94 protein-coding genes, 2 tRNA genes, 2 rRNA genes and 1 other RNA gene are annotated in these 93,092 nt (G+C 67.9%); 50 read left to right on the forward strand and 49 right to left on the reverse strand.

The window, feature by feature from the left end:
• The 3 genes from BM310_RS21670 to BM310_RS20335 all read left to right on the forward strand — a co-directional run.
• A 23S ribosomal RNA gene (locus BM310_RS21670) occupies positions 1-101 on the forward strand; the annotation flags it as partial.
• A 127-nt stretch (positions 102-228) separates the two neighbouring features.
• A 5S ribosomal RNA gene (rrf, locus tag BM310_RS20330) occupies positions 229-350 on the forward strand.
• 132 nt (positions 351-482) lie between these two features.
• Positions 483-558, forward strand: a tRNA-Cys gene (locus tag BM310_RS20335).
• Positions 559-841: 283 nt separating this feature from the next.
• Here BM310_RS20335 and BM310_RS20340 read toward each other — a convergent pair.
• Both BM310_RS20340 and BM310_RS20345 read right to left on the reverse strand, forming a co-directional pair.
• On the reverse strand, positions 842-1,489 hold the full coding sequence (locus tag BM310_RS20340; protein ID WP_089811320.1) for a helix-turn-helix domain-containing protein: 648 nt from the start codon (positions 1,487-1,489) through the stop codon (positions 842-844).
• Positions 1,490-1,588: 99 nt separating this feature from the next.
• Entirely contained in the window at positions 1,589-2,089 is a 501-nt protein-coding gene (locus tag BM310_RS20345; RefSeq protein ID WP_177232723.1) for a hypothetical protein, read from the reverse strand.
• A 122-nt stretch (positions 2,090-2,211) separates the two neighbouring features.
• On the opposite strand from BM310_RS20345, the gene BM310_RS20350 reads away from it, so the two are divergent.
• The 3 genes from BM310_RS20350 (at position 2,212) to BM310_RS20360 (ending at position 3,906) form a co-directional block, all read left to right on the forward strand.
• Positions 2,212-2,619: a DUF2178 domain-containing protein gene (locus BM310_RS20350; RefSeq protein ID WP_089811322.1), complete on the forward strand. Its 408-nt coding sequence runs from the start codon at positions 2,212-2,214 to the stop codon at positions 2,617-2,619.
• Entirely contained in the window at positions 2,616-2,807 is a 192-nt protein-coding gene (locus BM310_RS20355; RefSeq protein ID WP_089811324.1) for a helix-turn-helix transcriptional regulator, read from the forward strand. Before BM310_RS20350 ends, BM310_RS20355 begins: the two co-directional genes overlap by 4 nt.
• 241 nt (positions 2,808-3,048) lie before the next feature.
• Positions 3,049-3,906 carry a hypothetical protein gene (locus BM310_RS20360; protein WP_089811326.1) on the forward strand — a complete coding sequence of 286 codons (858 nt, stop codon included), beginning with the start codon at positions 3,049-3,051 and terminating at the stop codon, positions 3,904-3,906.
• 266 nt (positions 3,907-4,172) lie between these two features.
• On the opposite strand, the gene BM310_RS20365 is transcribed toward BM310_RS20360, so the two are convergent.
• A complete protein-coding gene (locus BM310_RS20365) occupies positions 4,173-4,445 on the reverse strand; it encodes a winged helix-turn-helix domain-containing protein (RefSeq protein ID WP_089811328.1) in 273 nt (90 codons plus the stop codon).
• 156 nt (positions 4,446-4,601) lie between these two features.
• Between BM310_RS20365 and BM310_RS20370 the strand changes: the two genes are divergently transcribed.
• On the forward strand, positions 4,602-4,955 hold the full coding sequence (locus tag BM310_RS20370) for a hypothetical protein (protein WP_089811330.1): 354 nt from the start codon (positions 4,602-4,604) through the stop codon (positions 4,953-4,955).
• A gap of 74 nt (positions 4,956-5,029) precedes the next feature.
• Here the strand turns inward: BM310_RS20370 and eif1A are convergent, their stop codons facing one another.
• The 3 genes from eif1A to BM310_RS20385 all read right to left on the reverse strand — a co-directional run bounded on the left by eif1A (position 5,030) and on the right by BM310_RS20385 (position 7,653).
• Positions 5,030-5,317: a translation initiation factor eIF-1A gene (gene eif1A, locus BM310_RS20375; RefSeq protein ID WP_089811332.1), complete on the reverse strand. Its 288-nt coding sequence runs from the start codon at positions 5,315-5,317 to the stop codon at positions 5,030-5,032.
• Positions 5,318-5,407: 90 nt separating this feature from the next.
• Entirely contained in the window at positions 5,408-6,127 is a 720-nt protein-coding gene (locus BM310_RS20380) for a class I SAM-dependent methyltransferase (protein ID WP_089811334.1), read from the reverse strand.
• Positions 6,128-6,276: 149 nt separating this feature from the next.
• Positions 6,277-7,653: a M28 family peptidase gene (locus BM310_RS20385; RefSeq protein WP_089811336.1), complete on the reverse strand. Its 1,377-nt coding sequence runs from the start codon at positions 7,651-7,653 to the stop codon at positions 6,277-6,279.
• Positions 7,654-7,853: 200 nt separating this feature from the next.
• Between BM310_RS20385 and BM310_RS20390 the strand changes: the two genes are divergently transcribed.
• From BM310_RS20390 to BM310_RS20410, 5 genes are all read left to right on the forward strand, one after another.
• On the forward strand, positions 7,854-9,578 hold the full coding sequence (locus BM310_RS20390; RefSeq protein WP_245778563.1) for an ABC transporter substrate-binding protein: 1,725 nt from the start codon (positions 7,854-7,856) through the stop codon (positions 9,576-9,578).
• A 73-nt stretch (positions 9,579-9,651) separates the two neighbouring features.
• Positions 9,652-10,629 carry an ABC transporter permease gene (locus BM310_RS20395; RefSeq protein WP_089811339.1) on the forward strand — a complete coding sequence of 326 codons (978 nt, stop codon included), beginning with the start codon at positions 9,652-9,654 and terminating at the stop codon, positions 10,627-10,629.
• Between the two features lie 4 nt (positions 10,630-10,633).
• Positions 10,634-11,614 carry an ABC transporter permease gene (locus tag BM310_RS20400; protein ID WP_089811341.1) on the forward strand — a complete coding sequence of 327 codons (981 nt, stop codon included), beginning with the start codon at positions 10,634-10,636 and terminating at the stop codon, positions 11,612-11,614.
• Entirely contained in the window at positions 11,611-12,648 is a 1,038-nt protein-coding gene (locus tag BM310_RS20405) for an ABC transporter ATP-binding protein (protein WP_089811343.1), read from the forward strand. Before BM310_RS20400 ends, BM310_RS20405 begins: the two co-directional genes overlap by 4 nt.
• 1 nt (position 12,649) lies before the next feature.
• On the forward strand, positions 12,650-13,747 hold the full coding sequence (locus BM310_RS20410) for an ABC transporter ATP-binding protein (protein ID WP_089811345.1): 1,098 nt from the start codon (positions 12,650-12,652) through the stop codon (positions 13,745-13,747).
• Positions 13,748-13,751: 4 nt separating this feature from the next.
• On the opposite strand, the gene BM310_RS20415 is transcribed toward BM310_RS20410, so the two are convergent.
• From BM310_RS20415 to BM310_RS20425, 3 genes are all read right to left on the reverse strand, one after another.
• Positions 13,752-15,212 carry a TldD/PmbA family protein gene (locus tag BM310_RS20415; RefSeq protein ID WP_089811347.1) on the reverse strand — a complete coding sequence of 487 codons (1,461 nt, stop codon included), beginning with the start codon at positions 15,210-15,212 and terminating at the stop codon, positions 13,752-13,754.
• 123 nt (positions 15,213-15,335) lie between these two features.
• Entirely contained in the window at positions 15,336-16,388 is a 1,053-nt protein-coding gene (locus tag BM310_RS20420) for a succinylglutamate desuccinylase/aspartoacylase family protein (protein ID WP_089811349.1), read from the reverse strand.
• Positions 16,389-16,556: 168 nt separating this feature from the next.
• The gene (locus BM310_RS20425) at positions 16,557-16,805 is read right to left on the reverse strand and encodes a hypothetical protein (RefSeq protein WP_089811351.1); all 249 of its coding nucleotides are present in this window, start codon (positions 16,803-16,805) and stop codon (positions 16,557-16,559) included.
• A gap of 372 nt (positions 16,806-17,177) precedes the next feature.
• Here BM310_RS20425 and BM310_RS20430 point away from each other — a divergent pair, with 372 nt between their 5' ends.
• The gene (locus tag BM310_RS20430) at positions 17,178-17,795 is read left to right on the forward strand and encodes a class I SAM-dependent methyltransferase (protein ID WP_089811353.1); all 618 of its coding nucleotides are present in this window, start codon (positions 17,178-17,180) and stop codon (positions 17,793-17,795) included.
• 11 nt (positions 17,796-17,806) lie between these two features.
• Here BM310_RS20430 and BM310_RS20435 read toward each other — a convergent pair whose 3' ends face one another.
• From BM310_RS20435 to BM310_RS20450, 5 genes are all read right to left on the reverse strand, one after another.
• The gene (locus BM310_RS20435) at positions 17,807-18,433 is read right to left on the reverse strand and encodes a V-type ATP synthase subunit D (RefSeq protein ID WP_245778564.1); all 627 of its coding nucleotides are present in this window, start codon (positions 18,431-18,433) and stop codon (positions 17,807-17,809) included.
• A 156-nt stretch (positions 18,434-18,589) separates the two neighbouring features.
• A complete protein-coding gene (locus BM310_RS20440; protein ID WP_089811355.1) occupies positions 18,590-20,416 on the reverse strand; it encodes a methyl-accepting chemotaxis protein in 1,827 nt (608 codons plus the stop codon).
• Between the two features lie 239 nt (positions 20,417-20,655).
• On the reverse strand, positions 20,656-20,820 hold the full coding sequence (locus BM310_RS21605) for a hypothetical protein (protein WP_177232724.1): 165 nt from the start codon (positions 20,818-20,820) through the stop codon (positions 20,656-20,658).
• Between the two features lie 110 nt (positions 20,821-20,930).
• Positions 20,931-21,545, reverse strand: a complete 615-nt coding sequence (locus BM310_RS20445) for a class I SAM-dependent methyltransferase (protein WP_089811357.1) — start codon at positions 21,543-21,545, stop codon at positions 20,931-20,933.
• 131 nt (positions 21,546-21,676) lie between these two features.
• Positions 21,677-23,005: a cytochrome P450 gene (locus BM310_RS20450; RefSeq protein ID WP_089811359.1), complete on the reverse strand. Its 1,329-nt coding sequence runs from the start codon at positions 23,003-23,005 to the stop codon at positions 21,677-21,679.
• 85 nt (positions 23,006-23,090) lie between these two features.
• Between BM310_RS20450 and BM310_RS20455 the strand changes: the two genes are divergently transcribed.
• Positions 23,091-23,786: a helix-turn-helix domain-containing protein gene (locus BM310_RS20455; RefSeq protein ID WP_089811361.1), complete on the forward strand. Its 696-nt coding sequence runs from the start codon at positions 23,091-23,093 to the stop codon at positions 23,784-23,786.
• Between the two features lie 37 nt (positions 23,787-23,823).
• On the opposite strand, the gene BM310_RS20460 is transcribed toward BM310_RS20455, so the two are convergent.
• Entirely contained in the window at positions 23,824-24,510 is a 687-nt protein-coding gene (locus BM310_RS20460; RefSeq protein ID WP_089811363.1) for a helix-turn-helix domain-containing protein, read from the reverse strand.
• 137 nt (positions 24,511-24,647) lie between these two features.
• On the opposite strand from BM310_RS20460, the gene BM310_RS20465 reads away from it, so the two are divergent.
• Positions 24,648-25,442: an alpha/beta fold hydrolase gene (locus BM310_RS20465; protein WP_089811365.1), complete on the forward strand. Its 795-nt coding sequence runs from the start codon at positions 24,648-24,650 to the stop codon at positions 25,440-25,442.
• Positions 25,443-25,514: 72 nt separating this feature from the next.
• Here the strand turns inward: BM310_RS20465 and BM310_RS20470 are convergent, their stop codons facing one another.
• The 7 genes from BM310_RS20470 to BM310_RS20500 all read right to left on the reverse strand — a co-directional run bounded on the left by BM310_RS20470 (position 25,515) and on the right by BM310_RS20500 (position 32,631).
• On the reverse strand, positions 25,515-26,588 hold the full coding sequence (locus BM310_RS20470; protein ID WP_089811367.1) for a DUF2891 domain-containing protein: 1,074 nt from the start codon (positions 26,586-26,588) through the stop codon (positions 25,515-25,517).
• Positions 26,589-26,656: 68 nt separating this feature from the next.
• Entirely contained in the window at positions 26,657-27,745 is a 1,089-nt protein-coding gene (locus BM310_RS20475) for a phosphotransferase family protein (RefSeq protein ID WP_089811369.1), read from the reverse strand.
• A 52-nt stretch (positions 27,746-27,797) separates the two neighbouring features.
• Positions 27,798-28,199 (reverse strand): hypothetical protein, encoded by a 402-nt coding sequence (locus BM310_RS20480; protein ID WP_089811371.1) that lies wholly within the window; start codon positions 28,197-28,199, stop codon positions 27,798-27,800.
• Positions 28,196-29,947 (reverse strand): serine hydrolase domain-containing protein, encoded by a 1,752-nt coding sequence (locus tag BM310_RS20485; protein ID WP_089811373.1) that lies wholly within the window; start codon positions 29,945-29,947, stop codon positions 28,196-28,198. Before BM310_RS20485 ends, BM310_RS20480 begins: the two co-directional genes overlap by 4 nt.
• A complete protein-coding gene (locus tag BM310_RS20490; RefSeq protein ID WP_089811375.1) occupies positions 29,940-30,665 on the reverse strand; it encodes a class I SAM-dependent methyltransferase in 726 nt (241 codons plus the stop codon). The genes BM310_RS20485 and BM310_RS20490 overlap by 8 nt, the downstream gene beginning before the upstream one ends.
• 198 nt (positions 30,666-30,863) lie before the next feature.
• Positions 30,864-31,787 (reverse strand): DUF7351 domain-containing protein, encoded by a 924-nt coding sequence (locus tag BM310_RS20495; protein WP_089811376.1) that lies wholly within the window; start codon positions 31,785-31,787, stop codon positions 30,864-30,866.
• A 166-nt stretch (positions 31,788-31,953) separates the two neighbouring features.
• Positions 31,954-32,631: a hypothetical protein gene (locus BM310_RS20500; RefSeq protein ID WP_143105206.1), complete on the reverse strand. Its 678-nt coding sequence runs from the start codon at positions 32,629-32,631 to the stop codon at positions 31,954-31,956.
• A gap of 256 nt (positions 32,632-32,887) precedes the next feature.
• Here BM310_RS20500 and BM310_RS20505 point away from each other — a divergent pair, with 256 nt between their 5' ends.
• The 6 genes from BM310_RS20505 (at position 32,888) to BM310_RS20530 (ending at position 40,689) form a co-directional block, all read left to right on the forward strand.
• A complete protein-coding gene (locus BM310_RS20505; protein ID WP_089811380.1) occupies positions 32,888-34,288 on the forward strand; it encodes an FAD-dependent oxidoreductase in 1,401 nt (466 codons plus the stop codon).
• Between the two features lie 238 nt (positions 34,289-34,526).
• Positions 34,527-35,384 carry a universal stress protein gene (locus BM310_RS20510; RefSeq protein WP_089811381.1) on the forward strand — a complete coding sequence of 286 codons (858 nt, stop codon included), beginning with the start codon at positions 34,527-34,529 and terminating at the stop codon, positions 35,382-35,384.
• 205 nt (positions 35,385-35,589) lie between these two features.
• A complete protein-coding gene (gene katG, locus BM310_RS20515) occupies positions 35,590-37,728 on the forward strand; it encodes a catalase/peroxidase HPI (RefSeq protein WP_089811383.1) in 2,139 nt (712 codons plus the stop codon).
• A gap of 373 nt (positions 37,729-38,101) precedes the next feature.
• Positions 38,102-39,328 (forward strand): CaiB/BaiF CoA transferase family protein, encoded by a 1,227-nt coding sequence (locus BM310_RS20520; RefSeq protein WP_089811385.1) that lies wholly within the window; start codon positions 38,102-38,104, stop codon positions 39,326-39,328.
• A gap of 400 nt (positions 39,329-39,728) precedes the next feature.
• Entirely contained in the window at positions 39,729-40,244 is a 516-nt protein-coding gene (locus tag BM310_RS20525) for a DUF7342 family protein (protein WP_177232728.1), read from the forward strand.
• Positions 40,245-40,248: 4 nt separating this feature from the next.
• Positions 40,249-40,689 (forward strand): hypothetical protein, encoded by a 441-nt coding sequence (locus BM310_RS20530; protein ID WP_089811387.1) that lies wholly within the window; start codon positions 40,249-40,251, stop codon positions 40,687-40,689.
• A gap of 234 nt (positions 40,690-40,923) precedes the next feature.
• Here the strand turns inward: BM310_RS20530 and BM310_RS20535 are convergent, their stop codons facing one another.
• Together BM310_RS20535 and BM310_RS20540 are read right to left on the reverse strand one after the other, a co-directional pair.
• Positions 40,924-41,409 carry a hypothetical protein gene (locus BM310_RS20535; RefSeq protein ID WP_089811389.1) on the reverse strand — a complete coding sequence of 162 codons (486 nt, stop codon included), beginning with the start codon at positions 41,407-41,409 and terminating at the stop codon, positions 40,924-40,926.
• Positions 41,402-42,091 (reverse strand): nucleotidyltransferase domain-containing protein, encoded by a 690-nt coding sequence (locus BM310_RS20540; RefSeq protein ID WP_089811391.1) that lies wholly within the window; start codon positions 42,089-42,091, stop codon positions 41,402-41,404. The genes BM310_RS20535 and BM310_RS20540 overlap by 8 nt, the downstream gene beginning before the upstream one ends.
• 381 nt (positions 42,092-42,472) lie before the next feature.
• Here BM310_RS20540 and BM310_RS20545 point away from each other — a divergent pair, with 381 nt between their 5' ends.
• Entirely contained in the window at positions 42,473-43,504 is a 1,032-nt protein-coding gene (locus tag BM310_RS20545; RefSeq protein WP_089811393.1) for a tyrosine-type recombinase/integrase, read from the forward strand.
• 92 nt (positions 43,505-43,596) lie between these two features.
• Positions 43,597-43,899, forward strand: a complete 303-nt coding sequence (locus tag BM310_RS21110; protein ID WP_143105207.1) for a hypothetical protein — start codon at positions 43,597-43,599, stop codon at positions 43,897-43,899.
• Positions 43,900-44,725: 826 nt separating this feature from the next.
• On the opposite strand, the gene BM310_RS20550 is transcribed toward BM310_RS21110, so the two are convergent.
• Positions 44,726-44,947: a hypothetical protein gene (locus BM310_RS20550; RefSeq protein WP_089811395.1), complete on the reverse strand. Its 222-nt coding sequence runs from the start codon at positions 44,945-44,947 to the stop codon at positions 44,726-44,728.
• Positions 44,948-46,020: 1,073 nt separating this feature from the next.
• Here BM310_RS20550 and BM310_RS20560 point away from each other — a divergent pair.
• Positions 46,021-46,266, forward strand: a complete 246-nt coding sequence (locus BM310_RS20560; protein WP_089811399.1) for a hypothetical protein — start codon at positions 46,021-46,023, stop codon at positions 46,264-46,266.
• 299 nt (positions 46,267-46,565) lie between these two features.
• On the opposite strand, the gene BM310_RS20565 is transcribed toward BM310_RS20560, so the two are convergent.
• From BM310_RS20565 to BM310_RS21895, 3 genes are all read right to left on the reverse strand, one after another.
• A tRNA-Arg gene (locus tag BM310_RS20565) sits at positions 46,566-46,638 on the reverse strand.
• A gap of 53 nt (positions 46,639-46,691) precedes the next feature.
• Positions 46,692-48,110 (reverse strand): MATE family efflux transporter, encoded by a 1,419-nt coding sequence (locus BM310_RS20570; RefSeq protein ID WP_089811401.1) that lies wholly within the window; start codon positions 48,108-48,110, stop codon positions 46,692-46,694.
• A 228-nt stretch (positions 48,111-48,338) separates the two neighbouring features.
• Complete coding sequence (locus BM310_RS21895; RefSeq protein WP_089811403.1) at positions 48,339-48,926, reverse strand: 2Fe-2S iron-sulfur cluster-binding protein; 588 nt, start codon at positions 48,924-48,926, stop codon at positions 48,339-48,341.
• A 163-nt stretch (positions 48,927-49,089) separates the two neighbouring features.
• Here BM310_RS21895 and BM310_RS21610 point away from each other — a divergent pair, with 163 nt between their 5' ends.
• Entirely contained in the window at positions 49,090-49,263 is a 174-nt protein-coding gene (locus BM310_RS21610) for a hypothetical protein (RefSeq protein WP_177232725.1), read from the forward strand.
• A gap of 51 nt (positions 49,264-49,314) precedes the next feature.
• On the opposite strand, the gene BM310_RS20580 is transcribed toward BM310_RS21610, so the two are convergent.
• Complete coding sequence (locus BM310_RS20580; protein ID WP_177232726.1) at positions 49,315-50,199, reverse strand: alpha/beta fold hydrolase; 885 nt, start codon at positions 50,197-50,199, stop codon at positions 49,315-49,317.
• 112 nt (positions 50,200-50,311) lie between these two features.
• Here BM310_RS20580 and BM310_RS20585 point away from each other — a divergent pair, with 112 nt between their 5' ends.
• The gene (locus tag BM310_RS20585; RefSeq protein ID WP_089811407.1) at positions 50,312-51,055 is read left to right on the forward strand and encodes a helix-turn-helix transcriptional regulator; all 744 of its coding nucleotides are present in this window, start codon (positions 50,312-50,314) and stop codon (positions 51,053-51,055) included.
• A 46-nt stretch (positions 51,056-51,101) separates the two neighbouring features.
• Here BM310_RS20585 and gnd read toward each other — a convergent pair whose 3' ends face one another.
• A complete protein-coding gene (gnd, locus tag BM310_RS20590) occupies positions 51,102-51,998 on the reverse strand; it encodes a phosphogluconate dehydrogenase (NAD(+)-dependent, decarboxylating) (protein ID WP_089811408.1) in 897 nt (298 codons plus the stop codon).
• Positions 51,999-52,108: 110 nt separating this feature from the next.
• Here gnd and BM310_RS20595 point away from each other — a divergent pair, with 110 nt between their 5' ends.
• Entirely contained in the window at positions 52,109-52,507 is a 399-nt protein-coding gene (locus BM310_RS20595) for a CBS domain-containing protein (RefSeq protein WP_089811410.1), read from the forward strand.
• Positions 52,508-52,578: 71 nt separating this feature from the next.
• The gene (locus BM310_RS20600; protein ID WP_089811412.1) at positions 52,579-53,676 is read left to right on the forward strand and encodes an aminopeptidase; all 1,098 of its coding nucleotides are present in this window, start codon (positions 52,579-52,581) and stop codon (positions 53,674-53,676) included.
• Positions 53,677-53,737: 61 nt separating this feature from the next.
• Here BM310_RS20600 and BM310_RS21115 read toward each other — a convergent pair whose 3' ends face one another.
• Positions 53,738-53,872 (reverse strand): rubrerythrin-like domain-containing protein, encoded by a 135-nt coding sequence (locus BM310_RS21115; protein WP_143105208.1) that lies wholly within the window; start codon positions 53,870-53,872, stop codon positions 53,738-53,740.
• A gap of 206 nt (positions 53,873-54,078) precedes the next feature.
• Here BM310_RS21115 and BM310_RS20605 point away from each other — a divergent pair, with 206 nt between their 5' ends.
• From BM310_RS20605 to BM310_RS20615, 3 genes are read left to right on the forward strand one after another with little or no spacing between them, the layout of a single operon-like run.
• Positions 54,079-54,486, forward strand: a complete 408-nt coding sequence (locus BM310_RS20605) for a 30S ribosomal protein S6e (RefSeq protein WP_089811414.1) — start codon at positions 54,079-54,081, stop codon at positions 54,484-54,486.
• A 13-nt stretch (positions 54,487-54,499) separates the two neighbouring features.
• Positions 54,500-54,937 carry a DUF7112 family protein gene (locus BM310_RS20610; RefSeq protein ID WP_089811416.1) on the forward strand — a complete coding sequence of 146 codons (438 nt, stop codon included), beginning with the start codon at positions 54,500-54,502 and terminating at the stop codon, positions 54,935-54,937.
• A 46-nt stretch (positions 54,938-54,983) separates the two neighbouring features.
• Positions 54,984-55,463, forward strand: coding sequence for a DUF5807 family protein (locus tag BM310_RS20615; protein ID WP_089811418.1), 480 nt, complete (start codon positions 54,984-54,986; stop codon positions 55,461-55,463).
• Between the two features lie 31 nt (positions 55,464-55,494).
• On the opposite strand, the gene BM310_RS21615 is transcribed toward BM310_RS20615, so the two are convergent.
• From BM310_RS21615 to BM310_RS20625, 3 genes are all read right to left on the reverse strand, one after another.
• Positions 55,495-55,635 carry a hypothetical protein gene (locus BM310_RS21615; protein WP_177232727.1) on the reverse strand — a complete coding sequence of 47 codons (141 nt, stop codon included), beginning with the start codon at positions 55,633-55,635 and terminating at the stop codon, positions 55,495-55,497.
• A gap of 79 nt (positions 55,636-55,714) precedes the next feature.
• A complete protein-coding gene (locus tag BM310_RS20620; RefSeq protein ID WP_089811420.1) occupies positions 55,715-56,977 on the reverse strand; it encodes a DHH family phosphoesterase in 1,263 nt (420 codons plus the stop codon).
• A 131-nt stretch (positions 56,978-57,108) separates the two neighbouring features.
• Positions 57,109-57,573, reverse strand: coding sequence for a universal stress protein (locus tag BM310_RS20625; RefSeq protein ID WP_089811422.1), 465 nt, complete (start codon positions 57,571-57,573; stop codon positions 57,109-57,111).
• 96 nt (positions 57,574-57,669) lie between these two features.
• Between BM310_RS20625 and BM310_RS20630 the strand changes: the two genes are divergently transcribed.
• Positions 57,670-58,128, forward strand: a complete 459-nt coding sequence (locus tag BM310_RS20630; RefSeq protein WP_089811424.1) for a universal stress protein — start codon at positions 57,670-57,672, stop codon at positions 58,126-58,128.
• Between the two features lie 48 nt (positions 58,129-58,176).
• On the opposite strand, the gene BM310_RS20635 is transcribed toward BM310_RS20630, so the two are convergent.
• Together BM310_RS20635 and BM310_RS20640 are read right to left on the reverse strand one after the other, a co-directional pair.
• A complete protein-coding gene (locus BM310_RS20635) occupies positions 58,177-58,725 on the reverse strand; it encodes a GNAT family N-acetyltransferase (RefSeq protein WP_089811425.1) in 549 nt (182 codons plus the stop codon).
• Positions 58,722-59,090 (reverse strand): universal stress protein, encoded by a 369-nt coding sequence (locus tag BM310_RS20640; protein ID WP_089811428.1) that lies wholly within the window; start codon positions 59,088-59,090, stop codon positions 58,722-58,724. The genes BM310_RS20635 and BM310_RS20640 overlap by 4 nt, the downstream gene beginning before the upstream one ends.
• A gap of 121 nt (positions 59,091-59,211) precedes the next feature.
• On the opposite strand from BM310_RS20640, the gene BM310_RS20645 reads away from it, so the two are divergent.
• On the forward strand, positions 59,212-60,060 hold the full coding sequence (locus BM310_RS20645; protein ID WP_089811430.1) for a DUF5806 family protein: 849 nt from the start codon (positions 59,212-59,214) through the stop codon (positions 60,058-60,060).
• Between the two features lie 165 nt (positions 60,061-60,225).
• On the opposite strand, the gene BM310_RS20650 is transcribed toward BM310_RS20645, so the two are convergent.
• Both BM310_RS20650 and BM310_RS20655 read right to left on the reverse strand, forming a co-directional pair.
• Entirely contained in the window at positions 60,226-61,524 is a 1,299-nt protein-coding gene (locus BM310_RS20650; protein WP_089811432.1) for a dihydroorotase, read from the reverse strand.
• A 48-nt stretch (positions 61,525-61,572) separates the two neighbouring features.
• Complete coding sequence (locus BM310_RS20655) at positions 61,573-62,292, reverse strand: lipoyl protein ligase domain-containing protein (RefSeq protein ID WP_089811433.1); 720 nt, start codon at positions 62,290-62,292, stop codon at positions 61,573-61,575.
• A gap of 52 nt (positions 62,293-62,344) precedes the next feature.
• Between BM310_RS20655 and BM310_RS20660 the strand changes: the two genes are divergently transcribed.
• Positions 62,345-63,286 carry a hypothetical protein gene (locus tag BM310_RS20660; RefSeq protein ID WP_245778566.1) on the forward strand — a complete coding sequence of 314 codons (942 nt, stop codon included), beginning with the start codon at positions 62,345-62,347 and terminating at the stop codon, positions 63,284-63,286.
• Between the two features lie 42 nt (positions 63,287-63,328).
• Here BM310_RS20660 and BM310_RS20665 read toward each other — a convergent pair whose 3' ends face one another.
• Entirely contained in the window at positions 63,329-64,114 is a 786-nt protein-coding gene (locus tag BM310_RS20665; protein WP_089811435.1) for a formate/nitrite transporter family protein, read from the reverse strand.
• Positions 64,115-64,262: 148 nt separating this feature from the next.
• Here BM310_RS20665 and BM310_RS20670 point away from each other — a divergent pair, with 148 nt between their 5' ends.
• On the forward strand, positions 64,263-64,766 hold the full coding sequence (locus tag BM310_RS20670) for a PaaI family thioesterase (RefSeq protein ID WP_089811437.1): 504 nt from the start codon (positions 64,263-64,265) through the stop codon (positions 64,764-64,766).
• 27 nt (positions 64,767-64,793) lie between these two features.
• Here the strand turns inward: BM310_RS20670 and BM310_RS20675 are convergent, their stop codons facing one another.
• Positions 64,794-65,375 carry a cysteine hydrolase family protein gene (locus BM310_RS20675; protein WP_089811439.1) on the reverse strand — a complete coding sequence of 194 codons (582 nt, stop codon included), beginning with the start codon at positions 65,373-65,375 and terminating at the stop codon, positions 64,794-64,796.
• Positions 65,376-65,484: 109 nt separating this feature from the next.
• On the opposite strand from BM310_RS20675, the gene BM310_RS20680 reads away from it, so the two are divergent.
• The 4 genes from BM310_RS20680 (at position 65,485) to BM310_RS20695 (ending at position 70,082) form a co-directional block, all read left to right on the forward strand.
• Positions 65,485-66,966: an Hvo_1808 family surface protein gene (locus BM310_RS20680; protein ID WP_089811441.1), complete on the forward strand. Its 1,482-nt coding sequence runs from the start codon at positions 65,485-65,487 to the stop codon at positions 66,964-66,966.
• A 55-nt stretch (positions 66,967-67,021) separates the two neighbouring features.
• On the forward strand, positions 67,022-68,386 hold the full coding sequence (locus BM310_RS20685) for an Hvo_1808 family surface protein (protein ID WP_089811444.1): 1,365 nt from the start codon (positions 67,022-67,024) through the stop codon (positions 68,384-68,386).
• A gap of 52 nt (positions 68,387-68,438) precedes the next feature.
• Complete coding sequence (locus BM310_RS20690) at positions 68,439-68,852, forward strand: hypothetical protein (protein ID WP_089811446.1); 414 nt, start codon at positions 68,439-68,441, stop codon at positions 68,850-68,852.
• Between the two features lie 81 nt (positions 68,853-68,933).
• Positions 68,934-70,082, forward strand: coding sequence for a nicotinate phosphoribosyltransferase (locus BM310_RS20695; RefSeq protein WP_089811449.1), 1,149 nt, complete (start codon positions 68,934-68,936; stop codon positions 70,080-70,082).
• Between the two features lie 159 nt (positions 70,083-70,241).
• On the opposite strand, the gene BM310_RS20700 is transcribed toward BM310_RS20695, so the two are convergent.
• Positions 70,242-70,844 (reverse strand): TIGR00296 family protein, encoded by a 603-nt coding sequence (locus BM310_RS20700; RefSeq protein ID WP_089811451.1) that lies wholly within the window; start codon positions 70,842-70,844, stop codon positions 70,242-70,244.
• Positions 70,845-70,997: 153 nt separating this feature from the next.
• Between BM310_RS20700 and rnpB the strand changes: the two genes are divergently transcribed.
• The 6 genes from rnpB (at position 70,998) to BM310_RS20730 (ending at position 77,706) form a co-directional block, all read left to right on the forward strand.
• Positions 70,998-71,496: RNase P RNA component (rnpB, locus tag BM310_RS20705), an RNA gene on the forward strand.
• A 122-nt stretch (positions 71,497-71,618) separates the two neighbouring features.
• Positions 71,619-74,225 carry a heavy metal translocating P-type ATPase gene (locus tag BM310_RS20710; protein WP_089811454.1) on the forward strand — a complete coding sequence of 869 codons (2,607 nt, stop codon included), beginning with the start codon at positions 71,619-71,621 and terminating at the stop codon, positions 74,223-74,225.
• A gap of 59 nt (positions 74,226-74,284) precedes the next feature.
• Positions 74,285-75,364, forward strand: a complete 1,080-nt coding sequence (locus BM310_RS20715; RefSeq protein ID WP_089811456.1) for a matrixin family metalloprotease — start codon at positions 74,285-74,287, stop codon at positions 75,362-75,364.
• A gap of 72 nt (positions 75,365-75,436) precedes the next feature.
• A complete protein-coding gene (locus BM310_RS20720; RefSeq protein ID WP_089811458.1) occupies positions 75,437-76,315 on the forward strand; it encodes a hypothetical protein in 879 nt (292 codons plus the stop codon).
• Between the two features lie 45 nt (positions 76,316-76,360).
• Positions 76,361-76,663: a hypothetical protein gene (locus tag BM310_RS20725; RefSeq protein WP_089811460.1), complete on the forward strand. Its 303-nt coding sequence runs from the start codon at positions 76,361-76,363 to the stop codon at positions 76,661-76,663.
• Between the two features lie 110 nt (positions 76,664-76,773).
• Positions 76,774-77,706, forward strand: coding sequence for a hypothetical protein (locus BM310_RS20730; protein WP_089811462.1), 933 nt, complete (start codon positions 76,774-76,776; stop codon positions 77,704-77,706).
• A 3-nt stretch (positions 77,707-77,709) separates the two neighbouring features.
• Here BM310_RS20730 and BM310_RS20735 read toward each other — a convergent pair whose 3' ends face one another.
• The gene (locus BM310_RS20735; protein WP_089811464.1) at positions 77,710-78,006 is read right to left on the reverse strand and encodes a hypothetical protein; all 297 of its coding nucleotides are present in this window, start codon (positions 78,004-78,006) and stop codon (positions 77,710-77,712) included.
• Positions 77,999-79,891 carry an ABC transporter ATP-binding protein gene (locus BM310_RS20740; RefSeq protein WP_089811466.1) on the reverse strand — a complete coding sequence of 631 codons (1,893 nt, stop codon included), beginning with the start codon at positions 79,889-79,891 and terminating at the stop codon, positions 77,999-78,001. The genes BM310_RS20735 and BM310_RS20740 overlap by 8 nt, the downstream gene beginning before the upstream one ends.
• Positions 79,892-80,075: 184 nt before the next feature.
• Between BM310_RS20740 and BM310_RS20745 the strand changes: the two genes are divergently transcribed.
• Positions 80,076-81,368 carry an MBL fold metallo-hydrolase gene (locus BM310_RS20745; RefSeq protein WP_089811468.1) on the forward strand — a complete coding sequence of 431 codons (1,293 nt, stop codon included), beginning with the start codon at positions 80,076-80,078 and terminating at the stop codon, positions 81,366-81,368.
• 29 nt (positions 81,369-81,397) lie between these two features.
• On the opposite strand, the gene BM310_RS20750 is transcribed toward BM310_RS20745, so the two are convergent.
• The 3 genes from BM310_RS20750 to BM310_RS20760 all read right to left on the reverse strand — a co-directional run bounded on the left by BM310_RS20750 (position 81,398) and on the right by BM310_RS20760 (position 84,836).
• Positions 81,398-82,684: a YihY/virulence factor BrkB family protein gene (locus BM310_RS20750; RefSeq protein WP_089811470.1), complete on the reverse strand. Its 1,287-nt coding sequence runs from the start codon at positions 82,682-82,684 to the stop codon at positions 81,398-81,400.
• A gap of 74 nt (positions 82,685-82,758) precedes the next feature.
• Entirely contained in the window at positions 82,759-83,949 is a 1,191-nt protein-coding gene (locus BM310_RS20755) for an AI-2E family transporter (protein ID WP_089811472.1), read from the reverse strand.
• 92 nt (positions 83,950-84,041) lie between these two features.
• Positions 84,042-84,836, reverse strand: coding sequence for a carbon-nitrogen family hydrolase (locus tag BM310_RS20760; protein ID WP_089811474.1), 795 nt, complete (start codon positions 84,834-84,836; stop codon positions 84,042-84,044).
• Between the two features lie 94 nt (positions 84,837-84,930).
• On the opposite strand from BM310_RS20760, the gene BM310_RS20765 reads away from it, so the two are divergent.
• The 4 genes from BM310_RS20765 (at position 84,931) to BM310_RS20780 (ending at position 89,680) form a co-directional block, all read left to right on the forward strand.
• Positions 84,931-86,073, forward strand: a complete 1,143-nt coding sequence (locus tag BM310_RS20765) for a FecCD family ABC transporter permease (RefSeq protein WP_089811475.1) — start codon at positions 84,931-84,933, stop codon at positions 86,071-86,073.
• A gap of 36 nt (positions 86,074-86,109) precedes the next feature.
• Positions 86,110-86,961 carry an ABC transporter ATP-binding protein gene (locus BM310_RS20770; RefSeq protein ID WP_394328079.1) on the forward strand — a complete coding sequence of 284 codons (852 nt, stop codon included), beginning with the start codon at positions 86,110-86,112 and terminating at the stop codon, positions 86,959-86,961.
• A gap of 49 nt (positions 86,962-87,010) precedes the next feature.
• Positions 87,011-88,213, forward strand: a complete 1,203-nt coding sequence (locus BM310_RS20775; protein WP_089811480.1) for an ABC transporter substrate-binding protein — start codon at positions 87,011-87,013, stop codon at positions 88,211-88,213.
• A gap of 255 nt (positions 88,214-88,468) precedes the next feature.
• Positions 88,469-89,680: an ABC transporter substrate-binding protein gene (locus BM310_RS20780; RefSeq protein WP_089811482.1), complete on the forward strand. Its 1,212-nt coding sequence runs from the start codon at positions 88,469-88,471 to the stop codon at positions 89,678-89,680.
• Between the two features lie 48 nt (positions 89,681-89,728).
• Here BM310_RS20780 and BM310_RS20785 read toward each other — a convergent pair whose 3' ends face one another.
• From BM310_RS20785 to BM310_RS20795, 3 genes are all read right to left on the reverse strand, one after another.
• A complete protein-coding gene (locus BM310_RS20785; protein WP_089811484.1) occupies positions 89,729-90,895 on the reverse strand; it encodes a Cdc6/Cdc18 family protein in 1,167 nt (388 codons plus the stop codon).
• A 74-nt stretch (positions 90,896-90,969) separates the two neighbouring features.
• Positions 90,970-92,019, reverse strand: coding sequence for a hypothetical protein (locus tag BM310_RS20790; RefSeq protein WP_089811486.1), 1,050 nt, complete (start codon positions 92,017-92,019; stop codon positions 90,970-90,972).
• Positions 92,019-93,092: FGGY family carbohydrate kinase (locus BM310_RS20795; protein ID WP_089811488.1), on the reverse strand; the 1,074-nt coding region annotated here is incomplete at its 5' end. The genes BM310_RS20790 and BM310_RS20795, both read right to left, overlap by 1 nt.

Raw genomic sequence — 93,092 nt, forward strand, 5'->3', positions numbered from 1 at the left:
ACGGACACTCGTAGAAGACGAGTTCGATAGACTCGGGATGTACGCGCCGAGGCAACGAGGCGTTCAGTCCACGAGCACTAACAGTCCATGCCACATTCATACTGTTCATCGGACCAGTCTACTGGTCTCGGTGAACGGGTTCAGGCGTTAACTGGATTGCACGCGACACATACGGTTGTAGAACCACCAACAGTGGTCTTACGACGGTTCGATTCCGTCGGTTGGCGTTAAGGCGGCCACAGCGGCGAGGCGACACCCGTACCCATCCCGAACACGGAAGTTAAGCTCGCCAGCGTGGCAGTAAGTACTGGAGTGTGCGAACCTCTGGAAACGCTGCTTCGCCGCCTCCCACTCATACGCAGATTCGAACGCCCACACGGGCCGACCCGTGTGGGCGTTCTTCATTTCGAACCACGCAGCGCGTCGCCTTCGAACTCCCAGACCGCTAGGCTTAAGCGCGAGACCAGACTACACGGAACTGCGCCAAGGTGGCAGAGTTCGGCCTAACGCGTTCGCCTGCAGAGCGAATCTCCGCCGGTTCAAATCCGGCCCTTGGCTTACTGGTCTTTCCTCAGAACCCAACGGCGAGCAGCGTCGTTCGCTGATTTAGGACGGGAACCCGGTCTCGGCCGATTGTCTCCGAACGGTTCGCGAGTTTCTCCGTCCAGCGACTCTACGAAGGGGGCCTGCCGCAACCAAGGAAGCGGGGACGCACGCAGGGTCGTCGTCGACGACCCGCCCGCGGCGGCAACGTCCGCTCTGCGAACTGTACGGAGGTATCGGCCCCACCTCGTCTCCGTGAGAACCCCGGCAGAGAGGGCAGCGACCGGAGTCCATCCGGTCAGCGGTTCGAGAACCGGCGGCGCTCCGAGAAGAACTGCTCGAGCACCCGTTCGGTGCCACGCCGGACGGTCTCACTGACGGTAGACGTGTCCACGTCCAGCGCGTCGGCCACCTCGGCCAGCGAGCAGTCGCGCGGGACCGCGAAGTAGCCCATCCGCCACGCGACGGTGAGACACTCTCGTTGCCGGTCGGTGAGCGGGCCACCACTCGGGTCGTCGCGGTGGACGACCGACTGGAGTTCGTAGCGCAGGCCGCTGGCGTCCAGTCGGTCGCCGAACGCTTCGAAGTCCGCCCGACTCGCGGTGATAGCGAACGACATCGTGCCGTCCTCGACGACGAGGGGGAACTCGGGGATGAGCGAACTGCCACCGAGGAACTCGAACAGCGCCTGGTCGCTGGTCTCGTACTTCGAGAGCGAGCGCTCCTCGTCGCAGTGGAGTAGTTCGAGCGAGTGCACGTCGGGGTGGGCTCGGATGGCCTCGGCGACCGCACGCGGGTCGTCGGCTCGCGTCTCGCCGAGTTCGAGCGTCCGGTCGTCCACCGGGACACCGGTCAGCAGTCTGAGACTCGCGTCCGGGAACGACCGCGACACCTCGGCGACCCAGAGGCCGTCTGGGAGCCACAGACGGAACCGAGCGCGGATCACGGTGCCACTCCTGCCCCTGTCGGATCGTCGTCGCACGTCACACCTCGTGGCGGGGGGCGGTCCCTCATAGCGTTTGTCCACCCGGCGACCGCCGGCCGCTCACACCCGCTCTCGCTTCCAGAGGCGGAACGAGTAGAGCGCTCCCCCTGCCACCACGAGTATCAGTGCGAGCAGTATCGCGAACGCGGCGTAGCCGAACACCGGGTTCGCGTACGGGAGGATGACGTCGCCCGGAGGTTCGACCGCCCACGGCGAGAGGTGGAAGAACGCGAGCATTCCCGCCCCGAGCGTCGTCACGACCGTCCAGTAGCGGGCACCGGCTCGGCCGGTGAGCGAGAGCGTGAACCCGAGGACGACGAGGGGATAGATGACGAGGCTGTAGGTGAAGGGGTTCACCTCCGGCGTGAGTGGCCAGCCGACGTGGTTGCCCCGAATCACGTGGTCGAGGTGGTGGGCCAGTCCGAGTAGCGTCGCGACGGCGAACAGGAGATACGCGCGCGGTCCGAGCGTGCCGCCCGGTGAGCGGTCGCGGGGCGAGTCGACCTGCTCGCCGGGAGCGGTCCGGTCGTCGAACTCGTCCGAGCGGATCGGATCGTCCATGCCAGCGAGAGGACGACACTCCGGGTGAGAGTGTGCCCAACGTGTTGGTCTCGAACCGCGCGGGGTCCGGCAAATTTATACACCCGTGTAAAGGCTGCTTTACACTGTGGCCGACAGACACCATGTCAACCTCCACCACCACCATCGGCAGCGAGACCACGTACCGCAGACTCTACACCGGACTCTGGGCGCTCTCCGGGGTCGCTCTCGCGGGCGGTATCGTCGTCGGATATCCGCTCGTCGGCGTCGGCGGGTTCGCCGCGCTCGCCCTCGCGGCGCTCCTGACGTTCCGACGCTACGACGGCCCCCTGTTCGACGAACGCGACGAACGTCGGCAGGCCGCCGCGAGCAAGCGAACCCTCGCGGTCATGGGGGTCACCTCGTCGCTCGTCTTCCCCGCCGTGACCGCCCTCTGGGCGCTCGGCGTCGTCGAGTGGCCGCTCTGGCTCACTCCCATCGCGTTCTTCGTCGCGGCGCTCACGTTCGTCCACGTCGGGAGCACGATGTACGAGTCCGCGCGGGCAGCATGAACAACGCCGTCCGCGAGCACCGCGAGGCTCGCGACCTCACGCAGGGCGACCTCGCCTCGCGCGTCGGCGTGACCCGGCAGAGCATCAACGCCATCGAACGCGGCCGGTACGACCCCAGCCTCGAACTGGCGCTGAAACTCGCCGCGGAGTTCGACAGCTCGGTCGAGGAACTGTTCTGGCTCGAGTGACGGGCCACGGGGAGATGCCCTAACTCGGCCTCCGTTCGGGTTCTCCCGTCTGCGAGACCAGCGCCGGGAGTCCTCGATACTTCGGAGAGTCGGTCGCGGCGGACCGCGACTCGATACGCCACTGCTCCGACGAACAGAGTCGCCGAGGCGGACCCGTTCGCGGGGAGCGGGCGTTACCGAGTCGAACCAGGCCGCTGACGAAACGATAACCGTTATACGCCATCTATCCCATGCTCGAACTATGCAACGACGCGCCGCGGCTATCTACGTCGCGCTCTTCATAGTCATCGGTGCGGCTTCGTACTCGCTCGTCGCGACGGCGGAGGCGCCGCACATCGAGTTCCAGAACCCGGAATACGAACTCACGAGCGGCGACACGTTCGAAGCCGGCTCGCAGACGTACAACGTGCAGGAGATAACGGCCCAGATGCAGGGCGGCGGTCACGGCGGTTCGGCCAGTCTCGCCCGCTCGGGGACGCTGAACTACACGAACCAGACGGCCCGGTACACCGTGACGTGGGAGAACAACTCCACGGTGACGCTCGACGACACCGAGTGGCGGGTCCTGACCACGGGCGAGGAGAACGACACCCGGTTCACCCTCCGTGAGGACATCAACGAGTCGGTGCTCCTGCAGGAGGACCCCAACGCGGCCGACGAACTGGCTCGCTACAACGGTTCCAGTTGGGTCGTCGTTCGGGAGAACGGGAGCGAACGACTCGTCGCCCCCGACAACTACTTCCCCGAACCCGAGTCCCGCACGTACGAGCAGGGCGACACCCTCCCGTACGAGGGTAACGAGACGACCATCACCAGCGTGAGCCCCGACGCCGTCGAACTCGCCTGGAACGCGCCGCGGATGGTCACCGTCGACGTGGCGAACGAAGGGAACGTGACGCTCGGCGACCGGACGTACCTCGCGCACTTCCCGGACAACAGCACGCTCCAACTCACCACCGACTTCGAGAGCTACCGCGCCCAGACCGAGGAGATAGACACGTTCCACACCCACGAGAGCGGGCTGTGGGGCGTCAGCATCCTCTCGTTCCTGACGGCCGTCTTCCTCATCGGCCTCGCGTACATGCCCTCGCGCTACTGAAGCGGTAGCGCCTCGGCGTGGCGCGGGCCTTCCGCCGCTGTCGTCGTCTTCGCCCCGAGTCACGAGACGCCGAGTGTGGCGTCTCTCGCCGCGTGGCTGTGGGTCACTGTCCGCTTCGGAGTCGTCACTGTGCGGTCGGTCGAGCGGATTCGAGAAGCGAGTTCGTCGCCGGCGGTGGCGTCCGTCGGCGACCGAGCGTCTCTGACCCGTCCGAGGCGTCGAAACGGAGAGCGGCGCGCGCCTCGCCGGCGGGACTCCGACCCGCGTCAGTTCGACGCGGGGACGGGGTCGATGCCGGGGACTCGTTCGTCCGCGGTCAGGTGGTACAGTCGTTTTCGCGCGTCCTGGATGTAGAGTCGTTCCTGCACGATGTCCTCGTCCCGCAGTCTGTCGAGCGCGTAGCGGACCGTTCGTGTGGGCAAGAGTGAGTGGTCGGCCAACTGACGCTGCGTCAGCGGACCGTCGTGCTCCAACACCTTGTAGACGAGCTTCGAACTCGGCGGCATCTCCCGGAGGCTGTCCGGTACCTCGTAGGTCATCGTCTGATTCGACGAGGCGGACCCGACCAAGTGCTTCGGAGTTGTGCGACCTGCCCGCACGACCAACCCCGCGTCCGCGGTCGTTCACGCTCGCCGTCGCGTGCACCTCGTCCGCGAGGTGGCAGATAGAAGGGGGCGGCGTCCGTACGACCCGCCGTGTCCGACCGCACCGACGACGCCGACGAGACGCACCCGCACGACGTCGACGACACGCCGACGGTCACCTGCTCGCGGTGTGACCACGAGTGGGACCTCGCGTACGAACTCGACGACCTGGAGGTGGGCAACCAGTCGTTCGAACAGTTCGCCATCGACCACATGCGCCACACGGGACACTTCCCGGACGGCGTCTCGCCGTGGGTCGTCTCCTGCCGTCGCTGCCCGGAAGGAGACGAGTTCCTGTCGTCGCATCCGGCGCGCCGGTGGGCCGAGACGCACGCCCGCCACACGCGGCACACGGTCGAAATCGAACACGTCGACGAGGAGACGAAGGTGGTCGCGCCCGACTGAGCGGACGTGCGCGGACTATCCGCTCGGGGTGATACGAACAGTCGAAGTCGTCTCCCGAGGGCGGGAGAGAGGCATCAGTCGATGTGGCCTTCCGCGCGGAGCTGCTCTGCGTCCTGTTCGCTGTACCGCCACTCGATGTTCGCCTTCTCGTCCTGCCAGTCCCACGGTTCGACGAGGACGACGTCGCCCTCGTTGATCCACGTGCGGTACTTCATGCGGCCGGGGATGCGACCCATGCGCTCTTTGCCGTCCTGACACCGGACGCTGACGTGGTTTCCGCCGTTGTGCTGTGTCACGACTGCGAACAGTTCGTCGTCGTCGGGCATTCGGAGGTTCCGACGCCCGCTGGATTCTTCGCTCATGGGTTACCTACAGGCGTCGCACGTTTAAGCCATTGGTGATGCGTGGTCTCGCGTGACACGGGTGGCCACGCGGGCCGACGCGCGGGTCAGCTACGCCGGTGTGAACGCTCTGAACGTGTCGCGGTCGAGCGATTCCGACGCCACCTCGGTGAGGCCGACGTCGGTGAAGATGTCGTTCCAGTCGCGGTAGTAGAGCGGAAAGTCGTCTTCGATGTAGTTGACGGCGGGCGTCTCGCCGTCCTCGCCTCTGTCGGCGCCGTTCGCTCCGCGTTCGTCGTCGGAGTCGCTCCCCCCACCGACGCTGTCGTCTCCGTCGGCGCCGTTCTCACCGCTGTCGTCGCCACCGTCGCCGTCGTGCCCCTCGTTCTCGACGGTGACGAGCAACGTTCCCGTGACGCGCGCCAGTTCGGCGAACACCCATTCGGCGTCGGGGTGGAGATGCTGGAGCGTCTCCACCGAGTAGACCACGTCGAAGGCGTCCTCGTCGAACTCGGGGACGACGTCCTCGATGGCGCCGTGGTGGAACGTCCCGCCGGCGGCGAGTTCGGGGTACTGTTCGTCCATCACGTCGAACGCGTCGGCGTTTATCTCGACGCCCGAGACGTTCTCGTAGCCGTGGTCGTACAGGTGCGCGAGATGCCGCCCCGAACTGCAGCCGAGTTCCAGAATCTCGGCGTCCGCGTCGGCGTGCCGGGCAATCGTCTCTCTGAGCAACTCGCTCGTCTCGTTCGGCCCGTAGTAGGCGTAGTACTCCGGCGAGTACGCACCCGAACGCGCCGTCCACCGTCGGTGAACGTCGTCAGAATCCACTAGGCGGTCGTTCGCGGCCGCCCCGTAAAGCCTCGTCGTCCGACGTGCGCTCGTCGGTGCGTCGGCGACGGTGTCCCGTCGTGTGTTCGCGACGACTCCGTTCGCGCCGACGACGGCGTCGTTGCTGCGTCCGCGCAGTCAGGCGGCCGTCACAGTTCGTCCTTCCACGGCCAGTCTTTCTCCGTCCACGGCCACGCCCCCGTCGCCTTCAGTCCCACGTCGAAGTTGTCGTCCAGACAGGCCTGCCGAATCTCGTCTTCGTCCACGTGGGGTGTCGCCACGTCCTCCCGGGCGAGTCGAGCGACGCCCGCCGCACAGAGGATGGACATGTCCCGCAGGTCGCGCACGTCGAGTTTGTCCATCGTGTCGCCGTGAGTGTGGCCCCACCCGCGTCCGCTCTCGCCCGAGGATGACCGCCCCTGCGCCCCGGCGACGCCGCGTTGCACGAACGGCCAGTGGTCGCTGTTCGGCCGGACCTGACTCTCGGTGTGGACGGGTACCTCGTACTCCTCGGAGACGGCCTCGAAGGCGTCCGCGATGCCGGAGAAGCCGTGGTCGTGAATCTCCAGGTTCCGCGAGTAGCCCGCGCCGTCGACGTTGAGGATGCACTTCACGTCGTCTAAGTCGTGCGTGTGGCTCCAGTAGTACGACCCGTACAACCCCGTCTCCTCGGCCCCGAAGACGACGAGTCTCACCTTCGTCTCCAACTCGTCGGCCACCTGCGCGAGTATCTTCCCGACTTCGACGACCATCGCGGTGCCGAAGCCGTTGTCGTTGGCCGCCGTCCCCACGTCGTGGCCGTCGACGTGCGCGGTGAACAGGACCTCCTCGTCGGTGTCCGGGCCGACCGTCGCCTCGACGTTGTGCGAGGTGCCGCGCCCCACCTCGGCGTCGACCGAGAGGTCGGCCTCTACGGTTCCGTCCGCACAGTACCGCTGGAGGCGCGCGCCGACTTCCTTGCTCGCGCCGATGGCCGGAATCGGCCCGGGTCCGTTCACGCCGCCGATGTTCCCGGTCGGCGGGAGGGCGCCCTCGATGTGGTTGTAGAAGACGAACCCCGCCGCGCCGGCGTCGATGGCGTAGTGGTACTTCTCCGACCGGTGGACCCACCGACCGTAGTCGTCCGGTGTCAGACTGGACGCCATCACGACGTCGCCGGAGAGGTCCTCCCCCTCGAAGTCCTCGGGGAGGCCGTGGCCCATGTCGACGAGTTCGCCCGACACCTCGCCCGCGGGCGTCCCCGGCAACTCCACGAGTTCGTGGGACCGTCCGAACGTCGTCTCTCGGTCGTCGTGCGTCACCGAGAGGCTGGCGTCGCCGCGCCACCACGCCGGGATGGGAAACGGGTCCAGCGTCACGTCGTCGACGCCGACTGCCTCGAACGCCTCGGCGACGAGTTCGGCACCTTCGAGTTCGCCCTCGTGCCCCGGCATCCGGTCGTCTAAGTCCTCGAGGTCCGCGATGAGGTCCCATCCAGTCGTGCTCCGGTACGCGTCGCCGACGACGTCGTTCGGTAGTTCAGTCATCTACGTGGGATGTGGCATCATTTGCCAATAGTGTTGCGATTTCCATGACGAATCGACTTCGAAATGCGGGTTAATATTAACGCACGTTCGGATTAATCTGTCAGTAGAATAAATGTGGGAGGCGTATTCCACTACGACCTTGTCATTGCGACACAGCAGTTGGAAAGAACTTTATACGTAGGTTGTTGATACCCTATGACATGGCTGAAGATAGCGAGCGGATGAGGCGTCGAAGTTTCCTCAAAGCAACGACGGCTGGCGGTCTGGCCGGCATGACCGCCCTAGCTGGGTGTGCTGGTGGCGACGGAGAGGGAACCGACACTGGCGGCGAGACTGGCGAGGGCGGTGGCGGCGCCACGACCGAGGAGACCGACGGTGAGACCGACTCCGGTGGTTCCGGTGCGAGTCTCCCGACGTACACCTACCTGAACAACGCGCAGTCGTACAACCCGCCGAGACACGACGCGATCAACCTCATCGCGAGCCAGTTCGGCGAACTCGGACTGGACATGGAGGTCGAGGTGCTGGAGTGGGGGACGCTGTTCAGCCGCGTGTCGCAGGAGTACGACTACAGCTTCGCGACGTGGCACACGTTCTTCGTCTCCGAACCGGTGACGGAGCTGAACAACCTGTTCAACTCCGAGAACACCGACCCGGGGCAGGGTAACTACTCCGGCTATCAGAACGAGGACCTCGACGAACTGATGACGAACTACCTGGCCGAACCGGACCCGGACACCCGGATCGACCAGTGCCACGAGATCCAGAAGACGCTGATGGACGACGTGCCGACGATGCCCATCACGCAGATGCCGCAGGCGGCCATCTACAACAGCAACCAGGTGACCAACTGGCAGGCCGACCTCGCGAACGGGTTCAACTCCTACTGGACGATGATCAACCTGGAGATGGTCGGCGACAACACCGAGCTGAAGGGCTACTGGCCCGAGACGCTGTCGACGATGAACGTGCTGGGCCACAACGACGAGTCCAAGCACGTCTACCAGTTCAACATGCTGTACGACTTCCTGGTTCAGCTCAACGACAACGCCGAACCCGACCCGGAAGTCAGCCTCGCCACCGACTGGGACCGCGTGGACGAGACGACGATGGAGTACACCATCCGCACCGACCACTCGTGGCACGACGGCGAGGACCTCACCGCCGAGGACGTCGCGTTCACGTACAACTACATCGTCGAGAACGAGGTGCCGCTGTACTCCACGCAGGCGCAGTACATCGACAACGCCGAAGTCGTCGACGAGGAGACGGTTCGCATCAACATGTCCCAGCCGCTGGGGCCGTTCCACCTCTCGGTGGCGAACCTCATCCCCATCATCCCGCAGCACAAGTGGGAGGGCCGGAGCAACCCGAGTCAGGCGAACATCCAGGAACCGGTCGGCAGCGGTCCGATGGAGTTCGACTACTGGGAGCAGGGCAGCGAGTTCGCGATGGTGCGCAACGAGGACCACTTCGCGCCGGTCAGCTTCGAGCGGCGCTTCTGGCGCATCATCCCCGAGGCGTCGACCGTCTGGGAGAACCTCATCAACGGCGACCTGAACTACGAGCCGTTCGGCCGCATCGACCGGTCGCTCAACGAGAACCAGGACAACGAGAACATCGGCACGCGGTTCCAGACGGCGCCGACGTTCTGGATGTTCACGCCGAACGAGCGACAGGAGGGGCTCGACGACCCGCAGATGCGGAAGGCGCTGGTCGAGACCATCCCGCGGACGCCCGTCGTCGAACAGATCCTGTTCGGCTTCCCCGAAGTCGGCTTCAACATCGTCTCCTCGGCGTTCGGTCCGCTCCACACCTCGGACGTGACCACCTACGACGAGAGCATCGAATCCGCACGGAGCCGCCTCGAAGAGGCCGGTTACTCGTGGGGTGACGACGGGACGATTCGAGCGCCCAGCGAATAACGCCACCTAGAACGTCGGCTCGTTGCCAATAGATTTTTAGAACGAAACCCCGAGAAATACATAATCAACAAACATGGGAAAAGCTAGCTTCGTCGTGAGACGCTCGCTCCAGCTCGTCGTAACGCTGTGGGCGGTTGGAACGGTGCTGTTCGGACTGTTCCGCCTCATGCCCGGCGACCCGACTTCCTACGTCGTCTCCTCGCAGATGACGCAGGAGGCGCGCCAGCAGATAATCGCGAGTTACGGACTCAACGAGCCGTTACACGTCCAGTACATCAAGTTCCTCGAGAACTTGGTCGTCCTGAACTTCGGCCAGTCGTTCCACTCGAACCAACCGGTCACGGACGTCATCGCTACCTACCTGCCGAACACGCTCGTGTTGATGCTGACGGCGTTCGTCGCCGCCTACATCACGGGCATCACGCTCGGCGTACTGTCGGGGTGGTACCGTGGCTCCCGGTTCGAGCGGAGTACGGTCATCACGGCACTGACCGCCCGGAGCGTCCCGACGTTCTACGTCGGCCTCATCGTGCTGTGGATATTCGGCGCCGGCCTCGGCGTCATCCCGATGAGCGGGATGACCAGCCTCGGCACGCAGAACGCGGGCTTCTGGGAGATGGTGTTCTCCGTGGACTTCCTCCACCACCTCGCCGCGCCGGCGGCCGTGCTGGCGTTCTACTACATGGGCTATCCGCTCCTCATCATGCGGTCGAGCATGCTTGAGGTGCTCTCCGAGGACTTCATCGACGTCTGCCGCGCGAAGGGACTCAAAGAGCGGACGATAATGTTCAAACACGCCGCGCGCAACGCGCTGCTCCCCATCGTCACGGCGGCGGCCATCGCACTCGGCTACGCCGTCGGCGGGAGCGTCCTCATCGAGACGGTGTTCGCGTGGCCCGGAATCGGTCGCGAGATGGTTCGCGCGGTCCTGCGACGGGACTTCCCCGTCGCGCAGGGGACGTTCATCGTCCTCGCGGGGACCATCATCGTCCTGAACTTCCTCGCGGACCTCGCGTACGGGTACCTCGACCCACGGGTGACCTACGACTAGAACGATGGCACAAGAAGAACCAACCGGTCGGTCGATATTCACCGACCTCGACGACAGTTCGTCCGACGAGCAGATAGACAAGTGGCAGCGCACGGTTCGCCTCTGGCGGGAGACGCTACGCGACCACTGGGGAAAACTGACCGACGAGTTATCGGTCAGGCTGTCCCTGATAACGGTGGCGGCGTTCGTGCTCATCGGCATCTTCGCGCCCGTCATCGCCACCCACGACCCCCTCCAGCGACAGTTCCAGGGCGATGCGGGGATACTCATCGAGAAGTGGGCGGAACCGGGGCTGCTCGGCGGTAACCCCGAGTACCTCCTCGGGACGACGGCCGCGGGGTACGACATCTTCAGTCAACTCGTGTACGGGACGCGAGCGGCGCTGATGGTCGGTCTCATCGCGGCGGTGTTCACCGCCGGCATCGGCACGCTCGTCGGTCTCGTCGCCGGATACTACGGCGGCTGGATCGACGACGCGCTGATGCGGGTCGTCGACTTCCTGTACGGGATGCCGCTCCTGCCGACGGTCATCGTCCTGGTCGCGGTGCTCGGGCCGAACCTCTGGAACATCATCCTCGCGCTGATCATCCTCCAGTGGCGCTCTACGGCCCGCGTCATCCGGTCGCAGTCGCTCTCGCTCCGCGAACGACCGTTCGTGAAGGCCGCCGAGGTGGCGGGCGCGGGCGACTGGCACATCATCAGCAGACACCTCGCGCCGAACGTCCTCCCGCTGACGTTCCTGTACGGTTCGTTCGGTATCGCGTGGGCGATTCTCGCGGAGGCCGGCGTCTCGTTCATCGGCCTCGGCGACCCGAACACCGTCTCGTGGGGGACGATGCTGCAGGCCTCGCGAGCGTACTCCGCGCTCCAGTTCGGGGCGTGGTGGTGGTTCGTCCCGCCGGGCATCTGCATCGGGCTGCTGGTCATCAGCGGCTTCCTCATCGGCCGCGGCTACGAAGAGATAACCAACCCCAAGCTACAATGAGTCTACTCGAAGTCGAAGACCTCGAAGTCTACTACGAAACCGAAGACGGACCGGCACAGGCTGTCGACGGCGTCTCGTTCGAACTCGAAGAGGGCGAGAACCTCGGCATCGTCGGCGAGTCCGGGTGTGGAAAGACCACGCTCGCGAAGGCGATCATCGGCATCCTCCCCGACGCCGGGTACGTCAACGCGGGTAGCATCAACTTCAAGGGTGACGACCTCACCCAGTTGCCCGAGCCCAAACGGCGTCGGCTCAAGTGGGAGGAGATATCCCTCATCGCCCAGTCGGCGATGAACTCGATGGACCCGGTGTACACCATCCGAGAACAGATCGTCGAGGCCATCGAGACGCACCGGCCGGGGACCGGTCGAACCGAGTCGAACGAGATAGTCACCGAGATGTTCGAACTCGTCGGGCTGGACCCCGACCGCGCCGACGACTACCCGCACCAGTTCTCCGGCGGGATGCGCCAGCGCGCCATGATCGCGATGGCGTTGGCGCTGGAGCCGTCGCTGATGCTGGCCGACGAGCCGACGACGGCGCTGGACGTCATCATGCAGGACCAGATTCTCAAACGCATCAGCCAGATTCAAGACGAGATACGGTCCTCGATGCTCGTCATCACGCACGACGTGAGCGTCGTCGCGGAGACGTGCGACCGCGTCCTCGTGATGTACGCCGGGAAGGTCGCCGAGGAGGGGCCGGTCGAGGAGATATTCGACCAGCCGTACCACCCCTACACCATCGGTCTGAAGCGCGCGTTCCCGAACATCCGCAAGACGGACCAGAACCTCCTCTCCATCAAGGGCTACCCGCCGGAACTGGTCGACCCGCCGCAGGGCTGTCGATTCGCCGAGCGATGCCCGATGGCGACCGACCGGTGCCGCGAGGAAGAACCCGAGGCGCACTACATGAACGGCCTACGTTCGTACTGCCACTACGCGGAGGACATCGACTCGGAACTGCGGCCGTACGCCGACAGCCCCGAGACGTGGAAGCAGACGGCGGCCGCGCGGAACGTCGGAGGTGACTGAGATGGCCAACGACGTTCTCCTCGAAGTGGACGACCTGAAGAAACACTTCAAGGTCAACCAGGGCTGGATAGCGAGCCTGATGCAGTCGGTGTCCGGCGGCGACGCGGACTACGTCCACGCCGTCGACGGGGTCAGCTTCGAACTCCGAGAGGGCGAGACGCTCGGACTGGCCGGCGAGTCCGGGTGCGGCAAGACGACGACGGGGATGTCGCTCGTGAAACTCCACGAACCGACGGGCGGCGACATCGTCTACGACGGCCAACAGCTCTCGGAGGCGAGCGACGCCGAACTGAAGCAGTTCCGGCAGAACGCGCAGATGATCTTTCAGGACCCCTTCGAGAGCCTGAACCCCCGGATGACGGTGTACGACACGGTCGCCGAACCGCTCCGCATCCACAACATCACCAACGAGACGGCGCGGGTCCAGCGCGCGCTGGAGTTCGCCGAACTGCTGCCCGCAGAGCAGTACTTCGACCAGTACCCGCACGAACTGTCGGGCGGCCAGCGACAGCGGGTCGCAATCGCCCGCGCGTTGGTCCTCGACCCGGACTTCATCGTCGCCGACGAACCCGTGTCGATGCTGGACGTGAGCCTCCGGGCCGGCGTGCTGTCGCTTCTGGACCGGATGACCGACGAGTTCGGGCTGTCCGTCGTCTACATCAGCCACGACCTCTCGCTCCTCCGGCACATGTGCGACCGACTCGCCATCATGTACATGGGGAAGATAGTCGAGAAGGGGCCGACCGACCAGATAATCGAGAACCCCCAGCACCCCTACACGCGCTCTCTCATCAACGCGGTTCCCGTCCCCGACCCGGACGTGGGGCGCGAACGCGTCGAGCTACAGGGTGAGGTCGGCGACATCATCGACGTACCCTCCGGCTGTCGGTTCAAAGACCGGTGCCCGGACTACATCGGCGACGTCTGCGACTCGGTCGTCCCGCCGTTAGAGCAGAAGGCGGACGTCGACGCGGACCAGGACATCGCCTGCCACCTCTACGAGAGCGCCGAGGGGTACGACCCCTACGCGGAGATGGGGCAGTCCGGGCCCTCGACCGACGCGGGCGACGACACCGCCTCGACGCCGGCGGACGACTGACTCCCTACGCCTGTTCTTTCAGCGGGGCGCGCAGTCGGACGGCCGGCGCGGTCACCGCGAACGGGAGTTGCGACTTGTGTTTCTCGCAGACGCCTGTCACCGTTCGACGCGCGGCGCTCAGCGCCGACATCGTCTGCAGTACCTCGGGTTCGTAGTCCAACGCGAGGCCCTCGACGCGCCCGGCGCGTTCGCCGTCGTCGAGGCGGTACGCCTCTTCGACGGGGAACTCGGCGGACCCGCAGTCGGGGCGTTCTTCGGTCTTCTCGTCGATGTCCTTCGCGTAGAGCACGCTCGCCGGGAAGACGCCCGACCGCTGGACGCGTTCGAACTCGTCGCGGAACCACGGGTTGCCGAACCGTTCGACGTAGACGTCCGCCTCCTCGCGGACCGCCGCGCGAGTGGCGTCGCCGGGTTCGACGTCGAGGTGGCGGGCGTGGATGCGCGGCGGTTGCCCGTGGCCGAGGCTCGGGACGGCGTTCCCGGCGGGGAACGCGTCCGAGTCGGCCGCGCTCGCCGTGTTGTGCAACAGCGTCGTTATCCGGCCGTCCGAGACCAGTCGGGTCGGCGTCGACGGCCGGGCCTCGGCGTCGTAGGCGCGGGCGCCCCACGACCCGGCGTGGACGGTGTCCTCCATCGAGAGCGCATCGGGGCCGATTCGGTCGCCGAGCGAGTACGGACTCATCCCCATATAGATGGTGTCGGCTTCGAGGTAGTGCGAGACGAAGTGGAACAGTTGGCCGGCCGCCCGCGGACTCAACGCGACGACCGTCTCCCCCGTCGGGGCGTCGGCGTCCGGGGCGTCAGAAAGCGCCCGCGCGTCGGCGGCAGCCTCCCCGAACAGTTCGGGGAGGTCGTCGAGGAACGCCGCCCCCTCCGTCGACCCGTCGTGTCGGCGCACCGTCGGTCCGTCTTCGAGGTCGAGACTGCACGTCACGTTCGCTCTGTCGAGGGTCGTGCGGACCGTACTCCCGGTGGTGGTGCCGATCCACTCCTCGATGTGCGCGTCGGCGTAGTTGACCCAGATTCGGCGGAGGTCCAGGTCGTCCGCGGCGGCGAGTCCGTCCTCGACCGCGGCCACCTTGTCGTCGAGGCCGACCGCGTCGATCGGTTCGGTCGCCCAGCCGTCGTGCACCGCTCTGTGGGCCGTCTGGGCGTCGAACCTCGCCGGTTCGTCCTGTGCGAGCACCTGTCCGCTCCGTATCGCGCGCTCGGCCTCGTCTTCGAGGCTCTCCTCGTCGAGGTCGGTGGTGTACCGGTAGTCGGCCGCGCCGTCGGCGAACACGCGCAGCCACACTCCCGTCTCGGTGAACGCGACTGTCTCTCGCGGCCCCTCGTGGGTCACGACGGCGTCGGTCTTCTCCTTGTAGACGCCGCCGACCTCGGCGTACGCCACCGCGTCGTCGGTCTCGAATCGCTCCAGCAACCAGTCCATCGCGTCCACGACGTCCTCTCGTTCCTCGGTCATCGACGTGTCGTACGCGACCGCCCCACATGAAACCCCGACGAATCGCTTGCAGCGACGTTCGCGAGCGACGGCCTCGCGTCCGCTTCTCGGCCGGTCGGGGGCGGTCGCTCGCCGCGAGCGGAATCAGTCTGACCGGTCCCACAGGAGGGGTTCGTCGTCCGGGACGGCGACGTCGAGGATGGGGTCGTTCTCGTAGACGGCGGCGCCCTCGTGTCGGCTGAGGACGTACCCCGGGTACTCCGTCGCCACCTCGGTCTTCGTCTCCCCGTGCGGGTCCACCACCTCCGCGACCGTCTCGCCGGCCGCTATCCGGTCGCCCTCTCGGACCCGATACCGGACGATTCCCGCGGCGTCGGTGTGGGGGTGGACGCGCCGCTTGAGGGGGCCGTCGGCGGAGAAACCGAACTCGGTCGGGGGCGACGCCGGTTCGTCGAGCATGTCGGACGTGACGAGGACGTTCCGCAGTCCGGCGACGGCCGCCGCCCGGGCGTCCGCTTCGACGACGAACCGACCGCCGAGTTCCGGCGTGAACGCCGCGATTCCGTCGGAGACGGCCGCGCCGGTCAGCGTGTGACTCAGCGACCGCCGTTCGGTCTCCTCGCGCCCGAACTGGTTGACGACGGGCAGACCGAACGCCTCGGTGAGTTCGACGATGCGGTCGCGCAACGCGGCGGCCTCGGCTTCGTCCCTGTCGCGGCCGTACCCCACTCGCGGCCGAATCGTGTACGGGTGCGTCTGAATCCACGACGTGTGGAGCGACACCACCACGTCCGCGCTCTCGCGAATCTCGTCGTACACCCGTTCGCAGACCAACTGCTGGGTCCGGGGCGGCGTCTCGCCGCCGTCGCCCCGCCCGAAGTATCGGTTCGGGTCGTCGCCGTGATAGTACGACGTTCGCTCGTTCGTCCGGAGGCCGGCGGGATTCATCACCGGGACGCAGACGACGGTCCCCGCGAGTGCCTCCGGGCGGAGTCGGTTCGCGAACTCGTGGGTGGCCGCCATCCCGGTCGGTTCGTCGCCGTGGATGGTGCCGGTCACCCAGACCGTCGGCCCGGACTCCGACCCCTCGACGACGACGACCGGGAGTCGTTCGGACTGTCCGGTCGGGAGGTCCGTCACCGACAGGTAGCCGGTGGCACGCGTGCCGGAGGCGGCGTCGGCGCTACCGACCTTCATTCGCCGGTCTGCCTCCACCCCGCGCCGTCCCGTTCGTCCGCGATTCGCCGTCTCGTCGCCGTGCGCCGCGGCCGCGCCGCGCGTCTCGCTTCGTCCATGCCGGGAGATACCGACCCGCACGGCATGAATCCCCCTCCTCGGCGGTGTCGGCCCCGAACGGGCGGGCGGTTACCGTCGCCCCTCGCGCTTTCGACGCTGCTCTTCCGCTTCGGCCTCGTAGGACTCTGCGACGGCGGTGTCCTGCAGTTTCCGGCGGTACTCCCAGACGCCGGCCGCGAGGACGACGACGCCCAGTACCGCGCCGCGCAGGGGCGTCCCCGCGAGTGCGAAGTAGGCGAACGCGGCGACGGCGAACGCGATGGAGAGACCGAGTCCGACCGTCGCCCACCCGTTCCGTCGGAGTCGGGAGTTCGGCATGTCTCTCCGTATCGGGACCGCGGGTATCAAGCTTCGGGAGGCCCGACCCGCCGCGGCGCACCGTGACCCGGCGGCCGGGGGGATGCCGCCTACGGTGGCACTCCGAGTTCGGGGACGAGTACCCCCAACCGATTTCGCTGTATCACCTCCAGACAACGGCCGGTTTATGGCCTCTGAGCCCGAATAGACGGTGTCAGAGGCACCTTCTTCGCGCGCCCGTCTCCGGTCGCTCGGACGAACGACTGCTCGGTTCTGACGTTCCCGGACGGCTGATGCTCGTGCGTCGCGTCGAACGCGCCGTCCGCTCCGCGTTCGGGCGGCGAGCGCGACGACTCCGCGGAGTCTTTAGTGCTCGGTCCCGTCCGCTCGCGTGTGGAACCGGACGACAACCGCCGTGGCTGGGCCGAACGCTCCGGGCAGTTCTCGCCCGGCTACTACGCCGACATCGGACCGAACGAGGTCAGCGAGACGCTCGCGACCGTCTTCGAGCACTACGTCGACGAGGACGCCGCGATTCTCGAACTCGGCTGTAGCTCCGGTCGCCACCTCGCGCACCTTCGCGACCACGGCTACGAGGACCTCACCGGCATCGACATCAACGACGAGTCGTTCGAGGTGATGGCCGAGCGCTACCCCGAACTCGCCGAGACGGGGACGTTTCACACCGTCGCCCTCGAGGAGTACCTCCCGACCGTCCCCGACGACGCGTTCGACGTCGTCTACTCGGTGGAGACGCTCCAGCACGTCCATCCCGACGACGTCGCCGTGTTCGAGGAACTCGCCCGCGTCACGGCGGACCTGCTCGTCACCGCGGAGAACGAGGGCAACGGCCCGACGCGCGGCCGGGGGGAGCGCGACGTGAGCTACGTCAACGACGAGTTCCCGCTGTACCACCGCAACTGGAAGCGGGTGTTCTCGGACCTCGGCCTCGCGCAACTCCTCTCGGAGTCCGGCAAGCGCGACACGGTTCGCGTCTTCCGCGTCGTCTGAACCCCAGCGCGCTACGCGTCTCGTCGCTCCTCTCTGCGCCGCTTCAGCCACAGATAGCGGTAGCGCTCCTCCTGTTCTCGCTCCTCGAGGTACCGTCTGATGTACCGCCTCTCGGACTCCAGTTCCGGGATGAGCCGGTGGGTGAGGTAGTTGACGCGGATTCGGAGTCGGCGAACCTCGGCGAGAACAACCGCGAGGACGGCTCTCAGCTCCGCGAGCGTGACGACGGACTCGAGGAGGCTCTCGTACGCCGCGGCGAGTTCGTCGTCGAGCGCGCTCGTCCCGACGACGCCGTACCCCCGCTCTTCGAACCACGTCGAGACGTTCCGGCTCAGAAAGATGGGGACGCGGAGACCGAACAGCTTCGTCTCGTCGAGGAGGAGTTCGGGGCGCGTGGCCCGCGCCTCGGCGAGCGCTCTGAGCGCGATGTCGCCCTCCCGTGCGGCCCCGAGGGCGTGGAGGCGGGCGGCCCGACGGTACTCGCCGTCGGCGCGCTCTCGAACCGCACGCCACCGGTCGAGCAGGTCGAGGAGGGCGAAGACGAGGCCGTCTCGGCGCCGTTCGAGGACGTGTTCTCCCTTCTGTGCGATTCTCAACTGCCGCTGAACCTCGACGAGTTCGTGATGCGTCGGCGCCACTCGACCGTGTCGACGCGTCGTCATTCTGTCCGTGGGTTCACACCCGGACGCCATAGCTGTGGTTCCCGCGCCGCGTGAGACGCGCTGTGACTCGGAAAACGGCGCACCCGTCCGGCCCCCGCGGACCGGCGTGACATCGAACGCCCCGGTCGGCGTTCAGCGCTGTCGGGACGTCGGTTCCGGCGGTTCGACGGCGTCGGCCCGCGACGTCGGTTCGGCGGCGTCGGTCCGAGCGTCGGTCTCGCACGTGAACGCGTCGAGTTGGTCGATGAGCGTCGTCGTCTGCCCGGTGAGGCTGTCCAGTTGCGCCCGGACCTCGGAGATGGTCGCCGCGCTGGTCTCCGCGCGGTCCGCGAGCGACTCGCTCTGCGACGCCACGTCCCGCGACAGTTCGGCGACGCGCTCTATCGCGCCGACGACCTCTTCGGTCGTCCGAGCGCCGTCGCCCGTCGCCGTCGCCACCGTGTTGACCGAGGCGTCGACGCTCTCGACGGTCTCGGTCAGATTCTCGAACGCCTCGCCGGCGTCGGTCATCGTCGCCTTGCCGGTCTGCAGTTGCGCTTTGGTCTGCTTCATCTCCGCCTGCACCCGGTCGACGTCCTGTATCGTCCGCGCGACCGTCTGCTCTATCTCCGCCGACTGGGTCCGCGTCTCGTCGGCGAGCGTCTTCACCTCGTCGGCGACGACGGCGAACCCGTCGCTGCCGTTCTGCGCCCGCGCCGCCTCGATGTTGGCGTTCAGCGCCAGCATGTTCGTCTGCTCGGCGATGTCCTCGATGAGGTCGGTGCTCTCGGCGACGCCGTCCATCCGGCTGTCGAGCGACTCGACGAGGTCCGCCAGTTCCGCGACGCTCCCCTCGATGGCTTCGATGGCCTCGATGGCCTCGGCCGCGGTCTGCGTTCCCGACTCGGCGCTGTTCGCCGCGCTGCTGGCCTCCTTGGAGACCTGGTCGGCGTTCGCGGCTATCTCCTCGATGGTCGCCGACAGCGACCCGAGGTCGTCCGTCGTGGACTCGAGGTTGCCCGCCTGCGTCCGGAGGTCGGTGGCGAACTCGCGGATGTCCTCGGCCAGTCGCTGCTGCGTCCGTTCGAGCGTCTCGGCGTCGTCGTGGACCGACTCGGTGGTCCGCTCGACGTTCTCCGCGAACGCCCGCAGGTCCACGATGGTCGAGGAGAGCTCTCGCTTCATCTCGCCGAACGCGTCGCTTATCTCGGCGATGGCCGTGATGTCGGTCTCTCGGGGCGCCTCGGCGGTGAAGTCGCCCTCCGCCACCGACTCCATCGCGCCGGCGAGTTCGTCGGCGCGAACGAGCAGTTGCTCGTTCAGTTGCTCGACTTCGGCCTTGGCCTCCTCGCTGTCCCTCGCGTTCTGCATCTGCTCTCTCGTCTCCTCGCGGGAGCGTTCGATGGAGAACCAGTTCGCCACCAGCGCCGCGGAGAGGCCGAGGAGGAACGTCGCGTGGACGAGTCCCCACCCCATGGGTCGCGCGACGGCGTCCGGGTGGTTGTACACCGCCTCCGGGTACGACATGCCGAAGATGCTGTGTTCGACGGCCACGTACAGCACGCCGGTGGCGAACGGGAGCCAGTCCTCGTAGACGGCGATGACGCCGACCACGACGAAGAAGTGGAAATGCGCCTCGATGTAGCCGCCCGAGAAGTAGACCAGGACGGCCGACGCCGTCATCAGTCCGATGGAGACGACGCCGGTCCGAACGCGCCGCGGGAGTTGCGGCACGCTCGCAACCGCCGCCAACGCGACGATGACGCCGACGCCGGCGACCAGATGCTCGAACGGCACGGCGGTGAACGTCGCACCCGTGACGTACGGTTCGGTCCCGGTGAAGCTTCCGAGCGCGTACAGCAACGGCGCGTGGGCCGCGAGCAGTAGCACGATGTTCCGGTGACGCGCCCGCCACGATTCCTCGGGGATGGAGTCCCCCCGAGGGATGTATCTGAAGAAATCCCGCACCGCTCGTTGCATCCGATTCACCCGTGAACCTCCGGCCCCCCCACCCGCGCTCCGATTCGACATGGAACTCTAGTACTCGTTGCCGGTAAAATACATGATGGACTGAAAATCAGTCTTGATAGCCAATCGCCGCACACATCTCGCCCGCAATCCACGGGCGTTCCCGCCTCCGACGAGGGCCCCGAGGCTCCGAGGGCGAGCGATTCTGTGCCGTCCGACCCGCGCTGCGGCCGTCGCCCGGCCGCCTCGGGTTACGACGGGTGCTGGTGGCTGAGTTTCTCGCCGACCTGCCCCGGCACCGGGGTGCCGCACTCCCTGCACTTCCACGCCGGGTAGACGGTCCCTCGCTCCCGCCGGAGGTCCTGCTTGTACCGAAGCGTCGCCCCGCACGTACACCGGTACTCCGTGAGCCCCATACTCGTCCGTCGGTCGGTGAGCGGCATAACTTCGGTGGAGGTGACGACCCCGCGTCGGCCGTCGGCACCCACCGGTGTCGGCGCGCGGCGCGTGCGGCCGGCCGCCGCCCTCACCGACCGTCGAGGCCGCCTTCGGGGTACGACTGCGCCTGTCCGGTCGAGTTGCGGGCGACCAGTTGGGTCCGCATCGCCGTCCGGCCGTCGTCTCGGCGTTCGGTCTTCGCGTCGAACGCGAGGACGGTGAGGTCCAACGCGGCGTGGAGCAGTTCGTTCGCTCCGAACCGATACCGGTCGCCGCTCGGTCCCGCCTCGTACTCGTCGGTCGAGCGGAGGTGGTGCTCGTAGAACAGCACCCCGTCGTCGGCCAGCGCTTCGACGATGTCGGGGAGCCTGTCGACCGCACGGAAGAAACTGACCGTGATCAGGTCGTACCGGTCCCGCGTGAAATCGTGGGAGCCGACGTCGACCTGCAGGCAGTCCAGTCGGTCGGCGACGCCGCGGTCACGGGCGCGTTCGCGCGTGATTCGAAGCCCCTCGCGGGACTGGTCGACCGCCTCCACGTCGTAGCCCGCCTCCGCGAGGAAGACGGCGTTTCGTCCGGTGCCGGCCGCGACGTCCAGCGCGCGCCCCGACGGGAGCGCCTCGACGTACCGCTTCAGAAGCGGTGCCGGCTCCGGGTCCTGTGGGTAGTCGCCGCTTCGAAACCGCTCGTCCCAGTCCGTCATCGCTCGTGCTACGCGGCGGCGCAGGTAAAACGACGGGGGACGGCGTGTCGGACCGCTTCGACGGGCGGCCACGCCCTCACAGGCGGGCGGCACGGAACCCACCGTTCCGGCATCGACCGCGGCCGGTCGAGTTATCCCCGCTCGTGTATCCGTAGCTCTATCGGCTCGCCGGGTTTGAGGTTCGAACTCGCGACCAGTTCCGGCTCCGCGGCCGAGACGAGTTCGAACCGGTAGTCGCGAAGTATCGTCGCCAGCACCGTCTTCATCTCCATCCGCGCGAACCGCATCCCGATGCAGTGGCGCGGCCCGCCGCCGAACGGGAAGTGCGCGTACTCCGGGCGGTCCGCGTCGCCGGCGAACCGCTCCGGTCGGAACGTCGCCGGGTCGTCCCACCAGGCCGCGTCGCGGTGGACGACCCACTGGGGCAGCACCAGCGTCGTCCCGGCGGGAATCTCGTACCCGCCCAACTCGACGTCCCGCGCGGCCTCTCTGAAGAACATGTAGACCGGCGGGTAGAGCCGGAGCGCTTCGTCGATGGCCCGGCCCGTCCGTTCGAGTTCGGGGAGGTGGTCGGCCTCGACCGCCCCCTCGCAGACCGAATCGACCTCCTCGCGGAGGCGGGTCTGTTCGTCGGGGTTCCGGGCGAGACAGAGCAACGCGTACGTCAACCCGAGCGCCGTCGTCTCGTGACCGGCGAACAGGAACGTTATCATGTTGTCGCGGAACTCCTCGCGGCTCAGGTCGCTCGCCTCGACGAACCCGACGAGCGTCGACAGCAGGTCGTCGCCGCGTTCCGCCGGCGACTGGGCACGTCGTCGCGCCGCCAACTCGTCCACGAACTCCCGGAGTCGGTCGAGTTCCCGCCTGTACCGCCGGTTCGTCGGCGTCGGGACGGTGTCCGGCAGGAACGACCAGAACCGACTCGTGTCGAACCGCGCGAGGATGGCCGCCGACGCGTCGGCCACAACGGGTTCGTCCGTCACGTCCACGCCGAACAGCGTCCGACCGAGCACCTTCATCGTCGTCGCCGTCATCGCCTCGTTCGCCTCGACGACCGCGCCGTCGCGCCACTCCTCGACCGTCTCCCTCGCGGTGGCCCGCATCTCGGGGACGTACGTGTTCAGTCGCTCGCGGTAGAACGACGGCTGGACGCGCGTCCGTTGCTGTCTCCACTGCTCGCCCTCGGTGACGAACAGTCCCTCTCCCATGGCGTCTTCGAGGTTCCGGGTGAGGACGTCGCCCTTCACGAACGCGTCGTGGTCGTCGAGGAGGACGCGCCGAACCGCGTCCGGGTGGGCGACCATGCAGGCGTCCGTCCCGAACACCCGATAGCTCGCTATCGGGCCGTACTCCTCGCGCAACCGTTCGTAGAACTCGAAGATGTCGCGGCTCAGTGCGAACGTGTTGCCGACGACCGGTACCCCGTCCGGACCGGGCGGATAGCTCGCGTTTGCGCTCATACGAGCACGTATTCGGCGCTCGGACGACAGCGTTCTGTCGGACACGTCCGTCCTTTTTTGTGTCACGGCGGTGACCTGCCGGGCGATGCGGTATCTCCAGTTGCGGATTCGGTACCCGCCCGAGGCGCGGCATCCGATGCAGCAGTTCCTCGTCGAGCAGGAGTCGATTCGGCGCGCGTACCTGCGCCACTGGAACTTCTCGAACCCCGACTCCGTCACCACGCTGTTCCACGTCGTCGGCGACGTCGCGACGGGACGCGAGGACTACCTCGCGGCACTCGACGACGTGCCGACGGTCCGCGAGTACGACACGACGCCGGTGGACGACCGCAGTTTCTACGTCTACGTCCGCGAGGCCGCAGACGCGCACGCGCGCCGCCTCCGCGAACTGCTGGCCGACACGGACCTGCTCGTCGTCCCGCCCATCGAGTACGGCACCGACGGCGAGACGGTGTTCGAAGTCGCCGGCGAACCGGCGGAACTTCGGGCGCTGGTCGCCGGCCTGCCCGACGAACTCTCGGTCTCGGTCGACCGACTCGGCGAGTACGACGCCCACCGCGAGTCGCGGGCGACGGCGCTGACCGACCGCCAGCGAGCGGTGCTGGACGTCGCGCGGGAACTCGGGTACTACGAGGTTCCGCGGCGGACCGGGGTTCGAGAGATAGCCGACGAACTGGGCTGCTCGAAGAGCACGGCCGCCGACCACCTCCGGAAGGCGGAGGCTCGGCTGGTCGCGCTCTACGCCGACCGCACGCCCACCGGTGCCGCCCGTCGCGACTGACGGGCGGACGAGTCACCGACCCGCTCGGACCGGTCGCTCAGTCGGGCAGGGGCGGCCACGTCGTCGCCACCGTCTCCTCGACGAGTTGGGTCTGGGCGCGCCGCAGTCGCTCGGAGGCCGAGGAGGCGGCGATGCCGAGTTCCTCGGCGACGGTTTCCAGCGACGCCCGCCGCGGGATGTCGAAGTGACCGAGTTCGTAGGCCGTCCGGAGCGCTTCGCGCTGACGGTCGGTCAGCCCGTCGCCCGGCGGTGCCGGCTCGCCGTCGCGGGTCAGACGGGACAGTCGAAAGCCGGCGTTGCGCTGCCAGAACGACGAGAACTCGCCGAACGTCGCCCGGTCGGCGAACCAGCCCGTCTGCCGCCACCCGCCCGGCAACACCTCGATTCGCTCGACGATGGCGTCGGCCGTGGCGAGCGCTTCCAGTCCCGTCAGGTCGTCGAGGTGGTCCCCGAGTTGTTCCTCGAAGCTCAGCGCCGGTCGAATCTGATAGCGACGGGTGTCGCCCGCCGCCCCGATACGCGTCCACGCCCCCACGTCGTACGCGTCGTCGAACGCCTCCTCGACGGCCGCGTGCGCGTCGCCGGTCACGGTGACGAGGAACACGGGCCGCTTGCCGTGGTTGTACTGCAGTTCGAGCGTCGTCGTCACCTCCGGCACGGCCGCCGCCACGCCGGTCAGCGGGAGCGCCTCGCAGTCGATGTCGAATTCGGCGACGAGACCCATACGCTCCCGTCTCCGTCGACGCCCATGTGCGTGTCGGACCGCGCGGCGGGACGCCGCCGCAGAACTCCTCCCCCGATTTAAAAGACCGAACGACTGAGAGTGTGGCTTAGCCCCGTCGACCGCCAACGGAGAGACGCATGCAGACGACCACGTCCGCAGACGGAACGGAGGTAACGTACGAACGACACGGCGACGGCCGACCGCTGATTCTGCTCCACGGTGGGATGGCCCCCCGGGAGTACTGGAACCCGGTCGTCCCCCACTTCGAGGAGTTCGCCGCCGTCGTCCCCCAGCGACCGGGGTTCGGCACCTGCCTCGACGACCCCGCGGAGACGAGCGCAGACGAGGTGCTGGAACGGGAGGCCGAGTACGTCCGAGCGCTCGTCGACGCCGTCGAGGGCCGCCCGGTCCTGTTCGGGCACTCCTACGGCGCGCTCACCGCGATAACGGCCGCGACCGACGCCGACGTCGAGGCGGTCGTCGCCTACGAACCGGCGGTCCTCCCCGAGGGCTTCCGGGCGGAGGCCGACCTCGCCGACCGCATGGCGACGCTCGTCGAGAACGGTGACCGCCGCGAGGCGGTGAAACGCTACGTCGAGCAGGTCCTCCACCCCGACGGCGTCGACGACCTGGACGCGTGGCTCGCGGAGTGGCCGGTCTGGCCCGACTGCGTGGACCTCGCCGAGGAAGTCGTCCGGATGAACCGTTCGGTCGAGGGCTACCGACTCCCCGACCGACTCGACGTCGCCGCCCCCGTCCTCGTCCTGACCGGCACCGACGGCCCGGACTTCCTCCGCGAGAGCGCCCGCGCCGTCCACGAGTCGCTCCCGCACAGCCGTCTCGTCGAGTTCGACGGCGTCAGCCACAGCGGTCCCGCCGAAGCGCCGGCACTGGTGGCGGCCGCGGTCGACTCCTTCCTGCACAGTCGGTAGCGGCCGCGAACGCCGTCGCTCGGCGGACGTCGAGTCGAGCCAAGTCGAGTCGCGTCGCGTCGACGCCGCCCGTCAGCGCTCGGGGGCGACGCCGCCCTCGTCTCTCGTCAGGAGGTACAGCACGAACGAGGTGAGCCAGTGTGCGCCCGCGTAGTCCTCGGTGAACGCCGGTTCGAGGCTGTGGTCCACGTGTCGCCGGGCGCTCGCGACGAGTGCGTCGGCGGCCGGGTGGTCGCCGAGGGCGTCCGCGACGTCGGCCATCGCCCACGCCTTCGAGAGGTTCAGCCCCACGAGGTGGAGTTCGAGTCCGCCGCCGTCGGCGTCGACGTCGACGGGGCGGAGGATGGCGTCCGACGGCGACTCGGTGAGGGCGGGGGCGAACCCGTCGAACCACTCTCGGAACGCCTCGGGGTCGAGCACGCGTCGCATCAGGTCGGCCTCGGCGAACGCCGGCGAGAGGAAGTCCCAGCCCAGCGGTTCGTACTCGACGGGGTAGTCGCGGTCGGCCAGATAGAACTCGCGGGCCGTCTCCGCGGCCGCCGCCGCGAGGGCGTCGTCGCCGACGACCCGCGCGTAGTCGAGGACGAACTGGAGCGCGAAGGCGGTGTTGTCGTGCGTGCCGACGCGGAACGGCCGGTCCTGCGCGAGGAACTCGCGTTCGACGAGTTCGACGACCCGTCGCTCCAGCGGTTCGAACCGCTCGCGCCACGCCGCCGCCCGGTCGGCGTCCCAGAGGTGCAGTTCCGCGGCGAGGCGCAGGAACCACGCCCAGCCGTACGGCTTCTCGAAGGACTCGTGGTCGACGAGGTACGACGCCTCTCGCTCGACCTTCTCGCGAGTGATTCGCTCGTCGAGCGTCGAGACGACGTCGGACGCGTCCGGGTGGTCCTCGAACAGTCGGAGTTGGCGGACGAGCGACCAGTGGTTGTGGACGGCCGAGTGCCAGTCGAAACTGCCGTAGAAGACGGGGTGGTCCTCGCTCGGCCGAACCGCGTCGTCCGGCCCCTCGACGGTCCGCGCGAAGTGGGGGTACTCCGTGTCGATGGAGTCCAGCGGGTACGCCGCGAGTTCGCTCTGCAGTTCGGGGTCGATCCAGTCGGCGCGGCCCGACAGCACCGTGGCCGCGTCCGCGGGGAGGGCGTCCATGCGGGATACGTCCCCACGGCGTCGATTAGTTCTACTGGTCCGCACGCGCGGTTACCCGTCGTCGCCGTTCACAGGCGGTCGAGACGGGACTCGGCGGCTTCGATACGGGCGTCGAGTTCTCGCTCGGCGCGGGTTCTGAACGCCGCGTCGTCGAACTCGTCGCCGGCCGCGAGGAACGAGCGGACGGCCCCCACTCTGGCGAACTCGCCGACGCCGAACACGGCCTTCGTCGCGAGAAACGCGTCCGAGACCGGCCGCGCCGCCGCGTACCCGTCGAGGAGGGCGTCTCGAAGGTCGCTCCGCACCTCGTCGCGTCGGGCGATTTCGACGACGTTCTCCTCGACTTCGCGCAACTCCTTCGCGCCGCACCCCGCCTCGGCGTGTTCCCAGTCGAGGACGGCGCGGACGGTGCCGTCGCGGGTGATCAGGTTGTCGGGGGTGAAGTCGCCGTGGAGCAGGACCGGCCCCGACTCCGGGCGGACGAGGTCCGACATCCGTTCGAAGCACTCGACCGCCCGGTCGGCGAGGTCAGAGACGGGCGACTCCCGGGCGGCGTCGGCGTACTCCTCGTACCGCCGGCGGTAGTGGGCCCGCCAGTCGGCGACGCGGTCGTCGACGGTCAACGCCCCGGACCGTCCCGACACCGACCCGTACCGCTCGAACGCCGTCTGCGCGTGGAGCGTTCCGAGCGCGCGACCCATCTCGCGGACGACCGCTCGCTTTCGTCCCCGCGGGAACGACCGGAACTGACCGATGCTCGATAGCTCGTCCCCGCCGACGTGTTCGACCACCGAGTACGGGTACGGCAGGTCGCAGCCGTCGGGTTCGACGGTCACCGTACCCGGAACCGGCACCGACGTTCGGGCGTCGAGATGTCGGTACGCCGCCGCCCCTCGCTGCAACTGCGCCGCCTTCTCCTCCGGCGCGAACTTGAGCACGTACGTCGCGTCGTGGTCGCGGACCGCGAACGCGAACGTGACGCCGCCGTCGCCGGCCGTCGAGTCGCCGTGAACCGCTATCGACGACGCGTCCGGGAACGTCCGTCTCGCCGCTCGACGGGCCTCGGGTTCGCCGACGGTCATCTCGGACCGCCGCTCTGCGGACTCGCGTTCGGCCGCTTGTTCTAGCTCCGTGACGTAGCCTAAACTCGGTAGCATTGCGTGTCTCGCTCGAAATGTGTCTCACTCGGTGTGTTCGTCGGAAGTCGATTCAGGGCGGGAGGAACCCGAGGACCCAGAGCTGCCAGCAGAGTCCGAGTCCCAGGAGGGCCAGCACCGTCTGGTGGACGCGAGCGCGGCGCGACCAGTACCCGTTCCGCCACGCGAGGGCCGCGCCGAGGGCCGCACTCGGCGCGAGAAACGCGACGAGCGACGGGAGCGCCAGCACCGCCCGCATCGCTGGCGGCCGCGTGAGGAGCGTGAGCCTGCCGCCGCGCCCCACGACGAACAGGAAGGCCAGCACGAACCCGACGGCGACGACGCTCAGTGCGGTTCCCGCCGCCCGGGCGAGCCACGGGAGACTGGGCAGGCGGCGTCGGAGTCGTTCTCCGGTTCCTGCGTCCTCGCGTTCGCGCGGCCGTCCCGTCTCCCGCGTTCGTCCTCGGTCCGTCATCCGTCGGCCTCCGTATCGTTCCGGTCGCGTCTGTCTGTCTCCGTACCGTCCCGGCCGCGCCCGTCGCTCTCTGCGTCGTTTCGACCGCCGCTGTCGCTCTCCCCGTCGTCACGGCGCGCTCCCCGCACCCGTCGCCACCCGCGCCGGACGCGACATCCGACCCGTCCGGCCAGCGAGAGGCCGAACCCGGCCGCGGTCCCGCCGACGACGCTCCCGGTGAGGAGTCGTCGCTCGTGGAACGGCACCGGGAGGTGGACGCCCGTGGGGTCGCTGTTCGCGTTCATCGCGGTCACCGCCCCGTCGTCGACTTCGAACGCGAGCACGTCGCGTCCGTCGACCGCCCGGTACACGTAGGGCTCGGTTTCGACCCACTCGCGGGCGTCGCCGCCGGCCGTCGTCGTGCGGAGTCGCCCGTCGCCCGCGGGTTCGACGGCGACGTGTGCGAGCACGTCGGCGACGTGCAGCGGACCGGCGTTCGGGAGGTTGGTGGGGCTGTACTCGCCGGCGACGGTCTCGGCGCGCGCCCGACCGCCCGGCTTCGCCGACGGCGCGCGCGCCGGCGACGGCAGGAGGTCGAACGCCGCGAGTATCTCGTCGACGACCGCCGCGGGCGACTCGCCGGCTCTGGCGTTGTAGTTCACGAAGACGCCGACGCCGCGGTCGCGGGACAGCACGAGTCGACTGGCGAAGTCGACGGTCGCCCCCGAGTGGCCGACGAGTCCGGCGTCCGGACCGCCGTACTCGTGGAACCCGTACCGCCAGTTGGTGACCGCGGGGTGGCGCACGTGGTGTCTGTCGTGCATCGCCTCGACCGTCTCCGGGTTCAGGACTCGCCCCCCGTCGACCGCGCCGTCGCCGAGGTGGGCGCGGACGAACGCGGCCACGTCGCTCGCCGTCGCAGTCGTCGACCCCGCGGGGCGCATGTTGACGAACGTCTCGTCGGCGGTGGTGAACCCCGTCCCGTCTCGCTCGTGTCCCGCCGCGGGGTCACCGGGGTGGTCCTCCGGGACCGGCTGTGCGAACGTGCTGTGGCTCATGTTCAGCGGCTCGAAAACTTCGGACTGGACGTACTCCTCGAAGGTCGTCCCGTGGGCTTCGGCGACGACGTGGCCCGCGAGCGCCGCCCCGTAGTTCGAGTAGCCCACCAGCGCTCCCGGCGGGCGCACGCGGTCCGGTCGCTGCTCGGCGAGCAGCGTCTCTAACGGAGCGAGGGCGTCCGGGTTCGCGACGATTCCGGGGTCCAGAGCCGACGCGAAGCCGGCGGTGTGGGTGCCGAGGTGCCGGAGTGTCACCGGGTCGTCGTCCGTCTCCGGGACGGTGACCGCGGAATCGTCGAGGTACGCGTTCACGTCCTCGTCCAGCGAGAGGACGCCGCGCTCGACGCCCTGCATGACCGCGGTCCACGTGATTAGCTTGCCGACCGATCCGATGCGGAACGGCGTCTCGTCCCCCCGGGCCGGAACTCCCGCCTCGACGTTCGCGGAGCCGTACCCCGCGACGAGGGAGGGCCCGCCCTCGACGACGACGGCGACGCTCGCGCCGGGCGTCGCGTCGCCGATTCGCCCGCGCATCCGCTCGTCCACGAACGCCGCGAGTTCGTCTCGACTCTCGAACGGGGCCGAACCGAGCGACTCGGCGTTCCGGCGGGCGACCCCCGTCGCTCGCGTCCGGTCGCTCGCGAGGCCCAGACCGGCGATGCCCGAAGCGCCGAGGGCGGCGAGAAACCCGCGCCTGGAGACGCTACTCACGGCCCACCTCCGTCCGGCGCGTCGGAACGGCGTCGATTTCGACGACGAGGCCGAAGAACCGGTCTCGTACGCGCTCGATTTCGAGGCTCGTCTCCCGGACCGTCACTCGGGGCTCGTGGTTCAACCGGCAGCCGGTCTTCTCGTAGTGGGCGTCGGCGCGCCGGTCCTGAAGCCACGCGACGGGGCGGACGTCGCTGCGGCCGTGTTCGAGGAGCAGCACCCGACCGTCCGGTTTACAGACCCGCGCCATCTCTTCCAGCGCCGTTCGCGGTTCGGGGAACGTACAGGTGGAGAACGACGAGACGACGGTATCGAAGTTGTCGTCGTCGAAATCCAGCGCCTGTGCGTCCATCCGGCGGGCGGTGCCGTCCAGTCCGAGGCGGGCGAGTTCCTCGCGGGCGTGGCTGAGCACTCCGTCGCTGACGTCGACGCCGACGACGGCGTCCGCCGCGCGGAGGTACCGAAAGTTCCTGCCGGTGCCGCAGGCGACGTCCAGTACCCGGCCGTCGGCCCGCCCGAACTGCCGGCGGCGGTAGCGACCCGCGAACAAGCGGTCGAGTCGCCGCCACCGCGCCAGTCCGTCGGCCACCTCGTCGTACGCGTCGGCTATCTTCGCCGCCGACATCGAGTCTCGCTCGCTCGACTGCCGTCGCTCGGTGCTGTCTTCGTTCGTGCGATTCCGCCGGTCCGTCGGTCCGCGTGAGTTACTCGATTGCATCTCGTCGGCCTCCTAGACTCCGACCGAGACACGGCTCCGCGACGCCGATAAAGTTATCGGAAATTTGATAATTTGTCGGGTTCGTTTCAAAACCGCAGTTGAGCGACTGGGACGGGTTCGAGCGTCGTTCGCGCCGTTTCGGCGTCACTCCGCTGCGAGCGCCGCCGCTCGCTCAACGGCGCTTTCGTAAGAACGCTGTCACGAACGCGGCAGGTCGCCGCTCTCGCGTCGCACGCGCTCGGTCCGCGTCACCGTCGCCGACGAGTCGAGTCGGAGCCGAACCGCGTCGTCGCCGCGACGCAGCACGGCTTCGTACGCCGGGGGGTCGTCGGCGACGCGTTCGGACGTCCAGCGCCCCTCGCGGACGTGTTCGTGGAACTCCCAGACGGCCTTCGTCGTCACGTCGACTCCCCGGTCCCAGTGGAACGCAATCGACGCGGGGTGGTACGCCACGCTGTAGGTCAGCGGGCTGTTGTACTCCCGGAGGCACGCCGCGCAGTCGCTCTTCGCGAGGAAGGGGTCGGCGTCGGGCAACGGACTGCCGGGGAGGTGGACCACCTCCGTCGAGAGGTCGCCCCCGCACTCCGGACACAGTCCGCGGCGAATCTGCCGGTAGTCCTCGGCGCTCCGGAGCGTCACGCTCCGGACGAGGTCGTCCGCGTCCCGCCGTCTGACCTGCGCGGGCGTCACCGGGTGCCCCGCCACCTGCGTCTCACACGCGGTGCAGTCGACGCGGAAGAACTGGTGGTCGAGGCTCGCTTCGAGCGCCTCCGCCCCGCAGAAGACGCAGACGCCGGCGACCGGTTCGGGGCCGACCGACGCCGGTCGCTCGTAGTTCCCCGACAGGATGAACCGGACGATGCGCTCGCCGGCGTGCGACAGCGAGTAGCCGTCGTCGCCCTTCCGGAGGTACGTCCCGACGAGTTCGCCGAGGTGGTACGACAGCTTCGAGGTGTTCTCGACCGGCACGTGCTCGTATATCTCGGAGAACGCGAGTTCGGCCGGCCCCGACCCGACCCCCGCGAGTTCGTACTGCGCGACGGCGACGGCTCGGAGGATTTCGACGCGGGTCTCGTCGGCGAGGAGTCCGAAGACGTCCGCCGCCGAGCGCTCGTCTGTCATGGTTCTCGGTGGCCGACACCACGCCCGCGTCGATATTGAATCCCGGGCCGTCCGGGGGGTCGTCGCCGCCCGGTACGGCGCGTTCGGACTCGCCGCTCGACGACCTCGACAGGACGATACTAGACCCGCACGCTCGGTGGCGACACGCGAACGGACGGGCGACCGACTACCCCCCGTCGGCCGCGGTCCGCCCGCCGGTGCGGATTCGCTCCGTCACGTCGGTCAGCAGGTCTCGGGGCACTCGGTCGGCGGGGTACGTCCGACTACTGCCGTCGACGAGGTCGATTCGGAGTTCGCCGTCCTCGTGGGTGACCGCCGCGAGACGGTCGTAGGGGAACTCGGTCGCGCCGTCGGCCACCGTCCAACTCGTGGTGAACAGGTCCACCTCGCCCCCCTCGTGGACCCGGAGCGCACGCTCTCCCACCGCCAGGTTCGTGAGTTCGTACCGCTTCGACGGGTCGAGGCCGGGGACGGAGCCGGTACCGGCGCGCAGCGAGTGAACCGTCGCGTCGCCGGGGGTGTCCGCCGCCGCGGCGCGTCTGACGCGGGCCGCACCGGTTTCGAGCGCGTCCGCCGCGCGGCGGTTCACGGCTCGAACGCCGGCGGCCGCCAGCGCCGGTCCGCCGAGGAGGATGGCACCGCCGAGCCAGATGCGGTCGGCGGCGAGGAGGAAGTTGAGACCGAGCATGAGCGCCAGCACCACCGCCCACGGCCACTGCCAGCCGGCGGTCCACACCGGCCCGAACACGCCGACGTCCAGCGACCCCTCCTCGGCCATCGCGTCTCCCCGCGACGCTGCCGCGTCTGCCGTCTGCGACGCTCCCCCTCGCGCAGTCGTTGTCATCACGTCGTCCGACGGGCTCTGCCGGAATAAGTATTGTGTAAATCTACCAATACAGATGGTCGCCGAAGCGTTCGAATGCTCTCCCACAGCAGCGTTCGACGGCTGAGATAGCGGACAAAACACGCTTATGATGATAACCGTGTCGTCTTACCACGTCTGCTCTTCCGACTGGGGACTAGCAGACCCGATTCGGTGCCGGGCAGATGTGTGCAAAAAGCACAATTTTATTCGACGGCGGGTCGAAGCACTAGCCGTGATGGACCCGATAGTCATCGTCGGCGGGGACGCCGCCGGAATGAGTGCCGCGAGCAAGTTCAAGCGGGAGGCTCCCGACCGCGACGTCGTCGTGTTCGAACGCGGCGAGTGGGTCTCTTACGGGGCGTGCGGGCTGCCGTACTACGTGAAGGGGGACGTCGAGGAACTCGACGACCTGGTGTCGCTCTCCGCCGCGGAGTTCGAAGAACGTGGTATCGACCTCCGGACCGGTCACGAAGTCGTCGCCATCGACACGGACGAACGGACGGTTCGCGTGGTCGGCCCCGACGGGGAGTTCACCCAGTCGTACGAGGACCTCCTCGTCGCGACGGGCGCGCGAGCGCTCGAACCGCCCGTCGCGGGGACGGACCTCGACGGCGTGTTCACGCTCCACGACATGGACGCGGCGGCGAGAATCAGAGCCTACCTCGGTCTCGACGCGCCCCCGGTCGACGACGGCGCGGGCGAGTCGGCCGGGTTCGACGACGTGAGCGAGGTGGACGCCGTCGCCGTCGTCGGCGGCGGCTACGTCGGCGTCGAGATGGCCGAGGCGTTCGCCGAACACGGTATCACCGTCCACCTGTTCGAGATGCTCCCCCACACGCTCCGGCCGTTCGGTGCGGAGGCGGCGGCCGTGGTCGAGGAACACCTCGAAGACGAGGGGGTTCGCCTCCACCTGAACACCGCCGTCGAGGAACTCGCCGGCACCGAGTCGGTCACCGCCGTCGTGACCGAGGACGGCGAGGTTCCGGTCGACGCGGCCCTGCTCGGGGCCGGCGTGGCGCCGAACGCCGAACTGGCCGAGCGCGCGGGCATCGAACTCGGTCCGACCGGCGCCGTCGCCACCGACGAGTTCGGTCGGACGAGCGCGGACCACGTGTACGCCGCCGGCGACGTGGCCGAGGCGCGCAACGTCGTCACCGACGAACCGGACTACGTCCCCCTCGCGCTGACGGCGAACCGGGCCGGCCGCGCCATCGGGGCGACGCTCGCCGGAGAGCCGACGCGAACGGGCGGGATAGCCGGGACGGCGGCGCTGAAAGCGTTCGACCTCGAAGTGGCGCGGACGGGTCTCGTGGACGAGGACGCCGCACGCGAGGCCGGGTTCGACCCCGTGTCGGTGACGGTCACCACCGGGTCGCGCGCCCACTACTACCCGGGGAGCCGTGAGATTCAGATAACCGCCGTCGGCGACGCGGAGAGCGGGCGACTCCTCGGCGCGAGCATGGTGGGCCGCGAGGGCGTCGCGAAGCGCATCGACACCGTCGCGACGGCTCTTCACGCCGGCTTCACCGCCGAAGACGTGTCGATGCTCGACCTCTCGTACGCGCCGCCGTTCAGCCCCGTCTGGGACCCGGTGCTGACCGCGGCGAAGGTGCTGGACGGGAAGCTAGCCGACTGACCGCCGACCGACGGGCGAGCCGACGAGGCCGCCCGCAGCCGCCAGAATAGCGCTCTACAGACAATTCTATACTCGTGTATGAATCCCCCGCGACACTCCTTCTGACGGGTTCGTACACGGTAAATATCTCTACGATGGGAGTGAACGACGGGTATCGGACTTCTCTGATTTGCGGCCGGGTCGCTTTTGGTATTGTTCCACCAAAACAATATTACTGGTAGCGACCGTATCTCCGTTCATGCGAATCGTATTTGCCACCGACCTGTCCGACGCGAACAAGGCGGCGATGGAGTCCAGAACCTGTCTGGAGTGTCTCGACAACATCGGCGTGACCGAGGTTCACCTGATAACGGTCGTTCCGGACAACGTCTCCAGTGGGCTGCCCGGGATGGACGTGGCGACGGACGCCCACAAGGCGCTCGGCGCTCAGCGGGAGGTGTTCGAGGAGGCCGGCTTCGACGTGGAGACGCACGTCGCGCGGGGGACGCCGCACCGACGCATCAACGGGCTCGCCGAACGCGTCCACGCCGACATGATCGTCGTCGGGTCGCGCGGGGAGTCGCCGCTCCGCAACCGACTCATCGGCGGCACCGTGCGGAACGTCGCGCGGACGGCCGTCAAACCGCTGCTCGTCGAGCGCATCGAGAAGACCGAGGAGGGCCACGCCGTCAAGAAGGAACACCTGTTCCAGGACGCGCTGTACGCGACCGACTTCTCGGAGAACGCCGACCGGGCGTTCGACTTCTTCCCGGAGTTGACGGGTGCGACCGAACGGGCGTACCTGCTTCACGTCCGCGGGCGCGAACAACAGCGAGGCGACCTGACCGAGGAGGAGGCTCGGGACCGACTCGAGGCGATGGCCACCGAACTCCGCGACCGGATGGGCATCGACGTCGAGACGAACGTCCGCACCGGCGGCGTCCTCGACGAGATTCTCGCCGAGGAGCGACGCGTCGGCGCGACCACGACGCTCGTCGGCGCTCGGGGGACCAGCAGGCTCCGCCGACTCCTCCTCGGCGACACCGCCGAGTCCGTCGTGGCGCAGGGGAACAACAACGTCCTACTCGTTCCGCCGGGCTCGGCCACGCCGCGGTAGCGTCGCGGTACGCCGCGGTCTGAGACGCCCCCTGACGGGGCCGCCGCCGCCGACCGTCGACTAGCGGCGGGTCGACCTGCCCCGCAGCCGGAACGTAACCCCTCTCTGATATTATTTCATAGTACAGCTAGAATATTGGGCTACAGAGAAAGATTCGTTTCCGAATTAGACAATCTTAACAGGCGAAAGCGACAACTGTCCTCTGATGAAAGGGTCCAACAAGGACTGGTGGCCGAATCAGCTGAACGTGGAGATTCTCGACCAGAACGCCCGTCAGATCGACCCGATGGGCGAGGAGTTCGACTACGCGGAGGAGTTCGAGAAACTCGACTTCGAGGCCGTGAAGTCGGACATCGAAGAGGTGCTGACGACGTCGCAGGACTGGTGGCCGGCCGACTACGGCCACTACGGTCCGCTGATCATCCGGATGGCGTGGCACAGCGCCGGGACGTACCGCACGACCGACGGCCGCGGCGGCGCGTCCGGTGGGACACAGCGCTTCGCACCCCTCAACAGTTGGCCCGACAACGCGAACCTCGACAAGGCGCGCCGACTGCTCTGGCCCGTCAAGCAGAAGTACGGCCGCAAGCTCTCGTGGGCCGACCTGCTGGTCCTCGCCGGGAACGTCGCCTTAGAGTCGATGGGATTCGAGACGTTCGGCTTCGCCGGCGGCCGCGAGGACGCCTTCGCACCCGACGAGTCCGTCTGGTGGGGCCCCGAGAACGAGATGGAGGCGTCCGAACGCTTCAGTGACGACGGAGAACTGGAAGAACCGCTCGGCGCCACCGTGATGGGACTCATCTACGTGAACCCGGAGGGTCCGGACGGTCAGCCGGACCCCGAAGCGTCGGCGGAGAACATCCGAGAGTCGTTCGGCCGGATGGCCATGAACGACGAGGAGACGGCCGCACTCATCGCCGGCGGACACACGTTCGGGAAGGTCCACGGCGCGGACGACCCCGACTTCCTCGGTCCCGAACCCGAGGCGGCCCCCATCGAGGCGCAGGGCTTCGGCTGGGAGAGCGACCACGACTCCGGGAAAGGGGCCGACACGATTACGAGCGGCATCGAGGGACCGTGGACCAGTGCGCCGGTCAGCTGGGACATGGGCTACCTCGACAACCTGCTGGACTACGAGTGGGAACCCGAGAAGGGTCCCGGCGGCGCGTGGCAGTGGACGCCCAAGAACGAGGAGCTTCACGGCAGCGTGCCGGACGCGCACGACCCGTCGGAGAGCGTCGACCCCATGATGCTCACGACGGACATCGCCCTCAAGCGAGACCCGGAGTATCGCGAGGTAATCGAGCGCTTCCAGGACAACCCCCGCGAGTTCCAGGAGGCCTTCGCGAAGGCGTGGTACAAACTCATCCACCGCGACATGGGCCCGCCGTCCCGGTTCCTCGGTCCGGAGGTTCCGAACGAGGAGATGCTGTGGCAGGACCCCATCCCGGACGCCGACTACGACCTGATCGGAGACGAGGCGGCCGCCGAACTCAAGGAGGAGATTCTCGACTCGGACCTGTCGGTCTCTCAGCTGGTCAAGACCGCGTGGGCGTCGGCATCGACGTACCGCGACAGCGACAAACGCGGCGGCGCGAACGGGGCCCGCATCCGCCTCGAACCCCAGCGGAGCTGGGACGTGAACGAGCCCGACCAGCTCGAGACGGTCCTGAGCACGCTCGAGGAGATTCAGGAGGAGTTCAACGGCTCGCGCTCCGACGAGACGAGAGTCTCGCTCGCCGACCTCATCGTGCTGGGCGGTAACGCGGCCGTCGAGAAGGCGGCGCGGGACGCCGGCTACGACGTGACCGTGCCGTTCGAGCCCGGTCGGACGGACGCCTCTCAGGAGCAGACCGACGTCGAGTCCTTCGAGGCGCTCGAACCGGACGCGGACGGCTTCCGCAACTACGTCGGCGACGGCGTCGACCGACCGGCCGAGGAGTCGCTGGTCGACAAGGCGGAACTGCTCAACCTGACGGCACCCGAGATGACGGCGCTCGTCGGCGGCATGCGCGCGCTGAACGCCAACTACGACCAGTCCGACCTCGGCGTCTTCACCGACGAACCGGAGACGCTCACCAACGACTTCTTCGTGAACCTGCTCGACATGGACTACGAGTGGGAACCGGCCTCCGAGTCCAGAGAGGTGTTCGAGGCGCACGACCGCGAGACGGGCGACGTCGAGTGGAGAGGCTCCCGCGTGGACCTCATCTTCGGCTCGCACTCCCGGCTCCGCGCCATCGCGGAGGTCTACGGCAGCGCCGACGCCGAGGAGAAGTTCGTGCGCGACTTCGTCGACACGTGGGAGAAGGTCATGAAACTCGACCGCTTCGACCTCGAGTGAGCTGAGTCGCGAGTCGGGGGCCGAACCACCCCCGTGCCAGTTCTCGACCGAAGCGGCCACCGGTTCGATTCGGACGGTGACTCGGTTCGGTCGGTGTCCGTTTCTCTCTTCCTCTCTGCTGCTCTCGAATCGTCCGACGAGGTCCGCGGATTACTCGCGTTCACGCCCGTGACCCGTCACCGTCCCGTTCGGACCACCGATAGAACTAACGACGCGCGAGCGTTCGTCGGGTACGATACGAACGCATGGACGAGAACGATAGCCAAGTCCGCCCGGAGTCCGACGGCGCGACGAAACGACGTGTCGACGGCGCGCGACCGGTCGAGCGCTCTCGGACGCGAACCGACGGGGTTCTCCGCTCGCGAACCGACCGATGACCGGCGAAGCCCGTACGCCGGACGGCGACACCGGACCGCTCGACGGACTCACCGTCGTCGACGCCTCCCGCGTCCTCGTGGGGCCGTTCTGCACGATGCAACTCGGTGACCTCGGCGCGGACGTCGTCAAGATAGAGCGCCCCGGGAGCGGCGACCAGACCCGCGGTTGGCGGCCGCCGTCGTACGGTGACTCCGAGGAGAGCGCCTACTACCTGAGTATCAACCGCAACAAGCGGTCGGTCACGCTCGACTTCTCGACCGACGCGGGGCGCGAGGTGTTTCGTGACCTCGTGAGCGAGGCCGACGTCCTCGTCGAGAACTTCCGCGTCGGGACGATGGAAGAGTGGGGACTCGACTACGAGGACCTCCGCGCGGAGAATCCCGAACTGGTCTACTGTTCGCTGTCCGGTTACGGTGAGTGGGGACCGCACAGAGACCGCCCCGCGTACGACATCATGATGCAGGCGGAAGGCGGTCTGATGAGCATCACCGGCGAAGCGGACGGCCCCCCCGTTCGAGTCGGCGTCGCCATCGCCGACATCGGGGCGGGGATGTACGCCACGCAAGCGATTCTCGCCGCCCTACTGCACCGCGAACTCGGCGACGGGACCGGACAGAAAGTCGACGTCAGCCTCCTCGACGGCCAAGTCGCGTGGACGAGCTACATGGCCTCGAACTACTTCGCGACGGGCACCCCGCCGGGGCGGATGGGAAGCAAACATCCGACTATCACGCCCTACCAGGCCTTCGAGACCCGCGACGACTACGTCGTCGTCGCCTGCGCGTCCGAACACATCTGGCCGCGGTTCTGTGCCGCGTTCGACCTGCCGCACCTCGTGGACGACGAGCGCTTCGCGACGAACGCCGACCGCGTCGAGAACCGAGACGCCCTCGATTCGATCCTCGACGCGGAACTCGCGACGTACACGACCGACGAAGTCGTCTCGCGCTGTCGCGGCCACGACGTTCCGGTCAGCCCCGTCAACGACATGGAAGACGTGTTTTCCCACCCACAGGTCGACGCTCGCCGCATGCACCAGACTGTCGAGCATCCCACGGCCGGCACCGTCGAGATGGCCGGGTGCCCCATGCACTTCTCGGAGACGCCGTCGTCGATTCGCCGCCATCCACCGCTCCTCGGCGAACACACGGAGGAGGTCCTCCGGGAGTACGGGTACCGACCCGAGGACATCGAACACCTGCGCGACGTGGGTGCCATCTGAGGTATCCGTACTCGCTCTCCGATTGAGACGAGATACGCTGCCCGGTCCGTCGAGTGACGTCTCACTGTGCGTCGTCTCTGGCGACTGGTTACTGATGTGTGCACCTCAGACGCGCTGAGAGTGGAGTAGATCCGAACGGACCCGACGGGCGTCACGCGAGCGTCAGCGAGCGTGACTACGTCGGGGAAATGAGCGAAGCGAACAGACCCGACGGGCTTTCGTTCGTTGGATGAACGAGGTCTAAATTTCATGGGAATACGGGACTGTACGGCGCAGTTCTAGCGTGGCCAGTCAACCGTATTTTTGGATTCATTTCGTTCACCAGACGAACGTTGTTCATTCCTTCTCCTCATATTTCCAACCTAGTGGATATATGCTCCACCGCTTCGTAGATTCGAGTATGCCCGACGAAACCCGGAACGACTCTCGCGCTTCGATGACCCGGGGTGAGCGAATCCGCGCCGCCGCTCGGACGCTCCGAACGCCTCGAACCGCGTCGTGGGTCGCAAACGAGACAGAAGCCTCTGTCAAGACGGCACAGAAGTACCTTGACCAACTGGTCGAGGACAACGTCCTCCGGAAAATCGAGCAGGGTGGCCAGACGCTCTACTGCGTCGACCAACTCATGGCGACCTATCGCGAGGTCGCGACACTCCAGCGGGAGCACAGCCGCGAAGAGCTGACGAGTGCCCTCGACTCGATGCGGAGCACAATCACGGACTGGAAGCGATCGTACGACGCCGAGACGCCGGGCGAACTTCGAGCCAGTATCGCCGACCTTGACGACGCCGACGAAGTCGAGAAGCGCCGGAAGGTCGCCAGCGAGTGGGAGCACCTCGACGACCGCATACCGATCGTTCGGGCGGCGCTCAACGAGTACGACTGGGCGACCGACCGAGACTCCATCTCCGCCTGACCAGATGGGGCTATCAGGAACTGTCGACAGCTCGGTCTACGAGGGGTTGAAAGATGTCCTGCAGCGACACCCTGCGGTCACCTCGGTATCCTACGAACCGAACAGCATCGTCAAGAAATTCATCCAAGCTCAAGTCGATCCGAATCGAGTCGTGCCGACGACTGGTCCAGAGTCACCGACACTCGACGTTGAGTGGCGCTTCGTTGGAGACGAGTCACAGTTTCGGATACATTACGGAGACCCAAACACAGGGTTCAACTGTGGATGGCATCGTGACGACGATCATCCAGAACTGGGGGACGTTCACTTCCAGTATTACCACCCGGTATCGGCTGAGACCAACCACAAGGCTGTGGAGTTCGAGAAGCAGATTCCGACGGAGATTCTGTGGACGGTTCTGGACAGATTGTTTCAAGAGCAGCTTCCGGAACTCACGATGGAATAGGTAGAGTTGGAAACGAACGAAATCTTCGGCAGTTCGTTCGTTGAATCGAAGATGGGCTTTCTGGAGCCTCTTTGGGCTGAACGTGCGGCTTTAGAAGATGACGGACCCGACGGGAGTTCGGTCAACGGATGGACGAGTCGATATTTCGAATGTCTCAGGCGCTCTGAAGCTTGCGTAAGACACCAGCATGGTTCGCCACGGAGCCAAACATTTGGTTCACTCGCTGAACGATGCTTATTCGCAGATACACTCGTGCTTTTTCGCGGACTGGTTCACGACGTACTCGTGTGTCTCCGACCCGAGTCCGTACATCCTCTCCGCACGCTCTCTGGCAGCGAGTCCATCCTGATAGTACGTCTTGGCTCGATGGTTTCGCCAGAGGTCCTGAAGATTTTCGGCGACGTGTTCCGAGAGTATGCCGCGTCTCGCCGCTTCGGTGTACACGCCCGGATGCGTTCCGGGCAGGTCTCGTGGTTCGACGCCACCTTCGAGCAGTTTGAACTCGACGACTCGCTCGACGGCGACGAACGACGCCTCGATGACCAAGGTGTAGAATCCCTGCTCCAGCAGTGCCTCTGCACCTGCGAGCATTCGGCACGACTTACGGAGTTGAAGCACGTCCGCCTCGTTCGTCTCCAAGCCATCCTCGACCTCGTCGGGTCGTCGGTCGAAGGCGGCCTGCACTTCGTCTACGAGCGTCTCGATTCGGTTGCTACTCACTACTCACCACCTCTGTTCGGATCTGTTGGAACTCGTCGCCGCCGTAGACGGTGACCCCTTCTCGGAATATCTCGCGTAGCTTCTCCCCTGCACGGCGAGCGCTCTCGCCGGACTCGACGAACGGTTCGACCGTGTATCGGTCGCCGTCGAATCGTTCCTCGCCCAGTTCGTTCGCTACGTCGGAGACGAGACGACGTGCGACGGTTCGGTCGCCGTCGACGAGGACGAACGCGTCGATGTCGCTCTTCCTGTCGGCTTCGCCGCGAGCGACGCTTCCGAACACGAGGACGCCGAGCAACTGGTCGACGTCGTCGGCGTCTCCGATTGCCGTCTCGATTCGTTCGACGAACGCCCGAATCGGAGCGTGGTACTCTGTCTGTTCGATGCCGAGTATCGGGTCGTCTTTCTGTAACTGCGCGGGATCGATAGCGACGTACTTTCGCTGCGCGGTTTCGCGTACCTGTACCACGCCGAGGTTTTCGAGAAACTCGACTGCTCGCCAGACCGTCGACCGACTATGGTCCGTGACGTCGGCGAGTTCTCTCAGCGTGAACTCCGACTCGTGGGCGTCGACGATGTGCCGCAACACCGCGTCGGCCGCACGGAGTCTGAACACTCTCGTATCGTCGCCGGGGGCGATTCGGAGGCAGACACTTATACCTTGTTTCGTCTCGCCGGACACTGTCTGATTCTGTGCAACGAGATATAATAAACGTTTCCTCGATCAGCGTGAGAACAGAGACCTGCTTGCTGAACGAATGCTCCGACAGTTCGTTTATCAGGTTGAAAAACAGCACTACAGGCCCTGGAAAAGAGCATAACTGCCTCAAAGAACCAACGGACCTGACGGGATTTGAACCCAGGTCGTTCCGTTCGCTTCGCTCACGTCACTCCCTGATTCAAATCCCGCGGCTGTCGCTATTCTACGCTCACTTCGTTCGCGATAGAATAGCGGACCCGACGGGATTTGGAACCACGCTCCACCCAGAAACCGAACACAGGCCACTCTGACCCCTCTCACGGCGGCCTGCGCCGGACAGTCTGGCTTCTACGGAGAAAACCCATGTCAGACACGAACGACTTGGAACCCATCGACCCGCCGACCGCGGTGGAGATGTACCTCCAAGAACGAAGCCAAGAACTCGCAGATGCGAGTCATCAAGCGCACAGATACCGACTGAATCACTTCCTCCGGTGGTGCGAGGAAGTCGAGCACGTCGACAACCTGAACGAACTCACGGGCCGGAAACTCCACCAGTACCGGCTGTGGAGACGTGAGGACGGCGACTTATCGAACGTCAGTCTCAAGACGCAGATGGACACGCTACGGGTGTTCGTCCGCTTCTGCGAGCGCATTGACGCTGTCACGCGGAATCTGCACGAGGCTGTCGTCTCGCCCTCGTTGTCCCCCGGCGAGGACCACAAAGAGGTGATGCTGGAAAGCGACGACGCAGAGGAACTGTTAGCCCACTTAGAACGGTTCGAATACGCGTCCTTCCAGCACGCGATGTTTACGCTTCTGTGGCACACGGGGATGCGTCTCGGGGCGATTCGCAGCATCGACGTGAACGACTATGACCCAACGCAGTCGCGGGTCCGCCTCCGGCACCGTCCCGCCGAGGATACGCCGTTGAAGAACGGGAACGAGGGAGAGCGACTGATAGCCCTGCGGCAGGAGATATGCGACGTTCTCGACGACTGGATAGCCCATCGACGGCCCGACGTGACGGACGCATACGGCCGTGAGCCGCTATTCAGCACGACGCAGGGCCGAGCGTCCCGAACGACGGTACGGGAGACTGTGTACCGCCTCACGCGGCCCTGCGAGTTCACGGGCGACTGTCCGCACGGTCGAGAGATAGCCGACTGTGAGGCGACGAACGATGCACAGAAGACGGCGAGTAAGTGCCCGTCGTCGGTCTCTCCGCACGACGTGAGGCGCGGCAGCATCACGTACTTCCTCACTCGCGACGTACCCGAGAAAGTCGTCAGTGACCGCATGAACGTCGGCCAGCAAGTCCTCGGGAAGCACTACGACCAACGGACGGAGGAGCAGAAGGTAGAGCAACGAAGGGGGTATCTCACGAATATCTGAATCACATACCGTTTTCTGTGACTAGAGGATAGCACACCAGCCACTTTCATATAGGCGAATGACATTTACTACCCGACGTACCAGACGTACGTATGTCGCGCATTCCAACAATAGAAGAATGGATTGAGGAAATTGATGAGAAGGTAAGTGACTTCGAGAATTTCACATCTAATCATGCTCACAAAGAATCTCTACGAGAGACACTCGAAGAAGTCGAGAGTATTCTAGGACCGAGAGGAGTTGAGAGGGTGGCAAGTACGGCGGTCGAACATGCAGAAAATAATCGACATCCAACGGCAGATTATGTAAGAGGTGTTGCTCGTCAGGTAGTGATTGAAGAATACGACGAAGAAATACCACCCGGGTCGTCACTTCTACGGAGCAGAAACGGATAGACATAACGTATTTCTCTGCCTAAATGGGTGGATGTCTCTGAGTTCCATAGCCAGAGAGTTCCGAATCGGGTGGATTCTTCTAGCAACGCGGAATGCTAAACGCTCGTCGACACTATCTTTGCCCTTCATTCGCCGGTTGGGTCACGATTCCAGGGGTGTTTCATTCCGAGTATCGGCTATTATCGGTACTCCAGTGAAGTTGACTATATCCCCTTCACCGACCACTTAGGAGATACAGAAACGCCGGAGGTGTACCAATCACCAACAGGATGAAACCAGCTACCAACCCATCATTGAACGACTCTCCTGCACGATAGAGATGATCGCCGGCTTCTGGAGCCAATGAAGCTGTATTTGAGAGAACGAAGATGTCCAAGAAAATAACGAGTCCTGTGATAACCGCACTGAGAACAAGTATCTCCACCTCTGCTCGGTTAGTCATAGTAAATCCAGTACATAGATCGCAACCCCTGCCCCAGGAACAAGGATGCCCAGTCCGATGAGCAATGTCCCGACCGTCGGAGCTACGACTGGGTAGTGATTGGCAAGTGTGACGAGTACGGCAGCGACTACTGCGGCGACGATGAGTGACTTGGTTACCTGTTCCACAATCTCTGTCATTCTATTTGACTGTCAATGTCTCAGCATATATAATGTCGGAAGTGGCGCGCTACGAGAGTTGAGAGTGTTGGTACCGAGACACAATCTTAGGGCAACAACGAGGGAGTTCGCACGGACTGTGCGAGTCTCACGGGCTTTATTTCGGTAGGTGACTGTGCGACGAACGGGAGACGAGAGACGGCCTCTCACAGGCTGTCAGTCGCCTTCACGTCGCTCTCTCGAACACGTACCGCATCCACGGCATCTCTCCGACAGACTCCTCGCTGACTAACTTCCAGTCGTCGAGACGCTCATAGTCGATGCGATAACTGTGTTTCCTCGAATCAACGTCCACAACGATCGTCTCGCCGTCTACCTCCCGAATCTCGTAATCTGTTGCCCATCCGTCAACGAACTGCTCAACCACTTTGGTATTCTCTCGCATCATCGCAGTTAGACTGAATCGCTAAACCGCCGTAAAACCTTCTAACAGCCCTGCTAACGATGGAATGCAAACCAAACATACCAACCATAGCAAGTCGTCAGGATGGGCACCGCGGTAATCAGTCGAGCGGCGTCCACTCACCCGTTGCTACGCGTCGCTTCACCTCTCGCACTTCCACGGTGAACGCGTCGTCTCCCTCCGGCGTCCGAAACCAGAACCGGCGGGTGTCCTCACCGGGATACGTACCGCTCTCGAAAGCAACGACCACGTTTCCGTCCGCAGTTCGGTATCTGGATTCCATGGCTGATACCCGCAGTTGCGGTTTATTCACCGGGAATGCTTACCGGTTGGTCGGTCCTCTCGCCTGTCTGTCGACAGGTACGTTGCGGTTGTCCTCACGTATCCGCCCACTACCGCCGTCGGTCACCGCCTTCGTCTCCGGCGGTCCTCGTGGGCGGACGAGACCAACGCCTAGTAGGCAGGCGTAGCACGCTATCCCTTTAGACAGCAACGGTGGCTGGGGTTCACGCGGACCGGGATGAACTCCCGATGAGGGCGATAGTCACATGACCCGTGTCATGGTACATCCTATCGCCTGCTTACAGGCTGTAATCCTTCGAACATGAAAAAGGAACCGGTGCCAACCCTTCGCTAAGTGGCAATAGAACCGTTTCCATACCTTACACAACGAAAGTTGTATTAGAGACAAGCGTGTTTGTTAAGCTATGTCCCAGTGCATGGGCGACGTTCCGGTCGGGGCGCATACCGACCGTCAGATGGCCGAATTCCTCCGAGAAGAGGCTACCCATCTCGGAGTGTCCCAGTCGGAACTACTCCGTCGAGTATTCGAGTACTACCGAGATTGCTGTGAAGGCAATTTCGAGTGCCCAGAGTGCGGCGAAGAACTGCGGGTGAACCTCTAATGGCCCAATTAGTGAAGGCCTCAGACGGCGGAGATGACGCTGAGAAAGAGTCTGAGGACGATTCACGGTCCACTCAACGGAACGTCGCTGCGGTCGTTGCGTTGGGCGTCATAGCCGACACGATAGCCCGTGCCCTACGGAGGTGACAGAGGTATGAATCCACCTACGGAGAACCTGTCGGGCGAGGTAAAACACGTTCACTCCGTCGAGCACAGCATCCGCTGGGAATATGCTATCGCTGGCGTGGTTGCGTTGTACGTGGCTTCGAAGGTACTCGGTTCAGATGACGACGGTACGACGGAGACCTTCACAATGACCCAGACGGCGACCGCTGAAGACGGGCAGATAGATATCCCCATCGGAGGCGGTGGGGTAATCGGCCTACAAGACGGGGACTGACTAACCATGCCGTGAGACAGCCTGACTCGAGTCATGAGGGGAGAGGTAGCTATACATGTGATAACGGAGGGCAGTTGATGGATGCCCGCAGAAGCCAATCTGAGGCGTCTGTGTCTTCGAACGGTGAGGGTCACGGTCGACTGAGAAATCTACTTGTGGGTCATACCCAACGGCGCTAGCGGAAGCCACGACGACGGCGAGGCGCGTCACGCCACGTGTTCAAATCGAAGTGGACTGAGTGGTTGGTTCCGGACTAACGATGTCGCTATACGGTCAATGCGGAGCGTTGAGCGGAGAAACGGACCCGACGGGATTTGAACCCGCGACATCTTGGTCCGGAACCAAGCACTCTGTCCACTGAGCTACGGGCCCTCGAACACAGATACCGACCGCCGGCGCTTAACGGTTGTGAACCGTGACCCGTCTCACTCCGCGGCCGCGTCGGACTGGTCGATGACGGCTCGCTTCCACGTGCCGCGGGTGAACCACGCGGCCGCCGCGATAGCACCGAGAATCTGTCCGACGGCCATCCCGATCCAGATGCCCGTCTCGCCGAACCCCTGCACGAACGACAGGTAGTACACGATTGGGATGCGGCCGAACCAGAGCGCGAACAGCGAGAACGCCAGCGCCGTCTTCGTGTTGCCCGCGCCGCGGTAGGCGCCGAGGACGGTCTGGAGGACGCCGATGAAGCCGAACTCGAAGGCGCGGATTCGGATGTACGCCGCGCCGAGTTCGATGGTTTTCGCCGCCGAGTCCGTCCCGGTGCCGATGAACACGCCGACGATGGGTTCGGCGAAGACGTAGGCGACGACGCCGATGACGACCATGACGCCCGCTCCGACTTTCGCGGCCAACCAGACGGCGCGCTCGGCCCGGTCCGGTTTCTGCGCGCCGAGGTTCTGCCCGACGATGGTGTCCGTCGCCCGGCCCAAGCCGAGAGCGGGGAGGAACACCAGCGAGGTGAGCCGGTTTCCGAGGCCGTACGCGGCGACGACTTCGGGGGAGAACGTGACGACCATCGCGGTGAGCGTGATGAAGCCGAGCGCGCTGGCGGACTGTTCGAGGGCGCTCGGGACGCCCAGTCGGACGATCTGTTCGATGTACTCGCGTTCGGGGACGAAGTCTGCCAGTTCCACGTCCGGCCCGGCGCTCGTCCCGAAGATGACGTAGAGGCCGATGACCGTCGCGACGGCGCGCGAGAGCACCGTCGCGACGGCGGCGCCGGTCACGCCGTAGCCCTCGAATCCGGTCGCGGCGAACAGCGCGGTTTCGACGCCGCGGAGGCCGAGCATCCCGAACAGCGGGTTCGACTCGAAGCCGAAGATGAAGATGGGGTCGACGACGACGTTGATGGCGACGCTGACGAACATCACGACCATCGGGGCGCGCGTGTTGCCGTACCCGCGCATGAGCGACGAGAAGACGAAGAACCCGAACAGGAACGGCAGACCGAGGAAGAACACGCGCATGTAGTCACCCGCAAGGGGGATGACCTGCCCCGCCGTCGCCGCGGAACTCGGGAGGACGCCGAGCATCAGATCCGTCGCGGCGAACCCGACGAGACCGACGACGACGGCGATGACGCCGATGAACGAGAACGTCTGCCCGGCGACGGTGCCGGCGGACCCCTCCTCTTTCGCGCCGGTGTACTGCGCGACGAGGATGGTGCCGGCGACGGTGAAGCCGCCGCCGACGGAGATGAGGAGGAAGATGAGCGGAAACGCGAGGCTGATGGCGGCGACGGCGTCCGTCGAGAGGCGGCCGAGCCAGACGGTGTCCGCGAGGTTGTAGGCGACCTGGAGCAACTCGGTGACGATGATGGGCCACGCGAGGGCGAACATGGGGCGTCGCAGGTCGCCCTCCGTGAGCGAACCGCCGTCTGGAGGGGCTGAGGCGGGCACAGAACGGTAGGATGGACGCGTCCCGGTTTCAAGCCGTCGAAACGGGAACGAGTCGCCGGATGTTTCGAACCGAAATAGGGTGTCCGGTCGACGCGCGACTCGAACGTCGGACGCGGCCAGAGAAACGAGCCTCGGGGGGACGCGGATGCGTCGTGGTCGCGAGTCGCGTTACGGCGCTTCGCCCGTCTCGATGGTGAAGTCGGCCTTCGGGTAGGCGACGCAGGTGAGGGTGTACCCCTCGTCGAGTTCGGCGTCGTCCAGCATCTGCTGGTTGTCGTGGGTGACGTAGTCCTCGGAGTTACCGCCGGAGGTGATCTGTCCGGCACAGGAGACGCACTGGCCCTGTCGGCAGGCGTACGGCAGGTCCCAGCCCTCGTCCTCGCCGGCTTCGAGGACCGTCTCGTTGTTGGCGACTTCGATGGTGTCGCCCTGCTTCGTGTACTCCACCTCGAAGTACTCGACTTCGTCTTCGGGGATGTCGGCGGGACTCGTCGACTCGTCTTCGGCGTCGCCCTCGAGTTCGGCGCCCTCTTCGCCGCCGGCGACGGCCCCTGCGGCGACGCCGCCGCCACCGATAGACCGGTTCATCGGTTCGGGGAAGTCCGTCTCGGGGACCGTGCTCGCCCGGCGTTCGAGGACGTCCTGCGAGATGTCCCCGGTGGCCTTCCACTCGGTCCCCCGCGAGAAGTGCAGGGCGACGGCGATGACCGTCAGGGTCAGACCTAGACCCAGCCCCACGAGGTTGATTTCGACCATGTCGGCGGCTACGGAGTCATGGGTTAAGGGGATTATGATTGTGTCCACCCGGGCGGCCGGTTGGGGGCGGTCAGTCTCTCGGTTCGGACCGTCCATCCGGTCCATCGTGTCCCGCCTCCACCGCCGACCGAACGGTTTTGCCCTCGCTCGCCGTCTCTCTCCTATGGCGAAAATCGTCTACGACGACGGGACGGGAACCGTCGAGTACGAAGCGCAGACCATCGAGTACGACAAGACCCGGCGCGCGTGGGTGATTCGACAGGAGGGAGAAAAGCCCGTCTCCGTCTACATCCCCGAGGGGCGCGTGTATCGGGTGGAGAAGCGCGGCGGCGCGTAGCGGAGGCTCGTCGCTCGACCCGAAGGACGGCCGTTCCACACGAACGAGGGGTCAGGCGGTGACCGTGGCGCCGAGGAACTCGGTCATCAGTTCGACGAGTCGCTCCGGGTGGTCCTCGGACACGAACGCGTACGAGTCCTCGATACGTTCGAGTCGGGCGTTCGGGAAGCGCTCGACCAACCGCTCGGCGTCGTCGAGGGGGAAGACGGGGTCGTCGACGCCCCACGCGACGAGGACCGGACCGTCGAACGACGGGAACGCCTCGGCGGCCGCCTCGGTGTACCGCGAGGAGACGCCGAGGAGGACCTCGCGGAGGTCCCGCCGGACGGCGGCGTTCGTCCGCAACGAGTCGGTGTACGCGTCGAGGACCGCCGGTTCTATCGGGTGTTTGGCGAGCAGGCCGAACGCCAGGCGGCGGGCGGTCGCCGAACGGAGCGCACGGGCGAACAGCCCCGTCGCGCCGGGTATCCGCGCCCCCCACGTGAACGGGCGCGCCGCGGCCGGCGGGAAGTTATCGAACGCGTCGCAGTTCGTCAACACCAACCGCTCGACGCGTTCGGGGTAGGCGGCGAGGAACACCTGACAGATGGCGCCGCCCGTATCGTTGCCCACGAGCGTCACCCGTTCGACGCCCACGTCGTCGAGGAACTCGGCCAGCAGGTCGGCCAGTCCCGACGGCGTCAGGTCCGCGCCGGGGTCCATCGGAACGTCGTGGCCGCCGAGCGGGAGCGTCGGAACGAGGCAGCGGAACCGCTCCGAGAGCGGTCCGGCGACGTTCCGCCACAGGCCGCCGTCGACGAAGGCGCCGTGGACGAACAGAATCGGGTCTCCGGTACCCGCGTCCTCGTACTCGACGGTCCCCTGCGACAGCGTCGCTTCAGGTCGTCCGACCGCGCTCCGGTCCGCGTGCGTCCGCTCTGCGTTCGTTCGGTTCATATCCGACGTATCGCCGCTCGAAGGCGTCAAGACTCCGACACGGAAATTCCGAACCGGGCGGAATCCGGGCTCGGGGTGCGGGTTTGATATGCGGAGCGGCGTATGCGACGACATGGACGGAGAGGACCTCACCGAGTTACTTCGGCTTCGTCACGACGTTCTCGGGGCGCTCGCCGACGACCCGCGCCCGCGACACGAACTCGTCGACGCCCTCCCGGACTCGAAGTCGACCGTCTACAAGGGTCTTTCACAGCTCCAGGAGGCCGGCCTCGTCGTACGCGACGACGACGGGTTCAGGCCGACGCTGTTCGGAACGGTGGCGCTCGCGCGGTACGACGCGCTCGCCGACACCGCCCGGTTCGGCGACATGCTCGCGGACGTCCCCGGCGACGCCGTCGACCCCGCGGCGCTGGTCGGTGCGACCGTGGTCCGTCCCGACGAGACCGACGCCGAGCGCCACGTCGAGGCGGTGTGGACGCTGCTGGGGGACGCAGAGCGCGCCCGGGCGGTCGCTCCCGTGGTCTCGCCCGGATACGTCGCCCGGTTTCGAGAGCTATTGGACGCGGGGTTGACCGCCGAACTCGTGCTTCCCGAGTCGGTCGCGGCTTCGCTCCGAGACGAGTACCCGGACGAACTGGCCGCCATCTCCGAGCGAGCCGCTCTCTACGAGACGACTGCGCCGGTCCCGTTCGGCGTCCTCGTGACCGAGGGCGCTCGGCCCCAGATGGCCATCGAACTGCGCGACGGTCCGCTCGTCAGCGGACTGATAACGAACGACACCCCGGCCGCCATCCGGTGGGCAGAGGCGACCGTCGACCGGTTTCGGACGAACGCGGTGCGACTCGACGCGCCGTGAACCGACGGTCCCCTGTCGTGGGGTCTGCTCTCCCCCCGACCCCGCTCTACTCCTCGCGGACGACCTCGTGCCGACCGAACCCGTAGCGCAGGCGGTTGGCGAGGCGGCGCGAGAACCGACCGTCGTTTCGGCTGTCGAACCGTTCGGCCAGCGCCTGGTAGATGAGCGGTACCGGAACCTCCTGTTCGAGGGCCTCCTGGACCGTCCACGTGCCCGTCGACCCGCCGGAGACGTGGTCGGCCACGTCGCCCAGGTCGGTCCCCTCCTCGCGGAACGCCTCCTCGCACAGTTCCAGGAGCCACGAGCGGATGACCGCGCCGTTGTTCCACGTGCGGGCGACGGCCTCCAGGTCGAGGTCGTAGCGGCCGTCGGCGAGGAGTTCGAAGCCCTCGCCGTACGCCTGCATGAGGGCGTACTCGACGCCGTTGTGGACCATCTTCACGTAGTGGCCCGACCCCGCCGGTCCCATCCGGTCGTGACCGGCGGGACCGGTCGCCACCGCGTCGAACACGGGCGTCATCGCCTCGTAGGCCCACTCCGGGCCGCCGACCATGAGCGAGAAGCCGAGTTCGGCGCCCGCGGGACCGCCGGAGGTGCCGCAGTCGAGGTAGGCCGCGTCCGTCGCCTCCGCCCGGCGAACGGACGCCTCGAAGTGGGAGTTGCCGCCGTCGACGACAACGTCGTCGGCGTCGAGGTGGGGGTCGAGTTCGTCCAGCGTCGCGTCCACCGCCTCGCCGGCGGGAACCATCAGCCAGATGCGCTTCTCGTCGTCGAGTCGGGACGCGAAGTCGTCGACGCTCGACGCCGGTTCGGCGCCCGCCTCGGCCGCCGTGGCGACGGCCTCCTCCGAGAGGTCGAACGCCACCACGTCGTGCCCGGCGTCGAGCACGCGGTTGACCACTATCTGCCCCATCCGACCGAGTCCGATGACGCCCAGTTGCATGCGTGGCCGTCCATCCGCGGGGGAGGTAGTGGTTCCGGTTCCGCCGACGGCGAGGACGCCCGTCCGCGGACGCGACGCGTCTATGTACCGTGACACCGTATCTCAGGACGATGCTCGAAGAACTCCTCGACACGGACGTACCGACCGCCGCACCCGACACCCCCGTCGCGGACGTCGCGGCGGCGATGCGCGAGACGGACGCCGACGCCGTCGTCGTCCTCGACGAGGACCGCCCGCTCGGCGTGGTCACCCCCGCCACGTTGGGTCGCGCCGTCGTCGCCGGCGAGGACCTGAGCACGGACGTCGTCGCCGACTTGCTCGACGGCGACCCGGTGACGATTCGGCGGGTGGCGACGCGCGCGGACCTCGTGGCCGTCTTCGCCCGCGAGGACGCCCGCGAGGCCATCGTCCTCGACGACGCGGACCAGTACCTCGGCGTCGTCTCCTTCGAGGACGTCCTCGCCGCCTACGGCCGGGAGTTCGACGCCCTCCTCGACCTGGTGGCGTGACCGCGCGACGCCGCGGCGGCGTCGCCTCCCGCAGACGCGTCGCTTTTTATCTCGCCGCGTGACGCACCGGTATGGACCCCAGAGTCAGAGACCACGCCGAGGTGCTGGTCGACTGGAGCGCGCGAGTCGAGGCGGGCGACGACGTGGTGGTGAGCGTCGCCGAGGGCGCCCACGAACTCGCCGTCGCCGTCGCCGAACGGTTGGGCGAACGCGGCGCGAACGTCGTCACCACCTACGCCTCCGACGAGGTGGCCCGCGCGTACCTCCTCGCGCACGAGGGGGCGTTCGAGACGGGCGCACACGAACTCGCCCTCTACGAGAACGCCGACTCGGTGCTGTTCCTCGGCGGCGGCCGCAACACGTTCGCCACCGCCGACGTACCCGGCGAGACGCGACAGGCGTCGGCCCGCGCGTCCCAACCCGTCCGCGAGGCGCGGATGGACACCGACTGGGTGTCCACCGTCCACCCGACGCGTTCGCTCGCCCAACAGGCCGGGATGGCCCACGAGGAGTACCGGGAGTTCGTCTACGACGCCGTCCTGCGGGACTGGGAGGCTCTCGCCGACGAGATGGCAAACATGAAAGAGATTCTCGACGAGGGGTCGGAGGTGCGCCTCGTGAAGGGCGACGCGACGGACCTCACGATGTCCGTCGAGGGCCGCACCGCGGTCAACTCCGCCGCCTCCGTCGCCTACGACTCGCACAACCTCCCGTCCGGCGAGGTGTTCACCGCGCCGTACGACCCCGAGGGCGAGGTGTTCTTCGACGTGCCGATGACCATCTCGGGGACGCGCGTGCGGAACGTCCACCTGACGTTCGCGGACGGCGACGTCGCGTCGTTCTCGGCGGAGTCGGGCGAGGACGCCCTCGCGGACGTTCTCGACACCGACGAGGGGGCGCGCCGCCTCGGCGAACTCGGCATCGGGATGAACCGCGGCATCGACCGCTTCACGGACAACATCCTGTTCGACGAGAAGATGGGCGACACCGTCCACCTCGCCGTCGGCCGCGCCTACGACGCCTGCCTGCCCGAGGGCGAGGCGGGCAACGACTCGGCCGTCCACGTGGACATGATAACGGACGTGAGCGAGGACTCCCGACTGGAGGTGGACGGCGACGTCGTCCAGCGAAACGGCGTCTTCCGGTGGGAAGACGGCTTCGAGGGATAGCCCGCGGACGAGGGGAGAGCGGCACGCCTCGCCGACTGCCGGCGGCGGGTCTCCGCGACGGTCACTCCTGTACGCGCGCGACGTTGTGCATCTGCTGTCCGCACCGGGGACACACCGTCGTCGGGTCGCCCGGTTCCGACCGGAAACTGCACCGCGTACACTCGTACCACTGCGACCTGTCGAACGTCTCTCCCATACCACTCGAGTATGCGCTCGGCCATGTTAACTGTTATCTAGCACCATACAGAACGTCGGGTGCGACGCGCACGCCCTGTCGTGAGGGTGTCACGCACGGGCCGTCGCGGGATGCGAATCGGACGCTGCCCGCGCGTCGACGCGGGGGCCAGAGACGGTGCAAGCGCTTTCGACGTACTTTTTACCGGCTGTCGTCACGTTCCACGCATGGCAGAATTCAAGGTTGTCGTCTCCGACCCCGACGCCGGTGACACCCACCAGTTCGAGGTCGACGGACAGGACGCGAACCGATTCCTCGGCCGAGACATCGGCGACGAAGTCGACGGCGGCGCCGTCGGCCTCGACGGCTTCACGCTCGAAATCACGGGCGGGTCCGACGAGGCGGGCCGTCCGATGCGAGAGAACGTCGCCGGCTCGAACCTCAAGGAACTCCTCCTCGAGGGCGGCGTCGGCTACAAGCCGTCCCGCGACGGCGAACGCAAGCGCGTCACCGTCCGCGGCCGTCAGGTCTCCGACGAGACGGCGCAGATAAACGTCAAAGTCGTCGACGGCGGCGACGTCGCGGCCGCACTCGGCGAGGACGACGAGGAAGCCGACGCCGACGACGACGAGTAACTCCTCCGCCACCGTGTCGGAACGCGTCCCCAGCGACCACGACTCGGTGACGTCGTATCGCGCGACCATCGCGCGGAGCGGCGGCACTACCCGCCCGTGTCTCCGTCTCCCGGACGAAATGTCCGACGTGGAGGACGGCGACGTCGTCCGCCTCTCTTTGGACGGCGAACTGTTCCACGCGCGCGTGACGGCCGACAGTTCGGGCCACCTCCTCCGCGGCGCCTACGACAACAAGCGCCTCGCTCGGACGCCCGGCGAGGGGACGAACCGCCTCGTGGAGTGGTGCGAGAAGAGCGGTCGGGACCCCGGGTCGGCGGTCGAACTCGACGAACTCGACGCGGGATTCTGTTACGGCCTCCGGGTCCCCGGCAAGCGCACCGTCTACACCGTCCCCGACCGGCCGAACGAGTCGCTCTCGAACATCGCCGAGAAGTTCGCTCGCGACGAGTAGCGACGGAGTTCACGCGACTTTTACCCCTCGACGGCCATCTCGCCGTATGAGCAAACTCGACGAGTTCCTCGCGGGCGACCGGCACGACGACGTGGCACTGTTCCTCACGCACGAGTACCTCGACAGCCAGGGTAAACTCCCGAACCTCGGCGAAGAGGTCGAGAACGGGTACGTCCTCGTCGTCCCCGGCGACGACGGGCGACAGGCCTTCGCCGCCGGGACGGGGATGGACGCGATGGAGTTCTCGCGGGCGGCGATGGACCGGAACGGCCACGTCGCGCGTGACCTCGGCGGCGGCGAGTGCCCGGACCGCGACGCTGACGAGAACCACCAGGCCGAGTTCATCTTCGCCTTCTCGGAGGCGCAGAACGAAGACGTCGGCGGCCTCTACGCCCGCGGCGAGGTGATTCACGCCTACGCCCACTGCGCCTGCGGGGCGTCCTACTCCGACAAGTGGGTCGTCGGCGAGGAGACGGAGACGGGCGTCCAACCCGGCGAGTCCGAACCCGCACACGCGGAGGAGTGAGCGACGCGTCCGAGGCGGCCGCTCGCCCGTGTTAGACCCCGATTTCCGTCACCCCGAGAATCGCGCCGCACTCCGAACACTCCCAGACAGTCGCGTCGGCCTCGAACTTGACGGCCGTGTCGCTCTCGACTACCTCGACGAGTTCCGCTCCGCAGTCGGTGCAGTGACCCATACGGGCCGTCGAAGCCGAGTAGTCAAATAAGTGAGTCGTCGCGCCGTTCGGCGCCCGGGTCCCGTTCCGACCGTCGTCGCTACCGCTCAGTCTCGACGCCCTCGTCTTGGTCGTCGTCCGCCTCGGCTTCCGCGGCCGCCGCTTCCTCGGCTTCGACGTCCTCGGCGACGCGTTCGAAGGCGGCGAGGATGACGCGCTTCGCGGCCGACCCGTTCGTCGTCCAGTGGTGCGCGTAGTCGAGCATGTCGTCGTAGATGTCCGGTTTACAGCCGGCGGCCTTCGGGTGGCCGCCGCCGTTTACCTGTCCGGCGACTTCGTGTGCGCGCTGGAACTCGTCCGTACCCCGGATGCTCGCGCTTCCGGCGGGCTTGACGATGACCGCGGCGTCGGTGCCGCGTTCGCGCAGGCCCTCGGCCACCTCGTTCTGCGAACACCGGCCGTACGTGACGCCGACGGTCCACGGGCCGACCTGCGTTATCTCCGCCCGGTCGAGGGCGGCGTCGATGAGTTCCTGTTTCTCCACGCGGCGGAGTTCGATGAACTGCTCGACGACGGGCGGCAGGTCGACGCCGTACGCGCCGACGACGGTGACGTACTCCTCGGGGCTCACCCAGTAGGCGTAGTCCGACAGGTCGTCGCTGCGTTCGTCCTCCTTCAGCCACAGGTCGTGGTCGCGGGTGACCGCGGCGAGTTCCGCCCACCGGTCGTCGAACTCGTAGTCCAACGAATCGAGAGTCACGTCCGTCGAACACACCTCGTCGGACTCGCCGACGACGAGTTCGACGCCGGCGTCGCGGACGGCGGCCAGCACGTCGTCGCCCCACTGGTGGTGGTCGTACCACGAGACGGACGACGCGCGTTCGACGAGGGCGGCCAGTTCGTCGTCGACGTACTCGTACTCGTCGGGGCAGAGGTCGCAGACGTAGGCGTCGATGCCCTCGGGGGCGTGCTTCGCGACGCGTTCGAGCGCGTCGTCCAGCGAGTACGGCCCCGCGCCGACGAGTGCGACCGTCGACTTCGGCGCGTCCTCGTCTTCGTCGTCCTCGTCTTCGTCGTCTATCGGTCCCGTCGCCTCCCAGCGCTCGACGCGACGGGCCACGTCGTCCTCGAACGTCGCTACGTCGAGGGCGGCGCCGTACATCTCCCGCACGAGGGCGACGCAGCCGAGTCCGTCGGCGTCCGTGTCGGCGATTACGACGGCTTCGGCGTCCTCGACGGCCTCCTTCACTCGCTCCTCTGCGCGCTCCTCGTCCAGCGAATCGGGGTAGAAGAAGCCCGCGCCGGGCAACTGCGACTTCCGCGAGAGCGACAGCCGAGAGCTGTCGATGAGTTCCTCGTCCATACCGGTGCGAGGGGGGCGGGGGTGAAAATCTCCGTGGTCCGCGGGTGCCGCGTCGGTCCGCGCGACTCGCCGATTTCGCCGGTTCGGCGTCCCGCCCGCCTCCTCTCGGGCCGGAGTGCGACCGTCCCCGTTCAGGCCGACTCGGGCGTCCCCTGCGGTCCGTCCATCTCGTCGTCGGCCAACTGCCGAACCGTCAGCACGGGAACCGGACAGGTGCGGACGACGCGTTCGGCGACGGAGCCGATGAGAAACCGGTTCTCGCCGTGTCGGCCGCGGGTCCCCATCGCCACCACGTCGGCGTCGACGTCGCGGGCGTAGTCGCCGACGACGGTCGCCGGTCGCCCCTCTCGGACGGCCGTCGTGACGTCTCTGTCCGTCGATTCGGCCACCTCCTGGAGCGCGCGCTCCCCGCGTTCGGTCAGTGCCTCGCGCATCTCCTCGCGGAGTCGGTCGGGCGAGGAGTCCACCTCGCTGGCGTCGATGACGTACAGCGCGTGGACCGACGCGTCGAACCGGTCGGAGAGGTCGAGGGCGACGTCCACGGCCCGACGGACGCTCTCGGACCCGTCCGTCGCGATGACGATGGTGTCGAACATGGGCGGCGGTTCGTCAGCCCGCGGCATAAAACCAGTCGGGAGAATCGGTGGCCCGCGGGGTGGGTATTTTTGACCGCGGCCGTCGCATGGCCGGGTATGAGCGACCGACGCCCGATGGACGTGGAGCTGGTTCTCGTCCCCGTAGACCGGAGCGAGGAGTCCGCGAACGCCGTCGAACACGCCGCCGCCGTCGCCGCGGAGTACGACGCGGCGGTGCACGCCGTCCACGTCCTCGGCGAGGACGTGGTCCGCGCCATCGAGACCGGCGTGGTCGACGACGAGGACGTGGTGGCCGACAGCGACGCCATCCAGGAGTCCGCCCACGACATCGCCGACCGCTACGGCGTCGCACTGTCGACCTCTGTCGCCTACGGCTTCTCGACGAAGATGAAGCTCAGACACCCCGGGAGCGTCGTCCTCGACACCGCCGAAGAACTCGACGCGGACTTCATCGTCGTCCCGCGCGAACCCGTCTCGGGCGACCCCGGCGAGGTCCTCGCGAAGGCGGCCGAGTACGTCCTCCTCTACGCCAGCCAGCCCGTCCTCTCCGTGTAACCGACGCCTCGCTTCGCGACCCGCCGTCCCGTCGCCGTCTCCGGCCTCTCAGTCGCCGTCGCCCTCGGTGAGGCGGAGCGTCATCTCCATCTCGAAGCTCTCCGAATCGCTCGTCTCGAAGCCGATTTTCTTGTAGAGACCCACCGCGGGGCGGTTCCACCGCTCGACCGTGAGCCACACCTTCTCGACGTCGTTGGCGTCGCCGTAACCGAGGAGCGCCTCGATGAGGTGCGTCCCGATGCCCGCCTCCTGGTACGCCTGCAGGACGAAGATGGCGAGTTCGTAGGCGTCGCCGTCGGGAACGAGCGTCGCGTGACCGGCCGCCTCGTCGCCGTTCCACGCGACGACGTTCAGACACTCCTCGTCGAGGATGTTGTCGAGCCAGTCGCGGATGCGACGCTCCTGTCCCGGCGGGATGCCCTGCGCCCTGTCGGCGGGGTCGAACGATTCGTACATCGAGACGAGCGCCTCGAACTGCTCGTCCGTCCCGTCGTACGGGCGAATCTCGATGGTTCGTTCGTCGCGGTCTTCGAACGCCACCGGCGGGGATTCGAACGGCCCGGCGACTTCGTCGGGGTAGCGGCGTGACTCGCTCATCGGACCAAGGACACCGTGACGTGCGAGTTCAGCAGGACGAACTCGGCGATGCTCCCGATGTTTATCTTCCCCATCGGACTCGTCTCCCCGCCGCCGAGCACTATCTGGTCGAAACCCTCAGACTCGGCCGTCTCGACCAGTCGGCTGCCGGGGTCGCCGTCGAGGTGTCGAATCTCGGCGTCGACGCCCTCGGCGTCGAGCATCTCCCGAACCGTCTCCGTTACCTCCTCGCGCGACCGGTCCGACGAGGGGTTCTCGACGACCGCGACGGTCAACTCGTCACCCGCGACGGCCGCCCGTGCCACCGTCTGCTCGGCGGCGCGTATCGAGTCGTCGCTCCCGCCGACTCCCAAGAGCACCTTCATGAGACGTGGTGTCGCGGCCGCGGTAAAAAACAGTTACCCGTCTCGGCGGGTCGACCCGCTCTCGTCGCGTCCGCGACCGGTCGACGGAATCCTTTTCCGCCGTGGGGGGAAACCCCGCGGTATGACCGACGAGGACCCGACGACGCCGGACCGCGACGGCCGGTCCGACGCCGAACCGGGCGCGCGGACGACCGAGGACGCGGTGCGAACCGACGACGGCGAGACGCCGGACCGCGACGGCCGAGTGGCGGTCGGGGACGACTCGCGGGCGGCCGACGGGACGGGGGACGACGAGGCCGCCGGAGACGACGTGACCGGCGGCGACGACGGCGAGACCGTCGAGAGCGGCGGTGACGACGCCGATGCCGACACGTCCACCGACCCCGACGCCGGGAGCGAAACCGCCGCGGCGGGCGAGTCGGCCGCCGGCGACGCGGCGACGGACGCCGATGACCCCGAGATTCCGCGCGACGTGCAGAAGTACGCGCGCTTCAAGAAGATGGACGGCGCGCAGTACGACCGGGTCAACGAGTTCCTCCGCGACCGAACGTACGTCACGGCCCGCGAGTGGGCCATCGCGCGCCTCTGTGCGGACTTCCGGACCGAGACGGGCGTCGAGATGACGAAGATAGGCGAGAACCTGCCCGAACTCGTCCCGTTCATGACCGACACGTACACCCCGCAGGCCGTCAATCAGGCCCGGTCGTCGTTCGAGGGGAAGGTGCGGAAGGCGGGAGCGACGTTCCTCTACGGCGCGATGTCGGGGTTCTTCACGGCCGAGGAACTCGACGAGTTGATGTACGAGGTGACCGAGGTGGCGAAGTTCCTGCTCGAAGTCGAGGGGGTGGACCTCTCCGTCGAGGACGAACTCGAGGCCGAGGAACGAATCTCCAGCGTGATGCGCGAAGTGCGCGACGCGAGCGCCGACCTCCGCGAGGAGGAACTGGCAGACGACGCCGGCGACGACTGAGGCGGTTCGAGCGACGGTCCGGCCGGACCGACCACTCCTCCCGTACGTTCAAATACCGGACCGGGGCCACTCCCGACGTGCTCTGACCCTCGCCCCGGGTCGGTCAGCGGTCGTCCGGCGCTCGACTCGGGGACGCGACGCCGCCGGCTGTTCGCCCTTCCGAGCCTACTCCCGGACGTTCTCGCCGACCGCGTCGCCGAACGCGCCGTCCTCGTAGACGACGTGCCCGCGCACCAGCGTCGTCTCCGGGAAGACGCCGCGCATCCCCTCGAACGGCGTCCACCCGCACTTCGAGTGCAGGTCCGCGCCGCGAATCTCCCGCGAGTCCTCGGGGTCGAACAGGACGAGGTCCGCGTCCGACCCGGCCTCGACGCGGCCCTTCGACGGCAGGTCGAAGATGCCGGCGGCGTTGGCGGCGGTCACGTCGCGGACTCGTTCGTACGAGACGGTCCCCTTCCGCGCCTCCTCCAACAGGAGCGGTAGCATCGTCTCGACGCCGGGCACCCCGCTGGGGGCGTCCCAGAGGCCGACGTCTTTCTCCGCGCGGGTGTGCGGCGCGTGGTCGGTGGCGACGACGTCGACGTCGCCGGCGACGAGTCGCTCCCACATCCCCGCGCGGCGGTCTTCGCTGCGGAGCGGGGGGTTCATCCGGCCGTACGTGCCCAACTCGCTGGCGTCCGCACGCGAGAGGAACAGGTGGTGCGGCGTCACCTCGCAGGTGGCGCCGCCGGCCTTCGCGGCGTCGACGCCCTCGGGCGTGCTCGTGTGGGCGATGTGGACGTCCGCGTCCGACTCCGCGCCCACCTCGACGGCGCGTTCGACGGCGGCTTCCTCGGCCGCCGCGGCGCGGTACTGGCTCCACACGTCGGCGTCCGCCGCCTCGCCGGTGCCGCCCGCGTCCCGTTCCCGCGCGGACTCGTCGAACAGGGTCGCGTCCTCGGCGTGGACGGTGACGGTCACGTCCGCCTCGGCCGCCCGCGCGACGGCGTCGGCGAACAGGTCCACTTCGATGCCCATGTCGCCCGTCGAGTCGGCCAGGAACACCTCACCGAGTGCGAACAGCGGCCGGTCGAACAGCGAGTCGGGGTCCCAGTCGGCGGTGACGCCGCCGCTGATGCCGAAGTCGACGACGGACGCCGCGGCCAGCGCCTCCTTCTCGTCGAACGCCGCGCCCGTCGTCGTCGGCGGCGTGGTGTTCGGCTGGTCGGCGACGACGGTGACGCCGCCCGCGGCGGCGCTCTGCGACCCCGTCTCCCACGTCTCCTTGTGCGAGAAGCCGGGTTCCCGGAAGTGGACGTGCGGGTCTATCGCGCCCGGGAACAGCATCTTCCCCGTCGCGTTCATCACCCGCTCGTCCGCGCGCGGTTCAAGCGACTCCTCGACGGCGGCGATGGTCTCGCCTTCGACTCGAACGTCGCGGACGCGGCCGTCGGCCAGCGTCGCGCCGGTGACGAGTAGTGACATACCCCTCCGTCCCACGCGGAGAGGGTAAGCCTCGCGGTTGCGGGCCGGTCAGTCGCCCGTCGACCCGGCCACCTCGACCACCCGTGGCTCGGTGTCGCCGACGAACGCGTCTTCGAGTGCGCGGGCGACGCGTTCGGGGTCGGCGGGGCCGCCGCCGCGGGCGACGCTCCCGACCGAATCGGGGTCGAACGGCACGTCGATGGCCTCGTACACCGGTTCGAGCACGGCGGCTATCTCCGCGTGGTCGGCGACGACGACGACGCCGGAGACGAGTGCCACCTCGCGTCGGATGCGCTGTGCGATGCCGCAAATCTTCCCGTGCGCTTGCACCGAGTGGTCGCCCGGACAGAACGACGCGGGTGGTTCGCCCCGCCTCGCCGGGACGCCGAGCGACCGCAGGGCGCGGACGACGCCCGTCGTCGCCGTCTCGTAGCGGTCGTCCATTCCGGTCCGATCGTTCGCGACGGGGACGGCGGAGGCGAACGCAACCGTCCGTCCCGTGTAGGCGACGGCGCGCCCGCCGACGCTTCGTTCGAGCGCCGGAAACCCCCGCGACTCGGCCGCCTCGCGCGCCGTCTCGTAGCCGTCGGCGTGCGCGTCGCGCCGCCCGAACGCCACCTGCCGGTGCGGCGTCCACGCGCGGAACGCCGGGACGCCCGTCTCGGCGGTTTCCTCGCCCATCGCCTCCGTCGCGCCCCGGTCGGCCTCCCGCGTCGCCGCCCGTCCGCGGACGATTCGGACCACCCTTCCGCCACGCTCGCCGGTCATACCGTCCGACAGGTCCCGACGCGCCTAAGCCCTCCCGGTCCCCCGTCTCGGCATGGACGGCCACGAGTCGCGCGTCGCGGACGCGCCCGAATCCGTGTCGGCGTCGGCGCCGGCGTACCCGGCGGACGCGGACGACGCGGTGACGCTCCCGGCGTCGGTGCTCCGGCGCTACCGGCGGTTCTCGCTCTACAACTCCCCGTATCCGGCCCACGACCACGGCTGCGCGATAGACCTCTATCCGGCGTCGAACGAGGGTCTCTCGCCCGTCGCGGGCGAGGTGCTGGAGACGCGGACGGTGCGCGCGCCGCCGAAGCCGTACGCGCACGACGAGGAGTACCTGATTCTCGTGGACGCGGGCGACTGCGTCGCGCGGATTCTCCACGTCGAACCGGCCGTCGAAGCCGGAGACAGCGTCGCCGTCGGCGACTCCCTCGGGCCCATGGTCCGCTCGGGTTTCTTCGCGCCGTGGGTCGGCAACCACGTCCACGTCGGGTTCAGGCGGCACGACCAGAACCTCCGGCGCGCCACCGGGTCGCTCCCCGTCGTCGCCGACGCGCCGGTCGAACCCCTCGCGTGGGGCGGCACCGGCACCGTCGTCGAGACGGCGGCGACGTACGCCCTCCTCGACAGTCCCGACCACCCCGCGCCGGGGGAGGCGTTCGCGGGCATCGCCGCCGACGACGGCCGCGTCCTCGACGGCGGGTTCGGGCACTACGCGGCCGGCGGCGCCCTCACCGCCGGGGCCGCCGAGGCGACTGATTCGACGGCGGTGTCGCTGCTCGGCCACCCGATAGGGACGGCGCGCGGCCGAGACGTCGCGTGGCGCGACGTGGACGTGCTGGCCAACGGCGAGCGAATCACCGGGCTCTCGCTGTTCGCGGCGCTGGACCCCGAGTTCGGCGCGAAACTCGTCTGTCCCGGTCACGACTTCGCCGTCGGCGACGAGGTTCGGGTGACGATACGCGACAGCGACGACCCGATACGGCTGGGGTGAGCCGGCGTCTCCGCGGCGCCCGGACGGACTTTCCCGGTCCCGTCACTCCGCTTCTTCCGACCCGCGGGCCTGTACGACGTGGGTGAAGGTACCGATACCGAGTCCGCCGACGAGGTTTCCGGCGGTGACGACGACGGTGGTCTCGACTATCGCCGCGACGCCGATGGGGGCGCCGGACCGGACGCCGAAGAGGACGTGGAGGACGGTGACGACGACGTGACTGAACGGGCCCAGCGCCAACAGGACGCCGACGACGTACGAGAGGAGGATTCGACTCACGCTCTCTTCGACCGCCGACAGCGAGAACGACAGCATCGTGACGAGGACGCCGCCGGAGATGGCGTCGGCGAACTCCGCCCACCGGCCGCGAGAGACGATCTCCGAGGAAGTCGTTCGAAACACGTGCTCGGTTCCCGGCGGCAACGCCCCCTCGACGGTGAGGATGGCGACCATCAGGCCGCCGCCGACGAGGTTGAAGACGAACGTGACGCTCCAGAGGCGGAAGAGCGCGCCGACCATGTACGACCCGGACGCTTCGACGGCTCTCACCGCCGGGTCCAAGAAGTTCTCGCTGAACAACTCGGCCCGTCCGATCACCAGGAAGACGACTCCGGTCCCGAGGGCGAGAGCGCCGCCGAGATGTGCCAGCGAGCCGAATTCGGCTTTCAGGTTCGCCTCCACGATGCCCAGCGCCGCCATCCCGAAGGTGATCGTGAACCCCGCGATGAACGCCGTCGCCACCAGTTCCAGCAGCGACTGGTTCAGGCGTCGGTCGCCCTCCTCGGCCGCGCGTTCGTACACCTCGCGTGGGGTCGGTGCCGTAGACATATTCCGAAACTACCCGGAGCGGAAGAAATAGTGGTGACGGCGGTGCGGTCGGGGTCGTCGGCGTCGGGGCTACCCGTCTCCCGAACGCGGCGACAACTTTGAACGCGTCACCGGTGGTTACATACGGGTCGCCGTCGCCTACGTCGGTATGAGCGAGGACGCTCCCGAGGGGTTCCCGGACGACGCCGCGTCGTTCGTCCAGCAGTACATCGAACAGGAGCACGGCTACCTCTCGTGGCTCGGCACGCGGGTGAACGAACTCGAACCCGGACGGGTCGTGATGACCGTCCCGTACGACGAGAAACTCACCAACACCACCGACCCGCCGACGGTCCACGGCGGCATCGCCGCGACGCTCATCGACACGGCGGGCGGCATCGCTCAGCGGACGATGCTCGAGGACCCGATGGCCGGCGGCGTCGCGACGGTGAACCTGAACGTGAACTACCTCCGACGCGCCGCGGGCGACCTGCGCGCCTCGGCGGAAGTCGTCCGCGCCGGCGGCACCATCGGCGTCAGCACCGTCACCGTCGTCAGTCGGCCGCCCGAACGGGTGCGCGAGAACGACGAGGCGTTCGAGCGCTGGCAGGGGACCACCGACGAGGAAGCCGTCGCCACCGGACAGGGCGCGTACCGCCTGTTCCGGGACTGACCCACGCGCCCGGCCGGACCGTCGTCCCTACTCGAACCGAATCTCCTCGCGCGTCGTCACCTCCCCGAACAGCCAGTCCGCGTGGTCGAGCGCGTACGCCTTGTGCTCGTCCTCGATTGCGCCGATGGCGTCCTCGACGAGGACCGGCCGGTAGTCGCGCAGGCCGGCGCTCCCGGCGGTGTGGAGGACGCAGACGTTCGCCAGCGTCCCGCAGAACACCAGGTCGTCGACGCCGTGGGCGTCGAGCCAGCCCTCCAACTCCGTCCGGTGGAAGGCGTCGTACGTGTGCTTCTCGACGACGTGGTCGTCCTCGCGCACGTCCAGTTCGTCGACCAGTTCGGTCTCCCACGTCCCCTCGACGACGTGTTCGCCCCAGCGCTCGAACTCGTCGTAGTAGTGGGTGTCTTCGAACTGTTCGGGCGGGTGGACGTCGCGGGTGTAGACGACGCTCGCGCCCGCCTCGCGGGCGTCGGCGACGAGTGCGGCCACGTCGTCGACGACGGCTTCGCTCCCCGGCGCGTGGAGGCTTCCCTCCGGGTGGCAGAACCCGTTCTGCATGTCCACGACGACGACGGCGGTTCGGTCGGGGTCGAACGCGTGTTCGGTCATGCGTGTGTGTAGCGCCGCGGGGACCAAAACGGTACTCCGTGGTGCGATTCCCGTCGCCGCGGCGCGGAAAAAGGTACTTCCCGGCGCGGACCCTGAAGGGAGTTAGAGCATGTTGACGAGACACGGAGTCGCCGCCGGTGCCCTCGCCCTCCTCTTGGTCCTCGCGGGCTGTACGGCACCGATGGTGAACCCGGCACTCGACGACGGCGGTGCGGCGGGCGGGCCATCGGACACCTCGGTCGTCGCCAGTCCCGACGCCAACTTCTCCGACCCGAGCGAGGACGTTCTCGGCTGGGAAGACGGCTACTGGTACAACGAGTCGATAGACGTGAACCAGTCCGACGGCCTCTCCGACGAGGAACTCCGGACGTACGTCGCCCGGTCGATGGCGCGCGTGGAGTACCTCCGGCACAAGGAGTTCGAAGAGCGCGTCTCGGTGGACGTGCTGTCCCGCGCGGAGTACCGCGAGCGGACTCGCTCGAACGCCCGGAGCGGTTCGGACTCCGGGCCGTCGGCGTTCGACCAGTGGAACAATCAGGTGTGGGAGGCGCTGTTCGTCACCGGCGAGACGGGCGACAGTCAGGAGGCGATAAGCGAGACCCAGAGCAGTTCCGTCGCGGGGTTCTACTCGCCGCGGAACGACGCGATAACGGTCATCACCCCCTCGCCCGACTCGCCGCGAATCGACAACGCGACGCTGGTCCACGAACTCGTCCACGCCCTGCAGGACCAGCACTACGACCTGACGAGCGAGAAGTACCGCGGCGAGACGCAGGACGGTGACCTCGCCATCGACGGCGCCGTCGAGGGCGACGCGAAGTACGTCGAACTGCTGTACCGCGACCGCTGCGGCGTCGAGTGGGAGTGCGTCGCGACGCCGGCGGCCGCCGGTGGGGGCGGGGCTGGCGGGTCGGGCGGCGGTCCGAACCTCGGCATCCTCCTGACCATCTTCCAGCCGTACTCCGACGGTCCGGTGTACGTCCACGACAGAGTTCAGGAGGGCGGCTGGGAGGCCGTCGACGAACTGCTCGAGGACCCGCCGGAGTCCACCGAGCAGACCATCCACCTCACCGACGAAAAACCCGTCCCCATCGAGTACCGGAGTCGGGCGACGAACGGGTGGTCCACGTTCCCGAACCAGGGCCAGAGCGGGTCCGACACCGTCGGCGAGGCGTCGATGTACGTGATGTTCTGGTACCAGGCGCGGACGGCCGGTGCCGACACCGTCGACCCGCGGGGCATCGTCCAGACGGAGAGCCGGTACGACACGTACAACTACGACGCGGTGCCGTCGAGCGGGTGGGCGAACGACCGCCTGTTCCCCTACAAGAAGGCGTCCGGCGGCGAGAGCGAGTACGGCTACGTCTGGGTGACCGAGTGGGACACCGAGGGCGACGCCCGCGAGTTCCGCGACGCCTACCGGAAGATTCTGCGCGCGCACGACGCGACGCGGCAGAGCGAGAACACGTGGGTCGTCGAGGACGGCGAGTTCGCCGACGCGTTCCGGGTCCGGATGGACGGCACGCGCGTCACCATCGTCAACGGGCCGACGGCGGAGGACCTCGACGACATCCGCCCGGCCGCGAACTGACGCCGAGCGACCGCCTCGCCGAGAACGTTTTCCGTAATCGAACCGACGATACCCTGTGAACGTCTCCCGCGCATCGTTCGTCCCCGTCGCTCTCGCCCTCCTCCTCGTCCTCGCGGGGTGTAGCGCGCCCGTCGCCGACCCCTCTGCCAACGAGTGGTCGTGGCCGGACGACCCGCCCGAGGATAGACTCGGCTGGGAGGCGGGCTACTGGTACAACGAGTCCATCGCGGTGAACCAGTCCGACGGGCTGAACGCGTCCGAACGCGAGGCGTTCGTCGCGCGGACGATGGCGCGCATCGAACGCATCCGCGGACTGGAGTTCGAGCGGACCGTTCCCGTCGAAGTCGTCTCGCGGGAGCGGTATCAGAACGAGTCGAGCGTCTTCCGCGCCGAACCCGACGCGTGGGAGGACCAGGTGTACGAGGCGACGTTCCTCGTCGGCGAGGACGAGACGGCCGCGGACGCGCTGAACGACCTGTACGGCGGAGCGGTCGCGGGCTACTACACGCCGAGCGACGAGCGCATCGTCGTCGTCAGCGACGCGGAGACGCCGACGCTGAGTCGGGCGACGCTGGCGCACGAACTCGTCCACGCCCTGCAGGACCAGCAGTTCGGCTTCGCCCCGCCCCCGGACACGCACGACGGCCGCATCGCCGACGACGGCCTGTACGAGGGCGACGCCAACCTGGTCGAGGCGCTGTACGAAAAGCGGTGCGAGAGCGACTGGGAGTGCGTGCAGACGCCGTCGGCCGGCGGCGGGAGTCGGTCGTCGTTCGACTTCGGCGTCTACCTCACCGTCTACGCGCCGTACAGCGAGGGGCCGCAGTTCGTCGACGCCCTCCGCGAACGCGGCGGATGGGAGGCGGTGAACGCCGCCTACGACGACGTGCCCGTCTCCGCCGAGCAGATACTGCACCCGCGGGCGTACCCCGACGAGCGACCGGCGGACGTGGACGTGCCGGACCGCTCGTCTGCCGCGTGGTCGCGGTTCGACCGCGAGGTGGCGACCGACCGTCTGGGCGAGGCGTTCCTGTACGTGATGCTGTGGGACACGCGCGCCATCGACCGGGAGCGACTGCGGCAGAATCCGGGCCCCTACTCGCGGTACAACTACACGGCGGGCGCGAGTGCCGGGTGGGCGGGTGACGAACTCGTGCCGTACCGCGGCGACGACGGCGAGTACGGCTACGTCTGGACGACCGAGTGGGACACCGAGGCCGACGCCGAGCAGTTCCACCGCCTGTACGGGACGTTCCTCCTCCAACTCCGCATGGGGGCCGAACGCGTCGACTCGAACACGTACGTGATTCGCGGCGGCCCGTACGCCGACGCGTTCCGCGTCACGCGGGACGGCACGCGCGTCACCATCGTCAACGCGCCGACCCCCGAGCAGTTGGACGAGGTACACGCCCGGCGGTAGCGCCGCCGGGAGGGTGAGAAAGCACTTGCCGCGCCCGCGAGATGCCGGCGCTATGCACTCGCACACGACCCTCCTCGTCGCCCTCCTCGTCGCGTTCGCGGGGTGCGCGGGCGGTCCGCCGGCCGGTACGGAGACGGGGACGCCGACGGCCACCGACTCCCCGACGCCGACGGCCACCGACTCCCCGACGCCGACGGCGACTGACTCCCCGACGCCGGGGACGACGACGTATGGCACCGACTGCCCGGCGTTCGTCGAGGCCGACCCCGTCTCCGACGTGCCCGACGACGCGACGGTGATTCCGTACGCGGACCTCTCGGCGGAGCGACGGGCGGAGTTCGACGCGGCGCTTTCGGAGGGGAACGCGGAAGTCGAAGACGGGGGTGACGGCTACGTGTTCTGGGTCGACCGCCCGTACGTCCGGTACGAGGGGACCGTCTACCGCGCCGTCGTCGCCGTCTGTTGACCCCGCGACCGAAGACGAACGCTCTCCGGTCGCCGCGTTCGAACGAACGCGTTTTTCACCACGCCGGTGGAACGCGTTCGCATGGACTTCGACATCGTCGGTGCCGACGCCATCCACGGGGGGTCGGCCACCGACGCCTACTTCGAGCGGACGGAGACGACGCTCCGACACGCCGGGAAGAACCCGCGCGTCGTCGCCGAGGTGACGGCCGACCAGTTCCCCGACGGCGACTACGAACTCCTCGCGGGGACGAAGGACGCCGCCGCCCTCCTCGAAGGCCACGACGTCGACGTGGACGCCGTCCCGGAGGGCCGCTTGTTCGACGGCGGTCCGGTCATGCGCATCGAGGGGAACTACCTCGACTTCGCCCGCTTCGAAACCTCGCTTCTGGGCTTCCTCTCGCACGCCTCCGGCGTCGCCACCGCGGCCCTCGACGTCCGGCGCGCCGCCCCCGACTCGCAGGTGCTGTCGTTCGGCGCGCGGCACGTCCACCCCACCATCGCCGCGATGGTCGAACGGAGCGCCCTCCTCGCGGGTCTCGACGGCATCTCGCACGTCGCCGCCGGCGACGTCATCGGCCGCGAGGCGTCGGGGACGATGCCGCACGCCCTCATGATCTGCTTCGGCCGCGGGAACCAGGAGGCGGCGTGGCGGGCGTTCGACGAGGCGGTCGACGAGTCGGTGCCGCGCGTCGCCCTCTGTGACACCTACAGCGACGAGACTGACGAGGTCATCCGCGCCGTCGAGACGCTCGGCGACGACCTGGACAGCGTCCGTCTCGACACCACCTCCTCGCGGCGCGGCGACTTCCGACACATCGTCCGCGAGGTGCAGTGGACGCTCGCCGCCCACGACCACGAGTCGGTGGACGTGTTCGTCTCCGGCGGCCTCGGCCCGTCGGACCTGCGGCACCTGCGCGACGTGGCCGACGGCTTCGGCGTCGGAGGCTACGTCTCGAACGCCGACCCGGTGGACTTCGCGCTGGACATCGTGGAGATAGACGGCGAACCCGCCGCCAAGCGGGGGAAACTCACCGGCGTGAAGGAGGTGTACCGGACGGCCGACGGCGGTCACCACGTCGGACTCCGCGACGCCGAACCGCCCGCCGACGCCGAACGGTTGCTCGAACCGCTGATTCGCGACGGCGAGATAGTGCGGGAGTTCGACCTCGACGCGGCGGCCGACCGGGCGGCGACCGACGCCGACCGGTGCGACTACGGCGCGGAGTGAGGGGACGGCGGTTCGAGAGAGGCGGCGACTGTCCGCGCGAGGGGACCGACGGTTCGAGTGAGGCGGCGCCACGAGAGTGACGGCGACGCCTCTCGCGGTCGGATGCGGAGGCGCAGGCGCGTCACGTGCGGTGTCGCACGTAGAACCAGTCGCCGACAGTTACAGTTCTTCGACGCTGCCGCCGTCGGCTCGCTCGCGGAACACCTGTCCCTCGAACAGCGTGACCATGGCGTCCTCGTCCTGCCACGCGAGGGGAGAGAGGCCGGCCTTGCGGCAGGCGTGCGTCAGGAACTGTTCTTCGGACCAGCCGTTCTCCAGCGGAATCGTCGGGTAGAGCCAGCCGTGCTTGCCGTCTTTGTCTACGGCGACCCCGTGGGTACCGAGTTCGATGTCGGCCGCAGGATCGTTGGTGAGAACGTGATTACAGACGATACAGACGGAGATATTGAGATTCGGTAGTTCGGGTGGTTCGATTTCGGACCCGCACGAATCGCCCGACGCGGCTTGAATCGCCGCGTCGACGATGGCGTGTCCCAGTTGATCTTTCCCTCGATAGGCCCCGGCACACCCTCGGAGGCGGCCGCGACCACGTGTCGATTGAATGCGGACGAATGCGCCGGTACGAGCGTAGAACGCGTCTCGCATACTTCCCGGCTGTTCCCGTTGACCGTGGAGAACGTACGATTCGACCGATTCACGCGCCAGTTCGACCGCCCTCGACCCGTCGTCGTACGAGAGTCGAACGGTCTGCGCCTCGGACATACTACTGTGCAGGCACTGGCTAAACTTGAACGCTTCCCTTGTCACCACCCTGATTCGTCCTGCATTAAGCTCTGCATAAGGCCGTGATACCCCGGAATCGCCCGAATCGGTCGAATCGAACTTCTTATGCGCACGTCCCGACTAGGCAAAAACGGCAGAGAGAGCCCGGTTCCCGTGTCCTGTCGGACTGATTACCGTCCGCGGACATGAGGAAAGTCCCCCCACCGTCCGGACGGGTGACCGGGCGCAAGCCCGGAGTCGGAGACGACTGGCTCTGGAACAGAAACGAGACCCCTCGGTCCGACCGATGAGACGCGTGCGGCGGACTCCTCCGCCGCCGACGCCCGCGGGGCGACCCGCGGGCGTGCGAACCGACCCGTAAGGGGAGGGAGTTGACCCGTCGAGGGACGCGAGGCGACGCAGTCGCCTCGGAGGACGAACGGACGCATCGCGCCCGCGAGTCCAGCGGTCATTTCGTGACCGTGGACGACCGAGAACGGATGGAACGGCGAACCCTCACCGGTGCAAGTCCGCGCCGCTAAGGTAGTCCGGACAGCACGCTCGGGTTCGCCCGGCGTGCCCCCGAGAGGGGAGGACGCGGACGCTCAGCCGAATGCCGGGACGAACAGAAGGGGGCTTACTCCTCTCAGCCGCCACTGCCGCGCGAGCGACGCCGATGTTGTTATCTCAGCGACGTTAGATTAATAATACCTTGCACTTCAGAGGGGTAATTTCGCAGATGGATTAATAACCCCGAGTGGACTAGCCTCGTGTATGAACCGCGACGACGGACACGACCACGCTCGCGACGGGGCGGGTCGCGCGGCCGACGCCCGCGACGCCGACGCGGACGGGTGTGGATGCGACGACGGCTGTGACGCGGGCGCGGCCGCCCCGGACGACGACGCGGACGCCGCGGACGGCGAGACGCTCCGCCTGTCCGTCCCCGACATGGACTGCGCCTCCTGCGCGGACAAGGTCACGCGGAGCGTTCGCGGCGACGACGGCGTCACCGACGTCGACGCCCAACCGACGACGGGGACGCTGTACGTCCAGTTCGACGCCGACGCGACGGACGGCGACGCAGTCCGGTCGCGCGTCGAGGGCGCGGGCTACGCCGTCGCCGACGAGGAGACGGTGACGCTCTCGGTGCCGGAGATGGACTGCCCGTCCTGCGCCGGCAAGGTGGAGAACTCGCTGTCCGGCGTCGCCGGCGTCGTCGACTTCGAGACGCGACCGACGGCGGGGCGGGTGACGGTCAGTTACGACCCCGACGTGGCCTCTCGCGGCGACGTCGTCGCCGCCATCGAGGGCGCGGGCTACGCCGTCGCGGACGACGGGGACGCCGAGTCGCCGCACGACGTGTGGCGCACGCCGCGCGCGCTGAAGACGTGGGCCGGCGCCGTCTTCCTCGCGGTCGGTCTCGCCCTGGAGTTCCTGTTCACGGGCTTCGACGCCGTCCTCGCCGCGCCCGCGGGCTACGAGGTGAGCGTCGCGTGGGTGTCCTACACCGCCGCCGTCCTCCTCGCCGGGATTCCGGTCCTGCGGAACGGCTACTACTCCGCGAAGAACCTGAGTCTGGACATCGACCTGCTGATGAGCGCCGGTATCCTCGGCGCGATGGCGGTCAACATGCCGTTCGAGGCGGCGACGCTCGCCGTCCTGTTCAGCGTCGCCGAGTTGCTGGAGCGCTACTCGATGGACCGCGCGCGCAACTCCATGCGGGAACTGATGGAACTGTCGCCGGACACGGCGACCGTTCGTCGGGACGGGGAGGAAGTCGTCGTCCCCGCCGAGGACGTGCGCGTGGGCGAGACGGTGCTCGTCCGCCCCGGCGACCGAGTCCCCCTCGACGGCGCCGTGACCGAGGGCACCTCCGCGGTGGACGAGTCGCCCATCACCGGCGAGTCCGTCCCCGTGGACAAGGAACCGGGCGACGAGGTGTTCGCCGGGAGCATCGTCGAGGAGGGCTACCTCGAAGTGGAGACGACCACCACCGCCGGCGAGTCGACGCTGTCGAAGGTGGTCGAGATGGTCGAGGACGCCAACCGCGAACGGACCGAGGCCGAACGCTTCATCGACCGCTTCGCCCGGTACTACACGCCGATAATCGTCGTCGGCGCCATCGCGACGGCGGCGGTGCCGCCCCTCCTGTTCGGCGACCCGTTCAGGGTGTGGTTCGTGCGCGGACTCACTCTCCTCGTCGTCGCCTGCCCCTGCGCGTTCGTCATCTCCACGCCCGTCTCCGTCGTCTCGGGCATCACGTCGGCCGCGCGCAACGGCGTCCTCGTGAAGGGCGGCCAGTACCTCGAATCGATGAGCGACGTGGACGTGGTGGCGATGGACAAGACGGGGACGCTCACGACGGGCGAACTCGGCGTCACCGACGTGGTCGCCCTCAACGACAACGACGAGGCGTCGGTCCTCGGTTGCGCCGCCGCCATCGAGTCGCGCAGCGAACACCCCATCGCGAAGGCCATCGTCGACCACGCCGCCGACCGCGACGTCCCCGACCGGGAGATTCGCGACTTCGAGTCCATCACCGGCGAGGGCGTGCGGGCCGTCCTCGACGGCGAGACGCACTACGCCGGCAAGCCCGCCCTGTTCGAGGGACTCGGATTCGACCTCGAACACGCTCACGTGGCGACGGACGGCGGCGTTCCCGCCGGCGGCGCCGTCGCGGACGCCCGCGACTGCGACCACGGGGCGTTCCTCGACCTGACGAACGAGGTCATCCCGCGCCTCCAGTCGGAGGGGAAGTCGGTCGTCCTCGTCGGCACCGAAGACGAGATAGAGGGCGTCGTCGCCGTCGCGGACACGGTGCGGCCCGAGGCGGCGTGGACCGTCTCCCGCCTCCGCGAACTCGGCGTCTCCCGCGTCGTGATGCTCACCGGCGACAACGAGCGCACCGCGGCGGTCATCGGCGAACGGGTCGGCGTGGACGAGGTCCGCGCTGACCTCCTGCCCGAGCAGAAGGTCGACGCCGTGCGCGAACTCACCGACGAGTACGAGTCCGTGGCGATGGTCGGCGACGGCGTCAACGACGCGCCCGCACTCGCCGCCGCGACGGTGGGCATCGCGATGGGTGCCGCGGGGACCGACACCGCGTTGGAGACGGCCGACGTGGCGTTGCTCTCGGACGACCTGACGCGCCTGCCGTATCTGGTGGACCTCTCGGACAGCACTTCCTCGGTCATCCGCCAGAACGTCTGGGCGTCGCTCCTCGTGAAGGGCGTCCTCGCGGTGGCCGCCCCCCTCGGCCTCATCACCGTTGCCACCGCCATCGTCGTCGGCGACATGGGGATGAGCCTCGGCGTGACGACGAACGCGCTCCGTCTGGCGGGCGTCGAACCCGAGTCGCCGGACCTCTCGGCGGAGTGACCGGTCGACGAGCGACGCGGCAGAACGTTCTTTCCCCCGGCGGGTAATCTACCGCATAGATGGCCGCTCGCAGGTTCCCGATACTCGCACTCGTCCTCCTCCTCACCCTCTCGGGCTGTCTCGCCCCGTTCGGGGGCGGAGGGTCGCCCATCCCGGTCGGAGAGCAGACGCCGAGCGTCGAGACGTCCGAAGCCTCCGCCGTCGACGGGACGGCGACCCGTCCGCCGACGGCCACCGCCACGGCCGCCCCCGACGGGTCGAACCCGTGGGGCGACGACCCCGTCGTCGTCGCCGTCTCGGACGCCGCGGACACCGGCCGCGACTGGACGCCCATGGTCCGCGAGGCGGCGTCGTACTGGGAGGAGAACGCCGAGCGATACGCCGGCTTCCCCGTGGAGTACGAGGTCAGACCGGACGCCGAGGACCCCGACATCGTCGTCGAGTTCGTCGACGCGGTGCCCGACTGCGACGGCGCCGAGGACGCCGCGGGGTGCGCGCCCCTCGTCACCGACCGCAGGCAGATAGACCGGCCGGAGACGGTGTCGATTCGAACCGGGTTCTCGGACGAGTCGACCGTCCTCGTCCTCGAACACGAGTTCGGGCACACGCTCGGACTCACGCACTCGGACGCGCCCGCCGACGTGATGGCCAGTCGGTCGGTGCTCTACACGACCGCCCGGCCGAACGCCAGCGAACGGGCGTTCCCGTGGGGCGACGACGAGTTCACCGTCCACGTCGACGCGGCGAACGCGACCGACCCCGAGGGCGCGCGCGAACAGGTCCGTCACGCCCTCGACTACTACGAACGCGGCGCGCCGGGGATGCCGAACAACCTCACGTTCACGTTCGTCGAGGACCCCGCGGCCGCAGACGTCACCGTCTCGTTCGCCGACGAGTCGCCGTGCTCGCCGAACGCCGCCTCCTGCGGCGCGACGCGCGGGTGGGACCCCGACGGCGACGGCGCCGTCGAGACGTACTCGAACCTCCGCATCGTCCTCGTGGACCTCGACACGGAGGCGGTCGGGTGGCACGTCGGCTACTGGACGGCGTTCGCCCTCGGCGCGCAGACGGACGCCGAGAAGCCCGAACCGTTCCGCGACGCCTCCTACCGCGAACGACGGAGCGAGTGGTGGACGTGAGCGCGGCGGACGCGCTGCTGTCACGGTTGTCGCGCACCGACGTTGATGACGGGTGCGGGCGTCTCTCCGACCATGGTCGCCGCACCTGACGTCACCGCCGACGCCGTCGACGACTCGGTCGTTCGCTGGCAGGGCGAGTCGCACGGCCGCCTCCGGACGGCCTTCCGGCACGTCGTCGCGGCGACGTTCCTCACGGTGGGCGTCGCACTCCTCGCCGCCGTCGCCCTCGTCGTCGCCGTCGGCGTCGTCGAGGGAGCGACGGATTCTCTCGTCCTCCTCGTCGTGATGCTCCTCGTCGGCGGACCGTTCTCGCTCGTCTACCTCGTGGCGATTCGCCGGGAGGCGTCGCTGTCGGACCTCCTCCCGTACGAACTGAATCTGACTCCCAGATACGTCCTCGCGGGGGTTCCCGTCGCCGTCGCTCTCCTCGCCACGGTGGCGTGGTTCCCGCCCCTGCTCTACGGCTACTTGCTCGCCATGCCGTTCGTCTGGGGCACCATCGCCGCCCGCGACTCCGGCGGCGAACTCGACGCCGAGACGGGGACGCTGACGCTCGACACCGGCACGGCCGCGAGTGCGTACGACGGCCCGGTGGACGTGCGAACGCTCCGGTCGCACGCCGCGTGGCGCGTCGGCGGTTACCGACTCGTCCGCCTGAAGTACGCCGCGTCGCTGGCGTTCTCGAAGCCGAAACTGATACTCGTCCCCGCCGCCGACTACCCGGCCGTCGACGCGGCGCTCTCGGCGGTCGAACGCCGCGACTACGGCGTCGAAGTCAGCGAGGTGTCGACCGGCGCGAAGGCGTTCCTCGCCGGGTTCGGCCTCCTGTTTCTCGCCGTCGCCGCCGGCCTCGTCGTCTTCCTCGGCGACGCCGACTCGCGCGTGCTGATACCGGCCGTCGCGATGGGCGCGTTCGGCGGCCTGTTCGTCCTCCTCGCGTGGGTGTCGTAGGCGACGCGCCGGCGGACTCTTGCGTTTCGAGCGCCAAGCGACGGTATGCCCGGTTCGCCGCCGCCGTTCGACCCCGAGAAGCTGATGACCGCGCTGGCAGACGCGTTCGGCGGCAGCGAGGCCGAACGCCGCGTCGTCGCCCGACAGGCGCGCGACCTCGCCGACGCGGGGCAGGCCGAACGCGACCGGGGCCATCCCCTCACCGTCGACGAGGTGGTGCGGCACCTGCGGGACGCGCCCGACGACTCGACCGTCCCCGAGCGCTGGAACTGGTGGCTCGGGGCGCTCGAGGCGGCCTACGGCGGCTACCGCGAGTTCCAGGTGACGCGCGTCCCCACCGGGGAGTAGCGTTCGCGTCGCCTCCCGTCACCACTCCGTCACTCCGCCTTCGCCGCCGTCTGACCGGCGCGTCTCGACTCCCGGAAAACGTTAAGTGTTACTGATATGTCTTCTCGCCCGTGTCCCTCCGAACCCCGTTCGCGGTCCGTCCGAACCGCGCGCTCCTCCGCGAGTCGGTCCTCGTCACCGCCGTGCTGGGTGCGCTCGCACTCTGGCGGCGGGTCGTCCGCCTCGTCGCCGACTCGCTCGTTCCGATGCTCGACCCGCTCTCGACGGTGGCGGCGTTCGTCGCCGGTGGCGTCGCGGCCGGCGGCCTGTTCGTCGCCGGCGTCGCTCTCCTCGTCCGCGCGTACGCCGCCCGACGCGGCGTCGACGCCGGGTTCGCGCTCCCTACCCGCGAGGACCTGCGACCCCTCGCGCTGACCGCCGCCGTCCCCGTCGCCCTCGTCTGCGTCACCGCGCTGGTCGGGACGGCCACGGGCGTCCCGTACGGGTCGCTGACGAGGACGCACTACGGTCCGTCCCCGTCGCTCGTCCCGCTTCTGGCGACTGTCGGGGTACACGTGGCCGTCCTCGTGCCCGGTCTCGCGCTGGTCTGTCAGGGCGTCGTGCAGGGGAGCCTCCGCCGCGTGTTCGACGGTCCGCGCGCCGTCGTCGCGACGACGCTCGTCGGCGGGTTCGCGCTGACGGGCGGTGCGGGCGGGTTGACGGCCGTTCCGGAGGCGGGCAAACTCGCCGGCGCGGTGGTGTTCGTCGCCCTCCTCGCGCTGACCGTCCACGCGAGCGAACGAATCGCCCGCGAGGACCTCCGACCGCTGGCGTCCGTCCCCGTCGCCCTGTTCGTCCCCCTCGCCGTCGGGTCGGGACTGACCCAGATAGACTCGCTCGCGGGCGGTCTGTTCGCGCTGACCCACCTCGCCGTCCTCGGCGTCGCCGCGTACGGGTACGACCGGAGCGACTCGCTCCTCGTCCCGGCGTTCGCCTACCTCTGCCTGTCGCTCTCGAACGCGGCCGTCGTCGTCGCCGAGGGCGGGTCCGCGCCGCCGTTCTGAGGCTCAGGCGAGGATGGTTTCGACCAGTTCGCGCGCCGCCGCGACGTGGTCGTCGGCCTCGTCGTCGCCCGTCTCGTCGACGTGCGAGAGGAGGTCACCGACCGTCTCGACGCGTGTCTCGACGACCGACGGCGAGACGGACGGGTCGTTCGCGACGTCGCCGGCGACGGCCTCGGCCTCGCCGAGGTGCGCGCTCGCGGTCCGTTCGACCGGCCGTTCGGCCGTCGCCGCGAGGTGGTCGTGCAGTTCGCGGAGTCGCGCCCGCGTCGCCTCGTCCACGGCGTCGTCGGGGTCAGTCATCGCCGGCCTCCACCGACGCCTCGGCCCCTGTCTGTGCGTTCCACAGGTCGGCGTACGCGCCGCCGCGTGATACCAGTTCCTCGTGGCTCCCGCGTTCGACCACCGCGCCCCCGTCCAGCACCAGAATCTCGTCGGCGTCGACCACCGTCGAGAGGCGGTGCGCGACGACCAGCGTCGTCCGGTCCGCCGAGAGGCGGTCCAGCGAGCGCTGGATGGCGCGTTCGGTCTCCGTGTCGACGGCCGAGGTGGCCTCGTCGAGGACGAGTACCGGCGGGTCGCTGAGGACGGCGCGGGCGAGGGCGATGCGCTGACGCTGGCCGCCGGAGAGTTTCACGCCGCGTTCGCCGACGCGCGTCTCGTAGCCGTCCGCCAACTCGGTGATGAACCCGTGGGCCTCCGCGGCCTTCGCCGCCCGCCGGACCGCCTCGTCGCTCGCGTCGAACCGGCCGTAGCGGACGTTCTCGGCGATGGTGCCGTCGAACAGGTGGGTGTCCTGCGAGACGTAGCCGACGGCGTCGCGGAGACTGCCGAGCGTCAGGTCCCGCACGTCGTGGCCGTCGAGTCGGACGGTGCCCGCGGTGGGTTCGTACAGACGGAGCAGCAGTTTCAGCAGGGTGGATTTCCCCGCGCCCGTCTCGCCGACGACGGCCACCGTCTCGCCGGGTTCGGCGTCGAACGACACGTCTTCGAGGACGGTGTCGCTGGCCGTCTCGCCGAACACGTCGCGGTAGGCGAACGACACGTCCTCGTAGGCGACGACGCCCTCGGGGTCCCGGAGTTCGACGGCGTCCCCGTCGTCCTCGATGCTCACCGGGATGTCCGACAGGCCGAACACGCGTTCGGCGGAGGCGCGGGCGTTCTGCACCTGGTCGACGATGTTCGACACCTCGGCGAGGGGGGCGACGAACCGTTGCGTCATGAAGATGAACGTGACGAACGTCCCGACTTCGAGCGTGCCGGTGAGGGGGCCGGGCGCGGTGCCCGTGAAGAGCCAGTACCCCCCGACGAGGAACGTCGCCGCGAAAGAGAGGCCGGCGAGCAGTTCCATCCCCGGCCGGTAGAAGTAGCTCAGTCTGAGGACGGACATCGTCGTCTCGAACACGCCGCGGGAGGCGTCGCGGACGCGTTCGCGTTCGTACCCCTCGCTGCCCGTCGTCTTCACGAGTTCGACGCCGCTGATTCCGTTCTCGATGCGGGTGTTGAACCCCGCGGTGGCCGACTGCCGGGCGCGGTAGCGCGGCGCGACGACGCGCATGAACCAGAGGGTAAAGACGACGATGGCGGGGATGGCGACGAGGGTGACGAGCGCCAACTGCCAGTTGAGGCTGAAGAGGACGAACGCGATGCCCCCGACCATGATGACGAGGCGCAGGGAGTTCATCAGGGCGTTGTCGAGGAACAGTTCGAGGTTCCCGGCGTCGTTGTTGAGGATGGACATCACCTCGCCCGTCTGCTTGTCGTCGAAGAACGTCATGTCGAGTCGCAGCAGTTTCTCGAAGCTGTCCGTCCGGACGGCGTGCATCACGTCGTGGGCGAACTGGTTGGCGACGACGCCGTACACCCACGTGAACACGCCGGTGACGACGAACGACCCGGCGATGAGCGCGACGGAGAACCAGAACTGCCCCTCGGCCGTCGCGGGAATCCACGACTGCGGGACGAACGGTAGCGTGTACGCCGTCGTCGTCTCCCCGAACAGGGCGTCGATGGCCTCTCCGAGGACGACGGGCGGGAGCAGCGAGGCGGCCTGCGCGACGAGGTTCGCCAGCAGACCGGCGACCAACCAGCGCGTGCGCGAGGTGCCGTACTCGCGGAACAGGCGCGCGAGGGGGCGTTCCACGTCCGCGCGGTAGCGGTCGAACGCGCTCTCGTCCGCGTGACTCATTGATTCCGAAAGTGACGCGCGTGACATGAACGCTGTGGAAACGGCGAGGTGGGAACGACGAGGCGCACGATGCGACGGCGAGGTGGGAACGACGACCCGTCCGGGGGCGCGTCCGTACTCGGGCGGCCGCGAGGACCGACGAGAACCGACGGGGAAAAGCCCCTCGGGCCGATAGGACGCGGCAATGAAACTCCAGTTCCTCGGGGGCGTCGGCGAAGTCGGGCGCTCGGCGATTCTCGTGGACGACTCGCTCCTCCTCGACTACGGGATGCTGACGGGCAACCCCCCGCAGTTCCCCGTCTCGGTCCCCGAACCCGACGCCGTCGTCGTCTCGCACGGGCACTTAGACCACGTCGGCGCGGTGCCCTCCCTCCTCTCGGGCGACCGGCGGCCGCCGATTCACTGGACGCCGCCGACGGCGGAGTTGGCGCGGACGCTCGCCCGCGACACGCTGAAACTGCAGGGCGGCCGCTACGACTGCCCGTTCACCGAGACGCACGTCGGCCGGATGACGCAGGTGTCGGAACCGCACGGTTACGGCGAACCGTTCGCGGCGGCGGGCTACGAGGTGACGTTCTACGAGGCGGGCCACATCCCGGGGAGCGCGCACGTCCTCGTGGACGACGGGGAGACGCGCCTGCTCTACACCGCCGACTTCCACACGGGCGACCACGGCGGGAGCGACGCCCCCGCGAGTCGCACGGACCGACGCGGAGAGCCGATTCGGGGGCAGCGACTCGTCTCGCCGTCCACCGACCGCCCCGACGCCGACGTGGTCGTCTGCGAGTCGACGTACTCGGACGTGGACCACGAGGACCGCGCGTCGGTCGAACGGCGGTTCGTCGACTCCGTCCAACAGACCGTCTGGGAGGGCGGCACCGTCGTCGTCCCCGCGTTCGCCATCGGGCGCACGCAGGAGATGCTCCTCGTCCTCGACGCTCACGACGTGGACTGTTACGTCGACGGCATGGGGACGGACGTGACGAAGATGCTCCTCCGGCACCCGGAGTTCGTCCGCGACGCCGACGCCCTCCGGCGCGCGAAGGCGAACGCGCGATTCGTCACCGGCCGGGACGGCCAGCGCCGGCGCATCGCCGACCAGAACACCGTCATCGTGACGACCAGCGGGATGCTCTCGGGCGGCCCGGCGATGACCTACGTGCCCGAAGTCCGCGGCGACCCGACGAACAAGATAACGCTCACCGGCTATCAGGTCGAGGGGACGCCCGGCCGCGACCTGATCGAACACGGCCGCGCCGACATCGACGGGCGGACGATGCCCGTCGCCGCCCGCGCCGAGATGTACGACTTCTCCGCGCACGCCGACAGCGCTGGACTCCGCTCGTTCCTCGACGACTACGCGGGCGCGGAGATTCTGGTGAACCACGGCGACGACTGCGAGGGGTTCGCCGAGACGCTCCGGGCGGACGGGTTCGACGCCCGCGCGCCCGGCCTGGGCGACGTGGTCGAACTCTGAGACCGCGGGTCGAAGCGCGCCCGCGCCGGTCACCGGGCGAACCGGACCGCCGCGGCGGCCACGGCCGCGAGTCCGACGGCGACGCCGACGGCGAACGCGGCGACGACGTTCCGAGTCGAACGGCTCCGGCTTCGTCGACGCGAGCGCCTGTCGCCGTCGTCGCCGCCGGAACCGTCGCGCTCTCGGCGGTCGGACGCGGCCGCTTCGTCGTTCGACCGCGGGCCGTCCGTCTCCGTCGTCGGTGCTGTCTCCGTCGTCGCCGAGTCCGTCTCCGTACCCGATGCCGCCGTCGTCGTCGAGTTCGTCTCTGTACCCGATGCCGCCGTCGTCGCCGAGTTCGTCTCTGTACCCGATGCCGCCGTCGTCGTCGAGTTCGTCTCCGTCGTCGAATCCGCGTCCCCCGGCGAGTCAGCGTCCACCGCCGGCTCGCCGGTCCGTTCGAACGGTCCCACGTCGCCGCCGGCCGTCGCGTCGAGTCGCGCGCGTTCTCGCTCGCGGATGACCGCGTTGACCGCCGCCCCGACGAGGAGGACGAACCCGCCGAAGTAGAGCCACGTCAGGAGGAGGAGGACGCCGCCGATGACGCCGTACGCCTCGTACCGGCCGGCGTTGGCGGCGTACACCTGAAAGCCGACTTCGAGTATCGCCCACCCGCCGGCGGCGACGACGGCGCCGGGGAGCGCCTCGCGGACGGTCATCTCCACGTCGGGGAAGACGTAGTACAGCGGGAGGAACGTGAGGCTCAGACCGGCGAGGAGGAACAGCGGGTTCAGCACGTGGAGCAGTGGAATCCGCAGGTAGGCGAACGCGCCCCCGGCGAGCGTGAGGGCGACCAGCGAGACACCGAGGGCGACGAGGGCGACGAGTCCGTCGCGGAACTGCTCGAACAGGCTCGATTCGTACTCGGTCACGTACACCTCCGCGAACGCGGTGTCGAGGCCGCGGAACAGTTTGAGCGCGCCCCACAGGAGGACGAGGACTCCCGTCACCGAGAGTCCGACTTCGCCGCCCGCGTTGTCGACGGCGGCCCGTATCTCCGTCTGGGCGCCCGCCGTGAGGTACGCCTCGGTGAGGCCCGACACGCGCGCGGCGACCATCTCGTTGCCGACGCTCCCGACGGCGAGCAACAGCAACAACAGCAGCGGAATCAGGGAGACGAACGCGCTGTACGCGAGACTCCCGGCGAGAAACGTGAGATTCTGCTCGCGGACGCGTTCGACGACCGTTCGGAGCACCGCCGTCGTCTCGCCGCCCTCGAAGCGCATTGTGAACGAGTTGGCCTCTCCGGTGATGGGTCCGGCGGCCGACGTTCCCACTCGAGTGAGTCTCCCGACTCCGAACGTGTGGGCGGCGGCCGGGACCGCTCGGCCGTCCGCGACCCGACTCGGCCTCAGTCGTCGTCGGCGCTCGTCGCGCCGAAGTCGTCGATGCGTCGCTGCTCGTCCTCCGCCGCACTGAGCGGGTTCCGCCCGCGCGCGTCGGGGTCGAGCGGGTCGCCGCTGACGAGTTCCGGCAGGACGATGCGGACGAAGTGGACGCCGACGACGAGTAACAGCGGGCCGAGAAACAGGCCGTACCAGCCGAACAGTGCGGGGCCGATGATGTAGGCGAACATCACCGTCCCCGTGTGGAGGTTCCGTCCCGAGACGTACGGGCGGAGCAGGAAGTCCGGGATGGTGTCGACGATGACCAGCGAGACGGCGCCGTAGACGAGGGCGACCCACAGCGTCGCTGGGTCGGTCACCGCCGCCTCCACCGCCAGCAGAATCGTCACCGGCACGTACACGATTTTCATCCCGACCACGGGGATGAGACTCCCCGCCCCCGTCAGCGCGCCGAGCAGCGTCGGCGACGGAATCGACAGCGAGGCCGGCGCGAACAGGTTGATGACGTTGTAGGAGACGGCGGCGATGATGGCGATGGCGAACGCGTTGAGGATGTTGCCGAAGTAGATGGTCTTCAGGTCGCGGTCGACGGCGGTCAGGTAGGCGTCGACGACGCCGCCCCGCCCCGAGAGGTTCTCGCGCGTCCACGCGGCGAGCCGTCTGTCGTCCCGCAGCAGGTAGAACGCGAAGGCGAAGGCGATGAACAACTGCAGCGCCGCGCCGAGGACGAACGACGCCGTCCCCGCGAGGGACGCCAGAACCGTGCTGACCGTCGCCGTGTCGGCCGACTCGAACAGCCCGCGCGGGTCGTCCGCCAGCGTCCCGAGCAGTTCGTTCGGGTCGCGGACCGATTCGAACGGGCCGAGGTACGGCTGGACCGCCGCCAGAATCCCCTGCTGGTTCTGGCCGACGAACGAGCTCAGCTCCTGAATCGCCACGAGCGCGGTGTAGCCGACGAGGACGACGATGGGCAGCGAGAGCACGAGGAGCGCGACGGCCGCGCCCACGCTCTGCTGGCCGACTCGGTCGCGTATCCGCGAGTACACCGGCCGGGTCGCGTAGTAGAGGAACAGCCCGAGCATGAACGTCCCGAGGTAGGCGTCGGCGACGAACGCCAGGACGAGGAGTATCGCGAGCCCGAGCAGCCACCACATCGCCCGAGAGCGGTCGACGGTCGAGGTGAAGCCGAACTGCATCGTCGTGTAGAGGGGCGACGGGAACTAAACTCCTCTCCCCGCTGTCATCCCGATTGCGCTCCGTCGTCTCCGCGCCTCCCGTTGTCGCTCCGTCACCCGTCCAGCGAGTACGCGGCGTCGAACCGCCTGTCGTGAAGCGCGGGGAACTCCGAGCGGACGCGGTCGACCTCCTCGCGGTCGACGTCCGCCACCACCGTCCGGTCGCCGTCGCCCGCGTTCGCTCGCTGGACGCCCCACGGGTCCACGACGACGCTCTGGCCGCCCATCGAGACGCCGCGGTTCGTCCCCGCGAGGTTGGCGGCGACGAGGAACACCTGGTTCTCGACGGCGCGGGTGCGCGTGAGGAGGTGCCAGTGGTCGGTGCGGGCCGCGGGCCACGCCGACGTGACGAGGAGGAACTCGACCCCGCGGTCGACGAGTTGCCGGTAGAGTTCGGGAAACCGCAGGTCGTAACAGGTCGTGAGGCCGACGGTGCCGAGGGGCGTCTCGGCGGCGACCACCTCCTCGCCCGGCGTCAGGAGTTCGCTCTCCTCGGACTCGTAGCCGAACAGGTGGACCTTCCGGTACGAGGCGAGTCGCTCGCCGTCGGGGCCGAACAGCAGACTCGTGTTGTACAGGTCGTCGCCGTCGCGTTCGACGACGCTCCCGCCGTGGAGGTGGATTCCGAGTTCGTCGGCAACCCCGGCGAGACGCGTCGCCGTCGGGCCGTCGACCGGTTCGGCGGCGTCGTCGTAGGCGTCGAACGCGAAGTAGCCGACGTTCCACATCTCCGGGAGGACGACCAGTTCCGCGCCCCGTTCGGCGGCGTCGCGGACGCGCGAGACGGCGCGTTCGACGTTCGATTCGACCGACTCCTCGGCCGTCAGTTGGACGGCTGCCACGTTCATAACCGACGTATCCGGGTGCGTCGCTTATCAGTTATCGTGCCGATGCCGATGTCGTAACTGATTTACCTGCTGTTTAGGTATGCCTAAACCAACGATGTCTGGAGACGCGCGGACTGGTCGGCTGCTGGACCGTCTCGGGGCGTTCGCGTGGGTGGACGCGACGCTCCTGTCGGTCTGTCTGACGAGTGTCGCGGTGGTGGTTCTCGGCGGCCTGGTGCAGGTGAGTTTCGGGACGTACTCGATGACGCTCGAACAGGCGTGGCGGGCCGTCCTCGACACGACGGTGCTGTTGGACCCCCGCTGGATGCTCAACTTCGTCCTCGGGGAGGAGCTGATGCGTGCGGTCACGGGCTTTCGGGGCGAGTTGCCCGAACTGCCCACCGAGACGCTCATCGTCTGGAACATCCGCCTGCCGCGCGTCTTCGTGGGCATCCTCGTCGGCGCGAACCTCGCCGTCTCGGGGGCCATCTTCCAGGCGGTCACGCGGAACGAACTCGCCAGCCCGTACATCCTCGGCGTGAGTTCCGGCGCGGGACTGGCTATCCTCCTGACGCTCGTCGTCTTCAGCGGTCTCGCCCCGTTCCTCCCCCTCATCGCCGCCGCCGGCGGTGCCGCCGCGTTCATCATCGTATACACCATCGCGTGGCAGAACGGCACCTCGCCGGTCAGACTCGTCCTCGCGGGCGTCATCGTCTCCACCATCTTCCAGTCGCTGCAGACGGGGCTGTTCTTCTTCGCCGACGACCTGGCCGTCGTCCAGAGCGCCATCGCGTGGACCACCGGGTCGCTGACGGGCGTCGACTGGGAGCAGGTCAGGCTCGCGCTCCCCTCGACGACGCTCGCCGTCGCCCTCGCCGCCCTCGGCGCGCGGCAGTTGAACGTCCTCCTCCTCGGCGAGCAGACGGCGCGCTCGCTCGGCATGTCGGTCGAGCGGACCCGATTTCTCCTCTCGGGCGTCGCCATCCTCGCGGCCAGCGCCGCCATCGCCGTCGCGGGCATCGTCGGTTTCGTCGGCCTCATCGTCCCGCACGTCGTCCGCAACCTCGTCGGGAGCGACTACAAGCGCCTGATGGTCGGCTGTCTGTTCGTCGGTCCGGCGCTGATGGTGCTGGCGGACGTGGGTGCGCGACTGGCGATGGCGCCCGTTCAGGTGCCCGTCGGCATCGTCACGGGCCTCGTCGGCGGTCCGTACTTCCTCTACCTCATGCGGAAACAGCAGAATCTGGGTGACGTCTAGATGGCCGAGAGCGAGCACGAAGACGAGCACACGAGCATGACCCGGACACAGAGCGACGGAGCGACCGAGACGGACCGTACGACGAACGGCACCGACGGGTCCGACGAGACGAGCGCTCTCGTCGGCGACGACCTGACGCTGTCGTACGCGACGAGCGAGGAACCGGTCGTCGAGTGCGACCGCATCGACGTCCCGCGGGGGGAGATAACCGCCCTCGTCGGCCCGAACGGGAGCGGCAAGAGCACGCTGTTGAAGGCGCTCTCGAAGCAACTCGCGCCCGACGCCGGGAACGTCCTCCTCGACGGGAAGGCGATTCAGGAGTACGGCGACAAGGAGTTCGCGCGCGAACTCGGCCTGCTCTCGCAGGAGAACGAGTCGCCGAACTCCATCACCGTCGAGGAGTTGGCGTACCACGGCCGCTACCCTCACCGCGGCTTCTTCGAGCAGGTGGACGAGGAGGACGAGGAGGCGGTCGAACGCGCCATCGAACTCGCCGGGGTCGGGCACCTCCGCGACCAGACGGTCGGCAACCTCAGCGGCGGCCAGAAGCAACTGGCGTGGATAGCGATGGTGCTCGCACAGGACACGGACGTTCTCCTCCTCGACGAACCGACGACGTACCTCGACTTGCACCACCAGATGCGCGTGATGGAGACGGTCCAGCAACTGAACGACCGGCGCGACGTCACCGTCGCCGTCGTCCTCCACGACATCGCGCAGGCCGCCCGCTTCGCCGACTACCTCATCGCCCTGCAGGACGGCGAAGTGTACGACTGGGGACCGCCGAGCGAAGTGGTCACCGAGGAACTCCTCGCGGACGTGTTCCGCGTCGAGGCGGCCGTCTCCTACACGCCCGACCCCGAAATCGTCCCGAAGCACTCGCTGTGAGCCGGCCGTATCGAAACGGCTTTGAACTTTTAGGTTAGCCTAAAACACGATGACAGACGACGGTTCACGGAGTCGAACGCGGCGGGACGTACTGAAGGCGAGCGGCGTTCTGGCCGCGTCAGGCTTCCTCGCGGGCTGTACCGGCGATTCGAGCAGTGGGACGACGACCGGCGCGGGCGCGACCGATACCGCGGCGGCGACGACGACGCCCACCGAGACGGCGACCGAGGAGGAGACGGAGACCGAAACCGAGGCGAGCGAGTCGTACTCGGTGTCCATCGAACCGGTCGGCGAAGTCACGTTCGAGTCGGTGCCGGAGACGTGGGTCGCCAACAACGGCAGTTGGGCCGACATGGGCGTCGCGCTCGGGTTGGAACCGCCGGCGGGCGTCTGGCTCCCGAGCCGGTACCACACGCGCTACTACGACGAGATTCCCGACGTGAGCGTCGACGGGAGTTCCATACAGAAACTGTGGGGCGACGGCGGCATCGGCAAGGAGCAGTTCTACGAGTTGGACGTGGACGTCCACGTCGCGGACCCGAACTTCCTCCTGAACCGCGGGAAGTGGGCGCAGTCCGACGTGGACGAGATAGCCGAGAACGTCGGTCCGTTCTTCGGCAACAGCATCTTCTCGCGGAGCTACCCGTGGCACGAGGACTACCGGTACTACACCCTGTACGAGGCGTTCGAGAAGCTCTCGCAGGTGTTCCAGCGCACCGACCGCTTCGAGGCGTTCGACGGCCTCCACGAGGAGTTCCAGGCGGCGCTGGCACCGGTGGTCCCCGGCCGCAGCGAGCGACCGTCGGCCGCCGTCGTCTGGGGCAGCGGCGACCAACCCGAGCAGTTCTACCCGTACACCATCGACGAGGGGACGAGCTTCAAGCACCTCAACGACCTGCAAGTGAAGGACGCGTTGGCGAACACGGACGTGAAGAACTTCTACGAGAGCCGCGGCGCCATCGACTTCGAGACGCTGCTGGAAGTCGACCCCGCCGTGCTCTTGATTCGCGGACAGGAGGCGAAGACGGCCGACGAGTTCCAGAACACGGTGGTCTCGTTCGTGGAGAGCCACGACGTCGCGAGCCAACTCACGGCCGTCCAGAACGGCGACGTCTACCGCGCCGGTCCGCTGTATCAGGGGCCCATCACGAACCTCGTCGTCACGGAACGTCTCGCGCGGACGCTGTACGGCGTCGAGGAGGAACTGTTCGACCGCGAACGCGTCGCCGACATCGTCGCCGGCGACGTCTGACTCCCGACGTCCGTCGTCCCCGCCGTCCGCCCGCCGGCGACGTTCGCCGAGTTTCCGGTCCCGCCGCTCCGAGCGGCGAGTTCTCGGTACAGAAGTGAAGCGGCCGGTTCCCGGTATCCTACGTCGCGAACCGTACGCTTCGACCGAAGATGCGTCGCGCTCGCGAAAAAGGCTGTCGAACGCCGGGTCCCACCGCCGCGCCGACTAGCTTTCGTTTCGAAATACCTTTCAGTCTTTAGGGACGCCTAAATCGTAATGGGACACGACGGTTCACGGAGTCGTACGCGACGCGACGTACTGAAGGCGAGCGGCGTTCTGGCCGCATCCGGCTTCCTCGCGGGGTGTAGCGGCAGTTCGGATTCCGGGGCGGCGACGGAGGCGGGCGCGACCGACGCCGCGACGGACACGGCGACCGGAACGCCGACCGAATCGGAGACGGCCGAGGAGACGGCGACCGAGACGGAGTCCGGCGAATCGTACTCCGTGTCGATGCCGCCGGTCGGCGAGGTGACGTTCGAGTCGGTGCCGGAGACGTGGGTCGCCAACAACGGCAGTTGGGCCGACATGGGCGTCGCTCTCGGCGTCGAACCGCCGGAGGGCGTCTGGCTCCCGAGCCGGTACCACACGCGGTACTACGACGAGATTCCCGGCGTGAGCGTCGACAAGAGCGGGATGACCGCCCTCTACTCGGACGGCGTCTCGAAGGAGGTGTTCTACGAACTCGACGGGGACGTGCACGTCGCCGACCCGAACTTCCTCATGAACCGGTTCAAGGGGTGGGAGCGGGCCGACGTGGACGAGGTGTCCGAGCAGGTGGCCCCGTTCTTCGGCAACAGCATCTTCTCGACGGGGTACACGTGGCACGAGGACTACCCGTACCTCTCGCTGTACGAGGCGTTCGAGAAGCTCTCGCAGGTGTTTCAGGAGCAAGAGCGGTACGAGGCGTTCGCCTCCCTGCACGAGGAGTTCCAGTCGAACGTCTCTTCGGTCGTCCCGTCTTCGAAGTCCGAGCGTCCCGCGGTCGCCGTCGTCTGGGCGGCGGGCGACGAACCCGAGTCGTTCTCGCCGTACCTCGTCGGCGAGGGGACGAGCTTCAAGCAGTGGCGCGACCTGCAGGTGCGCGACGCCCTCGCGGAGACGGACGTGAAGGACTTCCACGAGACCCGCGGGAAGATAGACTACGAGACGCTGCTGGAGATAGACCCCGACGTGCTCCTCTGTCGCGGCCACGAGAGCCAGACGGCCGAGGAGTTCCAGAACACCGTCGTCTCGTTCATGAAGGACCACCAGACGGCGAGTTCGCTCACGGCCGTCCAGAACGGCGACGTCTACCGCGGCGGCCCGCTGTATCAGGGGCCCATCACGAACTTCGTCGTCACCCAGCGCGCGGCCGAGCAGGTGTACGGCGTCGAGGAACAGTTGTACGACCCACAACGCGTCGCCGACATCGTCGCCGGCGAGTTCTGAACGACGCGACGGGGCCGATTCGGCGTCCGGCGTCCGGCACGCGTCGCGTCACTCGTCGCCGCGCGTGAGGCGCAGGAACGCCCGCGTCGGCACGCGCGTCTCGACGCGACTCGGCGGCCGCCCGGCGCTCTGCGTGCCCTCGATGGGGACGCGTTCGACGATGCCGACTTCGGCGAACTCGTAGAGGTAGCGCGTGATGGTGCTCTCCGAGAGCGACGCCGAGGACGCGATGACCGAGGCGGCGCGACCGACCGAAGACCGGTCCTCGGGGTCGAGCGCGACCAGTCGGCGGAGGACGGTCCGCCGATTCTCCGAGAGGGCGAGGACCCGACCCAGCGCGACGCACGGCCGGGGGACCGAGTCCATCCCCGCGTCGAGATGCGCGTCTTCGACGACGTCGCTGTCCTCGTCGAGCGCGATGTCCACCGCGCCGAGGAGGGCCGCGAGGGCGTCGTGCGCGTCGCCCTCCGCCCACCCCGCGAGGCGTCGAATCTGCTGGTGCGTCGTCGCGTCTCTCGTCAGGCCGGTCGAGACGCGGGCGGTCAACAGGTCCGTGAGTTCCGCGCGGTGGTAGGAGTCGACGGTGACCGTCTTCGTCGCGTGGGGGTCCGGCAACACTTCGCCGGGAGCGCTGCGGCCGACGGCGACCCACGACGTTCGGTGTCCGAGACTCTCCAGTTCGCCGGCGAACGACGCCAGTCGGTCGGTTCCGTCCTCGTCGGCGTGGTCCATCGCCACCACGAGGATGCGGCCGCCCCGGAGGTGTCTGCTCACCCGTTCGCGGAGGTCCGAGGTGGAGAGTCCGCGCTGGGGGATAGATTCGCTCGTCACCGCGTCGAGGACGGCGTGGTAGAACTCGAACTCGCTCGTCGCCTCGCGGAGGTCCACGTAGGCGAACGACCGCATGTCGGCGTCGGCACCGCGCGTCGTCGTCACGATGGAGTCTTCGGGAGACGAGAGGAGTCGAGCGAACTGCGAGAACAGCGCCGTCACCACGGCCGACTTGCCCGAACCGGCGGGTCCGCGGACGTAGACGTTCTCCGGCGCGCGGTGGTCGAACACCGGTTCGAGTCGGTCGAGGAGGCGTTCGATGGTCGGTCCTCGCCCCGTCGGTTCTGCGGGGTGCCACACCGGGGAGAGAGACGCCTCTTCGAGGACGAGTTGTCGCCTGTCGCCGCGTCGCTTGCGTTGAAGGATTCGTTCTTCGAGATTCATCCGAGCTGCCGTGCCCGTTACGGGCGAGAGGTGGTCGAAGGGGGGAACGCTCAGGTTCCCGGAGACGGTGCCGTTCAGATGCCGAGCGTGGCGACCCACGAGGAACTCGGGAAGACGCCCGCGATGTAGAGTACCGCGACGAGGAACGTCCCGAACACGATGGCGGCCGCCGGCGGGTCCCAGTGGGTGTCGCCGTGCGCGTAGAAGATGCGCTGGAACAACTCGCCGAACAGGGCGCAGATGAGGCCGAACGCGCCCGCGACGAGCAGTGCGACGGCGAGCGAGCCCTCACCGCCGTTGCTGACGGCCAGCGCGGCGGTGCTGCCGGGCAGCGCCATGTGGTGGGTGACGGGGATGCGCTCGACGCCGAGGTTGAGGAACAGCAGCGACGCCGCGCTGATACCGAACGTGAGGAACGCGCTGCCGGTCACCATGGCGATGTAGCCGCCGAGGATGCCGACGACGACGCCGATGGCGGCGACGTTGCCCCACTTGTACTGGTGGGGGAGCCACGGTTCGACCGCGAGACGGCTCGCCGTCGCCGTCCCGCCGTCGGTTTCGACGCTCCCGCCGTCCGTCGCGGCTTCGCCCATCACGCGCATCTCCTCGCGTTCGAACGGCGACATGTCGAGGAAGCCCTTCCCGCGCGCCTTGCCGACGATGTCGTAGCCGAAGGCGACGCGGTGGATGAGCGCCGACAGCGTGACGCCCATGGCGATGTGGTCGTACGGCATCGCGAACGTCGCCGAGGCGACGGTCAGCCAGTAGCCGATGATACCGAACACCCCGCCGACGGCGAGGACGTCCGGCTTCGTCCCGAGGGCGAAGGCGATGTCCTTCGCGTTGTGGTAGTCGAAGCCCGACTCCATGTAGCCGCGCTTCGCCGCGTACGCGGCGGCGGCCGCGCCGCCGGCGAAGCTGATAGCCGGGGAGAACGGGGCGCCGAACGCGACGGAGCCGGTGATCGAACCGGCGTCGACGTTGGCGATGACAGCGGTCTCACCGGCGATGACCATGAAGCCGGTGAAGATGAACGCCGGGAGGGCGCCGAGTGCCGCGCCGAACGCGCCGCCGGCGAAGGCGGCGATGAGCATCTCGACGGCCCACAGGTCAGCCAGCGCCATCAGTCACCTCCGTCCTGTGCCCAGTCGAGCGAGCGCTGCACCGCCTCCTGCCAGCGACCGTAGCGCTTCTCGACGTTCTCGGCGTCGTCGTCGGGGGAGAAGTCCCGGTCGATCTGCCAGTTGTCGCGGAGTTCGTCGACGGTCTCCCAGTAGCCGACGGCGAGGCCGGCGGCGTAGGCGGAGCCGAGCGCCGTCGTCTCGTCGACGACGGGCCGGACGATGTCGGTGCCGACGATGTCGGACTGCAGTTGGCAGAGGAAGTTGTTCTTCACCGCGCCGCCGTCGACGCGGAGGCTCGTGATGTCGATGCCGGAGTCTTCCTCCATCGCCTCGGCGACGTCGCGGGTCTGGAACGCGATGGATTCGAGGGTCGCCCGCACGACGTGTTCTTTCTCCGTGCCGCGGGTCATGCCGACGATGGTGCCGCGGGCGCGCTGGTTCCAGTGCGGCGCGCCGAGTCCGGTGAACGCGGGGACGAAGTAGACGCCGTCCGTCGAGTCGACCGACCGGGCGAGTTCCTCGGTCTGGGCGGCGTTGTCGATGAGGTCGACCTCTTCGAGCCACTCGATTGCGGCGCCGGTGATGAAGATGGCGCCTTCGAGGGCGTACTGGACGGGTTCGCCCGAGCGCTGGAATCCCACGGTGGTCAGGAGGCCGTTCTCGGACATGACCGCTTCGTCGCCGGTGTTCATGAGCATGAACGAGCCGGTGCCGTAGGTGTTCTTGGCGTCGCCGGCGTCGAAGCAGGTCTGGCCGAAGAGGGCGGCCTGCTGGTCGCCGAGGGCGCCCGCGACGGGAATCTCGGCGCCGAGGAAGCCGCTCGCGTCGGTCGAGCCGTAGGTGGCTTCGTCCGAGGAGGGGCGGACCTCGGGCAGGAGTTCGGCGGGGACGTCGAACTCCTCGAGGAGTTCGTCGTCCCAGTCCATCTCGTGGATGTTGAACAGCATCGTCCGGGATGCGTTCGTGACGTCGGTGACGTGGTTGCCGGTGAGTTTGTAGATGAGCCACGAGTCGATGGTTCCCATCATCAACTCGCCGTCCTCGGCGCGGTCACGGACGTCGTCGGGACGCAT

It is taken from the genome of Halogeometricum rufum (assembly GCF_900112175.1).
GTDB classification, from domain to species: domain Archaea; phylum Halobacteriota; class Halobacteria; order Halobacteriales; family Haloferacaceae; genus Halogeometricum; species Halogeometricum rufum.

Bases quoted from the DNA above. Each gene is read 5' to 3' on its own strand.
- BM310_RS20345 (WP_177232723.1), bottom strand. From the start codon at position 2,089: ATGGACGATCCGATCCGCTCGGACGAGTTCGACGACCGGACCGCTCCC.
- BM310_RS20350 (WP_089811322.1), top strand. From the start codon at position 2,212: ATGTCAACCTCCACCACCACCATCGGCAGCGAGACCACGTACCGCAGA.
- BM310_RS20355 (WP_089811324.1), top strand. From the start codon at position 2,616: ATGAACAACGCCGTCCGCGAGCACCGCGAGGCTCGCGACCTCACGCAG.
- BM310_RS20360 (WP_089811326.1), top strand. From the start codon at position 3,049: ATGCAACGACGCGCCGCGGCTATCTACGTCGCGCTCTTCATAGTCATC.
- BM310_RS20365 (WP_089811328.1), bottom strand. From the start codon at position 4,445: ATGACCTACGAGGTACCGGACAGCCTCCGGGAGATGCCGCCGAGTTCG.
- eif1A (WP_089811332.1), bottom strand. From the start codon at position 5,317: ATGAGCGAAGAATCCAGCGGGCGTCGGAACCTCCGAATGCCCGACGAC.
- BM310_RS20385 (WP_089811336.1), bottom strand. From the start codon at position 7,653: ATGACTGAACTACCGAACGACGTCGTCGGCGACGCGTACCGGAGCACG.
- BM310_RS20390 (WP_245778563.1), top strand. From the start codon at position 7,854: ATGGCTGAAGATAGCGAGCGGATGAGGCGTCGAAGTTTCCTCAAAGCA.
- BM310_RS20395 (WP_089811339.1), top strand. From the start codon at position 9,652: ATGGGAAAAGCTAGCTTCGTCGTGAGACGCTCGCTCCAGCTCGTCGTA.
- BM310_RS20400 (WP_089811341.1), top strand. From the start codon at position 10,634: ATGGCACAAGAAGAACCAACCGGTCGGTCGATATTCACCGACCTCGAC.
- BM310_RS20405 (WP_089811343.1), top strand. From the start codon at position 11,611: ATGAGTCTACTCGAAGTCGAAGACCTCGAAGTCTACTACGAAACCGAA.
- BM310_RS20410 (WP_089811345.1), top strand. From the start codon at position 12,650: ATGGCCAACGACGTTCTCCTCGAAGTGGACGACCTGAAGAAACACTTC.
- BM310_RS20415 (WP_089811347.1), bottom strand. From the start codon at position 15,212: ATGACCGAGGAACGAGAGGACGTCGTGGACGCGATGGACTGGTTGCTG.
- BM310_RS20420 (WP_089811349.1), bottom strand. From the start codon at position 16,388: ATGAAGGTCGGTAGCGCCGACGCCGCCTCCGGCACGCGTGCCACCGGC.
- BM310_RS20425 (WP_089811351.1), bottom strand. From the start codon at position 16,805: ATGCCGAACTCCCGACTCCGACGGAACGGGTGGGCGACGGTCGGACTC.
- BM310_RS20440 (WP_089811355.1), bottom strand. From the start codon at position 20,416: ATGCAACGAGCGGTGCGGGATTTCTTCAGATACATCCCTCGGGGGGAC.
- BM310_RS21605 (WP_177232724.1), bottom strand. From the start codon at position 20,820: ATGGGGCTCACGGAGTACCGGTGTACGTGCGGGGCGACGCTTCGGTAC.
- BM310_RS20445 (WP_089811357.1), bottom strand. From the start codon at position 21,545: ATGACGGACTGGGACGAGCGGTTTCGAAGCGGCGACTACCCACAGGAC.
- BM310_RS20450 (WP_089811359.1), bottom strand. From the start codon at position 23,005: ATGAGCGCAAACGCGAGCTATCCGCCCGGTCCGGACGGGGTACCGGTC.
- BM310_RS20455 (WP_089811361.1), top strand. From the start codon at position 23,091: ATGCGGTATCTCCAGTTGCGGATTCGGTACCCGCCCGAGGCGCGGCAT.
- BM310_RS20460 (WP_089811363.1), bottom strand. From the start codon at position 24,510: ATGGGTCTCGTCGCCGAATTCGACATCGACTGCGAGGCGCTCCCGCTG.
- BM310_RS20465 (WP_089811365.1), top strand. From the start codon at position 24,648: ATGCAGACGACCACGTCCGCAGACGGAACGGAGGTAACGTACGAACGA.
- BM310_RS20470 (WP_089811367.1), bottom strand. From the start codon at position 26,588: ATGGACGCCCTCCCCGCGGACGCGGCCACGGTGCTGTCGGGCCGCGCC.
- BM310_RS20475 (WP_089811369.1), bottom strand. From the start codon at position 27,745: ATGCTACCGAGTTTAGGCTACGTCACGGAGCTAGAACAAGCGGCCGAA.
- BM310_RS20480 (WP_089811371.1), bottom strand. From the start codon at position 28,199: ATGACGGACCGAGGACGAACGCGGGAGACGGGACGGCCGCGCGAACGC.
- BM310_RS20490 (WP_089811375.1), bottom strand. From the start codon at position 30,665: ATGCAATCGAGTAACTCACGCGGACCGACGGACCGGCGGAATCGCACG.
- BM310_RS20495 (WP_089811376.1), bottom strand. From the start codon at position 31,787: ATGACAGACGAGCGCTCGGCGGCGGACGTCTTCGGACTCCTCGCCGAC.
- BM310_RS20500 (WP_143105206.1), bottom strand. From the start codon at position 32,631: ATGACAACGACTGCGCGAGGGGGAGCGTCGCAGACGGCAGACGCGGCA.
- BM310_RS20505 (WP_089811380.1), top strand. From the start codon at position 32,888: ATGGACCCGATAGTCATCGTCGGCGGGGACGCCGCCGGAATGAGTGCC.
- BM310_RS20510 (WP_089811381.1), top strand. From the start codon at position 34,527: ATGCGAATCGTATTTGCCACCGACCTGTCCGACGCGAACAAGGCGGCG.
- katG (WP_089811383.1), top strand. From the start codon at position 35,590: ATGAAAGGGTCCAACAAGGACTGGTGGCCGAATCAGCTGAACGTGGAG.
- BM310_RS20520 (WP_089811385.1), top strand. From the start codon at position 38,102: ATGACCGGCGAAGCCCGTACGCCGGACGGCGACACCGGACCGCTCGAC.
- BM310_RS20525 (WP_177232728.1), top strand. From the start codon at position 39,729: ATGCCCGACGAAACCCGGAACGACTCTCGCGCTTCGATGACCCGGGGT.
- BM310_RS20530 (WP_089811387.1), top strand. From the start codon at position 40,249: ATGGGGCTATCAGGAACTGTCGACAGCTCGGTCTACGAGGGGTTGAAA.
- BM310_RS20545 (WP_089811393.1), top strand. From the start codon at position 42,473: ATGTCAGACACGAACGACTTGGAACCCATCGACCCGCCGACCGCGGTG.
- BM310_RS21110 (WP_143105207.1), top strand. From the start codon at position 43,597: ATGTCGCGCATTCCAACAATAGAAGAATGGATTGAGGAAATTGATGAG.
- BM310_RS20550 (WP_089811395.1), bottom strand. From the start codon at position 44,947: ATGATGCGAGAGAATACCAAAGTGGTTGAGCAGTTCGTTGACGGATGG.
- BM310_RS20560 (WP_089811399.1), top strand. From the start codon at position 46,021: ATGAATCCACCTACGGAGAACCTGTCGGGCGAGGTAAAACACGTTCAC.
- BM310_RS20570 (WP_089811401.1), bottom strand. From the start codon at position 48,110: ATGTTCGCCCTCGCGTGGCCCATCATCGTCACCGAGTTGCTCCAGGTC.
- BM310_RS21895 (WP_089811403.1), bottom strand. From the start codon at position 48,926: ATGGTCGAAATCAACCTCGTGGGGCTGGGTCTAGGTCTGACCCTGACG.
- BM310_RS21610 (WP_177232725.1), top strand. From the start codon at position 49,090: ATGGCGAAAATCGTCTACGACGACGGGACGGGAACCGTCGAGTACGAA.
- BM310_RS20580 (WP_177232726.1), bottom strand. From the start codon at position 50,199: ATGAACCGAACGAACGCAGAGCGGACGCACGCGGACCGGAGCGCGGTC.
- BM310_RS20585 (WP_089811407.1), top strand. From the start codon at position 50,312: ATGGACGGAGAGGACCTCACCGAGTTACTTCGGCTTCGTCACGACGTT.
- gnd (WP_089811408.1), bottom strand. From the start codon at position 51,998: ATGCAACTGGGCGTCATCGGACTCGGTCGGATGGGGCAGATAGTGGTC.
- BM310_RS20595 (WP_089811410.1), top strand. From the start codon at position 52,109: ATGCTCGAAGAACTCCTCGACACGGACGTACCGACCGCCGCACCCGAC.
- BM310_RS20600 (WP_089811412.1), top strand. From the start codon at position 52,579: ATGGACCCCAGAGTCAGAGACCACGCCGAGGTGCTGGTCGACTGGAGC.
- BM310_RS21115 (WP_143105208.1), bottom strand. From the start codon at position 53,872: ATGGGAGAGACGTTCGACAGGTCGCAGTGGTACGAGTGTACGCGGTGC.
- BM310_RS20605 (WP_089811414.1), top strand. From the start codon at position 54,079: ATGGCAGAATTCAAGGTTGTCGTCTCCGACCCCGACGCCGGTGACACC.
- BM310_RS20615 (WP_089811418.1), top strand. From the start codon at position 54,984: ATGAGCAAACTCGACGAGTTCCTCGCGGGCGACCGGCACGACGACGTG.
- BM310_RS21615 (WP_177232727.1), bottom strand. From the start codon at position 55,635: ATGGGTCACTGCACCGACTGCGGAGCGGAACTCGTCGAGGTAGTCGAG.
- BM310_RS20620 (WP_089811420.1), bottom strand. From the start codon at position 56,977: ATGGACGAGGAACTCATCGACAGCTCTCGGCTGTCGCTCTCGCGGAAG.
- BM310_RS20625 (WP_089811422.1), bottom strand. From the start codon at position 57,573: ATGTTCGACACCATCGTCATCGCGACGGACGGGTCCGAGAGCGTCCGT.
- BM310_RS20630 (WP_089811424.1), top strand. From the start codon at position 57,670: ATGAGCGACCGACGCCCGATGGACGTGGAGCTGGTTCTCGTCCCCGTA.
- BM310_RS20635 (WP_089811425.1), bottom strand. From the start codon at position 58,725: ATGAGCGAGTCACGCCGCTACCCCGACGAAGTCGCCGGGCCGTTCGAA.
- BM310_RS20640 (WP_089811428.1), bottom strand. From the start codon at position 59,090: ATGAAGGTGCTCTTGGGAGTCGGCGGGAGCGACGACTCGATACGCGCC.
- BM310_RS20645 (WP_089811430.1), top strand. From the start codon at position 59,212: ATGACCGACGAGGACCCGACGACGCCGGACCGCGACGGCCGGTCCGAC.
- BM310_RS20650 (WP_089811432.1), bottom strand. From the start codon at position 61,524: ATGTCACTACTCGTCACCGGCGCGACGCTGGCCGACGGCCGCGTCCGC.
- BM310_RS20655 (WP_089811433.1), bottom strand. From the start codon at position 62,292: ATGACCGGCGAGCGTGGCGGAAGGGTGGTCCGAATCGTCCGCGGACGG.
- BM310_RS20660 (WP_245778566.1), top strand. From the start codon at position 62,345: ATGGACGGCCACGAGTCGCGCGTCGCGGACGCGCCCGAATCCGTGTCG.
- BM310_RS20665 (WP_089811435.1), bottom strand. From the start codon at position 64,114: ATGTCTACGGCACCGACCCCACGCGAGGTGTACGAACGCGCGGCCGAG.
- BM310_RS20670 (WP_089811437.1), top strand. From the start codon at position 64,263: ATGAGCGAGGACGCTCCCGAGGGGTTCCCGGACGACGCCGCGTCGTTC.
- BM310_RS20675 (WP_089811439.1), bottom strand. From the start codon at position 65,375: ATGACCGAACACGCGTTCGACCCCGACCGAACCGCCGTCGTCGTCGTG.
- BM310_RS20680 (WP_089811441.1), top strand. From the start codon at position 65,485: ATGTTGACGAGACACGGAGTCGCCGCCGGTGCCCTCGCCCTCCTCTTG.
- BM310_RS20690 (WP_089811446.1), top strand. From the start codon at position 68,439: ATGCACTCGCACACGACCCTCCTCGTCGCCCTCCTCGTCGCGTTCGCG.
- BM310_RS20695 (WP_089811449.1), top strand. From the start codon at position 68,934: ATGGACTTCGACATCGTCGGTGCCGACGCCATCCACGGGGGGTCGGCC.
- BM310_RS20700 (WP_089811451.1), bottom strand. From the start codon at position 70,844: ATGTCCGAGGCGCAGACCGTTCGACTCTCGTACGACGACGGGTCGAGG.
- BM310_RS20710 (WP_089811454.1), top strand. From the start codon at position 71,619: ATGAACCGCGACGACGGACACGACCACGCTCGCGACGGGGCGGGTCGC.
- BM310_RS20715 (WP_089811456.1), top strand. From the start codon at position 74,285: ATGGCCGCTCGCAGGTTCCCGATACTCGCACTCGTCCTCCTCCTCACC.
- BM310_RS20720 (WP_089811458.1), top strand. From the start codon at position 75,437: ATGGTCGCCGCACCTGACGTCACCGCCGACGCCGTCGACGACTCGGTC.
- BM310_RS20725 (WP_089811460.1), top strand. From the start codon at position 76,361: ATGCCCGGTTCGCCGCCGCCGTTCGACCCCGAGAAGCTGATGACCGCG.
- BM310_RS20735 (WP_089811464.1), bottom strand. From the start codon at position 78,006: ATGACTGACCCCGACGACGCCGTGGACGAGGCGACGCGGGCGCGACTC.
- BM310_RS20740 (WP_089811466.1), bottom strand. From the start codon at position 79,891: ATGAGTCACGCGGACGAGAGCGCGTTCGACCGCTACCGCGCGGACGTG.
- BM310_RS20745 (WP_089811468.1), top strand. From the start codon at position 80,076: ATGAAACTCCAGTTCCTCGGGGGCGTCGGCGAAGTCGGGCGCTCGGCG.
- BM310_RS20755 (WP_089811472.1), bottom strand. From the start codon at position 83,949: ATGCAGTTCGGCTTCACCTCGACCGTCGACCGCTCTCGGGCGATGTGG.
- BM310_RS20760 (WP_089811474.1), bottom strand. From the start codon at position 84,836: ATGAACGTGGCAGCCGTCCAACTGACGGCCGAGGAGTCGGTCGAATCG.
- BM310_RS20765 (WP_089811475.1), top strand. From the start codon at position 84,931: ATGTCTGGAGACGCGCGGACTGGTCGGCTGCTGGACCGTCTCGGGGCG.
- BM310_RS20770 (WP_394328079.1), top strand. From the start codon at position 86,110: ATGACCCGGACACAGAGCGACGGAGCGACCGAGACGGACCGTACGACG.
- BM310_RS20775 (WP_089811480.1), top strand. From the start codon at position 87,011: ATGACAGACGACGGTTCACGGAGTCGAACGCGGCGGGACGTACTGAAG.
- BM310_RS20780 (WP_089811482.1), top strand. From the start codon at position 88,469: ATGGGACACGACGGTTCACGGAGTCGTACGCGACGCGACGTACTGAAG.
- BM310_RS20785 (WP_089811484.1), bottom strand. From the start codon at position 90,895: ATGAATCTCGAAGAACGAATCCTTCAACGCAAGCGACGCGGCGACAGG.
- BM310_RS20790 (WP_089811486.1), bottom strand. From the start codon at position 92,019: ATGGCGCTGGCTGACCTGTGGGCCGTCGAGATGCTCATCGCCGCCTTC.